The organism is Nocardioides pocheonensis, assembly GCF_003725535.1.
Lineage (GTDB): Bacteria > Actinomycetota > Actinomycetes > Propionibacteriales > Nocardioidaceae > Marmoricola > Marmoricola pocheonensis.
This window is the reverse complement of the sequence record NZ_RJSF01000007.1, coordinates 233-110,594: the sequence shown is the minus strand read 5'-3', so window position 1 is coordinate 110,594 and position 110,362 is coordinate 233. Positions and strand designations below refer to the sequence as shown.

The 110,362-nt window shown below is 71.6% G+C and carries 113 protein-coding genes, 4 tRNA genes, 1 pseudogene and 1 riboswitch (1 of these 119 only partly in view); of the genes and pseudogenes, 71 read left to right on the top strand and 47 right to left on the bottom strand.

From position 1 onward, the window contains the following. The 6 genes from atzF to EFL26_RS03685 all read right to left on the bottom strand — a co-directional run. Positions 1-663: the start of an allophanate hydrolase gene (gene atzF, locus EFL26_RS03710; RefSeq protein ID WP_123221541.1), read on the bottom strand. It extends 948 nt beyond the left edge of the window; only the first 663 of its 1,611 coding nucleotides appear in the window; it begins with the start codon at positions 661-663; the stop codon falls past the left edge of the window. Next, positions 660-2,627, bottom strand: a complete 1,968-nt coding sequence (locus tag EFL26_RS03705) for a 5-oxoprolinase/urea amidolyase family protein (protein WP_123221691.1) — start codon at positions 2,625-2,627, stop codon at positions 660-662. The genes atzF and EFL26_RS03705 overlap by 4 nt, the downstream gene beginning before the upstream one ends. After that, on the bottom strand, positions 2,627-3,247 hold the full coding sequence (locus tag EFL26_RS03700) for an urea amidolyase associated protein UAAP2 (protein WP_123221540.1): 621 nt from the start codon (positions 3,245-3,247) through the stop codon (positions 2,627-2,629). Before EFL26_RS03700 ends, EFL26_RS03705 begins: the two co-directional genes overlap by 1 nt. Beyond that, positions 3,244-3,942, bottom strand: coding sequence for a DUF1989 domain-containing protein (locus EFL26_RS03695; RefSeq protein WP_123221539.1), 699 nt, complete (start codon positions 3,940-3,942; stop codon positions 3,244-3,246). Before EFL26_RS03695 ends, EFL26_RS03700 begins: the two co-directional genes overlap by 4 nt. Further along, a complete protein-coding gene (locus EFL26_RS03690; protein WP_123221538.1) occupies positions 3,939-5,516 on the bottom strand; it encodes an amino acid permease in 1,578 nt (525 codons plus the stop codon). The genes EFL26_RS03695 and EFL26_RS03690 overlap by 4 nt, the downstream gene beginning before the upstream one ends. A gap of 53 nt (positions 5,517-5,569) precedes the next feature. Next, a riboswitch (guanidine-I (ykkC/yxkD leader) is annotated at positions 5,570-5,680 on the bottom strand. Positions 5,681-5,813: 133 nt separating this feature from the next. Next, complete coding sequence (locus tag EFL26_RS03685) at positions 5,814-6,608, bottom strand: alpha/beta fold hydrolase (RefSeq protein ID WP_123221537.1); 795 nt, start codon at positions 6,606-6,608, stop codon at positions 5,814-5,816. Positions 6,609-6,689: 81 nt separating this feature from the next. On the opposite strand from EFL26_RS03685, the gene EFL26_RS03680 reads away from it, so the two are divergent. Further along, a complete protein-coding gene (locus tag EFL26_RS03680; RefSeq protein ID WP_123221536.1) occupies positions 6,690-7,283 on the top strand; it encodes a PadR family transcriptional regulator in 594 nt (197 codons plus the stop codon). A gap of 82 nt (positions 7,284-7,365) precedes the next feature. Here the strand turns inward: EFL26_RS03680 and EFL26_RS03675 are convergent, their stop codons facing one another. Further along, positions 7,366-9,258: a S53 family peptidase gene (locus tag EFL26_RS03675; protein ID WP_123221535.1), complete on the bottom strand. Its 1,893-nt coding sequence runs from the start codon at positions 9,256-9,258 to the stop codon at positions 7,366-7,368. 127 nt (positions 9,259-9,385) lie between these two features. Continuing rightward, positions 9,386-9,850 carry an SRPBCC domain-containing protein gene (locus tag EFL26_RS03670; RefSeq protein ID WP_123221534.1) on the bottom strand — a complete coding sequence of 155 codons (465 nt, stop codon included), beginning with the start codon at positions 9,848-9,850 and terminating at the stop codon, positions 9,386-9,388. Between the two features lie 172 nt (positions 9,851-10,022). Between EFL26_RS03670 and EFL26_RS03665 the strand changes: the two genes are divergently transcribed. The 3 genes from EFL26_RS03665 (at position 10,023) to EFL26_RS03655 (ending at position 12,189) form a co-directional block, all read left to right on the top strand. Further along, positions 10,023-10,502 (top strand): hemerythrin domain-containing protein, encoded by a 480-nt coding sequence (locus EFL26_RS03665; protein WP_123221533.1) that lies wholly within the window; start codon positions 10,023-10,025, stop codon positions 10,500-10,502. Positions 10,503-10,702: 200 nt separating this feature from the next. Then, entirely contained in the window at positions 10,703-11,062 is a 360-nt protein-coding gene (locus EFL26_RS03660; RefSeq protein ID WP_123221532.1) for a hypothetical protein, read from the top strand. A gap of 110 nt (positions 11,063-11,172) precedes the next feature. Continuing rightward, positions 11,173-12,189 carry an LLM class flavin-dependent oxidoreductase gene (locus EFL26_RS03655; protein ID WP_123221531.1) on the top strand — a complete coding sequence of 339 codons (1,017 nt, stop codon included), beginning with the start codon at positions 11,173-11,175 and terminating at the stop codon, positions 12,187-12,189. Here EFL26_RS03655 and EFL26_RS24020 read toward each other — a convergent pair whose 3' ends face one another. Next, positions 12,190-12,630, bottom strand: a complete 441-nt coding sequence (locus tag EFL26_RS24020; RefSeq protein WP_183408013.1) for an SRPBCC family protein — start codon at positions 12,628-12,630, stop codon at positions 12,190-12,192. Beyond that, on the bottom strand, positions 12,627-12,911 hold the full coding sequence (locus tag EFL26_RS24015; RefSeq protein WP_183408012.1) for a hypothetical protein: 285 nt from the start codon (positions 12,909-12,911) through the stop codon (positions 12,627-12,629). Before EFL26_RS24015 ends, EFL26_RS24020 begins: the two co-directional genes overlap by 4 nt. A gap of 71 nt (positions 12,912-12,982) precedes the next feature. On the opposite strand from EFL26_RS24015, the gene EFL26_RS03645 reads away from it, so the two are divergent. After that, entirely contained in the window at positions 12,983-13,615 is a 633-nt protein-coding gene (locus EFL26_RS03645; protein ID WP_148046619.1) for a TetR/AcrR family transcriptional regulator, read from the top strand. Positions 13,616-13,624: 9 nt separating this feature from the next. Here EFL26_RS03645 and EFL26_RS03640 read toward each other — a convergent pair whose 3' ends face one another. Next, positions 13,625-14,116, bottom strand: a complete 492-nt coding sequence (locus EFL26_RS03640) for a YajQ family cyclic di-GMP-binding protein (RefSeq protein ID WP_123221528.1) — start codon at positions 14,114-14,116, stop codon at positions 13,625-13,627. Positions 14,117-14,204: 88 nt separating this feature from the next. On the opposite strand from EFL26_RS03640, the gene EFL26_RS03635 reads away from it, so the two are divergent. Then, positions 14,205-14,287, top strand: a tRNA-Tyr gene (locus EFL26_RS03635). Positions 14,288-14,501: 214 nt separating this feature from the next. Next, positions 14,502-16,298, top strand: coding sequence for a sensor histidine kinase (locus tag EFL26_RS03630; RefSeq protein WP_148046618.1), 1,797 nt, complete (start codon positions 14,502-14,504; stop codon positions 16,296-16,298). 198 nt (positions 16,299-16,496) lie between these two features. On the opposite strand, the gene EFL26_RS03625 is transcribed toward EFL26_RS03630, so the two are convergent. After that, positions 16,497-16,676, bottom strand: a complete 180-nt coding sequence (locus EFL26_RS03625) for a DUF5999 family protein (RefSeq protein ID WP_123221690.1) — start codon at positions 16,674-16,676, stop codon at positions 16,497-16,499. A gap of 357 nt (positions 16,677-17,033) precedes the next feature. Here EFL26_RS03625 and EFL26_RS03620 point away from each other — a divergent pair, with 357 nt between their 5' ends. Together EFL26_RS03620 and EFL26_RS03615 are read left to right on the top strand one after the other, a co-directional pair. Further along, positions 17,034-17,993 (top strand): DUF389 domain-containing protein, encoded by a 960-nt coding sequence (locus EFL26_RS03620; RefSeq protein ID WP_123221526.1) that lies wholly within the window; start codon positions 17,034-17,036, stop codon positions 17,991-17,993. A gap of 75 nt (positions 17,994-18,068) precedes the next feature. Then, positions 18,069-18,656 carry a hypothetical protein gene (locus EFL26_RS03615; RefSeq protein ID WP_123221525.1) on the top strand — a complete coding sequence of 196 codons (588 nt, stop codon included), beginning with the start codon at positions 18,069-18,071 and terminating at the stop codon, positions 18,654-18,656. Between the two features lie 19 nt (positions 18,657-18,675). Here the strand turns inward: EFL26_RS03615 and EFL26_RS24870 are convergent, their stop codons facing one another. Beyond that, entirely contained in the window at positions 18,676-18,801 is a 126-nt protein-coding gene (locus EFL26_RS24870; RefSeq protein WP_281273667.1) for a hypothetical protein, read from the bottom strand. 170 nt (positions 18,802-18,971) lie between these two features. Between EFL26_RS24870 and EFL26_RS03610 the strand changes: the two genes are divergently transcribed. Genes EFL26_RS03610 through EFL26_RS03600 form a run of 3 tightly spaced genes read left to right on the top strand, consistent with a single transcriptional unit; the run spans position 18,972 to position 21,777 of the window. After that, positions 18,972-19,706, top strand: coding sequence for a (Fe-S)-binding protein (locus EFL26_RS03610; protein ID WP_123221524.1), 735 nt, complete (start codon positions 18,972-18,974; stop codon positions 19,704-19,706). Continuing rightward, on the top strand, positions 19,703-21,190 hold the full coding sequence (locus tag EFL26_RS03605) for a lactate utilization protein B (RefSeq protein WP_123221523.1): 1,488 nt from the start codon (positions 19,703-19,705) through the stop codon (positions 21,188-21,190). The genes EFL26_RS03610 and EFL26_RS03605 overlap by 4 nt, the downstream gene beginning before the upstream one ends. Further along, positions 21,187-21,777 (top strand): LutC/YkgG family protein, encoded by a 591-nt coding sequence (locus EFL26_RS03600; RefSeq protein ID WP_123221689.1) that lies wholly within the window; start codon positions 21,187-21,189, stop codon positions 21,775-21,777. The genes EFL26_RS03605 and EFL26_RS03600 overlap by 4 nt, the downstream gene beginning before the upstream one ends. Positions 21,778-21,800: 23 nt before the next feature. Here the strand turns inward: EFL26_RS03600 and EFL26_RS03595 are convergent, their stop codons facing one another. Both EFL26_RS03595 and EFL26_RS03590 read right to left on the bottom strand, forming a co-directional pair. Further along, positions 21,801-22,106, bottom strand: coding sequence for a GNAT family N-acetyltransferase (locus EFL26_RS03595; RefSeq protein WP_123221688.1), 306 nt, complete (start codon positions 22,104-22,106; stop codon positions 21,801-21,803). A gap of 10 nt (positions 22,107-22,116) precedes the next feature. Beyond that, positions 22,117-23,118, bottom strand: a complete 1,002-nt coding sequence (locus tag EFL26_RS03590; RefSeq protein WP_123221522.1) for an acyltransferase family protein — start codon at positions 23,116-23,118, stop codon at positions 22,117-22,119. Between the two features lie 95 nt (positions 23,119-23,213). Between EFL26_RS03590 and EFL26_RS03585 the strand changes: the two genes are divergently transcribed. Continuing rightward, positions 23,214-24,185, top strand: coding sequence for a magnesium transporter CorA family protein (locus EFL26_RS03585; protein WP_123221521.1), 972 nt, complete (start codon positions 23,214-23,216; stop codon positions 24,183-24,185). Positions 24,186-24,204: 19 nt separating this feature from the next. On the opposite strand, the gene EFL26_RS03580 is transcribed toward EFL26_RS03585, so the two are convergent. Further along, the gene (locus EFL26_RS03580; protein WP_123221520.1) at positions 24,205-24,693 is read right to left on the bottom strand and encodes a hypothetical protein; all 489 of its coding nucleotides are present in this window, start codon (positions 24,691-24,693) and stop codon (positions 24,205-24,207) included. Positions 24,694-24,738: 45 nt separating this feature from the next. Beyond that, positions 24,739-25,305 carry a TetR/AcrR family transcriptional regulator gene (locus EFL26_RS03575; protein WP_183408011.1) on the bottom strand — a complete coding sequence of 189 codons (567 nt, stop codon included), beginning with the start codon at positions 25,303-25,305 and terminating at the stop codon, positions 24,739-24,741. A gap of 156 nt (positions 25,306-25,461) precedes the next feature. On the opposite strand from EFL26_RS03575, the gene EFL26_RS03570 reads away from it, so the two are divergent. Beyond that, complete coding sequence (locus tag EFL26_RS03570) at positions 25,462-26,928, top strand: MFS transporter (protein ID WP_123221518.1); 1,467 nt, start codon at positions 25,462-25,464, stop codon at positions 26,926-26,928. Positions 26,929-27,009: 81 nt separating this feature from the next. Continuing rightward, positions 27,010-27,420, top strand: a complete 411-nt coding sequence (arr, locus tag EFL26_RS03565) for an NAD(+)--rifampin ADP-ribosyltransferase (RefSeq protein ID WP_123221517.1) — start codon at positions 27,010-27,012, stop codon at positions 27,418-27,420. Positions 27,421-27,454: 34 nt separating this feature from the next. On the opposite strand, the gene EFL26_RS03560 is transcribed toward arr, so the two are convergent. Further along, positions 27,455-28,909 (bottom strand): cation:proton antiporter domain-containing protein, encoded by a 1,455-nt coding sequence (locus tag EFL26_RS03560; RefSeq protein WP_123221516.1) that lies wholly within the window; start codon positions 28,907-28,909, stop codon positions 27,455-27,457. Positions 28,910-29,042: 133 nt separating this feature from the next. Between EFL26_RS03560 and EFL26_RS03555 the strand changes: the two genes are divergently transcribed. Continuing rightward, on the top strand, positions 29,043-29,942 hold the full coding sequence (locus EFL26_RS03555; protein WP_183408010.1) for an SDR family NAD(P)-dependent oxidoreductase: 900 nt from the start codon (positions 29,043-29,045) through the stop codon (positions 29,940-29,942). A gap of 3 nt (positions 29,943-29,945) precedes the next feature. On the opposite strand, the gene EFL26_RS03550 is transcribed toward EFL26_RS03555, so the two are convergent. The 6 genes from EFL26_RS03550 to EFL26_RS03525 form a co-directional block, all read right to left on the bottom strand. Beyond that, complete coding sequence (locus EFL26_RS03550; RefSeq protein ID WP_183408009.1) at positions 29,946-31,043, bottom strand: glycosyltransferase family 4 protein; 1,098 nt, start codon at positions 31,041-31,043, stop codon at positions 29,946-29,948. A gap of 204 nt (positions 31,044-31,247) precedes the next feature. Beyond that, on the bottom strand, positions 31,248-31,820 hold the full coding sequence (ssuE, locus tag EFL26_RS03545; RefSeq protein WP_123221514.1) for an NADPH-dependent FMN reductase: 573 nt from the start codon (positions 31,818-31,820) through the stop codon (positions 31,248-31,250). A 124-nt stretch (positions 31,821-31,944) separates the two neighbouring features. Further along, positions 31,945-33,285: an LLM class flavin-dependent oxidoreductase gene (locus EFL26_RS03540; RefSeq protein ID WP_123221513.1), complete on the bottom strand. Its 1,341-nt coding sequence runs from the start codon at positions 33,283-33,285 to the stop codon at positions 31,945-31,947. A 37-nt stretch (positions 33,286-33,322) separates the two neighbouring features. Then, positions 33,323-34,162, bottom strand: a complete 840-nt coding sequence (locus EFL26_RS03535; protein ID WP_123221512.1) for an ABC transporter permease — start codon at positions 34,160-34,162, stop codon at positions 33,323-33,325. Continuing rightward, positions 34,155-34,991, bottom strand: coding sequence for an ABC transporter ATP-binding protein (locus EFL26_RS03530; RefSeq protein ID WP_123221511.1), 837 nt, complete (start codon positions 34,989-34,991; stop codon positions 34,155-34,157). The genes EFL26_RS03535 and EFL26_RS03530 overlap by 8 nt, the downstream gene beginning before the upstream one ends. Before the next feature lies 1 nt (position 34,992). Continuing rightward, a complete protein-coding gene (locus tag EFL26_RS03525) occupies positions 34,993-36,018 on the bottom strand; it encodes an ABC transporter substrate-binding protein (RefSeq protein WP_123221510.1) in 1,026 nt (341 codons plus the stop codon). A gap of 143 nt (positions 36,019-36,161) precedes the next feature. Here EFL26_RS03525 and EFL26_RS03520 point away from each other — a divergent pair, with 143 nt between their 5' ends. The 13 genes from EFL26_RS03520 (at position 36,162) to EFL26_RS03460 (ending at position 51,717) form a co-directional block, all read left to right on the top strand. Then, positions 36,162-37,493 carry an MFS transporter gene (locus tag EFL26_RS03520; RefSeq protein ID WP_183408008.1) on the top strand — a complete coding sequence of 444 codons (1,332 nt, stop codon included), beginning with the start codon at positions 36,162-36,164 and terminating at the stop codon, positions 37,491-37,493. Between the two features lie 9 nt (positions 37,494-37,502). Then, positions 37,503-38,474, top strand: a complete 972-nt coding sequence (locus tag EFL26_RS03515; RefSeq protein ID WP_123221508.1) for a lytic transglycosylase domain-containing protein — start codon at positions 37,503-37,505, stop codon at positions 38,472-38,474. A gap of 73 nt (positions 38,475-38,547) precedes the next feature. Then, positions 38,548-39,576 carry a LacI family DNA-binding transcriptional regulator gene (locus EFL26_RS03510; protein WP_221176831.1) on the top strand — a complete coding sequence of 343 codons (1,029 nt, stop codon included), beginning with the start codon at positions 38,548-38,550 and terminating at the stop codon, positions 39,574-39,576. Between the two features lie 26 nt (positions 39,577-39,602). Beyond that, complete coding sequence (locus EFL26_RS03505; protein WP_123221507.1) at positions 39,603-40,637, top strand: aldose epimerase family protein; 1,035 nt, start codon at positions 39,603-39,605, stop codon at positions 40,635-40,637. 157 nt (positions 40,638-40,794) lie between these two features. Beyond that, entirely contained in the window at positions 40,795-41,784 is a 990-nt protein-coding gene (locus EFL26_RS03500) for an ABC transporter substrate-binding protein (protein WP_245999988.1), read from the top strand. Positions 41,785-41,981: 197 nt separating this feature from the next. After that, positions 41,982-43,553 carry a sugar ABC transporter ATP-binding protein gene (locus tag EFL26_RS03495; protein ID WP_123221506.1) on the top strand — a complete coding sequence of 524 codons (1,572 nt, stop codon included), beginning with the start codon at positions 41,982-41,984 and terminating at the stop codon, positions 43,551-43,553. Next, positions 43,546-44,646 carry an ABC transporter permease gene (locus tag EFL26_RS03490; RefSeq protein WP_123221505.1) on the top strand — a complete coding sequence of 367 codons (1,101 nt, stop codon included), beginning with the start codon at positions 43,546-43,548 and terminating at the stop codon, positions 44,644-44,646. Before EFL26_RS03495 ends, EFL26_RS03490 begins: the two co-directional genes overlap by 8 nt. Beyond that, positions 44,643-45,659: a galactofuranose ABC transporter, permease protein YjfF gene (gene yjfF, locus EFL26_RS03485; protein WP_123221504.1), complete on the top strand. Its 1,017-nt coding sequence runs from the start codon at positions 44,643-44,645 to the stop codon at positions 45,657-45,659. The genes EFL26_RS03490 and yjfF overlap by 4 nt, the downstream gene beginning before the upstream one ends. Beyond that, entirely contained in the window at positions 45,656-46,720 is a 1,065-nt protein-coding gene (locus EFL26_RS03480) for a LacI family DNA-binding transcriptional regulator (protein WP_221176830.1), read from the top strand. Before yjfF ends, EFL26_RS03480 begins: the two co-directional genes overlap by 4 nt. After that, positions 46,721-48,430: a ribulokinase gene (gene araB / locus EFL26_RS03475; RefSeq protein WP_123221502.1), complete on the top strand. Its 1,710-nt coding sequence runs from the start codon at positions 46,721-46,723 to the stop codon at positions 48,428-48,430. Beyond that, positions 48,427-49,104, top strand: coding sequence for an L-ribulose-5-phosphate 4-epimerase (locus tag EFL26_RS03470; RefSeq protein WP_123221501.1), 678 nt, complete (start codon positions 48,427-48,429; stop codon positions 49,102-49,104). The genes araB and EFL26_RS03470 overlap by 4 nt, the downstream gene beginning before the upstream one ends. Positions 49,105-49,195: 91 nt before the next feature. Continuing rightward, positions 49,196-50,710, top strand: coding sequence for an L-arabinose isomerase (gene araA, locus EFL26_RS03465; protein WP_123221500.1), 1,515 nt, complete (start codon positions 49,196-49,198; stop codon positions 50,708-50,710). A gap of 14 nt (positions 50,711-50,724) precedes the next feature. After that, positions 50,725-51,717, top strand: a complete 993-nt coding sequence (locus EFL26_RS03460) for an aldo/keto reductase (RefSeq protein ID WP_123221499.1) — start codon at positions 50,725-50,727, stop codon at positions 51,715-51,717. A 21-nt stretch (positions 51,718-51,738) separates the two neighbouring features. Here the strand turns inward: EFL26_RS03460 and EFL26_RS03455 are convergent, their stop codons facing one another. Further along, positions 51,739-52,599 (bottom strand): aldo/keto reductase, encoded by an 861-nt coding sequence (locus EFL26_RS03455; RefSeq protein ID WP_123221498.1) that lies wholly within the window; start codon positions 52,597-52,599, stop codon positions 51,739-51,741. 136 nt (positions 52,600-52,735) lie between these two features. Between EFL26_RS03455 and EFL26_RS23830 the strand changes: the two genes are divergently transcribed. Together EFL26_RS23830 and EFL26_RS03445 are read left to right on the top strand one after the other, a co-directional pair. Further along, complete coding sequence (locus EFL26_RS23830; RefSeq protein ID WP_148046617.1) at positions 52,736-52,984, top strand: hypothetical protein; 249 nt, start codon at positions 52,736-52,738, stop codon at positions 52,982-52,984. A 99-nt stretch (positions 52,985-53,083) separates the two neighbouring features. Further along, on the top strand, positions 53,084-53,875 hold the full coding sequence (locus tag EFL26_RS03445; RefSeq protein ID WP_123221496.1) for an alpha/beta fold hydrolase: 792 nt from the start codon (positions 53,084-53,086) through the stop codon (positions 53,873-53,875). Between the two features lie 183 nt (positions 53,876-54,058). Here EFL26_RS03445 and EFL26_RS03440 read toward each other — a convergent pair whose 3' ends face one another. The 3 genes from EFL26_RS03440 to EFL26_RS03430 form a co-directional block, all read right to left on the bottom strand. Further along, positions 54,059-54,664: a dihydrofolate reductase family protein gene (locus EFL26_RS03440; protein WP_123221495.1), complete on the bottom strand. Its 606-nt coding sequence runs from the start codon at positions 54,662-54,664 to the stop codon at positions 54,059-54,061. Between the two features lie 85 nt (positions 54,665-54,749). Beyond that, on the bottom strand, positions 54,750-55,286 hold the full coding sequence (locus tag EFL26_RS03435) for a hypothetical protein (RefSeq protein WP_123221494.1): 537 nt from the start codon (positions 55,284-55,286) through the stop codon (positions 54,750-54,752). Position 55,287: 1 nt separating this feature from the next. Then, positions 55,288-55,647 carry a PadR family transcriptional regulator gene (locus EFL26_RS03430; protein ID WP_183408007.1) on the bottom strand — a complete coding sequence of 120 codons (360 nt, stop codon included), beginning with the start codon at positions 55,645-55,647 and terminating at the stop codon, positions 55,288-55,290. A 274-nt stretch (positions 55,648-55,921) separates the two neighbouring features. Here EFL26_RS03430 and EFL26_RS03425 point away from each other — a divergent pair, with 274 nt between their 5' ends. Then, positions 55,922-57,868, top strand: coding sequence for a serine hydrolase domain-containing protein (locus tag EFL26_RS03425; RefSeq protein WP_281273674.1), 1,947 nt, complete (start codon positions 55,922-55,924; stop codon positions 57,866-57,868). Positions 57,869-57,887: 19 nt separating this feature from the next. Here the strand turns inward: EFL26_RS03425 and EFL26_RS03420 are convergent, their stop codons facing one another. From EFL26_RS03420 to EFL26_RS03405, 4 genes are all read right to left on the bottom strand, one after another. Next, the gene (locus tag EFL26_RS03420; RefSeq protein ID WP_123221492.1) at positions 57,888-59,348 is read right to left on the bottom strand and encodes an aldehyde dehydrogenase family protein; all 1,461 of its coding nucleotides are present in this window, start codon (positions 59,346-59,348) and stop codon (positions 57,888-57,890) included. 3 nt (positions 59,349-59,351) lie between these two features. Then, positions 59,352-60,473, bottom strand: coding sequence for a 5-methyltetrahydropteroyltriglutamate--homocysteine S-methyltransferase (locus EFL26_RS03415; RefSeq protein ID WP_123221491.1), 1,122 nt, complete (start codon positions 60,471-60,473; stop codon positions 59,352-59,354). A gap of 75 nt (positions 60,474-60,548) precedes the next feature. Next, positions 60,549-61,301 (bottom strand): PaaX family transcriptional regulator C-terminal domain-containing protein, encoded by a 753-nt coding sequence (locus EFL26_RS03410; protein ID WP_221176829.1) that lies wholly within the window; start codon positions 61,299-61,301, stop codon positions 60,549-60,551. A gap of 34 nt (positions 61,302-61,335) precedes the next feature. Beyond that, positions 61,336-62,550: a cation:proton antiporter domain-containing protein gene (locus tag EFL26_RS03405; RefSeq protein ID WP_123221490.1), complete on the bottom strand. Its 1,215-nt coding sequence runs from the start codon at positions 62,548-62,550 to the stop codon at positions 61,336-61,338. Between the two features lie 74 nt (positions 62,551-62,624). Here EFL26_RS03405 and EFL26_RS03400 point away from each other — a divergent pair, with 74 nt between their 5' ends. The 3 genes from EFL26_RS03400 to EFL26_RS03390 all read left to right on the top strand — a co-directional run bounded on the left by EFL26_RS03400 (position 62,625) and on the right by EFL26_RS03390 (position 68,602). After that, positions 62,625-63,317: a hypothetical protein gene (locus tag EFL26_RS03400; protein WP_123221489.1), complete on the top strand. Its 693-nt coding sequence runs from the start codon at positions 62,625-62,627 to the stop codon at positions 63,315-63,317. Further along, positions 63,314-64,903, top strand: a complete 1,590-nt coding sequence (locus tag EFL26_RS03395) for a DNA polymerase Y family protein (protein WP_123221488.1) — start codon at positions 63,314-63,316, stop codon at positions 64,901-64,903. The genes EFL26_RS03400 and EFL26_RS03395 overlap by 4 nt, the downstream gene beginning before the upstream one ends. 192 nt (positions 64,904-65,095) lie before the next feature. Continuing rightward, a complete protein-coding gene (locus tag EFL26_RS03390; protein WP_123221487.1) occupies positions 65,096-68,602 on the top strand; it encodes an error-prone DNA polymerase in 3,507 nt (1,168 codons plus the stop codon). Positions 68,603-68,663: 61 nt separating this feature from the next. Here the strand turns inward: EFL26_RS03390 and EFL26_RS03385 are convergent. From EFL26_RS03385 to EFL26_RS03360, 6 genes and pseudogenes are all read right to left on the bottom strand, one after another. Next, positions 68,664-69,652 (bottom strand): annotated as a pseudogene (locus EFL26_RS03385) (flavin monoamine oxidase family protein). A 71-nt stretch (positions 69,653-69,723) separates the two neighbouring features. Then, positions 69,724-70,020, bottom strand: a complete 297-nt coding sequence (locus tag EFL26_RS03380) for a hypothetical protein (protein WP_123221486.1) — start codon at positions 70,018-70,020, stop codon at positions 69,724-69,726. A 79-nt stretch (positions 70,021-70,099) separates the two neighbouring features. After that, positions 70,100-71,332, bottom strand: coding sequence for a hypothetical protein (locus tag EFL26_RS03375; protein WP_123221485.1), 1,233 nt, complete (start codon positions 71,330-71,332; stop codon positions 70,100-70,102). Beyond that, positions 71,329-71,859 carry a SigE family RNA polymerase sigma factor gene (locus tag EFL26_RS03370; protein ID WP_123221484.1) on the bottom strand — a complete coding sequence of 177 codons (531 nt, stop codon included), beginning with the start codon at positions 71,857-71,859 and terminating at the stop codon, positions 71,329-71,331. Before EFL26_RS03370 ends, EFL26_RS03375 begins: the two co-directional genes overlap by 4 nt. A gap of 90 nt (positions 71,860-71,949) precedes the next feature. Then, on the bottom strand, positions 71,950-72,498 hold the full coding sequence (locus EFL26_RS03365) for a TetR/AcrR family transcriptional regulator (protein WP_123221483.1): 549 nt from the start codon (positions 72,496-72,498) through the stop codon (positions 71,950-71,952). Next, positions 72,495-73,820, bottom strand: coding sequence for a cytochrome P450 (locus EFL26_RS03360; RefSeq protein WP_221176828.1), 1,326 nt, complete (start codon positions 73,818-73,820; stop codon positions 72,495-72,497). The genes EFL26_RS03365 and EFL26_RS03360 overlap by 4 nt, the downstream gene beginning before the upstream one ends. 64 nt (positions 73,821-73,884) lie before the next feature. Between EFL26_RS03360 and EFL26_RS03355 the strand changes: the two genes are divergently transcribed. The 6 genes from EFL26_RS03355 (at position 73,885) to EFL26_RS03330 (ending at position 79,228) form a co-directional block, all read left to right on the top strand. Continuing rightward, the gene (locus tag EFL26_RS03355; RefSeq protein ID WP_123221482.1) at positions 73,885-74,763 is read left to right on the top strand and encodes an oxygenase MpaB family protein; all 879 of its coding nucleotides are present in this window, start codon (positions 73,885-73,887) and stop codon (positions 74,761-74,763) included. Beyond that, the gene (locus tag EFL26_RS03350; protein ID WP_221176827.1) at positions 74,760-76,388 is read left to right on the top strand and encodes a succinic semialdehyde dehydrogenase; all 1,629 of its coding nucleotides are present in this window, start codon (positions 74,760-74,762) and stop codon (positions 76,386-76,388) included. The genes EFL26_RS03355 and EFL26_RS03350 overlap by 4 nt, the downstream gene beginning before the upstream one ends. Continuing rightward, entirely contained in the window at positions 76,385-77,221 is an 837-nt protein-coding gene (locus EFL26_RS03345; RefSeq protein WP_123221481.1) for an SDR family oxidoreductase, read from the top strand. The genes EFL26_RS03350 and EFL26_RS03345 overlap by 4 nt, the downstream gene beginning before the upstream one ends. A 229-nt stretch (positions 77,222-77,450) precedes the next feature. Then, positions 77,451-77,993, top strand: coding sequence for a nitroreductase family deazaflavin-dependent oxidoreductase (locus EFL26_RS03340; protein WP_123221480.1), 543 nt, complete (start codon positions 77,451-77,453; stop codon positions 77,991-77,993). 76 nt (positions 77,994-78,069) lie between these two features. Then, complete coding sequence (locus EFL26_RS03335; RefSeq protein WP_148046616.1) at positions 78,070-78,918, top strand: hypothetical protein; 849 nt, start codon at positions 78,070-78,072, stop codon at positions 78,916-78,918. 19 nt (positions 78,919-78,937) lie between these two features. After that, complete coding sequence (locus EFL26_RS03330) at positions 78,938-79,228, top strand: 2TM domain-containing protein (protein WP_123221478.1); 291 nt, start codon at positions 78,938-78,940, stop codon at positions 79,226-79,228. A 100-nt stretch (positions 79,229-79,328) separates the two neighbouring features. Here the strand turns inward: EFL26_RS03330 and EFL26_RS03325 are convergent, their stop codons facing one another. Together EFL26_RS03325 and EFL26_RS03320 are read right to left on the bottom strand one after the other, a co-directional pair. After that, a complete protein-coding gene (locus tag EFL26_RS03325) occupies positions 79,329-79,745 on the bottom strand; it encodes a pyridoxamine 5'-phosphate oxidase family protein (protein ID WP_123221680.1) in 417 nt (138 codons plus the stop codon). Positions 79,746-79,777: 32 nt separating this feature from the next. Continuing rightward, on the bottom strand, positions 79,778-80,623 hold the full coding sequence (locus EFL26_RS03320; RefSeq protein WP_123221477.1) for an NYN domain-containing protein: 846 nt from the start codon (positions 80,621-80,623) through the stop codon (positions 79,778-79,780). A gap of 121 nt (positions 80,624-80,744) precedes the next feature. Here EFL26_RS03320 and EFL26_RS03315 point away from each other — a divergent pair, with 121 nt between their 5' ends. From EFL26_RS03315 to EFL26_RS03305, 3 genes are all read left to right on the top strand, one after another. Continuing rightward, positions 80,745-81,929, top strand: coding sequence for an SGNH/GDSL hydrolase family protein (locus EFL26_RS03315; protein ID WP_123221476.1), 1,185 nt, complete (start codon positions 80,745-80,747; stop codon positions 81,927-81,929). A gap of 112 nt (positions 81,930-82,041) precedes the next feature. Continuing rightward, positions 82,042-82,524: a CsbD family protein gene (locus EFL26_RS03310; protein ID WP_123221475.1), complete on the top strand. Its 483-nt coding sequence runs from the start codon at positions 82,042-82,044 to the stop codon at positions 82,522-82,524. Between the two features lie 8 nt (positions 82,525-82,532). Then, a complete protein-coding gene (locus EFL26_RS03305; protein ID WP_123221474.1) occupies positions 82,533-83,180 on the top strand; it encodes a hypothetical protein in 648 nt (215 codons plus the stop codon). A 75-nt stretch (positions 83,181-83,255) separates the two neighbouring features. Here EFL26_RS03305 and EFL26_RS03300 read toward each other — a convergent pair whose 3' ends face one another. The 3 genes from EFL26_RS03300 to EFL26_RS03290 form a co-directional block, all read right to left on the bottom strand. Continuing rightward, the gene (locus tag EFL26_RS03300; protein ID WP_123221679.1) at positions 83,256-83,624 is read right to left on the bottom strand and encodes a hypothetical protein; all 369 of its coding nucleotides are present in this window, start codon (positions 83,622-83,624) and stop codon (positions 83,256-83,258) included. A 313-nt stretch (positions 83,625-83,937) separates the two neighbouring features. Further along, positions 83,938-84,162, bottom strand: coding sequence for a hypothetical protein (locus EFL26_RS03295; RefSeq protein WP_123221473.1), 225 nt, complete (start codon positions 84,160-84,162; stop codon positions 83,938-83,940). 9 nt (positions 84,163-84,171) lie between these two features. Beyond that, complete coding sequence (locus EFL26_RS03290) at positions 84,172-84,984, bottom strand: putative protein N(5)-glutamine methyltransferase (RefSeq protein WP_123221472.1); 813 nt, start codon at positions 84,982-84,984, stop codon at positions 84,172-84,174. A gap of 214 nt (positions 84,985-85,198) precedes the next feature. On the opposite strand from EFL26_RS03290, the gene EFL26_RS03285 reads away from it, so the two are divergent. From EFL26_RS03285 to EFL26_RS03230, 12 genes are all read left to right on the top strand, one after another. Next, a complete protein-coding gene (locus tag EFL26_RS03285) occupies positions 85,199-86,617 on the top strand; it encodes a DEAD/DEAH box helicase (protein ID WP_123221471.1) in 1,419 nt (472 codons plus the stop codon). Between the two features lie 37 nt (positions 86,618-86,654). Further along, positions 86,655-87,557: a pirin family protein gene (locus tag EFL26_RS03280; RefSeq protein WP_123221470.1), complete on the top strand. Its 903-nt coding sequence runs from the start codon at positions 86,655-86,657 to the stop codon at positions 87,555-87,557. Between the two features lie 10 nt (positions 87,558-87,567). Then, the gene (locus tag EFL26_RS03275; RefSeq protein WP_123221469.1) at positions 87,568-88,158 is read left to right on the top strand and encodes a DNA-3-methyladenine glycosylase I; all 591 of its coding nucleotides are present in this window, start codon (positions 87,568-87,570) and stop codon (positions 88,156-88,158) included. Between the two features lie 27 nt (positions 88,159-88,185). Continuing rightward, complete coding sequence (locus EFL26_RS03270; RefSeq protein WP_245999985.1) at positions 88,186-88,557, top strand: CidA/LrgA family protein; 372 nt, start codon at positions 88,186-88,188, stop codon at positions 88,555-88,557. Next, positions 88,554-89,282, top strand: coding sequence for an LrgB family protein (locus EFL26_RS03265; protein WP_245999983.1), 729 nt, complete (start codon positions 88,554-88,556; stop codon positions 89,280-89,282). The genes EFL26_RS03270 and EFL26_RS03265 overlap by 4 nt, the downstream gene beginning before the upstream one ends. Before the next feature lie 117 nt (positions 89,283-89,399). Then, positions 89,400-90,830, top strand: coding sequence for an amidase (locus EFL26_RS03260; protein ID WP_123221468.1), 1,431 nt, complete (start codon positions 89,400-89,402; stop codon positions 90,828-90,830). Between the two features lie 60 nt (positions 90,831-90,890). Continuing rightward, positions 90,891-90,963 (top strand) — tRNA-Thr (locus EFL26_RS03255). Between the two features lie 34 nt (positions 90,964-90,997). Next, positions 90,998-91,071: transfer RNA gene (locus tag EFL26_RS03250), tRNA-Met, on the top strand. Between the two features lie 74 nt (positions 91,072-91,145). Beyond that, entirely contained in the window at positions 91,146-91,316 is a 171-nt protein-coding gene (rpmG, locus tag EFL26_RS03245) for a 50S ribosomal protein L33 (RefSeq protein ID WP_123221467.1), read from the top strand. Between the two features lie 176 nt (positions 91,317-91,492). Then, on the top strand, positions 91,493-91,900 hold the full coding sequence (locus EFL26_RS03240) for a MaoC family dehydratase (RefSeq protein ID WP_123221676.1): 408 nt from the start codon (positions 91,493-91,495) through the stop codon (positions 91,898-91,900). Further along, positions 91,897-92,274: a MaoC/PaaZ C-terminal domain-containing protein gene (locus EFL26_RS03235; RefSeq protein ID WP_123221466.1), complete on the top strand. Its 378-nt coding sequence runs from the start codon at positions 91,897-91,899 to the stop codon at positions 92,272-92,274. Before EFL26_RS03240 ends, EFL26_RS03235 begins: the two co-directional genes overlap by 4 nt. Further along, on the top strand, positions 92,267-93,283 hold the full coding sequence (locus EFL26_RS03230; protein ID WP_123221465.1) for a UDP-N-acetylmuramate dehydrogenase: 1,017 nt from the start codon (positions 92,267-92,269) through the stop codon (positions 93,281-93,283). The genes EFL26_RS03235 and EFL26_RS03230 overlap by 8 nt, the downstream gene beginning before the upstream one ends. A gap of 13 nt (positions 93,284-93,296) precedes the next feature. Here EFL26_RS03230 and EFL26_RS03225 read toward each other — a convergent pair whose 3' ends face one another. The 3 genes from EFL26_RS03225 to EFL26_RS03215 are packed head-to-tail and all read right to left on the bottom strand — an operon-like array spanning position 93,297 to position 96,192. Beyond that, on the bottom strand, positions 93,297-93,815 hold the full coding sequence (locus tag EFL26_RS03225) for a DUF4190 domain-containing protein (protein ID WP_123221464.1): 519 nt from the start codon (positions 93,813-93,815) through the stop codon (positions 93,297-93,299). Then, positions 93,812-94,894, bottom strand: coding sequence for an adenosine deaminase (locus EFL26_RS03220; RefSeq protein WP_123221463.1), 1,083 nt, complete (start codon positions 94,892-94,894; stop codon positions 93,812-93,814). Before EFL26_RS03220 ends, EFL26_RS03225 begins: the two co-directional genes overlap by 4 nt. After that, positions 94,891-96,192: an aspartate aminotransferase type Ic gene (locus EFL26_RS03215; RefSeq protein WP_123221462.1), complete on the bottom strand. Its 1,302-nt coding sequence runs from the start codon at positions 96,190-96,192 to the stop codon at positions 94,891-94,893. Before EFL26_RS03215 ends, EFL26_RS03220 begins: the two co-directional genes overlap by 4 nt. 220 nt (positions 96,193-96,412) lie before the next feature. Between EFL26_RS03215 and EFL26_RS03210 the strand changes: the two genes are divergently transcribed. From EFL26_RS03210 to rplA, 5 genes are all read left to right on the top strand, one after another. Continuing rightward, positions 96,413-96,485 (top strand) — tRNA-Trp (locus EFL26_RS03210). A gap of 39 nt (positions 96,486-96,524) precedes the next feature. Then, the gene (secE, locus tag EFL26_RS03205) at positions 96,525-96,767 is read left to right on the top strand and encodes a preprotein translocase subunit SecE (protein ID WP_123221461.1); all 243 of its coding nucleotides are present in this window, start codon (positions 96,525-96,527) and stop codon (positions 96,765-96,767) included. A gap of 247 nt (positions 96,768-97,014) precedes the next feature. Next, positions 97,015-97,875, top strand: coding sequence for a transcription termination/antitermination protein NusG (nusG, locus tag EFL26_RS03200; protein ID WP_183408023.1), 861 nt, complete (start codon positions 97,015-97,017; stop codon positions 97,873-97,875). Between the two features lie 181 nt (positions 97,876-98,056). Next, entirely contained in the window at positions 98,057-98,485 is a 429-nt protein-coding gene (rplK, locus tag EFL26_RS03195) for a 50S ribosomal protein L11 (RefSeq protein ID WP_123221460.1), read from the top strand. 87 nt (positions 98,486-98,572) lie between these two features. After that, positions 98,573-99,286, top strand: a complete 714-nt coding sequence (gene rplA / locus EFL26_RS03190; protein ID WP_123221459.1) for a 50S ribosomal protein L1 — start codon at positions 98,573-98,575, stop codon at positions 99,284-99,286. Positions 99,287-99,388: 102 nt separating this feature from the next. Here rplA and EFL26_RS03185 read toward each other — a convergent pair whose 3' ends face one another. Then, positions 99,389-100,075 carry an HAD family hydrolase gene (locus EFL26_RS03185; protein ID WP_123221458.1) on the bottom strand — a complete coding sequence of 229 codons (687 nt, stop codon included), beginning with the start codon at positions 100,073-100,075 and terminating at the stop codon, positions 99,389-99,391. 295 nt (positions 100,076-100,370) lie between these two features. Here EFL26_RS03185 and rplJ point away from each other — a divergent pair, with 295 nt between their 5' ends. The 10 genes from rplJ (at position 100,371) to EFL26_RS03135 (ending at position 110,309) form a co-directional block, all read left to right on the top strand. Continuing rightward, a complete protein-coding gene (rplJ, locus tag EFL26_RS03180; RefSeq protein ID WP_123221457.1) occupies positions 100,371-101,093 on the top strand; it encodes a 50S ribosomal protein L10 in 723 nt (240 codons plus the stop codon). Positions 101,094-101,171: 78 nt separating this feature from the next. Further along, positions 101,172-101,564: a 50S ribosomal protein L7/L12 gene (gene rplL, locus EFL26_RS03175; protein ID WP_123221456.1), complete on the top strand. Its 393-nt coding sequence runs from the start codon at positions 101,172-101,174 to the stop codon at positions 101,562-101,564. Positions 101,565-101,874: 310 nt separating this feature from the next. After that, positions 101,875-102,828 (top strand): ABC transporter ATP-binding protein, encoded by a 954-nt coding sequence (locus EFL26_RS03170; protein ID WP_123221455.1) that lies wholly within the window; start codon positions 101,875-101,877, stop codon positions 102,826-102,828. A 7-nt stretch (positions 102,829-102,835) separates the two neighbouring features. Further along, positions 102,836-103,621 carry an MlaE family ABC transporter permease gene (locus EFL26_RS03165; protein WP_123221454.1) on the top strand — a complete coding sequence of 262 codons (786 nt, stop codon included), beginning with the start codon at positions 102,836-102,838 and terminating at the stop codon, positions 103,619-103,621. A 3-nt stretch (positions 103,622-103,624) separates the two neighbouring features. Further along, on the top strand, positions 103,625-104,452 hold the full coding sequence (locus tag EFL26_RS03160; RefSeq protein ID WP_123221453.1) for an MlaE family ABC transporter permease: 828 nt from the start codon (positions 103,625-103,627) through the stop codon (positions 104,450-104,452). A 2-nt stretch (positions 104,453-104,454) separates the two neighbouring features. Next, positions 104,455-105,726, top strand: a complete 1,272-nt coding sequence (locus EFL26_RS03155; protein WP_123221452.1) for an MCE family protein — start codon at positions 104,455-104,457, stop codon at positions 105,724-105,726. Next, entirely contained in the window at positions 105,723-106,763 is a 1,041-nt protein-coding gene (locus tag EFL26_RS03150; RefSeq protein ID WP_123221451.1) for an MCE family protein, read from the top strand. Before EFL26_RS03155 ends, EFL26_RS03150 begins: the two co-directional genes overlap by 4 nt. Further along, positions 106,760-107,734: an MCE family protein gene (locus EFL26_RS03145; protein WP_123221450.1), complete on the top strand. Its 975-nt coding sequence runs from the start codon at positions 106,760-106,762 to the stop codon at positions 107,732-107,734. Before EFL26_RS03150 ends, EFL26_RS03145 begins: the two co-directional genes overlap by 4 nt. Beyond that, on the top strand, positions 107,734-108,903 hold the full coding sequence (locus tag EFL26_RS03140) for an MCE family protein (protein ID WP_123221449.1): 1,170 nt from the start codon (positions 107,734-107,736) through the stop codon (positions 108,901-108,903). The genes EFL26_RS03145 and EFL26_RS03140 overlap by 1 nt, the downstream gene beginning before the upstream one ends. Further along, a complete protein-coding gene (locus EFL26_RS03135; RefSeq protein WP_123221448.1) occupies positions 108,900-110,309 on the top strand; it encodes an MCE family protein in 1,410 nt (469 codons plus the stop codon). Before EFL26_RS03140 ends, EFL26_RS03135 begins: the two co-directional genes overlap by 4 nt. Positions 110,310-110,362 lie beyond the last annotated feature (53 nt).

The window sequence follows — 110,362 nt, the reverse complement described above, 5'->3', positions numbered from 1 at the left end:
GTCGTGGCCGGCGTCGAGGCCCAGGTCGCCCTGGGGCACGCCGATCACCGGTGGCCCGACCGGCAGCGCGACCTGCGTGAGCCGGCGGGCGAGGGGGTCGCGGTCGTCGTACGCGTGCATCACGTCGAAGACGCGTCGGGCCAGGGCCACGGACCGCGCCATCACGGTCACGCAGTCCAGCGTGCGGCAGGCCGGGACGACGCCGCGGGTGGAGACCAGACCCCGGCTCGGCTTCACGCCGACGAGCCCGTTGAAGGCCGCCGGCACGCGGCCGCTGCCGGCGGTGTCGGTCCCCAGGGCGAAGTCCGCCAGACCGCGGGCGACCGCCACGGCGCTGCCCGAGCTCGAGCCCCCGCTCACGTGCGTGTCGGAGTAGACCGACGTGCACGCGCCGTACGGCGTGCGGGTGCCGACCAGCCCCGTGGCGTACTGGTCGAGGTTGGTCTTGCCGACGGGGACGGCCCCCGCCTCGACCAGCCGCTCGACGACGAACGCCGACTCCGCAGCGGGCTCCGTGTTGCGCGGATCGGCCGCCGTGGTGGGCAGCCCGGCGAGGTCGATGTTGTCCTTGATCGCGAAGGTGAGGCCGGCCAGCGGACCGTCGCCGCCGTAGACCGCGCGCTGCTCCTCGGACAGCGTCGAGATGAACACCGGTCCGGTCATGCCAGCCACCGCTTCCTCTCCTCGTCGAACGCTGAGCGCCGCAGCGCGCGGACGCGTGCGATCTCGTCGCCCGCCTCGTGCTCGAGGCTCCGGACCTCGGCCAGCGAGAACGTCGCCGGTGCGACCTCGAGGTCGGCCCGGCCCTCCTTGATCGCCCGCCGCTGCTCGGCGAGCTGGTCGGCGGTCACGGGGCGGAACCGGATCCGGTCGAACTGCCGCAGCAGCCAGGGCTGCTCGTCTCGGTCCGAGAGCCGCCAGACCGGGACGGTCCGGCCGACCAGCTGGTAGCCGCCCGGTCCCTCCATCCCGTAGACACACAGGTAGATGCCCCCGATCCCCACGGCGTTCTCCGGCGTCCAGGTGCGCGCCGGGTTGTACTTCGTGGTGACCAGCCGGTGCCGCGGGTCGATCGGCACTGCGACGGGCGCGCCGAGGTAGACGTCGCCGAGGCCCACGACGAGGTACGTCGCGGCCGAAACCACGTCGAACACCTCGTCCCGGACCGGGAGCGCGTTGACCCGGCGGATGAACTCCACGTTGTCCGGGCACCAGGGCGCGTCCGGACGCACCGACGTCGCATAGCGCCGCATCGCCTCATGGGCAGCCGGGTGGTCGAACGCGATCGGCAGCGTCACCTCGCGCGCCGGGAGCACCGCGGTCTCCGGGTCCTCCAGGCCCGTGGCGAGCACGGCGACGTGCTTGCCGGCCGTCTCCAGGTCGAGGTCGGCCGTGTCGACGGCCACCAGCAGAGATCGCACCCCTTCGACGATCTCGACGACCCCCGTCGGCCGGTCGGCCCGAAGCGCCTCGGCGAGGAGGTGGATCCACACCCGCACGCGCAGGTCCAGCTCGGGCGGCCCGGCCTCGACCAGCAGGTGCCGGTCGCCCGACCGCCGGATCGTGTACGCCGGCGCGGTGCTCGTCGCCTCCGCCTCCTGCAGCGCCTCGGGCCGTGCGAGGGAGGTGACCGGCGACGGGTCGAGGTCCTCGCCCGGGTCGGACCGGCCGAGGCGGAGGCCGGCGAGCCTGGCCCGGCGTACCTCCATCGCGCGGGCCGCCTCCTCCGGAGTCACCGGGACCAGCCGGACGCGGTCGCCGGCGCGCAGCTGTCCGAGCATCCAGCGGTCGGCCTCGACCACGACCGCCGGGACCACGAAGCCGCCCAGCGACGGGCCGTCCTTGCCGACGATCACCGGGGTGTCGCCGGAGAGCATGATCCCGCCCACCGGGTAGGCGGAGTCGTGGACGTTGGACGGGTGCAGGCCGGCCTCGCCGCCGTCGGTGCGCGCCCAGCCGGGGGTGGGCCCCACCAGCCGGACCCCGGTGCGGTCGGCGCGGTGGTCGACCTGCCACACCTCGGTGAACAGCGCCGCCACACCCTCGTCGGTCAGGTGCTCGGGAGCGCCGTGCGGACCGGCCACGACCCGGACGGCCCACTCCTCGGTGAGCGTCGGCAGCACCGGCGCCACCGGGGCGAGCAGGTTCTCCCGCCGGCCCAGTGGGAGGGCGTCACCGTCCATCAGCGGGCGCCCGTCGAGTCCGCCGAACCCGCCCAGCATGAAGGTGGCGCGGCTGCCCAGCACCCGCGCCACGTCGAGGCCACCTTCGACCGCGACGTAGCCGCGCATCCCCGGTCCGGGCAGGGGTCCGACGTCGAGAACGGCCCCCGCCGCGAGACGGGTCACGTGGCCGGCGGCGAGCGGCCGGCCGCCCACCGTTGCCTGCGTCGCGGCACCGCCGACGCAGACCAGGCGGCTCTCGTCGAGCGTGAGCACGGGCCCGCGCAGCACGCACTCGAGGCCGGCCGCGTTCACGTCGTTGCCGACGCCGGCGTTGACCAGCGCCATGGTGAGCTCGTCGAAGGCCCCCGAGGGCGGCACGCCGACGTCCCACAGGCCGGTGCGTCCGAGCACGTCCTGGACGGTGGTCTGCGCACCACCGTCGAGCACGGTCAGGGTCGCCATCAGTCCCACCACCCGAGCAGCTGCACGGCCGTCGGGTTCCAGCCGTTGCACGGGTTGTTCAGCTGGGGGCAGTTGCTGATCAGCACCAGCACGTCGCGGGTGGCGGTCAGCTCGACGTGCTTCCCCGGTGCGGAGAGACCGTCCTCGAAGGTCAGGTCGCCGGCCGGGGTCACGGGCACGTTCATGAAGAAGTTGATGTTGTGCCCGAGCTCGCGCTGGCCGATGCCCGCGGGTGCGCCGTACCGGAGGAACGTCTCGCGGCAGGCGTGCTGATGCCGGGTGTGCTCGCCGTACCGGACGACGTTGCTCTCCTGCGCGCACGCGCCGCCGAGGGTGTCGTGCCGCCCGCAGGTGTCGTCGGTGATCACGGCGAGCTCGTCGAGGCGGTTCGAGAGCAGCCGCGACCCGGTGGTCAGGAAGACGGCGCCCTGCTCGCGCACGGTGTCGAAGGCGGAGTAGCGGTGGGCGATGTCGTGGGCGTCGTAGAGCAGCGTGTCGACGGCCTGGTTGCCGTGCAGGTCGACGATCCGCAGTCGTCCTCCGGCCGGCACCTCGACGAGTGCGCCGTCGCCGGGCTGGACGACCGTGTCGATCACGGTCGCCTCGAGGGTGCTGGTCATGCCACGACCCTCCGGCACATCTCCAGCGCGCGCGCAGACTCGTCCCGGAACAGCCAGCTGGCGTCGTCCTCGGCCGGCCACGGCGCGGACCCGACCTCGACCTGGACGCCGGCCGGCCCGTACGCCGCGCCCGACAGCGGGTGCGGCGCCGTGGAGAGCACCAGCAGCACGTCCTGCTCGGTGCGCAGCACCACCTGGTCGCCGGCGGTCGTGTGGCCCGCCTGCCAGGCCAGCGACGCGGACGCGTCGTCGGCGATCGCGACCTTGCTGAAGAAGTTCACCGGCCCGTGCAGGTCGGCCTCGCCGAGCCCGTGCTTGGTCAGCTCGCTGATCAGCCCCGACCGGGCGGACCGGCGCCAGTCGTTGCGGTCGGCGGCGTAGCTCGACGGGCCGAACCGCTCGAGGTGGGCGTCGTGGCCGAACCCGGTCAGGCAGTCGTGCCAGTCGCTGGTCGACGACACCACCGAGGCCAGCGCGAGCCCCCGGTCGGACATCAGCACCATCGGTGGCCGGATCCGGGCCGACATCTGCGCCTTCATCGTGTCGGGGACGTTGAGCCGGTCGAGCCGGTCCGCGCCGAAGAGCAGCACACTGACGTTCGCGTCGTCGCCGAGCGCGGTCAGGGTCACCAGACGGCCGGCGCGGACCGGCGTCGACCAGGCCGCACCACCCGGGACCTCGTGGGCCCAGCTCACGCCTCCTCCTCGACGATCGCGCCGCCCAGCTGGGGGTGCGGCAGCGAGAGCGGGGCCACCGGGTCACCGATCGCGCGGTGGTACGCCGTGCGCTGACCGAGGTAGGCGACCACGCCGCCGACCGCAGTCACCGCGAGCGCGATCAGCGGCAGGTAGTGGAGGTACCAGCCCTCGCCCGCGGGGTCGTAGACCTCCGCGCGCGGCCAGCCGAGGTTGATCGTCATGAGGGCGCCGTAGGCCACGGCGACGACGTTCACGACGGTCCCGGCACGGCCGAGGCTGAACAGCGGGCGGCCGTCCTCGTCGACGCCGTCCGGCAGCGTGCGGCCCTTCAGCCGGCCGACCAGGAGCGGCACGGTGACCATCAGGTAGGCGATGTAGAGCAGCATGATGCAGACGCTGGCGAGCCCGAGGAAGAGACCGGCGTTGCCCACGTTGACGAGCAGGCAGGCGGCCGCGCCGACACCGGGCACGACCGTGGCGAGGACCGGCGTACCGGTGCGCGGCGAGACCTTGCTCAGCTGGGACGAGAACGGCAGCACGTGGTCGCGGGCCATCGAGAAGATCATCCGTGCGGCTGCGGTCTGGATCGCCAGCGTGCACACCGAGACGGCGAAGGCCACGTCGAGCAGGAGCAGCTTGCCGGTGGTGGTGCCGAGCTGGCTGGTCAGCACGTAGGGCAGGCCCTGGAGCCCGAGCTTGCCGTCGGTCAGCGAGGGCGCCGACATCAGCGCGGCGACGATGAGGAACGCGCCGCCCAGGCCTGAGACGACGACCGCGCGGATGATCGTGCGCGGCGTCGTGGCGCGGGGCCGGTGGGTCTCCTCGGACAGCTCGCCGGCGCTGTCGAAGCCGACCAGCACGTAGGCGGCCATCAGTGCCGAGATCAGCAGCGGTACGACGTAGCCGGTGGTGTGGTCGAGGTTCGTGGTGTGCAGCACCACCGACGGGCCGCGCTCGGCGTGGCCGAAGAGCAGCACCACCAGCAGCACCACGCCGATCAGCTCGCAGGTGACGCCGACGGAGTTGACCAGTGCGGTCGTGCGCACGCTCAGGGCGTTGAGCGTGGTGGTGACCACCAGGAGCAGGCACCCGAGCAGCACGGCGTTCGCGGCGCCGTCACGGGATCCGAGCGACGGGTCGTTGCCGACGACCTGGAAGCCCGACCACACGGCCGGCAGGACCACCTGCAGGGCGATCGCCGCGGCGGCGACCGTGATGATCTGCGCGATCACCATCGTCCAGCCGGCCGCCCAGCCGACGACGGCTCCGCCGAGCCGGCGCGACCACTGGTAGATCGCGCCGGAGATCGGGTAGTGCGCGGCGAGCTCGGCGAAGCACAGCGCGACCATCAGCTGGCCGGCGAGCACGGCGGGCCAGGTCCAGAAGAACGCGGTCCCGCCGAAGCTGAAGCCCAGCCCGAACAGCTGGAACACGGTGGTCAGGATCGAGACGAACGAGAAGCCGGCCGCGAAGGACGCGTAGGTGCCGACACGGCGGGAGAGCTGCTGGTGGTAGCCGAAGCTCTCGAGGTCGTCGGCGCTGACGGCGTCGACCGAGGTGGAGACTGACATCCGGTCCTCCGAAAAGGTTGGCCCGGAGGTGCGCGCACGCCCGGGGCCGGCTGGCCTCCCGGGCTTTTGTCCCGCCGTGGAACGGTCCGCACCGCGCTGTGCCGACCGCTTCCCCTCTCGGACCAGTCCTCCACGGATGGAGCGGAACCCTAGGGGCGCCCCGCCCTCGTCGGCGGGTCGGAACCACTACAGGACGCCGCAGTTTCGCGGCGATGCAGCACGTGTGAAGTCTGTGTTACCTCCTGCTCACATGCCCGTCCCGGCAGCAGGACGCTGCCGGGACGGGGGTCGAGTGGGTCAGCCGAGCCGGGCGACGAACCGCTCGACGTGCCGGGCGACGGCACCGGGCACCTCCAGCATCGGGAAGTGGCTGCACGCGTCGAGGCGCTCGACCTCGAACCAGCTCAGCTCGGCGGCCTCCGCCTGCTGCGCGGCCAGGTAGTCGTCGCCGGCGGGCTGGGCGTAGAGGTGCAGGGTCGGGCACGGGTCGTCGAGCCGGGCCAGCGCCTCCAGCGGCGTACCGGACGTCGCGAAGGACGCGGCGATCTCGCGGCCGGCCCGGCGCCAGTGGTCGAACCCGTAGCCGGCCATGCCGTCGACGTAGCGGTGCACGGCGGGGGAGCCGACCCCGTCGGTCCACATGCCGAAGAGGGCGGCGCGCACGTCCTGCCAGGCATCCGCGTCCTGCAGCCCGGCGAGGGCGTCGGTGAAGCCCGGCGGTGTGCCGAGGACCATCCAGTCCAGCAGCACCAGCCCGGGCACGCGCTCCGGACCGAGCCGGCGACGCAGCTCGATGCCGTGCCAGCCCGCGTGGGAGAGCGCGACCGGGACGACGCGGTCGACCCCGGTCTCCTCGAGCAGCGCGACCAGGTCGTCGACCTGCTGCACCGAGTCGAAGTCATCGACCTGGTGGGCGTTGCCGCCGTGGCCGCGAAGGTCGCAGACGAGCACGCGGCGGCTCCTTGCCAGGTGGGCCGCCGTCGTGTCGAAGACGTCCCGGTCGCCGCACCAGCCGGGCAGCAGCAGCAGGGTCGGGGCACCGGTGCCCAGGTCGTCGTACCCGGTGCGGGTGGGGGCGGGTGCGGTGGTCATGCGGGCCTCCTCTCAGATACTGCCCTTTGCAGTATGTGTGTCAGAGTAGATACTGCACAGGGCACTATGTCAAGATGCGCCATGGCCCGACGCACGACGACCTCCTACGCACTGCTGGGGCTGCTCGCGCTCCGCTCGTGGACCACCTACGAGCTGGCGAAGCAGGCGCAGCGCAGCCTCAACTGGTTCTGGCCCCGGGCCGAGCGCAAGCTGTACGACGAGCCGAAGCACCTCGTCGAGGCCGGGCTCGCCACCGCCCACGCCGAGTCGACCGGGAAGCGTCCCCGCACCGTCTACGCGATCACGCGCGCCGGCCGCCGCGAGCTGGCGGCCTGGCTCGACGAGCCGGCTGCGCCGCGGGCCGGGGAGTTCGAGGCGATGGTCAAGGTGTTCTTCGCGGACGCGGGCGACCTCGACCAGCTCCGCGCGACCCTGGAGCGGATCGAGGCGGAGGCCGGCGACCGGGTGCGGGCCCTCGCCGACATGGCGGCGCGCCCGCCGCTGTTCGCCGAGCGGGTGCACCTCAGCGCGCTGACCCTGCGCCTCCAGCTGGACCAGGAGCGCACGGTCCTGGCCTGGGCCGGTTGGGCCCGGCAGCAGGTCGACCAGTGGCGCTCGACCACGGACCCCGGCGAGTGGGACGCGCAGGCGGTCCTCGACGCGATCGCCGAGTAGTCGGTCCGTGAATGCCGAGTGGCCAGTCCGTCGTACGCGAGGCACGACGGACTGGCCACTCGTGTGACCTAGCGCTGCGGGATCACAGCACGTTGAACCAGGCGGTGTTCGGTGACCCGAGGCCGGTGACGTCGTCCCACCCGCGGCTGACCGTCAGGCTGCTGTCCTGGTTGAAGGTGCGCACCGAGTACAGGATGCCTCCCGAGCCGTCCACGCCGTTGGCGTAGTCGGCCCGGACGTTGCCGGCGTCCTTGCCGGGGCCGGTGACGTCGGTGAACGCACCCTTCGAGCCGTAGATCGCCGGGTTGAGCAGTCCCGCGCCCTCCGGGTGGTCCTGGAGCGCGAGCGCGGTCATGCCGGCGAACAGCGGCGAGGCCAGGCTGGTGCCGCCGATCCGGTACTCGCCGTACTTCACGACGCGGTGCGGGAACAGCTGGGTCTGGCCCACGAGCATCCCCGTGGTCGGGTCGGCGTCCATGGCCATGTCGGGCACGGCCCGCTGGGTGCCGGGCAGCTGCGCCTGGTAGGCAGGCTTCGCGAACAGCGAGGAGAAGCCGCCACCCGCGCCGTAGAGGTAGCCGATCGAGGTCCACCCGGTGCCGTCCGCGGAGAGCGAGTACTTCTCGGTGCCCCAGCCGGTCTGCCAGCTCAGGGAGTTGCTCGACCCGATCGCGGTCGAGGTTCCGCCCACCGCGGTGACGTACGGGTCCGAGGCCGGGTAGTCGGTCTGGACGACGCCGCTGTTGGCGAGCTCGTCGCCGTTGTCACCGGAGGAGAAGAGGAACGAGATCCCCTGCAGCGCACCCTGCAGGAAGACCTGCTCGTACGCCGCGATGCTGTCAGCGGTCTCGTTCGCGTCCAGGTCGCCCCACGAGTTGGTCACGACCTGGGCCTTGTCCTCGTCGACGACCTGGCCGAGCGAGTCGAGCAGGTCGGCGTCCAGGCAGCTGGCCGCGCCGTAGTAGCGGATGTTCGCGCCCTGCGCCATCGCGTGCACGGCCTCGACGTCCAGGGTCTGCTCACCGGACCAGCCGGCGGGGTCGCAGAGGTGCGTGTTCGTGAACTTCGGGGCCACGACCTGGGTGTACTGGCCGGACGCGTACGGCGCGTCGCCGTTCGTCGCGGCGTACGTGCTCGCGTCGGCGGCCATCGTGGTCGAGGCGTAGGCGTCGGTGATCGCGACGGTGATGCCGGCCCCGGTCAGGGTGCTCCCGCCCTCGTAGGCGCCACGGAACTGTGCGCCCTTGTAGCCGCAGACGGCGTAGGGCAGGGTCGCGCCGTTGAACTTCGGCAGCGGCGTGGTGCCGTCCGCCTTCGTGGTCGCCGGGATCTGGCCGTAGTACGCCGAGCACGGACGCGCGTTGACGAAGGCGTCCGGCAGCGGCGAGGCGTTCGGCTTCGTGATGTGCGGGGTCGTGTCGATGCCGGTCACGGTCAGCACCTTCGAGGCCAGGGCAGCCGGCACGCTCAGCGCCGAGGTCGGTGCCTGGACGGTGTCGCCGTTGTGCACGAAGCGGCCGATCTGGGCTCCGAAGGCCTTCTCCGCTCCGCGGACGGTGCCGCTCACCGAGACGTAGCGGTTGCCCGATGCCACACCGTCGACGTGCAGGCCGGCCCCGGAGAGCCAGCTACGGACGGCGCTGACGTCCGCGGCCGTGGGAGCGTACGTCGCGCGGTACTGCGCCGGGGTCAGGAACGAGCGGTAGCTCGCACTTCCCGGGGTCGAGACGGCGAGAGCGGCCTGCTTCAGCGCGGCGAGGCCGCCCTGCGGGGCCAGGTAGACCCGGCCGTGCACGGCGGCCGACGAGTCGGCCGCCCCGAGGTGCCGCGCGTGCGCGGTCCACAGCGGCTTGGTGTGCGGGACGGCCTTGCGGCCGTCGGGCTGGGCCGCCTGGGCCGGGCCGCCGGCCGCGAGGGCGGCGGTGACCAGCGTGGCCCCGGCCACCAGGGTGGCACTGATGGTGCGACGGAACATGAAACATCCTCCGAGGATGGAGGGTCCCGGATGGGGACCTCTGAGTGGCGCCGTGTCTCGACGCCGGCTCAATCTCGCAAATCAAAGCCGCCGATGCCAGACCCTGGGCCGGAAATCTTCCGGCGGTTCAGCCTTCGCAGCGTGTCTTCAGCGCTTCGGCGTGCCGCCGGAAGCCGTCCGCGACCCGGCCCGGCCCCGCGAGGCGCACCAGCGGGCCGGAGAACTCCTCGACGGTGTCGTAGACCGTGGGGCCACCCACACGCTGCGTGAGCCGCTGGAAGCGGGTGCCACGCACGAGGCCGAGCTTCGCCGGCAGGCCCTCGTAGACATAGGCGAGGGTGGCCCGCCGCTCGTCCCCGTCCTGGTGGGGCGGCTCGACCACGCTGATCCGCTCGGGCGAGCGCGTCGTCCGACCGTTGGGCCAGCGCACGTGCAGGACGATCGGGTCGCCGGGTGCCGGCGGGCTCGGGCACTCGGCACGGAACAGGAAGGGGTTCCACTCGCCGTACGCCGCGGTGTCCATCATCACCGCCCAGACCGACTCGAGCGGAGCGTCGATGCTCACCGTCGCGCCGGGTCGCGCCTCGGGCATCAGCCGGCCCTGTGGGTGGTGGTCATGGGTCCTCCTGGGAGCTGTGGCCGCTGATTCTCGCGGACATCGGGGACCAACGGCCCTGACCCGATCGGGGTCACGCGCGTATCCAAGAAGAGACCGGTCCCGGGTGCGGCGGCGACCCGGCTCCGCACGACGGACGGAGGCAGCGATGACCTCGGAGACCCAGCCGGACCACGAGCTCCTGGTCGAGGTGCAGCGACGGCGGGCCGAGCTGCGGATCGCGATGGGCGAGGTCGAGCGTGCGCTCGCGTCGGCGTCCCGGGCCGGGGATCCCGCACGCGGGGCGGAGTCATGGTCCGGCCGGCTGCGTGCCGCGCTGGGTGGGCTGCGTGACGCGTTCGGCCGGCACGTCGCCATCACCGAGGGCCCCGACGGCCTGTACGCCGAGCTGGCCACCTACTCGCCGCGTCTCGCCCACAACATGGACCGGCTCGGGGCCGAGCACGCCGAGATCACCCGCCGGCTCCAGGAGCTGCTCGCCTGGACCGACACCGACGACGCGCGGCCCGACGCCGCCGAGGTCCGGCGTTCCGGGACCGACCTGCTCGTGCTCCTCATGCGCCACCGCCAGCGTGGTGCCGACCTGGTCTTCGAGGCCTACGAGCTCGACATCGGCGGGGAGACCTGATCCGGGGCACCTGCCGGCACCTTGTGCGCAGCACCCTCCGAAGTGATCGCCCGTTCCGGGACCATCGGCCCTGACGTGACCCAGGTCACAGGCGTAGGCCGAAGGTGACTCGGACCCCGGCGACGCAGCGAGGAGGTGGGGTCCGTCGTCGGTCGAACACACCCATTCCCTGATCCACTCATGTCAGCGAGGAGACAGACATGGACACTGGCTTGCTCATCCGATGGGGCTCGGTGGTCCCGGGCCGTGAGGTACAGGCGCTCGCACTCTTCGAGGAGACCGTCGGCTACTACGGCCGTCTGATCGAGGCCGGCAAGCTGACCAGCTTCGAGCCGTTCCTGTTCAGCACGTCCGACTTCGACACCGAGCAGGGCTTCTTCATCCTGAAGGGCCCCGTCACGGAGATCTTCTCGGTGATGGACAGCGACGAGTACAAGACCCTGGTGACCAAGGCCAACCTGCTGCTGCACCACGTCAACATCAGCCTGCTCACGTTGGGCGACGGGGTCGTCGAGCAGCTCGCCCGGTTCGACAAGGCTCGCGCGGACCTGCACGTGTAGCGCTCCGCCCCCACAGGGGCGTTCCACCTGGCCTCCGGTGTCGCCCGCACCGGGGGCCTCGGCCTGTCCCGAGCGGGAATGCCGGCGTGCGCGTCGTAGGTTGGGCCATCGTGAAGAAGATCGGGTTCCTGTCCTTCGGTCACTGGACGCCGTCGCCCTCCTCCGAGGTGCGCACCGCGTCGGACGCGCTGCTGCAGTCGATCGACCTCGCGGTCGCCGTCGAGGAGCTCGGGGGCGACGGCGCGTACTTCCGCGTGCACCACTTCGCCCGCCAGCTGGCCTCGCCCTTCCCGCTGCTCGCGGCGGTCGGTGCGCGGACCAGCAGGATCGAGATCGGCACGGCCGTGATCGACATGCGCTACGAGAACCCCCTCTACATGGCCGAGGACGCCGGAGCGGCCGACCTCATCGCCGGCGGCCGGCTGCAGCTGGGGATCAGCCGCGGCTCACCGGAGCAGGTGGTCGACGGCTTCCGCTACTTCGGCTACCAGCCGTCCGAGGGCGAGACCGACGCCGACATGGCCCGCACCCACGCCGACGTCTTCCTGCAGGTGCTGGGAGGCGAGGGGTTCGCGCAGCCGAACCCGCGGCCGATGTTCGCGAACCCACCGGGACTGCTGAGGCTGGAGCCGTACTCCGAGGGCCTGCGCGACCGGATCTGGTGGGGCGCCGGCACGCGATCGACCGCCGAGTGGACCGCCCGCCAGGGCATGCACCTGATGAGCTCGACCCTGCTCACCGAGGACACCGGCGTGCCCTTCCACCAGCTGCAGGCCGAGCAGATCCAGCTGTTCCGCGACACGTGGCAGGCGGAGGGGCACGAGCGCGAGGCGCGGGTGTCGGTGAGCCGCAGCATCTTCCCGATCGTCGACGACCGCGACCGGGCGTACTTCGGCGGCAGCGCCGACTCCGACCAGGTCGGCTACATCGACGGGACGATCGCGCGGTTCGGCCGCTCGTACGCCGCGGAGCCCGACCAGCTGGTCGCCGAGCTCGCCGAGGACGAAGCGATCGCGGCCGCCGGCACGCTGCTGCTCACGGTGCCCAACCAGCTCGGCGTCGACTACAACGCCCACGTGGTCGAGAGCGTCCTGAAGTACGTCGCCCCCGAGCTCGGCTGGCGCTGATCACGCCCGGTCGGCCGTGCGTCGACCGAGGATCTCGCGGATGTGGCCCATGTTCGCGGACTCGACCTTGCGCATCTTGCGGACGAACAGCGGGAAGAGCAGCCGGAACGCCCCGTGCGGAGTCGCGTCGAACTCGGTGTCCAGGCGCGTGCCCCCGTCAACGGGTGTCAGCCGGGCGGTGAGCGTCACCTCGAGCGGACCCCCGTTGTGGTGCGACCAGGACCGCGGCCGGTCGTACGCGATCGTCTCGACGACGAGCGAGGTCGGCGCGCTTCGCCACTTCGCCCGGTAGCGCGTGCCGATCCCGACCGGTCCGTCGGTGAGCTTCTCCACCGACGCCATGTCGGGGTTCCACTCCCGCTCGTGGCGTACGTCGACCAGGTAGTCGAACGCCTCCTCCGGGGTACACGGGACGACCACCGAGCTCCGGATCACGGTCACAGGACCACCTCGAACGCCTCGTGGGCCTCGGGCTGGGGACGATCGGCCAGATCCGGGAGGCCCGCCTTCACGAAGGCCGGGAGGATGCGATCGCGGCCGAACGCCGCCACGTCGTCCCGGGACCGCCACAGATCGACGATCCGCACCGTGCCGTCGGGCTGCTCCGCCGCGACGTGGGCCAGCAGCCCCGCAGGACGGTCGGTCGCGAGGTCTCCGAGCAACCGGGCGACCTCGTCGTACTGCGCCCGGGTGTCTGCACTGCTCACCATGAGGAAGGCCATCGCACTGCTCCTTAGAGTTGTTCACTAGTGATGATCACTAGTGACTGCATACGGGTACAGTGGTCCTCGCGATGGCAGAAGTCAAGGGGTCCAAGCCGACCCGCCGGGAGAAGGCGGCCGCCACCCGTGAGCGGATGATCGCCGCGGCGCAGGCGGTGTTCGCCGAGGAGGGGTACGTCGGCGCGCGGATGACCGACATCGCGGCGCGGGCCGGGGTCGCGGTCCAGACGCTGTACTTCGCCTTCCACACCAAGGGCGAGCTGCTCCAGGCCTGCTACGACCACGCCGTGCTCGGACCGGACCGCCTGCCGCCCGCTGAGCAGCCCTTCTACGCCGAGGTGTTCAAGGCGCGCTCGGGGCGGGCTGCGCTGACCGCGTTCGCGCGCGGCAACGGCATCATCGTCGCGAGGGTGGCGGCCCTCGACCAGGCGGCCCGCGCCGCGACCACCGAGCCCGACGCCGTCGAGGTGCGCGAGCGGTCGGAGCAGTTGCGTCGCGCGGGGTATCGGGCGATCGCGGAGCACGTGGCCGTGCGCTTCGGGCTGCGCTCGGGGCTGGACGTCGACGGCGCCACGGACATCATGCTCGTGCTCGGCAGCGGAGCGCCGTACCTGATGCTCAGGGAGTACGGCTGGGACGACGAGCGGTACGTCGCCTGGGTCGCGGACGCGCTCGCCACCCAGCTGCTCGCGCGTCCGCGCTGAGCCGCGTGGTCAGCGGTAGTTGGTGAACTGCACCGCGAAGTCGAGGTCCTGGCCCTTGACCAGGGCGATGACCGCCTGCAGGTCGTCGCGCTTCTTGCTCGACACCCGCAGCTCGTCGCCCTGGACCTGGACCTTGACGCCCTTGGGGCCCTCGTCGCGGATCAGCTTGCTCACCTTCTTGGCGTCCTCCGAGGAGATCCCCTCCTTGAGGGCGACGGAGATCTTCGACTCGCGGCCGGACTGTCGCGGCTCCGAGGCGTCGAGGATCTTCAGGGACTGGCTGCGCTTGACCAGCTTCTCCTTGAAGACGTCCAGCACGGCCGAGGCGCGGTCGTCGGCGTTGGCCGAGATCTCGATCGCGTGCTCGCCGGACCACTTGATCTCGGCTCCGGTGCCCTTGAAGTCGAACCGCTGGGCCAGCTCGCGGGCCGCCTGGGACAGGGCGTTGTCGACTTCCTGCCGGTCGATCTTGCTGACGATGTCGAACGACGAGTCGGCCATGCTGGCGAACCTCCTGTGCTGATTTATCCCTGCCCGGGGTGCTGCGCTATCCTCAGCAGCGCTGTTCACCCTAACGGGCGGCAGCAGCGGCAGGTTGCCCGAGCGGCCAATGGGAGCGGACTGTAAATCCGTCGGTGTACACCTACGCAGGTTCGAATCCTGCACCTGCCACTGAACAACGTCTCGTTCAGACATCTGACCCCCACTCCGCGTGGGGGTTTCGTGTTCCAGGGCGGGTCATTCGTGGCAATTGTCGTGTCCGGCGACGGCGCACAGGGTTCAATGGTGTAGGCGGCGCGCGGCTCCACGCGCCCGCGTGGGGTCGCGACGCGTGCGGCACCGAAGCCGCCCGTCCCTGCTGTGAGGCGCACGAGAGGTGGACGGCATGGCTGTCTTCACTCGTGCGGACATGAGTGCCGGGACCATATGGCAACGCTGGATCGACGATCGCGGGTCGAAGGCCGTGGTCGTCCTGGCCGGGTACGTGGTCTTGTACCTCGGCTGGCAGCTGTTCCGGTGGGGTGGACCAGGCCACATCCGGACCATCGGCGATGTCGCGTTCTGGCCGGTCAACCTCCTTGCAGCGGTCCTGGCGTTCCGGGTCGCGTCGACGAGGTCGTTCGCGGCTCAGGTGCGCCGTGGGTGGCTGCTGATCGGCCTGGGGCTGATCGCCTACCTGCTCGGAAACGTCCTGCAGCTCGTCTACGAGGCGCTCCTGCACGAGAAGCCGTACCCCACGTTCGCCGATGTCGCCTACCTGGCCTTCTACCCGCTGTTGTTCGCGGGGATCCTGCAGTTCCCGCGCGACCGCTTCCAGGGATTCGCCGTGGTTCGCCTGGTCCTGGACGCCGCCGCGACGGTCGCGGCCGGTGCGGCGATCGTGTGGTACGTGACGCTCGCGTCCGCCACGGAGTCCGGCGGCCGTCCCCTGCAGCTTGCGGTGTCGATCGCGTACCCGTGCGGTGACCTCCTGCTGATCATGGCCCTGACCGCGCTGGCCGTGCGTGCGCGCCGCGTCATCGGCTCGTGGTCCCTGCTCTTGATCAAGACGAGCGTGCTCCTCTACGTCGTCTCCGACGTCGTCTACGGGCAGATGACCCTGGCCGGCACCTATTCCGGCGGTGCGTGGATCGACACCGGCTGGATGCTGGCGATCGCGCTGCTTGCCGCGAGCGCCAACGAGCAGTACCGCGTCGCCAAGGTCGGGTTGTCGCCGGGTGAGCGCCGCAAGTCCGACAGCGGCTTCGTCTTCCTCCCCTACGCCGCCACCGCCGTGACCTTTGCGATTGCCGTGATCTCGAGGCGAAGCGGAGGCAGGCTCGAGATCGGGAGCATGGCCCTCCTCGGAGTGGAGCTGGTCATCGTCCTCGGGCGGCTGCACTGGTCGACGGTCGACAGCCGCCGCAACAACCGGGCAGCCGAGCAGGCGCGCTCGGAGTTCTTCGCGACGATCTCCCACGAGCTGCGTACGCCGTTGACGTCGATCCGCGGGTACTGCGAGCTGCTGGCAGACTCCGAGGACCTCACGGGCGAAGAGCGTGAGTTCGTGCACATCATCGAGCGGAACGCCGAGCGCGAGGAGCGCATCGTTGCCGATCTGCTGTTCCTGAGCTCCGAGGACCTCCTGGGACGCATCGAGACCGTCGAAGCAGACCTGGTCAGGATCGTGGACGATGCCGTCAGCTCGAGGATCCCCGCCGCCGCGCAGAGCCAGGTGCGCATCGAGTGGACCCCTCCGGAGGAGGAGATCACCGTCCACGTCGACCCTGGCCGGATGGGTCAGGTGATCGACAACCTCCTGACCAACGCCATCAAGTTCTCCGGTGAAGGGACGACCGTGCGCGTCACGGTCGACGCGAACCGGTCGACCACGACCCTTCGTGTGGAGGACAGCGGACCCGGGATACCCGAGGAAGAGGCGGCACACATCTTCGAACGGCTCTACCGGGGCCGCGCGGCACAGCAGAACGCCGTACCCGGGGCCGGACTCGGCCTCGCCATCGCTCACGCCATCGTCGAGGCGTTCAACGGCTCGATCACGGTCGAACCGCACGACGGTGCCGGGGCCGTGTTCCGGATCGACCTCCCGATGATGTCGGTGCGGGCCGTCGAACGGGCGGTCCGCCCGAACGCCGTCGCCTGGCGCGAGCAGTGGGTGTCGGCGCCCCGCACCAGCGACTGACGCGGCACGGCCGCGCCGCATCCACATTGCGGTACTACCTGCAAGTAAGTGGTCTCGTCGGACGTGTCCGGCCTAGCGTCGGTCCTGCCGGTGCGGGTTGACCCGCTCCCTCCGGCGATTCGTCGTCGTGCGGCTCCCACGGCCCGCACCGGTCTCTTGCTTCCCTGATCGGGCCCTGCGGCCCGGAGGTCGGGCCGGTCAGGCCGCGGTGGCGGGGTTGTGCGTGGTGCCGTCGGGCAGGATCGTGCCGCCGTCGTCGAAGAGGATGACGCCGTTGCAGAGCAGGCACCAGCCCTGTTCGGGGTGCGGCGCGACCACCTCGGCGGAGCGGGCGGCGGGGGTCTCGGCCGAAGGACAGTCGGTCGGGTGAGCGCACATGATGATCACCTCTTCACCCGTGCTCAGTAGGGGAGCAGACGCCCGGAGGGCGTGCGCGTGTCGGGTTCCGGCGACGGGCGGGCCGGCCTGGGCTTGACGATCCGGATCTGGCGCATCGCTGGTCAGTCCTGCCCGTCGGCGTCACGGCGGTGCGTGTCGTCGACCCAGGAGCCGTTCGATGCGAGGTGCACCGTGCCGCCCCAGGTCTCGGAGTCCCAGTCGATCATCGTCCTCACGTCCCTTCCCCGAGACGTCTGATGCCTTCAAGACTGCGCCGGGCGGCCTACCGATACATGCGGAGGACTACGTAACTGAGTACCGATCTACGCAGGTACGTGGCTGCGGCATGCTGGGGCCGTGATCCACCTGCGCATCTCCGTGCCGCCGGACCTGGCCGACGCCGTGGTGCACGTGCTCGAGGACGACCCGGCGGTGAGCAGCCTGAGCCGGCTGCCCGGGGCCAGCGTGAAGCCGCCGGGCGACGTCGTCGAGGCGGACGTCGCGCGCGAGGCCACCAACGACGTGGTCGACCGGCTGCGCGCCCTGCAGGTGCACGAGCGAGGCACCGTGAGCATCGAGCGCATGGGCGCGTGGATGTCGCGGAGCGGCTTCGACGCCGCCCGGCTCGCCCCCGGCAGCGGCGCGGACTCCGTGGTCTGGGCCGACGTCAGCCACCGGGCCTACGAGGAGTCCGAGCTGAACTGGACCTACGCCACGTTCATGACGCTCGCCACGCTCATCGCGGGCATCGCGATCGTGCTGGACTCCCAGATCCTGGTGATCGGCGCGATGGTGCTGGGGCCGGAGTTCGGGCCGATCGCTGCCCTGGGCGTCGCCCTCGTACGCCGTCGCGGCGGGCTGTTCCGCACGGCATTCCGGACGCTGGTGCTCGGCTTCCTCGTGGCGATCTCGGTCACCACCGCGGCGGCCCTGCTCGGGCGCGCGCTGGGTTGGGTGCACGTGGCCGCGGTGACCGCCGACCGGCCGGCCACGCGCTTCATCTACTCACCGGACAAGTGGTCGTTCATCGTCGCGATCATCGCCGCCGCCGCCGGGGTGCTCTCGCTGACCTCGGCGCGTGTCGGCGGCTTGTCCGGGGTGTTCATCTCGGTGACCACGGTGCCCGCGGCCGGCAACATCGCGCTCGGCCTGGCCTTCGGCGCCGGCGCAGAGATCCGGGGCAGCTCGTTGCAGCTGGTGCTGAACATCTCGGGGATGGTCCTCGCCGGGTGGCTGACCCTGGCGGTCCAGCAGGCAGTGTGGAGTCGCGTGTCGGCGTACCGGGCGAGGCTGGTGGCGCGGCGGGTCGGCGGCTGAGCGGGGAATCTCCCGCGCACCACCGGGTACGGCACCCGGCAGGGTCGCGCACGGGCGCGCCCGGAGGAGATCGACATGACGCACATCCATGAGCACGACGTCGACCGCCGCGACGAGACCGAGGTGGTCGCGAGGAACGAGGCCTACGACAAGTTCGGGGGCACCAACGCGGGCGCAGGGTTCTTCGGCTGGCTGGTCGCGGTGGCGGTGACGGCACTCCTGACCGGCATCGTCGGCGCGGTCGCGACCGCCGTCGGTGACGCGCAGAACGTCACCCAGAGCGACGCGGAGCGTGAGGCCGGCACCGTCGGGCTCGTCTCGGCGATCGTGCTGGTCGCGGTGCTCGTGATCGGCTACTACGCAGGCGGGTACGTCGCGGGCCGCATGTCGCGCTTCGACGGCGCCCGTCAGGGCGCCTGGGTCTGGGCGTTCGGCCTGGTCGCGACGATCGTGGCGGTGGCCGCGGGCTGGGCGTTCGGTGCGAAGTACAACGTGCTCGACCGGGTCGACCTGCCGCGGATCCCGATCCCGCACGACCAGATGACCACCGGCGGGATCCTCACCGCGATCGTGCTGCTGGCGGGCACCCTGCTGGCGGCGATCGCCGGGGGCAAGGTCGGCCAGCACTACCACACGCGCGTCGACCGGTACGCCGACCGCTGAGCCGCGCGCGGGCCTGCCGTCAGTCGTCCTCGCGTGACGACGGGCGGTGGGCCTGCGTGTGCACGGCCTGCTTGTCGCCGAGCCAGGAGCCGTCGGCCGCGTAGGTCACGCCGCCACCCCAGGTGTCGGAGTCCCAGTCGATCATCGTGTCCCCCTCGTGTCCGGTCTGACCGGTCGATGTCCCCCAGCGTGCGCCGCCGCACCGACAATTTCGGGGAAATGCGGTCCGTGTCCGCCGTTCGGGTTCCGGGGTGGCCCAGATGGGTCAGGGGCGGAGTGCTGCGTGGGGTCGCCGTCATCGAGCAGGATGGGCGGATGAGGGTCGCGCTGAGCGTCACCTGCGTGAACGACGCGATGTTCCCGGACACCGGGAAGGCCGTGGTGACGCTGCTGCGCCGCCTCGGCGTCGACGTCGCGTTCCCCGCCGGGCAGGCCTGCTGCGGTCAGCCGATGGTCAACACCGGATACCTCGACGAGGCCGTGCCGGTGGTGCGCAACTACCTCGAGACCTTCGCCGGCTACGACGCGGTCGTCACGCCGTCCGGGTCGTGCGCCGGGTCGGCACGGCACCAGCACGACATCGTGGCCCGGCGCTCGGGGGACCCGGCACTCGTGGAAGCAGCAGCCGGGGCGCCACCGACGTACGAGCTCAGCGAGTTCCTCGTCGACGTGCTCGGGGTCGTCGACGTCGGGGCGTCCTTCCCCCACTCGGTGACCTACCACCCGACCTGTCACTCGCTGCGGATGCTCGGGGTCGACGACCGGCCGCGCCGGCTGCTCGAGGCGGTGCGGGGCCTGCGCCTCGTCGACCTGCCGTCGGCCGAGGAGTGCTGCGGCTTCGGTGGCACGTTCGCGCTGAAGAACGCCGACACCTCGATCGCGATGGGAGCGGACAAGGCCCGGCACGTCCGGGAGACCGCAGCGGAGGTGCTCGTCGCCGGTGACAACTCCTGCCTGCTGCACATCGGCGGGATGCTCTCGCGGCAGCGAGCCGGCGTGCGGGTGATGCACCTGGCCGAGGTGCTCGCCGCGCAGGAGGGGGCCGCATGACCGCCACGTTCGTCGGGATGCCGCCGTTCCCGGAGGCGGCGCGTGCCGCGCTGGCCGACACGCAGCTGCGCAGCAACCTCGCGCACGCGACCGCGACGATCCGCGCCAAGCGGGCCGCGGTGGTCGCCGAGGTGGACGACTGGGAGGAGCTGCGCCTGGCCGGGGCGGCGATCAAGGACAACACGCTGCTGCACCTCGACGAGCACCTCGTCGCGCTCGAGGCGGCCCTGACCGCCCGCGGTGCGACGGTCCACTGGGCCACGGACGCGGCCGAGGCGTGCGCCGTCGTCGCTCGCGTCGCGCGGGACCACGGTGTCGACGAGGTGGTCAAGGTCAAGTCGATGGTGACCCAGGAGATCGGGCTCAACGAGGCGCTCGCCGCCGAGGGCGTTCTCGCGTGGGAGACGGACCTGGCCGAGCTGATCGTGCAGCTCGGCGACGACCTGCCCTCGCACATCCTGGTGCCGGCGATCCACCGCAACCGCGCCGAGATCAGGGAGATCTTCGAGCGCCGGATGAAGGACGTCGGGCGGCCCGCCCCGGACGACCTCGTCGACGACCCGGCGCGTCTGGCCGAGGCGGCCCGGCTGCACCTGCGCGAGAAGTTCCTGCGGGCGCGGATGGCGGTGTCAGGTGCGAACTTCGCGGTCGCCGAGACCGGCACGCTGGTCGTCGTCGAGTCGGAGGGCAACGGCCGGATGTGCCTGACCCTGCCCGACGTGCTGGTCTCCGTCGTCGGCATCGAGAAGGTCGTGCCCACATGGCAGGACCTCGACGTGTTCCTCCAGCTGCTGCCGAGGTCCAGCACCGGCGAGCGGATGAACCCGTACACCTCGACGTGGACCGGCGTCACGCCGGGCGACGGCCCGCAGGAGGTGCACGTCGTGCTGCTGGACAACGGCCGCACGCGCGCGCTCGCGGACGAGGTCGGGCGCCAGGCGTTGCGCTGCATCCGCTGCTCGGCCTGCCTCAACGTGTGCCCGGTGTACGAGCGCACCGGCGGTCACGCCTACGGGTCGGTCTACCCCGGTCCGATCGGCGCGATCCTCAACCCGCTGCTGCGCGGCGTCGGCACCGACGAGCAGGTCGACTCGCTGCCCTACGCCTCGTCGCTGTGCGGCGCCTGCTTCGAGGCGTGCCCGGTGCGGATCGACATCCCGTCGGTGCTGGTCGATCTCCGCGCGCAGGTCGTCGACGCGCACCGCGCGGGTGCCCCGAAGCCGGAAGCGCTGGCCATGCGGGCGGCCGCGTGGTCGCTCGGGTCGGGCGCCCGTCTGGGTCGCCTCGAGCGGCTGAGCGGCGTCGTCGGACGGGTGGCCGGGCGGCTGGGCCGGCGTACGCTGCCCGGCGGCCGGCGGGCGTTGGGCCGGCTGCCGGGGCTCGGCGGCTGGAGCGGCGCGCGCGACCTGCCCGCTCCACCGGTCGAGTCGTTCCGGGCGTGGTGGCGGCGTACCGACGGTGGCCGGACCGAGGAGCGGGCGTGAGCGCGCGCGACGATGTCCTCGGGTCCGTACGCCGGGCTCTGGCCGCTGCCGACCGATCGCCCGTCCCGGTGCCGGACGGCCACCGCAGCCGTCCCGGGCCGGCCGACGTGGTCGGGCTGTTCGCCGAGCGGGTCGCGGACTACCGGGCGGTCGTCGAGCGCTGCTCCGCAGACGAGGCGGCCGGCCGGGTCGCCGCCGTCGTCGAGGGGCTGCGGGTCGTCGTGCCGCCCGGGCTGCCGTGGCCCGTGCCCGGCGCCGTGGTGGACGACGGTCTCACCGCGGCCGAGCTGGACGGTCTCGATGCGGTCGTCACCGGCGCCACGCTGGGCATCGCCGAGACCGGCACGATCGTGCTCACCCACGGCCCCGGTCAGGGCAGGCGCGCGCTCACGCTGGTGCCCGACCTGCACGTGTGCGTGGTCCGCGCCGGGGACGTCGTCGGCGACGTGTCGAGCGCCGTGCGCCTCCTCGACCCCGTGCTGCCGCAGACCTGGATCAGCGGGCCGAGCGCCACGAGCGACATCGAGCTCAGCCGTGTCGAGGGCGTCCACGGGCCGCGCACGCTGCACGTCATCGTGGTCGGCTGAGGACCCCCGGAGCCGAAGGAGCGTCAGTCCTTCGCGGTGCTCGTGGGTGCGCCGTACACGAGGTCGACGTAGTCGGGGTGGCGGCCGATCCACTCCTTGATGAACGGGCACAGCGGCAGCACCTTGCGCGTGCCCTCGCGCCGGACGTCGTCGAGCGCGAACTTCGCGAGCGCCGACCCGATGCCCTGGCCCTCGAACGCCGGGTCGACCTCGGTGTGAGTGAAGACCACGAGCTGGTCGGTCAGCTGGTAGACGGCGACACCGGCGGGGACACCGTCCACGCGGGCCTGGTAGCGGGAGTGCTCGACGTCGTGGGTCACCTCGGTCATGCCCCGGAGACTACGGGGCGGCTGGTTGCCGGCGCGGGCCACCGACGTGGCCGGCACGAGCGGCCCGGAGCCGCCAGGCGCGGCGGACCGGCTCCTCGAGCAGCAGCGTGGAGGCGGACGCGACCAGGACCGCCGCGGCCAGCGGAAGGAGGGCGGCCGCGCCGGCGTACGTGGCGCCGGTGAGCCGGAGCAGCGGCACGTGCCAGAGGTAGAGGGCGTAGGAGATGCGGCCGACGTACCGGAGCGCCGGGAGCTCGAGCCAGCGGTTGCCGTGGAACGCGCCGGCCACGAGCAGCGCGGCGGCGGGCGTCGCGGTCATCGGCCCGTATACGTAGATCTGGTGGTACGCCGGCGACTCCGCGAGCGCGCCGACGTACGCGACCGCCCCGACCGGCAGCAGCCATCGGCCCCGCGGCAGCCCGAGCAGGGCGAGTGCGCACCCGGTGAGCAACGCGTAGGCGTGCATCGGCAGCCAGTCGCGGGGGAGGACGATCATCGCGGTCGCCGACGCCGCGACGGCCGGCCCGAGGACGAGCCCGGGCCGCGCCCGCGCCGCGACCCAGGGCAGCACGAGTGGCCAGAGCAGGTAGAACTGCTCCTCGACGCCCAGCGACCAGGTGTGGCCGAACACCGGGAGGCTCAGCGGCCGGACCATGTTCTGCAGGTAGGTGAGTGGCGGCGCGGCCCGCTCGGCGACGCCTGCGGGGGAGTACCCGCGTGCCAGCAGCACCACGGACACCACGGCGACCATGAGGAGCAGGGCCGGGAAGAGCCGGAAGAAGCGGTTCGCGATGAACCGGCCCATCGACCAGGCGCCGTCGTCCCGGGCCTCCACGATCACCCGCGTGATCAGGAACCCCGAGAGCACGAAGAAGAGCGCGACGCCGATCCCGCCGGTGGGCTCGGGCAGGAAACCGCCGTGGTCGGCGAGCACGCTGAGGATCGCGACCCCGCGGAGCCCGTCGAGCGCGGGTCGGTGGCCGAGTCTCCACCGCGCCCGCTCCGCGCACATGCCTCAAGGATGCCTCGCAGCAGCCGAGCCGTCGCTGGCCCGTCGCTGGGCCGTCGCTGGGCCGTCGCTGGGCCGGCGTCGGCGATACTGCCCGCATGGCCCGCACCCGCTGCTACCGCGACGGGGTCCTCGCCGACGAGGACTTCCCGATCGACCAGGTCTCCGAGCACCTGGCGGAGCCGTCGGCCCTCGTGTGGGTCGACCTGTGCGCGCCGAAGCTCGAGGAGCTCCAGCTGGTCGCCGACGAGCTCGGGCTGCACCGGCTCGCCGTCGAGGACGCCACGCAGGGTCGTCAGCGGCCGAAGCTCGACCGGTACGACGGGCACGACTTCTTCACGGCCTACACGGTCGAGCTGGACGTCGAGAGCGGGCGGCTGGTGACGGCGGAGGTCTCCGCGTTCATCACCCCGAACGCCCTCATCACGGTACGGCGCGACGAGTCCTTCCCGATCGATGCGCTGCTGCGTCGCTGGGACGACGAGGCGGACCTCACGAAGTACGGGGTCGGCGCGCTCCTGCACGGCCTGCTGGACTTCGTGATCGACGGACACTTCGACGCCGTGGAGTCGCTGGACGAGCAGATCGAGCAGCTCGAGGACCTCCTGTTCGACGACCGGCCGCACGACGCCACGGTCCAGCGCCGCAGCTTCGAGCTGCGCAAGAGCCTGGTGCAGCTGCGTCGCGTGGTCCTGCCGATGCGCGAGGTGGTCAACACGATGATGCGACGCGACATCGGGCTCGTGCCCGACGAGCTGATGCCCTACTACCAGGACGTCTACGACCACGTGCTCCGCGCGACGGAGTGGACCGAGAGCCTCCGCGACCTGGTGAACACCATCCTGGAGACGAACCTGACGATCCAGGGCAACCGGCTCAACATCATCACCAAGAAGGTGACCAGCTGGGCGGCGATCATCGCCGTGCCCACGGCGATCACCGGCTTCTACGGCCAGAACGTGCCGTACCCCGGCTTCGCCCACCACTCCGGCTTCGTCGCGTCGTCGCTGCTCATCCTGGGTCTCTCGGTCGCCCTGTACGTCGCCTTCCGGCGCAAGGACTGGCTCTAGTCCCTCGGCCCGGCAGCCGTCAGAGGCCCTCGTCCAGGGTGTTCAACGCCTCGGCCAGCGCGATGCCCTCCGGCCCGTACTCGAGCTCCTCCGCGGTGTTCACCAGGGAGTGGGTCTCGTGGTCGTGGCCCGGTCTCAGGGTGACCTGGTCCGCGGAGATCTCGGCCACCCTCCAGACCCGGTCGCCGATCAGCAGCTTCTCCCCGACCCTGCACCGGAGCACCTCGACCGACATCGTCGAGGTGTCGACCGGCGCTGGCTTCTCGGGGAGGTCGAGCCGGTCCCTCCGGCGGTTCGCCTCCTCGACCTCGTCGAGGTTCTCGCGGATCAGGTCGCCGGCGATCGGGTCGGGCTCGGCCTCGGGGTTGTGGAGCTCGAACTCCGCGGTGCCGTCGGCCGCATCCAGGTCGACGAGCGTGAGCGTCAGGTGGCGGGTCTGCGAGAGGGTGTGCGGAAGGCTCCTCACGTCTCCGCGCCGGAAGACCAGGTCCTCGTCGTGGTGCGTCATCGTGCCTCCCGTGGTGGTGCCGGATCGCCCCGCCGACGGTAGCCGTCAGCTCGGCTTCAGCCCGGCCAGGATCAGGTCGAGGTGGCGGCGCCACTCGTGCCGCTCGCTCATGAAGTGCATCGTCGCGGTCACGCCGCACATCATCATCCCGTAGTCCTCGACCGCCAGGTCGGCGCGCACCTGGTCCGCGGCCTGGGCGCGCTCGATGATCCGGGAGACGACCGCGTTGAGGGCGGCCTTGTCCTGCTCGATGCCTTCCCAGTGGAAGTCGTTGAGCTTCAGCATCGCCAGCTGGAACGCGACGTCGCCCTCGGTGGACTCTGCGTGCCGGCGCATCATCGTGGCGAGCGCGTCGTACGGGTCCTCGATCCGCTCGCACTCGGCCGCGATCAGCCCGAACTGCTGGAACCGCTCCCGGACGAGCGCGGTGACCAGGGCCTCCTTCGTGGGGAAGCGGCGGTAGAGGGTGCCGACCCCGACGCCGGCGTGCGCGGCGATGTCCTCCATCTGCGCTGCCGGCCCGCGCTCGGCGAAGAGCGCGCGCGCCGAAGCGAGGATCCGCTCGAGGTTGCGCTGGGCATCGGCCCGCAGCGGGCGAATGTCGGTGGTCACGGCAATCCTTGTCGGTGAGTGCTCGATCGGTGGGTGCTCGCGGTCGGCGACATCCGGAATCTTACCTCCGTATTTCCTTTGACAAGCGGAATCCAGCCTCCGTAACGTCGCGATCCTGAATCGGAATCTCGATTCCACTTGACCTCAGGAGCCCTCATGTCCCAGCCCGACCTCAGCACTCCACGAGCGCGCAACCTCGCGCTCGCCCTGCTGGCGATGACCCAGTTCGTCGTGGTCATCGACGCCTCGATCGTCAACGTCGCCCTGCCCTCCATCGGCCGGGCGCTCGACTTCTCGCAGAACGACCTGTCCTGGGTCGTCAACTCCTACACGCTCACCTTCGGCGGCTTCCTGCTGCTCGGTGGGCGCCTGGCCGACTACCTCGGCCGGCGCCGGGTGTTCATGATCGGCATGGCGCTCTTCGCGCTGGCCTCGCTGGCCGGCGGCCTCGCGCAGAACGAGACCTGGCTGATCACCGCGCGCGCCTTCCAGGGTCTGGGCGCCGCGATCGCCTCACCGGCGGCGCTGTCGATCATCACGACCACGTTCTCCGAGGGGCAGGAGCGCAACAAGGCGCTCGGCATCTGGGGCGCGGTCGCCGGCGCCGGGGGCGCGGCGGGCGTCCTGCTCGGCGGCGTGCTCACCGAGTGGGCGGGCTGGGAGTGGGTGCTGTTCGTCAACGTGCCGATCGGCGCGCTGATCGTCTGGCAGGCCCCGAAGCGGCTGACCGAGTCGACGGCCGAGGACGAGAGCGACCGCACCCTGGACCTGCCCGGCGCGATCACCGTGTCCGCGGGCACCGCGCTGCTCGTGTACGCGATGGTCGACGCGATCAACGTCGGCTGGGGCTCGGCCCAGACGGTCTGGCGCCTGGCCGGAGCCGGAGCTCTGCTCGTGGCCTTCGTCGTCGTCGAGCTGCGCACGCGCAAGCCGCTGATCCCGTTCTCGATCTTCCGCAAGCGCACGCTGCGCGGGGCCAACGTGGTCGGCGTCCTGATCGGGATGTCGCTGTTCTCGATGTTCTTCCTGATCACGCTCTACCTCCAGCAGGTGCTCGGCGACTCCGCCCTCGAGGCGGGGGTGTCCTACCTGCCGCTGGCGATCGCGATCATCCTGGCGGCCGGCGCGGCCAGCGCCCTGGTCACCCGGCTCGGGTTCAAGAACGTCCTGATCGTCGGCATGGTGCTCGTGGCGATCGCGCTGGCGTGGTTCAGCCAGATCGACCCGACCGGCTCGTACGCCGTCGACGTGCTCGGCCCGTCGATCATCGCCGGGGTCGGGCTGGGCTTCTCGTTCGTGCCGGTCACGATCGCCGCGGTCACCGGCAGCGAGGCGCACGAGGCCGGCCTAGCGTCGGGGCTGATCAACACCTCCCAGCAGGTCGGCGGCGCGCTCGGTCTCGCGATCCTCGCCTCGATCGCGAACGCCTCGACCAAGGACGCGTTCCAGGCCGGTGCGAGTGCCCCGACCGCCCTGACCCACGGGTTCTCGGACGCCTTCACGGTCGGCGCCTGCTTCGCCGTCGCGGGTGCGGTCCTCGCTGCCCTGCTGATCTCCAGCCGGGACAGCGCGGAGCACGCCGAGGCGGCCCGCAACGGCGAGCTGGAGCCGGTGGCCGCCTGAGGGATCTGCAGGGTGGGCGCGGTGCCGTCGGCACCGCGCCCACCCTGCGTCTTGTGAAGGGGCCCCGCATAGCCTGTGGGGGTGACTGACGTGCTGGACGAGGGGCCGTTCTTCCACGGCACGAAGGCAGATCTGAGGGTCGGTGATCTCCTCACCGCGGGATACCGGTCGAACTACCGGCCCGAAGTCACGATGAACCACATCTACTTCACGGCGCTGGTCGAGGGTGCCGGGCTCGCCGCCGAGCTCGCGGCGGGCGAGGGGTCCCCGCGCGTGTACGCCGTCGAGCCGACCGGCCCGTTCGAGGACGACCCGAACGTGACCGACAAGAAGTTCCCCGGCAACCCCACCCGGTCCTACCGCAGCAGCGAGCCGCTCGAGGTCGTCGGCGAGGTGACCGACTGGCCCCGCCTTGCTCCGGAGGCGCTGCAGGCATGGCGCGACCGGCTCGCGGTGATCCTCGAGGACGAACGCGGCGAGATCATCAACTGATCGGCGGACGAGTAGCGGTGCGGGGTCCCGGTCCTCACGGAGCCCGGAAGAGGGCACCCGCAGCGGCGTCGTCGGGGGCGAGGGTGAGGACCTCGTCGCCGGCCTGGAGGACCGTGTCGCCGCGCACGTGCACGAGCCGGCCGCCGCGGCTGACCATGCTGATCCAGACGTCCTCGCCGAGGGGGAGGTCCTCGATCGGGGTGCCGTCGGCGAGCGACCCACGGCGGACGGTGAACCGGTGCAGGCCCTCGGGCTCGTCGCGGAAGCGCATGCCGAGCGCCCAGGGCTCGGGCTCGACGACGCGCATCGGCACGCGCCAGAGGCGGGCGAAGGTCGGCACCAGGCCGCCCTGGACGACCACGGAGACCAGCACCACCACGAAGATCACGGCGTAGATCCGGTCGGCGCCGCCGCTGCCCTCGGTGAGGACGTAGGTGCCCAGCAAGATCGGCACGGCGCCCTTCAGCCCCGACCACAGCACGAACGCCCGCTCGCCGCGGCGCAGCCGGATCGGTGCGAGCACCAGCCCGAGCAGCACCGGCCGGATCACCAGCACGAGCAGCGCGGCGAGCCCGACGCCGGTCCAGGCGTGCCCGTGCCCGAACGCGTCCGAGAGCGGGATCGAGAGGCCGAGCACGGTGAACGCGACGATCTCGGCGAGGCTGCCGGCGGCGGAGCTGAACCGCTCGATCTCCCGCTTGTACGGCGCGCGCGTGTCGCCGACCAGGATCCCGGCGAGCAGCACCGCGAGGAAGCCGGACCCGTGGGCGACCGTGCAGGCGCCGTAGACCAGCAGCGCGAACGCGATCGTGCGCAGCGGGTACAACGCCGCGTTGGGCATCGGCAGGTGCTGCATCAGCCAGCGCAGCGCGAAGCCGCCCGCCACGCCGAAGACGATCCCGATCGCCATCTGCAGGACGAACTCGAGGGTCCCGTGGCCGACGGCGTGGAGGCCGCTCCCCGACGTGCCGAGCACGGCGAGCATGAGCGCGATGCCGACCGGGTCGTTGGCACCGGACTCGCCCTCGAGCAGGGTGCCGCTGCGGCCGGCGATCTCGCGGCGGCCGAGCACGGAGAACACGACCGCCGGATCGGTGGGTGCCAGCGCGGTGCCGAGCAGGAGGGCCTCGCGCCACGCGAAGCCGAAGAGGGTGTGCGCGGCGTACGCGAGGGCGCCCGCGGTGACGAACGTGCCGGCGACGCCGATCCAGACGACGGCGCCGGCGACCGGGCGGAACCGGCGCAGCCCGATATGCATGCCGCCGTCGAACAGGATCAGCACCAGGGCCACGGTCACGATCCGCTGGTCGGTACGCACCGTGAGCGACCCGAGGCGCGGGAAGAGGTCGACGACGAGCGAGGCGGCGACCAGGAACATCGCCGGCGTCGGGATCTGGGTGCGCTCGCTGAGGCGGGAGGAGCCGGTCGCGGCGAGGAGGGCCAGGGCCGCGCTCGCGACGATGACGGCGAACGGGATCACGTCGTGCACGGGGCGGCTCCAGGGTCGGGGAAGCGTCTGCCGACCAGACTTCCCGGCACTCCTGCGGTCACCCTATCGAGACCCGGGCCCGCATGGTCCACGTCACAGCGCGCCGGCGCGCCATCGGTGGCACGCTTGCCGGATGGACCTGAGTCGTCGCGCCCTCACCCGCGCCGTCGTGCGCGGCGTCAACACCGTCGGCGCCACGCCGATCAGCTCGCGCAACCTGCTCGCCCGGGCCGGCCGCCTGGTGGGACCTGACGGCAGCGCCGCGCTGAGGGAGGCGGTCGGCGGCAAGGTCGTGCTGGTCACCGGCGCCTCGTCGGGCATCGGCCGCGCCGCGGCGTCGCGGTTCGCGGCGGCGGGAGCGACCGTGCTCCTGGTGGCCCGCAGCGAGGAGCAGCTGGTCGAGCTGGCCGCGGAGATCGCGGCGCTCGGCGGTACGGCGTACCCATACCGCTGCGACCTCGCCGACCTCGACCAGGTCGACGCCCTGGTCACCAAGGTGCTCGACGCGCACGGTCATGTCGAGGTGCTGGTCAACAACGCCGGCATGTCGATCCGCCGCAAGGTGCGCTACTCGGTCGACCGGTTCCAGGACTTCGAGCGGCCGATGCAGCTGAACTACTTCGCCGCGATCCGGCTCACGCTGGGGCTGCTGCCGACCATGATGGAGCGCGAGTCGGGGCAGGTCGTGAACATCTCCAGCTGGGCCGCGCTGCTGCGCCCCGCGCGCTTCTCCGGGTACGCCGCGTCCAAGGCCGCGCTCGAGGCGTGGTCCGACTCGGTCCAGGGAGAGGTGCTCGACGAGGGCGTGGTGTTCACGAACGTGCACATGCCCCTGGTGCGGACGCCGATGATCGCGCCGACCAAGCTCTACCGCCGGATGCCGGCGCTCACCGTCGACCAGGCGGCCGGCGTGGTCTGCGACGCGGTCGTCAGCCGCTCGCGGCGCGTGACGCCGATGGTCGCCGCCATGGTCGGCTGGGCCGAGTCGGTGAGCCCTGGCCTGGGTGACGTGATCCGCAAGAACGCGATCTGACGCTCAGGCCACGACGGGCCGGATGGCGGCGGGGAGCTGGATCAGCTCCTCGAGCTGGCGCACGACCGTCGCGGGCGTGACTGCGGCCGGGAGGGCGAGGACGGCCAGCAGGCCGTCGACCGACTGGGCCACCGTGAACTGCGCACCGGCCCGGCGTCGTTCGAGGTCGGAGAGTGGTCCGCTGTCGATCGCCGCCCGGAGGCCCCAGGCGAGGGTCTCGGCGTTGTCCGGGGTGACCAGGCCGAGGCCACCGCAGTCGGTCTCGGGGAGCCCGCCGTCGTCGGAGGCGACGACTCGGCAGCCGGCGTGCTGCGCTTCGATCGAGACGATCCCGAAGGTCTCGTGCCAGTACTGACTGGTCGAGGGCATCACGACGACGTCGTGGACCGCCATGAGCGCGGCCATCGTCTCGGGGGTCCGGCAGGACTCCACCAGCGCGATGCCGTCGTGCGCCCGGAGCAGGTCGGCGATGGTCTTGCCCTGGCGCTTGTCGGCCCCGGCGGTCGTTGCGGTGAAGACCAGCTCGAGGTCCTCGTCGATGATGTCGACGTGCATCATCTCGAGCAGGGTGTAGACGCCCTTCTCCGGGCTGAGCCGGCCGGCGAAGAGGATCCGCGTGGTCCCGGCGTCGTGCGTGGGCCGGGGTTCTGCGGCGAAGGCCGGCTCGGCGAACGGGTAGACGACGTGGACGGTCGCGACGTCGACGTCGAGGTAGTCGGCCCAGAGCGCCGCGGCGTACCTGCTGGTCGCGATCAGCACGCGGTCGCGCGTGCCCTCGACGGCGAAGGCGCGGTGCTGCTCGCGCAGCGGCGGGGGGTTGTGCAGGATCAGGTACGCCGGGGAGCGGGTCGTCACGAGATGGGGCTCGTTGACGAAGACGACCGTGCCGTCGAGGTCACCGACCTCCGCGAGGGTGGCCAGCGACCGGAACGGAACGTCGGAGAACTCCTCGCGGCCGTCGGCGATGCCGAGCCCCACGGTCACCACCTGTGCAGGCACACCCCGCCGGTTGAGCTCGCGCACCTGGCCGACCGTGTAGTTCTCGGACCCACCCGTGCCGGCGGGCAGGCGGTTGCCAGGGGACCAGAGGAACGAGATCACTCGCGCTGCCTTCGTTTCGGCTCTTCGGTCACTGGGCAACGGCACGCCTCCGCGGTCCCGCGGCTGCGGAACCCAGGGGTGTCGAGGAACCATCATCGGCTCGTGACGAGAGCCGAGAACCCGCAAGAAATCGGGGTGATGGCGAAGCAGTGACAGCCCTGCCAACCTAGCACGGGCCACCCCGGCCAGGGTCTCGATCGCGGGTCAGGCCACCACCCGCGCCGCCCCCATGTCGAGGGACTCCAGGAAGCCCTCGACCACCTTGGTCAGCGCCGGGGCGGCGTCGGCGTGGATGTTCACCGGCGCCTCGAGGGGTGAGGGCTCGACGGGAGCCGGCGACTCGATGAACCGGTCGAGCACCAGGAAGCCGTTCACGACGTGCCGTGCCTCCATCGAGGTGAGCACCGGCCGCAGTGCGTAGTCGAGCGCCAGCGCGTGCGCCACGCTGCCGCCGGTCGCCAGCGGCAGCACCGACTTGCCGCGCAGGCCGAACTGCGGCGCCAGGTCGAGCCAGCTCTTCAGCAGCCCCGAGAACGCCGCCTTGTAGACCGGTGTGGCCACCACGACCGCGTCGGCGCGTTCCAGCCGGGCGAGGGAGTCGCGGATCGCCGGGTCGGCGAAGTCGGCGTGCAGCAGCGCCTCGGCCGGCAGGTCCCGCACCCGCAGGGTGTCGACGGTGTGGCCGCGGCTGGTGACGATGTCGGTCACGTGGCGCAGCAGGACGGCGCTGCGCGAGATCTCCATCGGGCTGCCGGAGACGGCGAGGACGTGGGCCATGGGTGGTGCTCTCCTTCGAGGGTCGTGGGTCAGATCGCGCCGTGGCGCGGGGGGAGCTGTCCGGTGAGGACGTGCCGTCCGAGGTGCTGGAACTTCCAGCGCACCGGGGCGTGCAGGGTGACGGTCATGCGCTCGCCTCTTCCCGCGCCACGCCGAGACCGGGCACCGGCAGGCCGTAGTGCTCGCGCAGGGTGCTGCCGGCGTACTCCCGGCGGAACAGCCCGCGCTCCTGCAGCAACGGCACGACGTGGTCGACGAACGCCTCGAGGCCCGAGGGCAGCACCGGCGCCATCACGTTGAAGCCATCGGCGGCACCCGAGCGGAACCATTGCTCGATCGTGCCCGCCAGCTGCTCGGGGGTGCCGGCGAAGGTGCGGTGGCCGCGGCCGCCGCCGAGCCGGTTCAGCAGCTGCCGGACGGTCAGCCGCTCCTTCCTCGCGAGCGCGACGGTGAGCTCGTAGCGGCTGCGGTTGCCCTCGATCTCCTCGGCCGGCCGGACCTGCGCGGGCAGGGGGGCGTCGAGGTCGAGGTCCTGCGCGGCCACGCCGATCTGCTCGGCGAGCTGGTGCAGCGCGTGCTCGTGGACCATCAGGTCGTCCAGGTCGCGCTCGAGACGCAGCGCCTCCTCCTCGGTGCCGCCGAGGATCGGCACGATGCCCGGCAGGATCTTGACGTGGTCGGGGTTGCGTCCGGCGCGGGCGGTCGCGGTCTTGAGCTCCCGGTAGAACGCCTGGCCGTCCTCGAGGCTGCGCTGGGCGGTGAACACCGCCTCGGCGAACCGGGCGGCGAGCGTGATGCCGGCCGGCGACGAGCCCGCCTGCACCAGGACCGGCCAGCCCTGCGCGCTGCGGCCGACGTTGAGCGGCCCGCGCACCGAGAAGTGCTCGCCGTGGTGGTCCAGCGTCCGCACGAGCGCCGGGTCGGCGTACACGCCGGCGAGCTTGTCGGCGACCACCGCGCCCGGCTGCCAGCCCGACCACAGGCCGGTGACGACCTCGAGGAACTCCTGGGCCCGCGCGTACCGCGTGGCATGGCCCGGGATCGTGTCGTAGCCGAAGTTCGCGCCGGCGTCCTCGGCGGCCGACGTCACGACGTTCCACCCGGCGCGGCCGTGGCTGATCGCGTCGAGGGAGGCGAACCGGCGGGCCACGTTGTAGGGCTCGTCGTACGTCGTGGAGGCGGTCGCGATCAGCCCGATCCGCTCGGTCACGGCGCTCATCGCGGCGAGCAGCAGGACCGGGTCGATCGCCTCGGCCGGGCGTCGGGCCGGATGGGTCATCAGCGACGGGCTGTCGGCGAAGAAGACCGAGTCGAGCAAGCCGCGCTCCGCGATGCGGGCCAGGTGCTGGTAGTGCGCGACCTCGGTGTTCGCGAAGGGGTCGCTCTCGGGCAGCCGCCAGGCCGCCTCGTGGTGGCCCACGCCCATCAGGAACGCGTTGAGGTGCAGGTGTCGGGGGTCGTTCATCGGGCTTTCTCCTTGGGGTGGTGGACGTGGCAGGGGCTCAGGCGCGCCAGCGGGACAGCCGGCGCTCGAGGGCGACCAGGCCGTAGTTGACGGCCAGCCCCAGCGCCGAGGTGGTGAGGATGGCGGCGTACATCGGTGCGATCAGGAAGTTGTTCTGGGCGTAGTTGATGAAGTAGCCCAGGCCCGCAGTGGCGCCGATCATCTCCGCGGCGATCAGCACGAGCACCGCGGCGGCCCCGGCGATCCGGATGCCGGTGAAGATCGTCGGCAGGGCCGCCGGGAACACCACCTTGCGGAACGTGGCGACCGGCGACAGGCCCAGCACGCGCGCCGACCGCAGCAGCTGCGGGTCGACGTTGCCGACGCCGCTGATCGTGTTCAGCAGCACCGGGAAGAAGCAGGCGTAGGTGACGATCGCGATCTTCGAGGTCTCCCCGATGCCGAGGATCAGCACGAAGACCGGCAGCAGCGCCAGCGCGGCGGTGTTGCGGAACAGCTCGAGCGGTGGGGTGAGCACCTCGCGCACCGGCCGGTACCACGCGACCGCGGCCCCGAGCGGGATGGCGAGCGCGAGGGCGAGGCCGAAGCCGGTGGCCGATCGGACCACGCTGGCCTCGAGGTGCCGGAGCAGCTCGCCCGAGCGGGCCAGGTCCCACCACGCCTGCGCCACCTGCGACAGCGGCGGCACGAAGTAGTCGTTGACCAGCCCGACCCGGGGAGCGATCTCCCAGATCGCGGCGAGCAGCACGATCCCGGTGAGCCCGCGGGCGAGGGAGGCCAGGCCGGTGCCCAGGCGCGGCGCCGCGGTGACCTCGGCGGCCTCCTCCTGGCGGGGGTTCGGCCGGGCCGCGGTGCGTTCGAGGAGGAGGTCAGGCAACGCGACCGACCTCCTCCGCCTCGGCCCGGGCCGGGTCGTCCACCGTCTCCAGGTCGGAGCGCAGCAGGCTCCAGACCTGGTGCCGGTGGCGGGCGAACTCCGGCGTCGACCGGACGTCCTGGTCGGGGTGGTCGCGGTCGAGGTCGATGTCGACCACGGCCTTGATCCGTCCCGGTCGGCTGCTCATCACACCCACGCGCTGGCCGAGGAAGACCGCCTCGTCGATGTCGTGGGTGATGAAGACGATCGTGGTGCCGGTCCGTCGCCAGATCGCGAGCAGCTCGCGCTGCAGCCGCTCGCGGGTCTGGGCGTCGAGCGCGCCGTACGGCTCGTCCATGAGCAGCACCTCGGGCTCGTAGGAGAGGCTGCGTGCGATCGCCACGCGCTGCTTCATGCCGCCGGAGAGCTCGTGCGGGTAGCGGTCGGCGAACTCGTCGAGCCCGACCAGGTCGAGGTACTGGCGGGCCCGCTCACGGCGTTCCCTCCGGCTGAGTCCGCCGGCCGCCTCGAGGGCGAACTCCACGTTCCCCTGCGCGGTGCGCCAGGGCAGCAGGGTGTACTGCTGGAACACGAAGCCGCGGTCGAGTCCGGGCTGGTCGACGACGCGGTCGCCGACCCTGATCGAACCCGCAGCAGGGCGGTTGAGCCCGCTGATCAGGTCGAGCACCGTGGACTTGCCGCAGCCGCTGGGGCCGACCAGCACGAACAGCTCACCGGCCCGGATCGAGAGGTCGAGCCCCTCCAGGGCGACGAACTGCTGGCGCCGGCCCTGCCGGTCGCGGACGTGGAACACCTGGCGGACGCCGTCCAGCTCGATGGCGCTGCTCATGTCAGCCCTCCTCGGCGTACGGGTTGAACTTGTTGGTGTAGATGTCGGAGGCCTTGATCGAGTCGGCCTTCACGTCACCGCGCGACTTCAGCCAGTCGAGCCAGAGGTCGAAGTCCTTGTCCCGGATCAGGCCCGCGTGCGTGGCGATGCCGGTGCCCTTCCACAGGGTCAGCGCCTTCGCGTCGTCGGGCCGGCCCTGCGCGGTGAGCCAGGCCTGGAGCTTGGCGCGCACCTCGTCGGCGCTGTGCGTCTCGGTGTAGACGAGCGCCTTGGCCATCCCGGCGACGAACTTCTTGGTCAGCGCCGGGTTCTGCTTGATGAACTGGTCACGCAGGACGATGCTGCCGCCGTTGTAGGGACCGACCAGGTCGACGTCGGTGGTGAGCACCTTCAGCCCGGGGCGGCTCAGCGCCGACTCCTGCAAGGCGCCGCCGAGGTACGCCGCATCGACCTTGCCCTCGCGCAGGGCCGCCTCCTCGTTGATGCCGGGGAGCGGCACCAGCGTGACCTTCTTGATCTGGTCCTGGGTCAGGCCGCCCTTGGCCAGGAAGGTGTCCAGCACCGCCTCGGCGTTGGCGCCGAGCGTGTTGACCGCGACCTTCTCGCCGATCAGGTCCTTCGCGGAGGTGACGCCTCCGTCCGCCTTCACCAGGATCCCGGCCTGCACCGTGTCGGAGGACCCGTAGTAGGAGATCACCGAGGTGATCGGCGCGCCGGTCGACGCGATCTGCGCGATCGCGCCGTTGAAGGCGGCGCCGTAGTCGACCTGGTTGCTGACCAGGGCCTGGATGGACTGCGGTCCGCCCTGCACCGTGCCGACGTACTTCAGCCGGACGCCGTCGAGGTCGCCGAGCGCCGCGGCGAGCTCGGGGAGGTTCACCGAGCCCTGGTAGCCCTGGTAGCGGATGGTGTTGCTCGAGCCGCCGGCCGCGGCCTCGCTCTCGGCGCAACCGGTGAGACCCACTCCCGCGAGCAGGAGGGCGGCAGAGGCGGCCGCGATCTTGGTGGCGACGGTGGGGACTCTCATCGAGGAACCTTTCAACTGTTTGTCTACTGGAATAGTAGAGATTACACGACGATGCCGTCTCCGCAACTCGGGGGATCCGTCCCCGAGCGGTCCGGATCCCCGATGCGACTGCGGAGTCCTCTCCGAGGTGGAAGCATGCGGAGGTGAGCCCACGTCGAGGTGGAATCCGTGAGATGTGGCTCGAGGCCGGTACGCCGGCGCGGGTCGCGTTGCCCGCCGTGGCCATCGACTGCATCGGCACCGGGCTGGTCCTGCCGTTCTACGTGGTCTACTTCCGCGACGTCCGGCACATCCCGGTCACCCACATCGGGTTCCTCGTGGCGTTGCCCTTCGTGCTCTCGGCGATCGCGTCCGGGCCGGTCGGCTCGGTGGTCGACCGGATCGGTGTACGGACCGTCCTGGTCCTGTCGATGCTCAGCCTGGCGGGAGCCCAGATCCTGATGTCCGCCGCCGAGACCGAGCTCGCGATCGCCGTCGCGCTCGCGGTGCTCGGCTTGGGGTTCGTCGGGCAGGCGGTCGCGTTGATGACCTTCCTGGGGAGCGTCCTGCCGTCGTCCCTGCGACAGCGGTACTTCGGGCTGCGGTTCGCGACCATGAACCTCGGCATGGCGTTCGGCGGTGTCGTGAGCGGCCTCTTCGTGTCGCTGGGCCGCCCGTCGAGCTTCAGCCAGGTCTTCCTGGGCGACAGTGCGTCGTACCTGATCGCGCTCGCGATCTTCCTGGCTGCGATCGGTCTGCACCGGCCGGTCATCGAGCCGGTCGCGGACGACGGCGACGACGGACCGCCAGTGCGTGGGTACGGCGTCGTCCTGCGCGACCCTGTGACCATCCCGCTCGTGGGCCTCGCGCTGCTCATCGGCGTGGTCGGCTACACCCAGCTGAACGTGGGATTCCCGGCGTTCGCCCGGTCGGTGGGCGCCACGCCGCGCACGCTCGGGGTCGCCTTCGCCGCGAACGGCGTGGTCATCGTTCTGGCGCAGCTCGCGGTGGTCTCCAGGCTCGGTGGGGTACGCCGAACCCGCGCCCTCGCGTTGGTCGCCGCTCTCTGGTTCGTGGTGTGGGGTCTGGTCGGCCTCACCCAGGTCGTGGGGTCCGGCACAGCGATCGCGGTGATGCTCGTCGGCTCCTCCGCCATCTTCGCGCTGGGCGAGACCCTGCTCCAGCCGACCCTGCCCGCCATCACGAACGACGTCGCGACCGACGAGGTGCGGGGCCGCTACAACGCGCTCGTCGCAGGGGCGGAGCAGGCCAGCTTCGTCCTGGGGTCGGTCATCGCGGGCCTGCTGATCGGACAGGGTGCCCGCACCGCCTACGTGGTTCTCCTCTGCGGAGGTTGCCTGGGTGTGGCTCTCCTGGCGACCCGGGTCCTCGAGCGACGCCTCGACCCGGTCGCGAACGGACTGCGTCCGGCCCTGGTCGTCCAGCCCGTCGACCCCTCGCCGGAGGCGGACGGCACCGCCTTGCCCAGGGTGTAGGACAGGGGCATGGCCGACGACAGCCGCGGCCGCGTCTCCGCGGCTCTGCTCCTCGCTCGAGGCGCGGTGGCCGTCGCGATCACCGCGGCCCTGCTGGCGTCGTGCAGCAGCGGGGAGCAAGCGCGGCGCGACCCCTCGGCGAGTGCGTCCCCGAGCGCAGCCCCTCGGGAGTCCAGCGGTCGGACCCCGCCCCCTTCGGCCGCACCGTCAGGACGTCCCGGCGACGCGCAGGCCCCGAGCGTCGGCGACGCGGACACGTTGGCCGGCCAGCTGGACCGAGCGGTGACGACGTTGCGCAAGCGGGACGCCACCGTGGACGAGGTGCGGAAGGCGGGCGAGTTCCAGCAGCTCGCCGTACGCGCACTCGCCCGCGCCTCACACCCGTTTCGGCGCCAGGTGCTCGCCTCGCTTCGACCCGCTACGGCCCGCGAGACCCGCGCGCAGCTCACGGCGGCGGACCTGCTCACCGCCCTGACCGAGCCCCGGGTGAAGTTCCCACCCTGGCGGATCCTGGAGCCGCCGCAGCCGGAGGTGCTGCTCGCCTACTACCGCGAGGCGGAGCGCCTCACCGGCGTCCCGTGGACCTACCTCGCCGCGATCCACCTGGTCGAGACCCGGATGGGCCGCATCCGCGGCCCGAGCACGGCAGGCGCCCTCGGTCCGATGCAGTTCATGCCGGCGACCTGGGCGAGGTACGGCGCCGGGGGCGACATCAACGACCCGCGCGACGCGGTGCTCGCCGCCGCCCGGTTGCTGAAGGACCACGGCGCGCCCGGCGACATGGCCGGAGCGTTGTGGCACTACAACCCCTCGTCGCGGTACGTCGGCGCGGTCACGGCGTACGCCCGGACGATGCAGGAGTCGGCCTCGGCCTACCGCGGCTACTGGCACTGGCAGGTGTTCTGCCAGCTCAGACGCGGTGCGTACCTGCTCCCGGTGGGCTACCCCGACGTGCGTCCGGTGCCGTTGCCCGGCGGGTAGGAGCCGGACCCTCGCGGGCGCCGGCTGTCCGACATCCCGGTGTGGAGGCCTCCCGATCCCTACGATGAACGCCATGACGGAGCCGCGGGACCGCCGGGAGGGTCGCTCGCCGAGCATGGCCGACGTGGCCAAGCACGCGGGCGTCTCGCACCAGACGGTCTCGCGCGTGCTCAACGACTCGCCCCTGGTCCGGCCCGACACCCGCGAGCGGGTGCTCGCCGCGATCGAGCACCTCGGCTATCGCCGCAACATGGCCGCGCGCATGCTGGCCACCAACCGCTCCGGGCGGATCGGCATGGTCTCGGCCCACCTGGTGCTCTACGGCCCGAGCATGATCAGCGCCGCCGTCCAGGAGGTCGGGCACGCGGCCGGGTACGACGTGTCGCTGGTCGGGCTCGCCGACACCTCCGCAGCATGCCTGCGCGAGGCCGTGGACCGACTGCTCGACCAGGCCGTCGAGGCGCTCGTGGTCGCGGTCGCGCACAACGAGGCGCTCGCGGCGACCAAGGCCCTCGACCTCTCCATCCCGGTCGTGCTCACCCAGGGCGTCTCGGCCGGGCAGCCGATGGCCGCGGGCATCGACCAGCACGCCGGCGCACTCGTCGCCACCGAGCGCCTCCTCGACCTCGGGCACCACCACGTCGCCCACGTCACCGGGCCGCTGGACTGGGTCGAGGCGGTGCAGCGCCGCGACGGCTGGCGGGCCGCACACACCGCCCGCGGCCTGCTGCCCGGCCCGGAGCTCACCGGCGACTGGTCGGCCCAGAGCGGCTACGAGGCCGGCCTGCTGATCGCCGACGACCCGGACACCACGGCCGTCTTCGCCGCCAACGACGCGATGGCGCTCGGGCTGCTCAAGGCGCTGCACGAGCGCGGTCGCAGGGTGCCCGAGGAGGTCAGTGTCGCCGGCTTCGACGACGTGCCCGAGGCGGCGTACTACTGGCCCGGCCTGACCACCGTCCGGCAGGACTTCACCGAGCTCGGCACGCGTGCCGTCGAGCTCGCCCTGCGGGCCCTCAAGGGTGAGCCGGACGCGTCGCTGGACCTGGTCGTGCCCCGGCTGGTGGAGCGCGACTCGACCGCGCCGGCACGCCCCTCCTGAGCGACCCGGCTGTTAACGTTCACATCATGGCGGTCAGCGACTTCGGCGTCCTTCCCGACGGACGCCCCGTGCGCCGGCTGCGGCTCGGTCGCGCACCCGGCCCGGTGCTGAGCGTGCTCGACCTCGGCGCCACCGTGCAGGGCCTCGCGGTGACCTGCGGCGACGGCGAGCGCCGGGAGGTCGTGCTGGGGCAGGGCTCGGTCGAGGACTACCTCGCCTCGACCGACTACCTCGGCAGCACGGTCGGCCGCTACGCCAACCGGATCGCCGCGGGCAGGTTCCCGCTCGACGGGCAGGAGGTGCAGGTCGGCGTCAACGACCGCGGCAACCACCTGCACGGCGGGCCCGACGGCTTCGACGGGCGGCTGTGGCAGGTCGAGGAGCACTCCGACTCCCACGCCCGGCTGACGCTCGAGAGCCCCGACGGCGACCAGGGCTTCCCCGGCACGCTCCTCGCGGGCGTCCGGTACGACGTGCTCGAGGACCGCGTCGTCATCGCCCTCGAGGCGCGCACGGATGCACCCACCGTGGTCAACCTGACCAACCACGCCTACGTGAACCTCGACGGCGTGGGCCGGGGCACCGTCGACGACCACGAGCTCACCGTGCACGCCGACGAGTACACCCCGGTCGACGCGGACGGCATCCCGCTCGGCGACCACGCCACCGTGACCGGCACGCCGTTCGACCTCCGCGAGGCGACCCGACTCGGGTCCGTCGTCCGGTCCGGGCACGAGCAGGTGGCGGCGGTCCGAGGCGTCGACCACAACTTCGTCCTGCGCGGCGAAGGCATGCGGCCGGCGGCCGTGCTGACCTCCCGGCGTACCGCGACCACGATGGAGCTGCACACCGACCAGCCGGGGCTGCAGGTCTACACCGGCAACTTCCTGGACGGCAGTCGGCCCTCCGCGACGGGCGGTCGCTACCGCCAGGGCGACGGCATCGCGCTCGAGCCGCAGCTGTTCCCCGACACCCCGAACCATCCGGCTTGGCCGAGCGCGGTCCTGCGCCCCGGCGAGGTCTACCGGGCCTCGATCGAGTGGCGGTTCGGGACGTCCTGATCCGGACGTTTCGGCCGGCTCGGAAGTGAACGTTCACATCACCGACGAGAAAGTCGCTCCAGGTTCTTGACGAGGAGGAATGTTAGCGCTCACACTCGTGCCCAGTGACGCCGGTCACAGAGGGCGGCAGCGCCCGATGATCGAGAGGTGAACAGTGGTGGCAAACAAGTTCCTGGTCGCGGCGAGCGCGATCGTCCTGGGCTCCGTGGCGCTCACGGGATGCGGCAACTCGGGCTCGTCGGGCAGCAAGAGCGGCGGCACGATCACGATGGGCTTCGCCCAGGTCGGGGCGGAGAGCGGGTGGCGCACCGCGAACACCAAGTCCATCCAGGAGACGGCCAAGAAGGACGGCATCAAGCTGAAGTTCTCCGACGCGCAGCAGAAGCAGGAGAACCAGATCAAGGCGATCCGCTCCTACATCCAGCAGAAGGTCGACGTGATCGCCTTCAGCCCGGTCGTCGAGACCGGCTGGGACGCCGTGCTCCAGGAGGCCAAGCGCGCGCACATCCCGGTGATCCTCACCGACCGTGCCGTCGACTCGAAGGACACGTCCCTCTACAAGACCTTCCTCGGCTCGGACTTCGTCAAGGAGGGCCAGAAGGCCGGGCAGTGGCTGCTCGACAACGCCTCCACCTCCGACGTGAACGGCGACGGCAAGATCAACGTCGTCGAGATCGAGGGCACCACCGGCGCTGCTCCCGCGATCGACCGGAAGAAGGGCTTCGAGGACACCATCGCCTCGGACAGCAAGATCAAGGTGATCGCGTCCCAGACCGGTGACTTCACGCGTGACGGCGGCAAGCAGGTCATGGAGGCGTTCCTGAAGTCCCAGAAGGGCATCGACGTCCTCTTCGCGCACAACGACGACGAGGGCCTCGGCGCCATCGAGGCGATCAAGGCGGCCGGTCTCACGCCCGGCAAGGACATCAAGATCATCACGATCGACGCCACCCACGACGGCATGACCGCGCTGTCGCAGGGCGAGATCAACTACATCGTCGAGTGCAACCCGCTGCTCGGGCCCCAGCTGATGGACCTGGCCAAGAAGGTCGTCGACGGGAAGTCGGTCCCGCAGCGCGTGGTCACCGAGGAGACCGCGTTCGACCAGGCGCAGGCGACGGCGGCCCTGCCCACCCGGCAGTACTGAGCAACCCCTTCCGGGCCCGGCCGGCGGTCGGCACGACCTGCCAGAGGACCGCCGCCGGGCCCTTCCAAGAAGGGGAGAAAGACGCGACGCCGCTGCTGCGGGTCGCTCCTGGGGCCGCCGGGTCGTCCCGATCGGGACGGCCCGGCGGCGGGCCCGGGACCGCTCGAACCCAGGAAGCAAGACGCGGGAGAGGGAAGATGACGCAGATGGACACCGAGTCACCAGCCGTGGCGAGAGGTACGTCGGACCCGGTGATCGAGATGCGCGGCATCTCGATCGCGTTCGGCGGCGTCCCGGCTCTCGACGACGTCGACCTGCGGCTGTTCCCCGGCGAGGTGCACGCGCTCATGGGGGAGAACGGCGCTGGCAAGTCCACGATGATCAAGGCGCTCACCGGCGTCTACTCCATCGACTCCGGCACGGTCGTCCTGGACGGCGAGGAGCAGCAGTTCTCCTCCCCGGCGGCCTCGCAGGCCGCGGGCATCAGCACCGTCTACCAGGAGATCAACCTGGTCCCGAACCTCACCGTCGCCGAGAACATGCTGCTCGGCCGCGAGCCCCGCCGCCGCGGAGGCATCGACTTCAAGGCGATGAACCGGCAGGCGGCCGCGTCCCTCGAGCGCCTCGGCATCTCCGTCGACCCGGCGTCCGAGCTCGGCTCGCACCCGATCGCCGTGCAGCAGCTGGTCGCGATCGCGCGCGGCGTCGACGTCGACGCGCGGGTGCTCATCCTCGACGAGCCGACCTCCAGCCTCGACGCCGACGAGGTCGAGATGCTGTTCTCGGTGATGCGGACGCTGCGCGACCACGGCGTCGCGATCGTGTTCGTCTCGCACTTCCTCGACCAGGTCTTCGAGATCAGCGACCGGATGACGGTGCTGCGCAACGGCCGGCTCGTCGGCGAGGTGCTCACCGAGGAGACCACCCAGCTCGAGGTCGTGCGGATGATGATCGGCCACGAGCTCGCCGCCCTCGAGCGTCTGGAGAGCGCCAGTGGCGCGGGCGTCGACCGCTCCGCGCGCCCCGTGCTCAAGGCCCTCGGGCTCGGGCGGAAGGGCTCGCTGGAGGCCACCGACCTCGACGTCTACGAGGGTGAGGTCGTCGGCATCGCCGGGCTCCTCGGCTCCGGCCGCACCGAGCTCGCCCGGCTGCTCTTCGGCGCCGACACGGCCGACCACGGATCACTGCAGGTCGAGGACGACCGCAGCCACCTGCGGAGCCCGCGGCACGCGATCCAGCGCAAGCTCGCCTTCTCGAGCGAGAACCGCCGCGCCGAGGGTGTGATCGAGGACCTCACCCTGGCCGACAACATGCTGCTCGCGCTCCAGGCCCGGCGCGGCTGGATGCGGCCGATCCCGGCGGCGATGCGCACCCGGCTGGTCCGGCAGTACATCGAGGCGCTCGACATCCGGCCGCCCGACCCGAACGCGCTGATGCGCAACCTCAGCGGCGGCAACCAGCAGAAGGTGCTGCTCGCGCGGTGGCTGATCACCGAGCCGCAGGTGCTGATCCTCGACGAGCCGACCCGGGGCATCGACATCGGGGCCAAGGCGCAGATCCAGCAGCTGGTCGCCGACCTCGCGCAGCAGGGAGTCGCGGTGGTGTTCATCTCCGCCGAGCTCGAGGAGGTGCTGCGACTCAGCGACCGAGTCGTGGTCATGCGCGACCGGGAGAAGGTCGCCGAACGGCTCAACGACGACCTCACGGTCGCCGACGTGCTCGAGATCATCGCCGGCTCGGCCCGGCAGGAGGAACCGTCAGATGCCTGAGACCCTCACGCCGGAGCGGCAGGAGGCGACCGCCTCGCACGCAGGGGCCGGCCCGGCCGCACGCCTGGCGGCCCGGCTCTCCGGGAGCACGCTGGTCTGGCCCGTGCTCGCCCTGGCCGCGCTCGTCGTCGTGAACCTCGTGGTGCACCCCGACTTCCTGTCGGTGCGCGTCCAGGACGGCGACCTCTACGGCAACGTCATCGACATCCTGCGCAACGCCGCCCCCGTGCTGCTGATCGGGCTCGGCATGACCCTGGTCATCGCCACGCGTGGCATCGACCTCTCGGTCGGCGCGGTCGCGGCGATCGCGGGAGCGGTCGCCTGCGTCTCGATCACCGGCTCGTCCCACGAGTCCGCCCTGAGCACCGCGGTCGTGGCCAGCTCGCTCGCGCTGGCGACCTGCATCGCGCTGGGCCTGTGGAACGGCTTCCTGGTCGCGGTCCTCGGGATCCAGCCGATCATCGCGACGCTGGTGCTGATGACCGCCGGTCGCGGCATCGCGATGCTGATCACCGGCGGCCAGATCACGCTGGTCCACAACACCCACTTCGACTTCCTCTCCAGCGGGTTCGTGCTCGCGCTGCCGTTCGCGATCCTGCTGGCCCTGGCGCTGTTCGCGATCACCGGGCTGCTCGCGCGCCGGACCGCGCTGGGCATGCTGATCGAGGCGGTCGGCATCAACCCCGAGGCCAGCCGGCTGGCCGGCGTACGCGCCCGCACGATCCTCTGGACGGTCTACGCGTTCTCCGGCCTGTGCGCCGGCCTGGCCGGGCTGATGATCTCGGCCAACACCAGCGCGGCCGACGCCAACAACAACGGGCTCTGGATCGAGCTGGACGCGATCCTCGCCGTCGTCATCGGCGGTACGTCGCTGGCCGGCGGCCGCTTCTCCCTGGTCGGCACGCTGGTCGGCGCCCTGTTCATCCAGACGCTGAAGACCACGATCAACGTGATCGGCATCCCGTCGGAGATGAACTACCTGTTCAAGGCGATCGCCGTGGTCGCGGTCTGCCTGCTGCAGTCGCCGAAGGCGCGCGCCCTGCTCACCGTCAGGCGACGAGCACGCGTCGGGACGAAGGCGGTTGCGGCATGACCACCGCCGACCCGCTCGCCCCGGCCGTCGCCGGCTCCGCCTGGGACCGGCTGCGCGGGTTCGCGCCGCCGAGCCGCTTCCTGCCGGTGATCACCACGTTCGCCCTGCTGGTGGGCATGTTCGGCGCGGGTGCGGTGCGCTACCCGGGGTTCTCGGATCCCCAGGTCGTGCTCAACCTGTTCATCGACAACTCGTTCCTGATCGTGCTCGCCGTGGGGATGACCTTCGTGATCCTCACCGGCGGCATCGACCTCAGCGTCGGTTCGGTCGTCGCGCTCTCCACGGTCGTGGCTGCGCGCACGATGGAGGCCGGATGGCCGCCGCTCGTGTCCTGCGTGCTGGTGATCCTGATCGGCTGCACCCTGGGGCTGCTGATGGGCCTGGCGATCCACTACTTCGACGTGCAGCCGTTCATCGCGACCCTCGCCGGGCTGTTCTTCGCGCGCGGACTCTGCTTCCTGCTCGCCGGTCGCCCGCTGCCGATCCACAACAAGTCCTTCTCGGGCTTCGCCGAGGCGAGCATCTCCCTGCCCGGCGGCTACTACACGACCTGGGCGGTCGTGATCGCCCTGCTGATCGTCGCCGTCGCGGCGTTTGTGCTGCACCGCACGCTGGTCGGCCGCACGGTCTACGCGATCGGCGGCAACGAGACCTCCGCGCTGCTGATGGGCCTGCCGGTCGCCCGGGTCAAGGTCGGGGTGTACGTCGTCAGCGGACTGTGCTCGGCCCTGGCCGGGCTCCTGTTCAGCCTCTACATGCTCTCCGGCTACAGCCTGCACGCAGTGGGCATGGAGCTCGACGCGATCGCCGCGGTCGTCATCGGTGGCACCCTGCTCACCGGCGGCCGCGGGTTCGTGGTCGGGTCGGTGCTGGGTGTGCTGGTGCTCGGCACCATCCAGACGTTCATCTCCTTCGACGGCACCCTCAGCTCGTGGTGGACCAAGATCGCCATCGGCGTCCTCCTCCTCGCCTTCGTCGTCGTCCAGCGCCTGGTCGTCCGGCGGCAACCATGAGCGACACCAGGAACGCGCGCTCGGGCCCCACGCGCGCGCCGGTCATGGCCGACGTGGCCCGGCTGGCCGGGGTGTCCCACCAGACCGTGTCGCGCGTGATCAACGGGCAGAGCAACCTGCGCCCGGCCACCCGGCTGCGGGTGGAGGAGGCGATCAAGCAGCTCGGCTACCGACCCAACTCCGCCGCGCGAGCGCTGGTCACCCGGCGCTCCGCGACGATCGGCGTGATCGGGTCCAAGAGCGGCTTCTGGGGGCCGAGCTCGATCCACCGCACGGTCCAGGCGGCCGGCCGGGAGGCCGGCTACTTCGTCAGCTCGGTCAACGTGCCCGACCTGACCCGCGCGGCCGTCGCCGACGCGGTCGACCACCTGCGTGACCAGGGCGTCGAGGGCATCGTGCTGATCGCCGCCAACGACGAGGCGCTCGACGTCGCCCGCGCCCAGGAGGCCGTCGGCATCCCGGTCGTGGTGGTCGAGGGCTCGCTTTACCAGGCCCGGTGGACCGTCGGTGTCGACCAGGCGGCGGGTGCCGAGCTGGCCACCCAGCACCTGCTCGGCCTCGGCCACACCGAGATCGTGCACGTCGCCGGACCCCTGGCCTGGACCGAGGCACGCGCCCGGCTCCAGGGCTGGCAGAACGCGATGCACGCCGCCGGGCTGCGGATCGCCCCGCACCTCGAGGGGGACTGGACCGCGGAGAGCGGCTACCGGCTCGGCGGCGACCTGGTGCGGCGTACCGACGTGACCGCGGTGTTCGCCGCCAACGACCAGATGGCCCTCGGCCTGCTCCGCGCCCTGTGGGAGGCCGGCCGCTCCGTGCCCGGTGACGTCAGCGTGGTCGGCTTCGACGACATCCCGGAGGCGGGCTTCCTCATCCCGCCGCTGACCACGGTTCGCCAGGACTTCGCCGAGGTCGGGCACCGCGCCATCGAGATGCTGCGGGCCGCGATCGCCGACGGCGGCCCCGACGGTGACGTGCCCGACCGGCTGGTCCAGCCGGAGCTCGTCGTCCGTGCCAGCACTGCAGCGCCGCGGCGCTCGAAGCGAAAGGCGAAGGCCTGAATGTCGCAGCACACCGGTCCCCACCAGTACGTCGTCGGAGTCGACTTCGGCACGTTGTCGGGGCGCGCGCTCGTCGTCCGGGTCGCTGACGGTGCCGAGCTCGGCACCGCCGTGCACGCGTACTCCCACGCGGTGCTCGACGACCGGCTCCCGGGTGGTACGCCGCTGCCTCCGGACTGGGCGCTGCAGGTGCCCGAGGACTACCGCGACGTGCTCCGCACCGCCGTGCCTGCCGCGATCGAGGCGGCCGGCATCGAACCGGCGGACGTGATCGGCATCGCCACCGACTTCACCGCCTGCACGATGGTGCCGACCCTGGCCGACGGGACGCCGCTCTGCGAGCTGCCCGGCCTCGCCGACCGGCCGCACGCCTACGTGAAGCTGTGGAAGCACCACGCCGCGCAGCCGCAGGCCGACCGGATCAACCGGCTCGCCGAGGAGCGGAGCGAGGCCTGGCTGCCCCGCTACGGCGGCCTGATCTCCTCGGAGTGGGAGTTCGCCAAGGGGCTCCAGCTCTTCGAGGAGGACCGCGAGCTCTACGACCGCATGGACCACTTCGTCGAGGCGGCCGACTGGATCGTCTGGCAGCTCTGCGGGGAGTACGTCCGCAACGCCTGCACCGCCGGCTACAAGGGCATCTACCAGGACGGGCACTACCCGTCGGCCGACTTCCTCGAGGCGCTTGCGCCGGGTTTCGCGGGCTTCGTGCCGGACAAGCTCGACCACCCGATCGGCCCGCTCGGTGCCCGCGCCGGCGGCCTCACCGCCGAGGCGGCGGCCTGGACTGGTCTGCCCGAGGGCATCGCGGTCGCGGTCGGCAACGTCGACGCGCACGTCACCGCGCCGGCGGCGCAGGCGGTCGGCCCGGGCCAGATGGTCGCGATCATGGGCACCTCGACCTGCCACGTGATGAGCTCCGACGTGCTCCACGAGGTCCCCGGCATGTGCGGGGTCGTCGACGGCGGCATCATCGCCGGCCGGTGGGGCTACGAGGCCGGGCAGAGCGGGGTCGGCGACATCTTCGGCTGGTTCACCGAGCAGGCCGTGCCCGCGGCGTACGCCGAGGCCGCTGCCGCCGCGGGCGAGTCGGTCCACGAGCACCTGACCCGGCTGGCCGCGCAGCAGGAGATCGGCGAGCACGGCCTGGTCGCCCTCGACTGGCACAGCGGCAACCGCTCGGTGCTGGTCGACCACGAGCTCTCCGGGCTGGTGATGGGGCTGACCCTGGCCACCCGGCCCGAGGACGTCTACCGCGCACTGCTGGAGGCCACCGCGTTCGGCACCCGCGTGATCGTCGAGGGCTTCCGCGACAGCGGCGTGGGGGTCGAGGAGTTCGTGGTGGCCGGCGGGCTCGCGAAGAACGAGCTGCTCATGCAGATCTACGCCGACGTCACCCGGCTGCCGCTCTCGGTGATCGGCTCCGAGCAGGGACCCGCACTCGGGTCCGCGATCCACGCCGCGGTCGCCGCCGGCGCGTACGCCGACGTGCCGCTCGCCGCGAAGAGCATGGGCCGGGTGCGTCGCGACGTGTTCGTGCCCGACGAGGAGCGGGCCGGCCGCTACGACGCGCTCTTCGCCGAGTACCTCGCGCTGCACGACGAGTTCGGGCGGCGTACGCCCGCGATGCGCAGGCTCAAGGCGATCCGGCGCGCGGCCGTCGAGCGGCGGCTGGCCGCCCAGGGAGCAACCGAGGCAGGGGAGGGACGATGACCGCGGTCACCGACGTGCAGGAGACCCTCGCCGCGCTGCGGCGCGAGGTGTGCGCGCTGCACGCCGAGCTCACCCGCTACCAGCTCGTCGTCTGGACGGCCGGCAACGTGTCCGCACGCGTGCCCGGCCGCGACCTGCTCGTGATCAAGCCGAGCGGGGTGTCCTACGACGCGCTGACCCCGGAGAACATGGTCGTCTGCGACCTCGACGGCCGCGTCGTCGAGGGTGACCACGCGCCGTCGTCGGACACCGAGGCGCAGGCCTACGTCTATCGACACCTGCCCGAGGTCGGCGGTGTGGTGCACACCCACTCGACGTACGCGACCGCGTGGGCGGCGCGTGCCGAGCCGATCCCGTGCGTGCTGACGATGGTCGCCGACGAGTTCGGCGGGGAGGTCCCGGTGGGCCCGTTCGCGATCATCGGCGACGACTCCATCGGACGCGGCATCGTCGAGACGCTCCGCGACAGCCGCTCCCCGGCGGTGCTGATGCAGAACCACGGTGTCTTCGCCGTCGGGCCGAACGCCCGCTCCGCGGTCAAGGCCGCGGTGATGTGCGAGGACGTCGCCCGCACGGTGCACATCTCCCGGCAGCTCGGCGCGCCCGTGCCGATCGCGCCGGCCGACGTCGACCGGTTGTTCGACCGCTACCAGAACGTCTACGGCCAGCGATGAGCCGCAGCCAGCACCACCCACCGGCGCCGACCCGCGCCGCGAACCCACCACGACGGACCACCCGCATCCGCCCTGAGCCACGGAGGACCCGATGACCACCACCGCACCGACACCCGAGGTCTGGTTCCTCACCGGCAGCCAGGGGCTCTACGGCCCCGAGACACTCGACCAGGTCGCCGACCAGTCCCGGGCGATCGCGGAGCGGCTCGAGGGCTCGGGCGAGCTGCCGGTCTCGGTCGTCTGGAAGCCGGTGCTCACCGACGCGGCCGCGATCCACCGTCAGATGCTCGAGGCGAACAGCGCGCCCGCGTGTGTCGGCGTGATTGCGTGGATGCACACCTTCTCCCCGGCCAAGATGTGGATCACCGGGCTCGACGCGCTGCAGAAGCCGTTGCTGCACCTGCACACGCAGGCCGGGATGGCGCTGCCGTGGTCCACGATCGACATGGACTTCATGAACCTCAACCAGGCCGCCCACGGCGACCGGGAGTTCGGCTACATCCAGTCGCGGCTGGGCGTCGCGCGCAAGACCGTGGCGGGCCACGTCGAGTCGCCCGTCGTACGCCGCCGGATCGCTGCCTGGGCGCGCGCCGCCCTCGGCCGCGACGAGCTGCGCGGGCTCAAGCTGGTGCGGTTCGGCGACAACATGCGCGACGTCGCGGTCACCGAGGGCGACAAGGTCGACGCGCAGCTGCGCTTCGGGGTCTCGGTGAACACCTACGGCGTGAACGACCTGGTCGCGGTCGTCGACGCGGTCGACGACGACGCGATCGACAAGCTCGTCGTCGAGTACGCCGACCTCTACCGGGTCGCACCCGAGCTCCTGCCCGGCGGCGACCGGCACGAGTCGCTGCGCTACGGCGCGCGCATCGAGCTCGGGCTGCGGACCTTCCTCACCGACGGCGGGTTCGGCGCGTTCACCACCAACTTCGAGGACCTCGGCGGCCTGCGCCAGCTGCCCGGCCTGGCCGTGCAGCGGCTGATGGCCGACGGCTACGGGTTCGGTGGCGAGGGCGACTGGAAGACGTCGGTGCTGCTGCGCGCGATGAAGGTGATGGGTGCCGGCCTGCCCGGCGGCACCTCGTTCATGGAGGACTACACGTACCACCTGGTGCCCGGGCAGGAGAAGATCCTCGGCGCGCACATGCTCGAGGTCTGCCCGTCGATCACGTCCCAGCGCCCGTCGCTGGAGATCCACCCGCTCGCGATCGGCGGCCGCGAGGACCCGGTGCGGCTGCGGTTCACAGCCGACTCGGGGCAGGGCCTGGTGGCCGGGCTCTCCGACCTCGGAGACCGCTTCCGGCTCACCGTCAACGACATCGACGTGGTGCAGCCGGACGAGGAGCTGCCCAACCTCCCCGTCGCGTGTGCGGTCTGGGAGCCGCGTCCGTCGCTGGCGACGTCGGCCGAGGCCTGGCTGATGGCCGGCGCCCCGCACCACACGGTGCTCTCGACCGCGGTCAAGCTCGAGGTGGTCGAGGACTTCGCCGAGATGGTGGCCACGGAAATGGTCGTGATCGACGACGACACCACCCCGCGGAGCTTCCAGCGCGAGCTGCGCTGGAACGCCGCCTACCACCGGCTCGCCGAGGGGCTGGGTCGCTGATGCAGACTGGCGGCATGGAACAGCGACCCCTGGGACGGACCGGACGCACCGCCTCGACGATCGGGCTGGGCACGTGGCAGCTCGGCGCCGACTGGGGCGAGGTGACCGAGGACGCCGCGCGCGACGTGCTCGAGACCTCGCTCGCGGAGGGCGTGACGTTCTACGACACCGCCGACGTGTACGGCGACGGCCGCAGCGAGCAGATCCTCGGCCGCTTCCTCGCCGACCACGCCGACGAGGGCCTCTTCGTGGCCACGAAGATGGGCCGGCGCGCAGAGCAGGTGCCGGAGAACTACGTGGCCGACAACTTCCGCGCCTGGACGGATCGGTCGCGCGCGAACCTCGGCGTCGACCGGCTCGCCCTGGTGCAGCTGCACTGCCCGCCGTCGGCGGTGATCTCCTCCGACGCCACCTTCGACGCGCTCGACGACCTCGTCGACGACGGTGCCATCGCGGCGTACGGCGTGAGCGTGGAGACGGTCGACCAGGCGATGGACGCACTGACCCGTCCCTACCTGGCCTCGATCCAGATCATCCTCAACGCCTTCCGGCTCAAGCCGCTGGACCGCGTGCTCCCGGCCGCCGCCGCGGCGGGCGTCGCGATCATCGCGCGGGTGCCACTCGCCTCCGGCCTGCTGTCGGGGCGGTACGACACCACGACGACGTTCGCCCCCGACGACCACCGCAGCTACAACCGCGACGGCAGTGCCTTCGACGTCGGCGAGACCTTCTCCGGCGTGGACTACGAGACCGGGGTGGCCGCGGCCAAGGAGTTCAGCGCGCTGGTAGCCGAGCACGTGCCCGGCGCGACGCCGGCGCAAGCGGCCCTGGCGTGGGTCGTGCAGCAGCCGGGCGTCACCACGGTGATCCCCGGCGCCCGCAACGCCGACCAGGCGCGGGCGAACGCGCAGGCGGCGTCGATCGACCCGCTGGCCCCGGCCTTCCTCGACGGGGTCCGGCGGATCTACGACGAGCACTTCCGCGCGAGCGTGCACCCGCGCTGGTGAGCGCTCGCCCGACCTCCGGGTTCAGGCTGCGGCGGTCAGCGCCGCGAGCTCGTCGGCGTTGAGGTCGATCGCGGCCGCGGCCGTGTTGGACTCGAGGTGCTCGACGCTGGAGGTGCCCGGGATCGGCAGCATCACCGGCGAGCGCTGCAGCAGCCAGGCGAGCGCGAGCTGCGACGGCGTCGCGTCGTGCTCCTCGGCCGCAGCCGCCAGCGGCCCGTCCTCGCGGGAGAGCTCCCCGGTGGCCAGCGGGAACCACGGGATGAACCCGATGCCGTGCTCGGTGCAGTGGTCGAGCAGGGCCTCGGCGCTGCGGTCGGCGAGGTTGTAGAGGTTCTGCACCGAGACGATCCCCGCCGTCTGCTGGGCAGCCTGCAGCTGCTCGACGGACACCTCGGAGAGCCCGATGTGGCGGATCTTGCCCTCGTCCTGGAGCGCCTTCAGCTCACCGACCTGGTCGGCCAGCGGGTACGCCGGATCGATCCGGTGGAGCTGGAAGAGGTCGATCCGCTCGAGCCCGAGGCGACGCAGGCTCATCTCCACCTCCTGGCGCAGGTACGCCGGCTGGCCCAGCGGCGTCCATCGGCCGGGACCCTGTCGGGTCAGGCCCGCCTTGGTCGCGATCACCACCTCGTCGGCGTACGGGTGCAGCGCCTCGCGGAGCAGGTCCTCGGCGACGTACGGGCCGTAGGAGTCGGCGGTGTCGAAGAACGTGATGCCGAGGTCGACCGCCCGACGCAGCACGCGGATCGCCTCGTCGTGGTCGCGCGGCGGGCCCCAGACCCCGTCGCCGGTCAGCTGCATCGTGCCGTAGCCCAGGCGTACGACGGGCAGGTCACCGCCCAGCGTGAAGGTCCCGGATGCGGCGGCGATCTTGTCGGTCACGTGCTCTCCCTGCGTCGGCGTACGGTCTCTCCTGGTCCCAAGTCGGGCGACGTCCGGGATGTTCCCGGCTGCTCCGTCACCGCGCCTGCGGGAACCTGTCGGTGCGCACACCTAGAGTTCGCCGGGTGAATGCGCAATGAGCAAGGAAGCGGCGATGCGGGCGATGCGCGAGGCCCGGTACAACGAGAGGGCGGCTGCGTCGACCACCGGCACGACCGCGGCGAGGTCCGCGACGAGGCCTGCGGTGCGGGCGGAGAAGACCGAGGCGGCTCGTCCCGACGCTCCACCGGCGTCCTCCGACGGGCTGTGCGGCCACCGTTCGATGAACGGCCGCACGTGCACGCGCGAGCAGGGGCACGCTGCCAAGAGTCACCGCTACTCCTAGGCCCGAGGCGTCACCGGTTCGTCACCGCTCGGCCGTTCCGTCCTGGCCTTCCCCGTCCTAGCGTGAGGCAGAGGGGAGACGGCGCGTACGGAGGCAGCCATGAGAGCAGCGTGGGAAGTTCTGACCTCGGGACCAGAGGAAGCAAGTCGATCGGTCCTGCTCCTTCCGGGAGGAGCCAATGCGGCCCGGTCCTACGACCTGGTGATGGCTGAGGGTGCGCTGTCCGGAGCTCGCCTGGTCGCCACCACGATGCCCGGCATGGCAGGCGCGCCGTTGACCGGGGACGTGTCGGTTCCCGGACTGGCCAGAGCCGCCGGGGCGCTGGCGAGGGAGCAGCACTGCGACGTGGTCGTGGGCTTCTCCCATGGCGCCAGCGTTGCTCTGGAGATGCTGCTGAGTGGCGAGTTCCGCGGCCCCGTCGTGCTGCTCGGGATCAGCCTGTCGACCGAGGGAGAAGCCGGGTTCTTCCGTGCGATCGTGCGGATGTCGCAGCGAGTCGGCCGCTGGCCGATGGCGATCCTGCTCACGCTCATGCCGGTGATGGTCAGGTCTGCCCGCATCCCGCAGCCGCACAAACGGGAGCTGATCGAGGACCTGAAGCAGAACCGGACCGCCGACGCCGTCCGGCTGTGTGCGGAGTACCTCGACTACATCGCCGCCGAGCGGAGCTACGCCGAGGAGCTCGCCGCCTCGGGCAGCCCCGTGTGGGTGGTCCACGCCGAGAAGGGCGACGGTGGGCTCACCGACGCCGAACGCGCCACGCTCGAGGCCGCCGCCAACGTCACGCTGGTGACGATCCCGGGCTCCGTGTTCCTGCTGCCGGACGAGGCCCCGGAACCGACGGCGGCGGTGATCGCGGCAGCCCTGGCGAAGGTCAGCCACGGACACTGACGCCGCGGACGCGGAGTCCGGGCGTTCGGGCCGGTCAGCCCAGGTCGGGCTCGGGACTCGGGTCGTCCGCGGGATCGTCTCCGGGCGGGATCGGGTCCTGGTCGGGCTCGATGAGCGGGCCCTCGTTCGGCTCGTCGGGATGAAGGCTCATGGTGAGCAGGTACCCCGTCGACGCCTGTGCAGTCAGCCGACGCGGCGGTAGCGGATGTGCGTGGCGAGCGGCGAGTGCAGGACCTCGACCGGCTCGAAGCCGAAGGACTCGACCCCGTCGAAGATGCGCTCGCCCGAGCCGAGCAGGACCGGCGCGACGTCGAGCGTCAGCTCGTCGATCACCCCGGCGACCAGCGCCTGGCGCACCGTCGACGCGCCGCCCGCGATGTCCACCCCCGCGTCACCGGCAGCCTCACGCGCCGCCGAGTACGCCGCGTCGAACCCGTCGGTGACGAAGTGGAACGTCGTCCCGCCGTCCATCGGGATCGGGTCGTGCGGGTGATGGGTCAGCACGAACACCGGCGCGTGGTACGGCGGCTCCGGTCCCCACCAGCCGGTCCACTCCTCGTCCCAGTCGCCGCGGATCGGGCCGAACATGTTGCGACCCATGACGTACGCGCCCCGCGGGCGCATGAGCCAGTCGCTCGCGCGCTCGTCGGCCGCGGTCGCCCGTGGATCCCCCAGGTGCCAGGCGTGCAGCTGCATGCCGCGCTTCCCGAGCGGGTCCTCACGGGTCTGGTCCGGCCCGGCGACGAAGCCGTCGAGCGACATGGACATGTGGCACGTGGTCTCGGGCACGGCGTACCTCCTGAGTGACGGCGTCGCGCGAGCGTGCTGTCGACGATAGAGCGTCGGCTCGCGTCGCTCCCGCCGGAACGGGCGCTCAGCGTTGCCGGAACGCCGGGATCGCCCGCCAGAGCCGACCGACGAAGATCGTGCCGACGAGCAGCAGCACCCAGGTGGCGATGCCGAAGCTTCCTCCGACGTGGGTCTCGCTGCCGTCGGTGAACGTGTAGGTCACCTGAGTCTGGAAGTACCGGAGCCCGTCGTAGCTGAACGTGCCGGTCGCGTGCGGATCGGCATCCGAGACACCACGTGCGTAGGCGAGGACGATCTCGGTGAGGAAGGACGTGGTGAGCAGCATCGCGGTCATCAGGAACACGCCGGCCGCGAGCCACGAATGACGGGGGCCGTCGCCGAAGCGCGCGGTGAGGTAACCCTCGGCGAGCTCGCGACTGCTCCCCACGTTGCGGATCGCCTGGCTGACCCCGACCTCTCGAGCCGCGTCGGTCAGGTTCGTCCGCACCTCCCTGCGGGTCGAGATGCGACTGGCGCGGGGGAGGTCGTAGAGCTGCTGGTCGAGGCTCCACACCAACCGTTCGATGCGCAGCCGGTCGAGCGGGGACAGGTTCGCGTTCATCTCAACTGCCTTTCGCGGAAGGGGGATCGAGGGGCTGGGCGAGGCGCCGGCCGACGACGTCGACGAGGGCTTTCCATTGCGCGATGCCCTCGGCCAGGGCGGCGTAGCCGGCTGCCGTCGGGCGGTAGTACTTGCGCGCCGGCCCCGAGGTCGATGCCACCAGTCGTGCGGAGATCCTGCCCTCGCGCTCGAGTCGAGCGAGGGCGGGATAGACGGTTCCGTCGAGCACGTCGGTGAGTCCCACGTCGTGCAGCCGCCTGACGACGTCGTACCCGTAGGACTCCTCCTCGGCCAGGAGGTGCAGCAGCAGGACGGACAGCACTCCCTTCAGCAGCTGCGGGTCGTGGGTGTGCTCGGCCATGAATACAGGCTATGCCCACTACCTTGTTAAATCAAGTACCGGATGTCGTCCATGACCGAGCGGTCACGCCGCCCCTGTTCCTCCCGCATCCGGCACGTGCCTCAGGACCAAGTCCTCTGGGGGAAACCTCCGGCGCTGTGGACAGTGGAGGGAGAGGGGGTGGGCCCTCTGCCCTGGGCCGTGCCCCTCGCCCGTCGTTCCTCCGGAGGTGGTGGTGTCCAGGCGGTGGTCGGTGGGTGCCGCGCTCGCCGGCGCTGTGAGCGCCCTCCTGACGATGACGTCGGCAGCGGCGCCTGTGCGCACCGCGCCGCCACGAGAGGACAGCGGCGTCGATGCCGTCATCGCGAGGTACCGGAGCACGATCCCCCACCTCATGGACGAGGCGAACGTGCCCGGGCTGTCGCTGGCGGTGGTCGACGGCGACGGTGTGGTCTGGCAACAGGGCTTCGGCACCACGGAGCGCCACGGCGGTACGCCGGTCACGGCCGACACGATCTTCAGCGTGCAGTCGATGTCGAAGGTGTTCACCGCCACCGCGGTGATGCAGGCCGTCGAGGCCGGTCGTCTCGACCTCGACGTGCCGATCACGACGTACCTCCCGGACTTCACCGTGCACAGCGCCTTCGAGGCGCACCCCGAGCGGCGGATCACGCTGCGGATGCTGCTCGGCTGCACGGCGGGCTTCACCCACGAGGCGCCGGTGGGCAACAACTACGAGCCGGAGGCGCACGCCTTCCGCGCGCACGTGCGCAGCATCTCCGTCACCTGGCTGCGGTTCCCGGTGGGCACCGGCTACGCGTACTCCAACCTCGGGTTCGACCTCGCGGCCAGCATCCTCGAGCAGGTCTCGGACAAGCCGTTCCCCGACGTCGTGCACGACTCCCTGCTGGCGCCGCTCGGCATGGGCCGCAGCACCTTCGACCGAGCCCGCGTGCACGCCGCCGACAACCGGGCGATCGGTCACTCGGGCTCCGTGAGGCCGCCCGTGGACAGCCCGATGATGGGCGCCGGTGGCCTGTGGGCGAGCGCGGCCGACCTCGCCCGGTTCCTGCGCTTCCAGCTGGGCGCCGGCACGGTGGACGGACGCGCGCTGCTCGACCGGACGCTGATGGAGCAGATGCGCACGGTGCCGGCACCGCGTGCCGGTGCGCCGGCCGGATACGCCCTGGGTGTCGCGCGGTCGGTGTGGCGTCAGGGCGGGTACCTCGACCTCTTCTCCCACGGCGGAGGCGGCAACGGGTTCCTGTCGGACATGTACTGGGTCCCCGATCTCCAGCTCGGCGTGGTCGTGCTGACCAACGCCGACGACCACGACCTGCAGAGCACGATCGCCCTGGGGCTGCTCCACGACCTGGTGACGGAGCCGCGCAGCGTCTACCACGATCGCCTCCTCGCGTTGCCGGCGCGCGAGGACGTCCCGGAGCCCGACGGCCGGTTCGTGGCGCCGCCCCTCCTGCCTGCGCTGGTCGACGACCTCGCCGTGCCCTACTCGCGGCAGCAGGCCGAGCGCTGGGCGGCGTACCCGGAGTACTACCGCGCCGGGCGACGCGGCGCGATGGACCCCACCGACCCGCCGTCGCGGTTCTACGTCCAGTACGGCGTGCCGCACTTCGACGCCGGTGAGGACGGGACGATCGTGCGGCACCGGCTGACGGAGGTCCGCCCGGGCCTGTTCATCGCCGACGACGGCGAGACCCTCGACCTGCGCGCGGGATCGCGGCAGTGGCGGGGCCTGCACCTCCACCCGGTCACGAACGGCCCGCTCACCTGGCAATGGGCGTTGCTGGCGGTCGCCGCGACCGCAGCCGCGGGCTGGCTCCTGGTGGCGCCCTTCGTGTGGCGGCGACGGGTCCGCGCCGGCCGGACCACGACAGCCGACCCGCCGATCGAGGGTCGCCTCGGACGCCGTCACGTCGCCACCGTGGCGACCACGGCAGCCGTGGTCGCGCTCGCCGTCGTCGTGGCGATCCGGTTGCTGCCCGCCCTCGTCGAGGTCGGGTTCCTCGGTCAGTTCGGATTCCCGCTCGGCTTCCGCCTGGCCCTCCACCTTCCGCTGCTGGAGCTGGCCCTGGCCGTTGCGCTCGCCGGCCTCCTGACCGTCGGCGCCGTCCGGCACTGGTGGACGCAGCGCGTCCGCGCCCACGACGCAGCTCTTGCCGTCACGCTGGTCGCCCTGGCTGCACAGCTCGCTGCCTGGCACCTCGTCGGCTGGGGCTTCTGACCGGGTCGTACGACGTGGCTCAGAACGGGTAGCTCGCCGGCTCCCCTCGCATCGTGATCCAGCGGGTCTCGGTGAACGCCTCGATGTTCGCGGCCGCGCCGCCGAGCCGGCCCAGCCCGGAGGCGCCGACGCCGCCGAAGGGGACGTTCGCCTCGTCGTTCACGGTCTGGTCGTTGATGTGCACGATGCCGGTCGGGATCTGCTCGGCCAGCGCCAGGCCGCGCATCACGTCGCGGGTGACGATGCCGAGCGAGAGCCCGTAGTCGCTCTCCGACGCGAGCCGCACGGCCTCGTCGACGCCCGACACGCGGGTGACCGGGGCGACCGGGCCGAAGATCTCGGTGGTGAACGCCGGCGAGGTCAGTGGTACGTCGGCGAGCACGGTCGGCCGGTAGAAGAGCCGGTCGTACTCCCCGCCGGCGGCCAGCCGGGCGCCCTGGTCCACGGTCGCAGTGACCAGGCCGTGGATCTTGTCCCGCGACTGCTCGTCGATCACCGGGCCCAGCGCGACCTGCTCCGTGGCCGGGTCGCCGACGGGCAGGTGGCCGGCCTTGGCGGCCAGCTGGTCGACGAAGTCGTCGTAGATGCCGTCCGCGACGAAGTAGCGGCCCGTCGTCATGCAGATCTGGCCCTGGTTGAGGAACGACGCCCAGCCGGTGAGCCCGACTGCCTTCTCGACGTCCGCGTCGTCGAGGATCAGCAGCGCGGAGTTGCCGCCCAGCTCGAGGTGCGCCCGCTTCAGGTGCCGCCCGGCGAGCTCGCCGATCGAGCGGCCCACCGCGGTCGACCCGGTGAACGAGATGACCCTGACGTGCGGGTCGGTCACCATCGCCTCGCCGACGTCCTTGCCACCCGGCAGCATCTGGAGCACGCCGGCGGGCAGCCCGGCCTCCTCGAAGATCCGCGCCATGATCGTGCCGCCGGTCACCGCCGTGCGCGGGTCGGGCTTGAGGATCACCGCGTTGCCGAGTGCGAGCGCGGGAGCCACCGACCGGATGCCCAGGATGATCGGGACGTTGAACGGCGAGATGACCGCGACCACGCCGGCCGGCACCTGGCGCGCCATCGACAGCCGGGGCTGCTCGCTCGGGAGCACCTGCCCGATCGGCTGCCCGGGCAGCGACGCGGCCTGGTAGCACTCCTCGGCCGCCACGTGCATGGCGAAGTCCGCCATCGGCGGGATCGCGCCGACCTCGCGGACGTTCCAGTCGCGGATCTCGTCGGCGTGCTCGGCCCACAGGTCACCGGCCTTGCGGAGCACCGCGGCGCGCACCGTGTGCGGCTGCGCGGCCCACTCCTTCTGTGCCTCGGCGGCCGAGGCAGCGGCCTCCGCGACGTCCTCGGCGTCGGCGTTGCCCATCTTCCCGAGCTCGCTGCCCGTCGCCGGCTCCACCACGGCGTACGTGCCGCCGCGGCCGTCCGTCCACGCGCCGCCCTTGAAGACCTTGCCCTCCCACGCGACGCCCTCCAGTAGTGCCATGACCTACCCCCAGACTTCCTCGGCGGTCTCGACGACCAGCCGTAGCTTGGCTCGCTCCTGCTCTTCGGTCAGCTCGTTGCCCTCGACGGTGGAGGAGAACCCGCACTGCGGCGAGAGGCAGAGCTGCTCGAGCGGGACGTACTTGGACGCCTCGTCGATGCGCCGCTTCAGCGTGTCCTTGTCCTCGAGCTCGCCGGTCTTGGTCGTCACCAGGCCGAGCACGACCTGCTTGCCCTCGGGGACGAACCGCAGCGGCTCGAAACCGCCGGACCGCTCGTCGTCGTACTCGAGGAAGAAGCCGTCCACGTCGAGCTGCGAGAAGAGCACCTCGGCCACGAAGTCGTAGCCACCCTCGGCCGCCCACGACGACCGGAAGTTGCCGCGGCACATGTGCGTGGTGACCCGCATGCCCTCCGGGCGGCCCGCGATGGCGGCGTTGACGTTCGCGACGTACTGCTCGTGCAGGTGCTCGGGGTCCCCGCCCTGGGCCGCGACCATCGCGCGCTGCTCCGGGTCGTTGAGGTAGGCCAGGCTGGTGTCGTCGAGCTGGAGGTAGGTGCAGCCGAGCTCCCCGAGACGGCGGACCTCCTCTGCGTACGCCGCGGTGAGGTCCGCCCAGAACGGCTCGAGGTCGGCGTAGACCGACGCGTCGATCGCCGCCCGGCCGCCGCGGTAGTGGACCATGTTCGGCGAGGGGATGGTCAGCTTCGGCACCTGGTCGCCGGCCGTCACTCCCGACAGGAACTCGAAGGCATCACCGAAGATCGTGTGCCCGAGTCCCACCCGGTCGTGGACGCTCAGTGCCGCGGTCTCGAAGTCGAGGTCACCGGCCTTGTTGTGGAAGTGCACCGCCAGCTTCTGGTCGGTCGGGTCGACGCCCTCGAGCTGGTAGATGAAGTCCATGTGCCACGACGTGCGACGGAACTCGCCGTCGGTCGCGGTGCGGACGCCTGCGTCGCGCTGGAGCGCCACCACGTCGCGGATCGCCGCGTCCTCGGCCTCCCGCAACCCGGCGTCGTCGAGATCTCCGGCCCGGTGACGGGCCCGCGCGTCGAGCAGCGCCGGCGGTCGGAGCAGGCTGCCGACGTGGTCGGCACGGAAGGGCGGGAGCGTACGCGCTGCCATGCGTCGGAGCGTACTCGCGCGGATGTCGTCCCGTGCGGCCCTGTTTCCGCTCAGCAGAAGTCGGACCCGACGCCCCTAGAACCCGCTGCGCCGCCGTTCCTCCAGCTCCTGGCGGAAGGCGTCGTAGGTGCGGCGCAGGGCGCCGCCGGGCCAGTCGGCGGGGAGCAGCTCCTGGGGGAGCAGCGGGTCGTGGGTCAGGTGGCGGACGATGGTCGCCACCGCCGTGAGGCGGTCGTGGGGGGTGGTCGCGCGCTCGGCGTGCACCAGGAGGTCGCGGCCGGTGGCGGCCCATCGGTGCGGGGCGAAGAGCTCGTGGGCGAGGACGTCCGCGCGGTGGTCGGGGCGGGCGCGCATCAGCTCGAGGTCGTCGGCGATCTCCGGGGCCGGCTCCCAGTCCAGGTTGTCGGGCCGCATCCAGAGTCCCTCGCGCAGCTCGGCGAAGTGGGCGCCGACCATCGTCCGGCGCAGGTGCAGGCGGCTGGCCGGGTCCTTGCCGGAGGAGGTGACTGCGGCGACCCGCCACACGCCGTTCCAGTCGCGGGTGGACACCTTCATCGCCTCGTCCTGGCGGCGCTGGCGCTCGACGAGGCGGTCCGACAACGTGTAGACGCCCTGCTCGCGGTACAGGTCGCCGGCCGCGACCATGCGGGTCAGCGCGGCGCGTACGGCGGAGTCGTTGAGGTCGACGTGACGGCCGAACGCGACCAGCTCGCCGACCGTGGCGGACGGCGGGTGCGCGCCGAGCAGCATGCTGAGGATCGCGGAGCGGGCGGTGAGGGGGCGCAGCCGGACGGTGCCCACCGGCCCGCCGTCGGTCGCGGAGCTCACGCCGTCATCATGCCGCATGCCGGTGGCCACGAGCTCAGCCCTCGACGCTCTCGACGTCGAGGGCAGGGGACTCCGGGTCGAGCCGCTGCTGCTCGGCGCTGAGCCGCTGGGCGACGAAGAGGTCGGTGCTGCTGTGCGCCGCCGCCGAGACCAGGACGGTGATGGCCGCCAGGGCGAGCACCTCCTCGGCCGCGTCCATGTCGCTGAACGCGACCATCGCGGCGTACACGACGCTGGCGAAGCCCTTCGGCCCGAACCACGCGACGGACAGCCGCTGACGCGCGGACATCGAGGTGCGCACGAGCACGGCCATCACCGGCACCGGCCTCGTCACGACGATCACGAGGATCGCGAACAGGAGTCCGGCCCACCCCGCGGCGACGAACAGCCCCGGCTTCAGGAGGGTGGCGAAGGCGAGCAGGGCGGCGCCCTTGACCATCTCGCTGGCGAGCTCACCGGTGTGCCGGAACGCCTCCGACGCCTCGTGCTGGACGGTCGAGATCACGGAGCCGGCCACGAAGGCGGCGAGGAACGGGTTGGCGTGGGTCAGCTGGCAGAGCCCGAAGAGGACGACGGCGACGGCGAAGGGGCCGAGCGGTCGCAGTCGGGACGTGGCGCCGACATGACGCAGCCGCAGGAGGAGGGAGATCGTGAGCGGCAGCGCGATGCCCAGCGCCACACCGCCGAGGAGCTCCAGGAGCAGGGGCAGTGGTTCGGTGGACTGCCCGGACGTGCCGCCGGCCAGGCCGATCAGCAGGAGCACGGCGGGCAGGGCGAGCCCGTCGTTGACGCCGCTCTCGATGTTGAGCAGGTGGCGGACCGGGCGGGGTACGTCGTTGCGCCCGACCAGCGAGGACGCGAAGACCGGGTCGGTCGGGGCGAGCACGGCGCCGAGGGCCAGCGCGGCCAGCCAGGGCAGGCCGGCGACCCAGTGCGCCGCGGCCGCGATCAGCACCATGGTCAGGGGCATCCCGACGAACAGCGCCCGGCTGGTGAGCCGCCAGTGCCGGCGGAGGACCGAGAGCGGCGCGTCCTGCCCGTCGACGAAGAGGATCGCGAAGAGCGCCACCTCGGAGATCTCGGCGACGGTGCCGCGGGAGGCGTGGATGATGTCGAGGCCGAGGGGCCCGGCGACCAGGCCGGCGGCGAGGAAGACCGTGGTCGTGGACAGCGGGCTGCGCGAGGCCAGTCCCGAGGTCAGGACGGCCAGGAGCAGGGCCAGCCCGAAGGCCAGGACGTAACCGGTCATATGCGGGCAGGTACCCCGAGGAGTGTCGGGCCGAACCAATTGACGCGATCGAACATGTGTTCGATCATGGACAGATGGGTTCCGGACTCGCGCTGGCAGGTGAGCAGCCGCTCGGTGAGAGCGCCTCGGCCACCGTCGCGCGGCTGCGTGACCGGATCCACGGGATGCAGGACGGCGTGGCTCGCCTCCCGATCGCGACCCACCCTGCGCTGGCCGACCTCGTCCAGCTGCGCACCGGGGGCTGCTACCAGGTCGACAGCGCGAGCCTGGCGCTGGCGCTCCTCGCCGGGCCGTCACAGTCCGGGGCCTGGGCGGCCGTGGTCGGGGCCGACGACTTCGGTGCCGAGGCGGCCGCCGAGATGGGCGTCGACCTCGCCCGCACCGTGCTCGTGCCCGACCCCGGTGAGCTCTGGCTCGAGGTGACCTCGGCGCTCGTCGACGTGGTGACGCTGGTCGTGCTGCGTCCGCCCGAGGTGGTGAGCGCCCGGTCGGCGAGCCGGGTCGCGGCCCGGCTGCGCAAGCGCTCGGCGGCGCTGGTCAGCTGGGGGCCGTGGCCCGGGGCGGAGGCCACGCTGTCGTTGCGGGGGTCGAGCTGGACGGGCGCCGACCACGGCCACGGCCGGCTGCGCAGCCGTCGGGTCCTGGTCGACGTACGTCGTGGGGCGGCGCCGCCCCGTCACGCCGAGCTCTGGCTGCCCGGCCAGGGAGAGCCGATCGTCCGGGCCGAGGAGACCGCACCGCCCGTCCTCGGCGAGGCGCTGGCATGAGTCGCGTGCTCGTTGTCTGGTGTCCCGACTGGCCCGTGGTCGCCGCGCTGGCGGAGGCCGATCCGGGCCGGCTGCCCGCCCTCGCCGCCCTCCCTGCCGTGCAGGTGCCGGCGGCCGTGCTGACCCGTAGTGCCGTGGTCGCCTGCAACCACGCCGCCCGTGCCGAGGGTGTACGCCGCGGCATGCGCCGCCGCGACGCACAGGCGCGCTGCCCCGAGCTGGTGCTGCTGCCCGACAACCCCGACCGCGACGCACGTGCCTTCGAGCCGGTGCTCGCCGCCGTCGAGGCGCTGCGGCCCGGGGTCGCGCCGCTGCGCCCCGGGCTGCTCGCGATCAGGGCGCCCGGCCGCTTCTACGGCGGCGAGGAGCACGCCGCCGCGATCATCGCCGAGCGCCTCGTCGAGACCGGAGTCTGGGACTGCCGCATCGGCATCGCCGACGACCTCTTCTCCGCCGAGCAGGCGGCCCGGCTCGCCGACGTCCAGGGCTGGCGGGTCGTCGACGAGGGCGGCTCCGCGGCGTTCCTCCGTGAGCTGCCGATCGAGGTGCTCGACGACGCCGACCTGGTCGGACTGCTCCAGCGGCTCGGCCTGCGCCACCTCGGCGACCTGGCTGCCCTTCCGGCGCGCGACGTGCTCACCCGCTTCGGTGCGTACGGCGCCAAGGTGCACCGTCTCGTCCGCGGCGTCGACCCGGTCGAGCCCGCCACCCGCACGCCCCCGCCCGACCTGGTCCGCGAGGTCCCCTTCGAGCCAGCGCTCGCCTCGGTCGAGGCGGTCTGCTTCAGCGTGCGGCGGACGGCGGAGGACTTCGTCGCGGCCCTCGGCGACCGGGGGCTGGTCTGCACGGCGGTGCGGGTCGAGGCCGAGGGCGACGACGCCCGCCGGTCGCTGCTCTCCTCGCGCACGTGGGTGCACTCGCGGTGGTTCTCGGTTGCCGACCTCGTCGACCGGGTGCACTGGCAGCTCCAGGCCACGCCCGAGGGTGTCACCGTGGGCGCTCCGGTCGGGCTGGTGCGGTTCGTCCCGGAGACCGTCGAGCCGGCCGCCGCCCACGCCGACGGGCTCTGGGGCGGCGACAACGACGACCGGGTCGACCGCGGGGTCGCCCGGGTGCAGGCGATGCTCGGCTACGACGCCGTGGTGGTGCCGGTGCGCCAGGGCGGCCGCACTCCGGCCGACCGGCAGGCGCTGGTGCCGTGGGGCGAGCGTCCCGCCGGGCTGCGACCACCCGGTCTGCCCTGGCCCGGTCAGGTGCCGGCCCCGGCACCGACGCGGGTCTTCGCCGAGCCCCGTCCGGCCGCCGTCGTCGGCTCCGCCGGGCAGCCGGTCGCCGTCACCGAGCGCGGCGCGGTGACCTGCGAGCCCGCGCGGTTCACCGTGTCCGGGGGCCGGCCGGGCTGGCAGCCGGTCGATGCCTGGGCCGGGCCGTGGCCGGTCGACGAACAGTGGTGGGAGGTTTCGGCAGGCTCGACCACCGAGGGTCGTGGGCTGGTCGCCCGCTTCCAGGTGGTCGGGGCCGACGGGCGGGCGTGGCTGATGCGGTGCGAGGGGGACCGGTGGGTGACGGAGGCGGCGTATGACTAGGCGAGAGGCGTGCGGTCGGGTTGTGGGCAGCACGCAGGACCCCCCGCCGCCGCCGTGGATGGGTCTGGCCTCCGTGCGGCGCGTCCTCCCGGAGGAGCCTGCGACGACGGCAGGACGCGCCAAACGGGTGGTTGGCGGCGGCGGGGGGTCAGGCGGGATGCCCGCAGCCCGACCGCTCCCGGGAGACCGCTGATGGGCTGGAGCAACCCGCCGATCCCCTGGGGCGAGCTGGAGCGACGGCTCTCGGCGCGGCCGAAGGTTGCCGTGCCGCCCGACGAGGGGCCGGTCACGCGCAAGCGGCGGCGCTACGTCCCGAAGGAGGAGGTGCGACCTCCCGACGGGCCGGTCGTGCCGTACGCCGAGCTGCACTCCCACAGCAACTTCAGCTTCCTCGACGGTGCCAGCGGGCCCGACCGGCTGGTGGAGGAGGCGGTCCGGCTGGGGCTGCACGGCCTGGCGCTGACCGATCACGACGGCTTCGCCGGGGCGCCGCTGTTCGCGGAGATCGCGCAGAAGTACAACCTCACCGGGTCGACGCTCAAGACGGTCTACGGCGCCGAGCTCTCCCTGGGGCTGAGCGGTCCGCAGAACGGCGTACCCGACCCGGAGGGGCACCACCTGCTCGTGCTCGCCGACGGGGTCGAGGGCTACCACCGGCTGGCGGCCGCGATCACCGACGCCCAGCTGCGCGGCGACGAGAAGGGTCGGCCGGTCTACGACGTCGAGGAGCTCGCGTGTCAGGGACGGGGGCACTGGATGGTGCTCACCGGGTGCCGCAAGGGCTGGGTCCGGTCGGCCCTCGAGGGCGAGGGTCGCGAGGCGGCGGCCGCCGAGCTCGACCGGCTCACGGCGCTCTTCGGCCACGACCGGGTCGTCGTCGAGCTGGTCGACCACGGCCACGCGCTCGACCACGAGGTCAACGACGCGCTCGCCGGGCTGGCGCGGGTGCACGGACTGCCCGTCGTGGCGACCAACAACGTGCACTACGCGACCCCGCGCGACCACCGGCTCGCGGCCGCCATGGCCGCCGTACGCGCCCGTCGCAGCCTCGCCGAGATGGACGGCTGGCTGCCTGCCTGGGGAGCGGCCAGCCTGCGGTCGGGGGCCGAGATGGCCGAGCGGTTCACTCGCTACCCCGGGGCGGTCGCGCGCACGGTCGAGCTGGCCGACCAGCTCGCCTTCGACCTGCAGAAGGCGACCCCGCGGCTGCCCAAGCTCGGCATCCCCGAGGGGCACACGCCGATGAGCTGGCTGCGGGTGCTCGTCGACGAGGGCTTCGAGACCTACTACCGGGGCCGCCCGCACGAGCGCGAGGCGCGGGAGCGGGTCGACCACGAGCTGCGGATCATCGAGGAGAAGGACTTCGCCGGCTACTTCGCGATCGTCCACGACATCGTCGCGTTCGCCCGCAGCCAGGGGATCCTCTGCCAGGGCAGGGGATCCGCGGCCAGCTCGGCGGTCTGCTACGCGCTCGGGATCACCGCGATCGACGCGGTCGCCTACCACCTGCCCTTCGAGCGGTTCATCTCCGCGCACCGCGACGAGGAGCCCGACATCGACGTGGACTTCGACTCCGACCGGCGCGAGGAGGTGATCCAGTGGGTCTACGAGCGCTACGGACGGCACAACGCCGCCCAGGTCGCCAACGTGATCAGCTACCGGCCGAAGATGGCGGTCCGCGACGCGGCCAAGGCGCTCGGCCACTCGGCCGGCCAGCAGGACGCGTGGTCCAAGCAGATCGACAGCTGGAGCGCGGTGGTGGTGGAGGCCGCCGAGGGCACGCACGCGATCCCGCAGCCGGTGGTCGAGCTGGCCAACCAGCTGATGCGCGCTCCCCGGCACCTCGGCATCCACTCCGGCGGCATGATCCTCACCGAGAGGCCGATCGGCGAGGTCTGCCCGATCGAGCGGGCGCGCATGGACAAGCGCACGATCCTGCAGTGGGACAAGGACGCCTGCGAGTGGATGGGCCTGGTGAAGTTCGACCTGCTCGGCCTGGGCATGCTCGGCGCGCTCAACCACATGATGGAGCTGGCGGCCGAGCACCTGGGGGAGCGCTGGACCCTCCAGTCGCTGCCCAAGGAGGAGCCCGGGGTCTACGACATGCTCTGCCGGGCCGACTCGATCGGGGTCTTCCAGGTGGAGAGCCGCGCGCAGATCGGCACGCTGCCGCGGCTGCGGCCGCGCCGGTTCTACGACCTGGCGATCGAGATCGCACTGATCCGTCCCGGTCCGATCCAGGGCGGCGCCGTCCACCCCTACATCCGGCGCGCGACCGGGCGCGACCCGGTCAGCTACGTCCACCCCGACCTCGAGCCGGTGCTCGGCCGCACCCTCGGCGTACCCCTCTTCCAGGAGCAGCTGATGGAGATGGCGGTCGCGATCGGCGACTGCTCCCGCGACGACGCCGACCTGCTGCGCCGGGCGATGGGGTCCAAGCGCGGGGTCGAGCGGATCGAGTCGATCAAGCAGACCCTGTACGCCGGCATGGAGCGCCGCGGCCTGGTCGGGTCGGAGGCCGACCAGATCTACCAGCAGATCCTGTCCTTCGCGAACTTCGGTTTCGCCGAGAGCCACGCGCTGTCCTTCGCCCTGCTCGTCTACGCCAGCTCGTGGTTCAAGCTGCACTACCCCGCGGCGTTCCTCGCCGGGCTGCTGCGCTCGCAGCCGATGGGCTTCTACTCCCCGCAGTCCCTGGTGCAGGACGCCCGCCGCCACGGCGTCGAGGTGCTGCGGCTGGACATCACGCGGTCGGGTGCGCAGGCGGGGTTGGAACCCTTCTCGATGGTTGAGGTGCGAGGAGCGCCAGCGACGAGCCTCGAAACCATCAGCACCCCAGAGTCGGAGGTTTCGAGGCTCGCTGACGCTCGCACCTCAACCACCCTGGGCATGGACGAGTGCCTCACCCCGCACCACGAGCCGACGCCGTACGACGAGACGGCACCCGACCCGACACCGACCCACCGCCGCGACGGCCGGCTCGCCGTACGCCTCGGCCTGGACAGCGTCCGCGGCATCGGCCTCGACCTCGCGAAGCGGATCGTCGCGGCCCGGGAGGAGCGGCCCTTCGCCGACATGCGCGACCTCTCTCGCCGGGCCGGCCTGGACTCCGGCCACCTCGAGGCGCTCGCCACGGCCGGGGCCTTCGAGCCGTGGGGGCTCGGCCGCCGCGAGGCGCTGTGGAACGCCGGCTTCACCGAGCGCGCCGACCAGCTCGAGGGCGCCGGAGCGGTCGTCGAGGCGCCGCCGCTGCCCGGGCTCGACCCGGTGGGGCACACGCTGGCCGACCTGTGGGCGACCCGGATCTCCCCGGACGGCCACCCGTTCGCGCACCTGCGGCCGATGCTGACCGGCGCCGGCATCCGCTCGGTCGGCGACCTCTTCACCGGCGAGCCCGATCGTCGGGTCCACGTCGCCGGGCTGGTCACCCACCGCCAGCGTCCCGGCACGGCCGGCGGCGTCACGTTCCTCAACCTCGAGGACGAGACCGGCATGCTCAACGTGATCTGCACCCAGGGGGTCTGGCGGCGCTACCGCCAGGCCGCCCGCAACTCCGACGCGATCGTGATCCGCGGCATCGTCGAGCGCCAGGACGGCGTCACCAACCTCCTCGCCGACCGGATCAGCTCCCTGGCCAGCGTCAACCCCGACGCCGAGCGCGCCCTCCAGGGTCGCCACCAGGCCCGCAACTTCCACTAGGGGGACAGTCCGGCACGTTCGGACGCACTTTCTGCCCGCGCGTGCGTCCGAACGTGCCGGACTATCCGCCCGCGGCGGCCAGCACCGCGCGCGCGGTGTCCTCTCCGGACCGCACCGCGCCCTCCATGTAGCCGTTCCACACCGGCGAGCACTCCGCTCCGGCCCAGTGGATCCGGCCGACCGGCTCGCGCAGCGCCGGCCCGTACGCCGTCCACACCCCCGGCGTGAAGTGCGCGCCGTAGCAGCCGCGCGTGAGCTCCTCGGCCATCCAGTCGCGCTCCCCGTACTCGCGCGGCTGCAGTGCCTTCGGCCCGAAGTACCTGGCGAAGCAGCCCAGGACGGCGTCCCGGCGCTCCTCGAGCGGACGCCGCGCCCACGCGCGGGCCTCGTCGCCCTCGAGGAAGCCCATCAGGACGCCGGGCGTCCCGCTGGGCGGGGAGTTGTCGAAGGTGATCTTGACCGGCCTCGGTCCGAGGCCGCCTGCCCGTTGAGGCCGTCGGCGCGCCAGAACGGCTCGTCGTAGGCGGCGTACGCCTTGATCACCGACCCGGCCGGCAACCTCTGCGTGAGCTGGTCGCGCCAGGACGGCAGCGCCGGCTCGTAGTCCAGCCGGCCGGCCAGCGTCGGCGGGAGCGTGACGATCACGTGGCTGCCCGTCACCGCCGAGCCGTCGCGCAGCACCACGGAGACCCCCGTGTCGTCCTGTCCGATCCGATTGACCACGGCGGACAACCGCACCCGGTCGCCGAGGTCGGCCGCCATGTTCTCGGCGATCCGGATCGAGCCGCCGACGATCCGGTCCTGCTGCGCGCCCCGGTCGGTGCTGATCAGCGTCTCGAGGTCGGTGCCGGAGTGGCTGTAGAACAGCGCGTGCAGCAGCGAGAGGTCGCTGGTCTCGGCGGCGAACACCGCCACGCAGACGACGCGGAAGTATGCGCGTCCGGTGGGGGTGCGCAGGTTGCGGTGGACCTGCGCCTCGTTCGCGTCCCGGTCGCTGTTCTTGGCGAAGAGGGGGCCGTCGTCGGTCAGGCTGACCAGGGTGTCGCACATGTGTCGACGCTAGTTCCGCACCGGCCGCGCGCGCCCGAGTTGAAGGTCCCGGGTTCGAGGCCGGATGGCGCTCAGTCGTCGCCGCCACCCTCGCCGGTGTGCGCCGGTGCGGGGGCCGGCTGCTCCGCCTCGGCCGGTTCCTCCTGGCCGCCGGTGAACGCCTGCGAGGTCTGGGTGCTGAAGCCGGTCTCGTGCTCGCCCGATCCGAGGTTCGCGCCCACGGTGATCCCACCGGCGGTGCCGCCGGCGACGAGGGCGAGCGCCGCGACGGCGAGGCCGATCCGCCGCCGTCGGGGCGGCTGGTACGCGGCCCAGCCGGCGGGCACGGTGCCAGGAGGTGGAGAAATCGGGTGGATGTCGTCGTCCATCGGGGCCCTCCTCGGATCAGGTGCCTCGATCGTGACGCGCGAGTCTTGAAGGTTGCTTGACGTGAGACGCCTGCCGGTCTCAGCCCGGCAGATCGAGGTTGGGGACGACTCGCACGGTCCTCTCGGCGGGGCCGCGGACGGCCAGCCGACAGCGGCCGTCGGACAGCCGGCAGGTGAGAATGTCGCCGGCTGATCGGCCACCGTCCCAGCCACCACCGCCGGCGAGGAGGGCCACGGTGTCGTCATCGAGCCACTCGAACAGCGAGAAGGTGTCCGCGCGGCCCGGGAAGTCGTAGCCGGGGGGCAGGCGCAGCTGGACCTGTCGTCCCGTCGCGATGCTCCAGGCCGGGCCCCGGATCTCGTCGCCGTTCGGCATCCCGAGGTCCGGCACCAGCCTCGCCGTCGCTCCCACGACGGAGAAGCGCAGTCCGATCCCGTCGGTGGGCTGGCCGGTCTGCGGGCTCTCCCCGACGACCAGGCCGCGGGCCAGGCTCCTGACGTCGGCGATGTACGCCTGGGTGTCCGTCGCCTCTGCGTAGCGCTGATCCGTCGTGGACACCTGGGTCAACGAGGAGGTGGTCAGGTCGAGCACGAGCCCACGCGTGCGAATGGGCCCGTCAGGATGACGCGTGTACGCGTCGACGAGGTAGACGTCGTCGCCGATCAGGGCCTCGAGCGAGCACCCACCCGGCTGCGGCTCGCACGGCTCCAGCGGTTGGCGAACGACCTCGCGCATCGACGAGGTGTTGAAGACCACGAGGCTCTGCGGAGCGCCCTTCGGGCACTCGAGCCACACCGCCCTGGAGCCGGACGTCCCGGTCACGACACCGTTGGCGAAGCCGTGTGCCGCGCCGCAGTCGGAGTCGCTGAGCTTGACCGGCGACCCGCCGTCGCTGAACCACAAGGACTTGTTCCCTTGACCGTGCACGTCGCCGGTCGAGAACAGGAACCCGTCGTCGGTGACGTCGATCTGGGTGAAGGCGATGCCGGTGCGGACCTCGTGCGTCCCGAAGTGGATCGACCGACCGCGGAGACCGTCGGCGTACGCGATCTGGCGCACCTTGGGGAGTGTCGGCGCGGGGGTCCTGTCATGACGGTGGGTCGGCTCGATCGGTCCCCTGGAGTCCGGGTCCCCGCCACCGACGAGCACGCCTCCGGCGATCATCACCACCACGACGGCTGCCGCCGTGACGACGGCAGCCACGCGACGTCGGTGGAGCTCTCGCTCGCCACGGGCAACGAGGGTGGCGACGTCGGGTGTCGGTGGGGCCAGGCTCTCCACCTGACGCGCGAGGTCCAAGAAGCTGGTCACGAGGTCACCGTCGTCTGGTCGGGGGGCACGAAGTCGGCGCCCAGGTGGTCACGCAGCTTGCCGAGGGCCAGGAAGGTCTGCTTCTTGACGCTGCCGACCGAGCAGTCCATGAGCGTGGCCGTCTGTGCCTCGGAGAGGTCCTCGCAGAAACGCAGCACCACCGTGGCGCGCTGCCGCGGCGGAAGCAGGCGAAGGGCGCTCCAGAGCTCGTCGCGCGCACCGACTCGGGTCGTCTCGTCGGGGGCACGGCCCTCGGGCAGCTCGGCCGCCGCGAGCTCGTGGAAGGAGCGTCGGCGTCGCCACGAAACCGCGGTCCTCACGATGGTGCGGCGGGTGTACGCCTCGGCATTCGCCGGGTCGCGCAGTCGGGGCCACGCGACGTACGTGCGGACCAGCGAGTCCTGGAGGAGGTCCTGTGCGAGCTGGTGGTCACCGATGACGAGGTACGCCGTGCGGAACAGGCTCGCTGACCGCGCGGCCACGAACTCGGAGAAGGCCGAGACGTCCGACTGGTGCCGAACCGGCATCGCGGCCCTCCTCACCTCGTCGCGCCGAGAGGCTCAGGAACGATCCTCCACCCGAAAAGACGCGTCGGCTCCCTGCGGAGGTTGAACGGCTCAGTGCACCAGCGGCGCGAGGTAGCGCGCGGCGTACTCGCGCACGGCCTGCTCGTCGGTCATGTCGAGGTTGCCGTGCGGGTTGAGCAGGTAGGTGTAGGCCAGCCGCAGCATCAGCTCGGCGACGACGTGGAGCTCGTCGTCGGGCATGGTCGCGCCGCTACGACGGAGCGTGCGGGCGACCTGGTCGGCGGTGCCGAGCACGAGGCTGCTGTGCGACGAGGCGCCCGCCCCGGTGATGATCTCGGGCTCGGTCTCGACCAGCCGGGCGAGCAACGGGATCTCGCGGGTGAGGGCCATGCCGCGGGCGAAGCACTCGACGACCGCGTCGCGCGGCGGCAGGCCCGAGGCGACCCGGTCGAGCTCGCCGAGGAAGTCGCCGAGCTGGCGCATCAGGACCGCGTCGAGCAGCGCCTCCTTGTTGGGGTAGGCGCGGTAGAGCGTGCTGCGGCTGATGCCGGCGGCCCGGGCGACGTCCTCGACGTTGGCCCGCCGGGCGCCGTACTGCTCGAAGACCTGCTGGGCGGCGTCGAGGATCGCGGTCGTCATGAGTCGATCCTCTCCAACCGCACCGGGAGCCGGTCGCGCGGGAACGGCAGCGCGGCCAGGTCGAGCGGCCACTCGTAGCCGGCCGGCACCGACCAGCGGTAGCTGCGCAGCAGCTCGTGGAAGATCGCCCGCACCTGCACCCCGGCGAAGTGCATGCCGATGCACTTGTGCACGCCGCCGCCGAACGGCTCGAAGGCCATCCGGTGGCTGTGGTCCTCCCGGCGCTCGGGGGAGAAGCGGTCGGGGTCGAACCGGGTCGGGTCCGGCCAGTACGCCGGGTCGTGGTGGTTGTAGTACGGCGAGACCGCCACGAACGCGCCCGCCGGGATCCGGTGCCCGTTGAGCGACGTCTCGCGCACGGCGACCCGGGGCAGCGACGGCACCGGGCTGCACAGCCGCATCGACTCCTTCATCACCCGGTCGAGCAGGTCGAGGCCGAGCACGCCGTCGTAGTCGACGGTCCCCGCAGCGATCGACTCCTCGCGCGCCGCCTCCTGCCACTCCGGATGGCGCGCCAGGAAGTAGGCCATCGCGCTCATCGTGATCGTGCTGGTGTCGTGGGCCGCCATCAGCAGGAAGATCATGTGGTTGACGATGTCCTCGTCGCTGAACTCGTCGCCCTCCTCGCTCCGGGCGATGCACAGCTGGGCGAACAGGTCGTCGCCACCGCGCCTGCGCTTCTCCGGCAGGTGGGTGAAGAAGAACTCCTCGAGCACCTTCCGGGCCGCCAGCCCGCGTGCCCACGGAGTGCCCGGGACCGGCTTGCGCACGATCGAGGTGCCGGCGCGGACGGCGTCGATGAAGGCCTGGTTGATCCGGTCCTGCTCGGCGCGGGTGAGGTCGACACCGACGAAGGTCTCCAGTGCCAGGTCGAGGGTGAGCTCCTTGAACAGCTGGTGCATCCGCGGCTGCGGGACCGACTCCCAGGCCGCGAGCCCGCTGCGGATGTGGGGCACCATCACTGCGTGGTACCGGCGGAGCGCGTCGTTGGTGAACGCGTGCTGGAGGATCCGCCGGTGGTGCAGGTGCTCGTCGAAGTCCAGCAGCATCAGGCCGCGCCGGAAGAACGGCCCGATGAAGTGCGACCACGCGGGCCCGTTGGCGAAGATCCGCTCCCGGTTGATCAGCACCTGCTCCGCCGCGTCGAGCCCGTAGGCGGCGTACAGGGTGGTGCCGAAGACGTGGAGCCGGACCACGTCGCCGTACGTCGCCCGCAGGAAGTCGTTGTGCTCGATCGGGCGCTTGCGCAGCCGGAGCAGGTGCACCACGCCCAGTCGGGGGCCGCGGGCGGTGCGGAGGGACGTCTCGGCGGTCGCGGTCACGGGCAGCTCCGGGAGAGAGGCGATGGGATGGTGACACAAATCCGTTTCAATGTATCATCGGCGCATGTCGTTGGCCCAGATCCGAAATCTCCGCGCGACCGCCCGCAGGACCGAGGCAGCAGCACCGCTCGGGCCCGACTCCCTGACCTGGCGGTACTTCGGCGACCACCGGATGGCGCTGCTCGGCCCGCGGGCCGCGGTGCTGCAGAACATGCTGCCGTCGCTCGGTCAGGGCGTGGAGGAGCACTCGGTCTGGTTCGCCGAGACTCTCGCCCGGCTGCAGCGCAGCATCCCGCCGATCTTCGACACCGTGTACGGCGCCGACGGTGACGCGGCCGGTCACCGGGTGCGCGACTTCCACAAGCCGATCAAGGGCAAGCTGCCCGACGGCTCGCCCTACAGCGCGCTGAACCCCGACACCTACTACTGGGCGCACGCCTGCTTCGTCGAGCACCTGCTCACCGCCACCGACACGTTCGTCCGCCGGCTCAGCGCGGAGGAGAAGGAGCAGCTGGTCTCCGAGTCGGTCACCTGGTTCGAGCGGTACGGCGTCAGCGCGCGCGACATACCGCGCACGTACGCCGAGTTCGCCGACTACTTCGACCGGATGCTCGACGAGCGGCTGGTGGCCCACCGCACCGCGGCGTACGGCGTGGGCTACGCGACGAAGGGCTGGCCCCGGCCCGGGCGCGTGCACCCCGCTCTGTGGTGGCTCGTCCGCCGGCCGATCGATGCGGTCAGCTCCTTCCTCACCATCGGCGGCCTTCCGCCGCGGGCGCGGGAGATCCTCGGGCTGCCGTGGGACGAGCGCCGGGAGCGGCGCTACCGGCGCTTCGCCCGGGCCTGCCGGGCGCTGGACCCGCTCTACGTGCGGCTGCCCGCCCGGCTGCGCCTGCACCCGATCCCGCTGCGTGCGTTCGAGCGCGAAGGCCGGGCCGCGTGAGCGCCCGTCCCTCGGTGGTTGAGCCTGCCGAAACCCCCGGCCCCCGGGTCGTCGAGCCTGCCGAAACGCCCTCGCGTGTCGACGCGGCGTACGTCGAGGCCCTGCTCCGCTGGGTGACCAGCTCCTCCGGCGAGACCGCGAGCGCGCTGGCGCCGTTCACCGGCGACCCGCTGCCCGCGGTGCCCCAGTCGTCGGCGGCCGACGTGCGCGCGGCCGCGGCCCGGGCCCGGTCGGCGCAAGCGGCCTGGGCGGCGCTCCCGCTGGCCGAGCGGCTGCGTCCGCTGATCCGGTTCGCCGAGCTGGTGCTGAAGGAGAAGGATCGGCTCCTCGACGTGGTGCAGTGGGAGACCGGCAAGTCCCGGGTGCACGGGTCGATCGAGCTGCTCGGGCTGCCCGCGGTGACCGCGCACTACGCCCACAACGCCGCCGACTACCTGGCCGAGCGGCCGGTGCTGTCCGGCACGCCCGGCCTCGTCCGCACCCGGGTCGCGCACCGGCCCAAGGGGCTGGTCGGCGTGATCGCGCCGTGGAACTACCCCTTGTTCCTCGCGGTGGGCGACGTGATCCCCGCACTGGTCGCGGGCAACGCGGTGCTGAGCAAGGCCGACTCCCAGGCGCCGCTCTCGCTGCTCGCCGCCCGCGAGCTGGCCGCCCGTGCCGGGCTCCCGGACGACGTCTGGCAGGTCGTGGCCGGTCGTGGCTCGGTGATCGGGCCGGCCCTGATCGACGAGGTCGACCACCTCGCCTTCACCGGGTCGACCGCCACCGGCCGGGAGCTGGCGGCCGCGTGCGGACGCCGGCTGATCGGCACCTCGATGGAGCTCGGCGGCAAGAACCCGATGATCGTGCGCGCCGACGCCGACCTCGACGCGGCCGTCACCGGAGCGGTGCAGGCGTGCTTCTCCAACGCCGGCCAGATCTGCATCGGCATCGAGCGGATCTACGTGCACGAGTCGCGGTACGCCGCCTTCGTCGACGCGTTTGCCCTTGCCACGAAGGGGATCCGGCTCGGGGCGGCGTACGACTTCTCCGTGGAGATGGGCTCACTGACCTCTGCCGAGCAGCTCGAGGTGACCCGCCGGCACGTCGACGATGCAGTGGCGAAGGGAGCGAAGGTCGTCGCCGGCGGGCGGGCCCGACCGGACCTCGGACCGCTGTTCTTCGAGCCGACCGTGCTGGTCGACGTGACCCCGGCGATGACGGCGTACGCCGACGAGACCTTCGGCCCGGTGGTCGCCGTCTACCCCGTCGTCGACGACGAGGACGCGATCGCGCGGGCCAACGACACCGACTACGGGCTGTCCGCCAGCATCTGGTCGCGCGACGTCGAGACCGCGCGCCTCATGGCCGCGCGCATTCGCGCCGGCTCGGTCAACGTCAACGACGGCTACGTCGCCGCGATCGGCTCGGTGTCCGCGCCCATGGGCGGCATGGGCGCCAGCGGGGTCGGTCGCAGACACGGTCCCGACGGCCTGCTCCGCTACACCGAGACCCAGACGGTCGCCACCCAGAAGCGTGCCCTGCCCTACCCCGTGAAGCCCAAGGGGTTCCTCGCCGCCGGTGCCGCCGCACTGCGCGCCCAGCTCGCCGCCGCCCGACTGCGCAACCGAAGGAGCACACGATGAGGTCAGCACAGCGCTCGCTCCAGGGCCGTGTCGTCGCGGTCACCGGAGGCGCCCGCGGCATCGGCGACGCCACCGCACGCGCACTGGCGGCGGCCGGTGCCCGGGTGGCGATCGGCGACCTCGATGTCGAGCTCGCCACCCAGGCCGCGCAGGCGTACGCCGGCCTGGCGCTGCCGCTCGACGTGACCTCCGAGGCGTCGTTCGCCGGCTTCCTGGACAAGGTCGAGGCGGAGTTCGGCCGCGTCGACGGACTGGTCAACAACGCCGGCATCATGGTGATCGGGCGGCACCTGGACACCCCGCTGGACGCACAGCTGCGTCAGCTCGACATCAACCTGCGCGGCGTGATCATCGGTTGCCACGAGGTCGCACCCCGGATGGTCCGCGCCGGTGGCGGGCAGATCGTCAACATCGCCTCCCTCGCGGGACGGATCCCCTCGGCCGGCTCGGCCGTCTACAGCGGCACCAAGGCGGCCGTCATCGCGTTGTCGGAGGCGCTCGACGCCGAGCTCGCGAGCAGCGGGGTGCGCGTCTCGGCGGTGCTGCCGTCGTTCACCAGCACCGGCCTCATCGACGGCACCACAGCGCCGAAGCTGAGTCCGCCGATCTCGCCCGAGCAGGTGGCCGCGGCGGTCGTCGGGCTCCTCGGCAAGCACCGGCCGGTGGCCGCCGTGCCGCGCCGGCTCGCCTTCGGCAGCACCCAGTGGGCCGCGCTGCCCACGCCGGTGAAGCGCTGGCTCGGCCGCTGGAGCGGCCTGGACACGATGTTCACCGAGTACGACCACACCGCGCGGGCGGCGTACGAGGAGCGGACGAGCGGGAAGACGACCTGAGAACCGGTGGTCGAGGTGCGAGCGCCAGCGAGCCTCGAAACCACCTGAGCGCCCTTGCGCTGAGCCCGTCACCGGGTTTCGAGGCGGTTGCTGTGCAACCGCACCTCAACCACCGACTGATCCGGTCGTCGGGGTCTGGCTCGGGCCGATCGACCCTGTTCCCGACGCGTACGACGGCGTTGACTTGATCGTGGGGTCCTTCGCGCACGTTCGGGAAGGGAGCGGATCGATGTTGCGCACCACTTCGACTGCCGGGTCACGACGACTTCTCGGCCTACGCGTCACACCTGGTCGCCTGGCACTGCTGGTCTTCCGCCTGCCGCTCCAGCTGTACGACCGCGGCTGGGGCTGGATGCTCGGGCACGTGTTCCTCCGACTGGTGCACGTGGGGCGGCGCACCGGCCGTCCGCACTCAGCGGTGGCGATGGTGCTGGCCTACGACGCCGACGCTCGACGTGCCGTGATCTGTGCGGGGTGGGGCCCGAACACCGACTGGGTGCGCAACCTCAGGGCACGACCCGCGGTCCGGGTCGACGTCGGCCGTGACAGCTTCGTGCCGCGGCACCGGTTCCTGACCGAGGACGAGGCACTCGCCGTCGTCGCGGAGTTCCGGGTACGCCATCCCCACCGGGTCCGGTTCATCAGTCGCGTGCTCGGCTGGGGCGACCTCTGGTCCGACGAGGCGGTGCGTGCCTTCGTCTCCGCACGGCCCTTCGTCGCCCTCGAACCGGCCGTCGAGAACGGCGCTCCGCGCCAGCCGTCGGCCGGCTGACCACGTCGATGACCTTGGCCACTACCGACGCAGCGGCGGTCGCGGCAACGTGGGGGTGAAGGGAGATGAGTGCCCCATGAGCACGCGACATCTTGAGCGCGTCCACGTGTGGGAGGCCCCCACCAGCGCGCTGTCTCACAAGACCCCGGTGATGGTCTGGTACGCCGCGGCAGCGGTCCTGTTCTTCGCGGTGCCGTTCGTCGGTACCGATCTGGCAGGACTCCAGTCCGACCTGTTCTACCTCGGTTACTTCACCGTGGCCGTGCTGTTCTTCGCGACCTTCGTCGTCGCTCACGCTTCCGATCTCCGGGAGCTGTGGACCCTCCACCTGTGGCAGAGCCTGGCCCTGGGTGCCGCTGTCGGCCTCGTGCTGGCGATCGGCATCTTCCAGCAGACCGCCACGGCACACGCCCAGGGGTGGCGGTTCGCCTTCGAGATCGTCTGGCGCGGCCTGGTCTACGGGACGGTCGACGCGCTGACCCTGGTGGTGCTGCCCGCCGCCGTCGCCTACCTGCTGATGCACGGGGACCGGACCACCTTCCGGCGCAAGGCGGGCTTCGCAGGGCTGACCCTGGTGCTGTCGATGTTCGTCACGGCGACGTACCACCTCGGTTACACCGAGTTCCGCGACCAGACGCTCCGCTACCCGGAGATCGGCGCGGTGATGGCCAACGTGCCGGTCGCGCTCACCGGCAACCCGGTCGGTGCGGTGGTCACCCACGCCACCATGCACGTGTCGGCGGTGGTGCACCAGCGCGACGGAGGCAAGCAGCACATGCTGCCGCCGCGGGTGGACGGCGCCTACCCGAACCACGGCAGCAGTGACCTCGCCGCCGGCCTGGCGGCAGGCTGGCTCGTGGCAGCCGCCGTGGCTCTGGGCGCGGTCGCCCGGCGGCGCCGCAGCGCACGAACAGGGATCACGTGAAGAAGGAGGAGGTTCACGGATGAGCACAGCAGGCATCACGCTGGAGCGCTACGAGCAGGCCGAACGCGACCTCGCCCGTGACGAGGCCCGCACGGGTCTGACGGTGCACGGCATCGTCACGATCCTGGTCTCGGTGGGGCTGGTGATCGTCAACGTCGTCGTCGCCGCGGAGTTCCCGTGGTCGGCGTTCGCGGTCGGTGGCATGGTTATCGGCTTCGCCGCGCACTGGTGGTTCGGGTTCCAGAAGCTCGACGACCAGTTGACGGCACAGCAGCACAAGGTCGAGGAGCACGCAGCCGGACTGAGGTAGCGCAACCGGCGCTCCCGGGTGACGTCCTCGGACGTCGCCCGGGAGCTCTCATGTCGACGGGCGCCCCGGTCTCACGGCGGGAGCCAAGGGTCTACCCCCGTCAGCGCACGTGCCGCTCCAGTCCGCGACCCGGGTGCCAGGACTCGATCACCAGCCCGCCGTCCAGATGGGTGAGCACGACCTCGTCGATGTCGACCCGGAAGCCGTCGTCGGCGGGCACGGCTCGGCCGGCGATCTTGGCCTCGCCGGCCCAGCCGCCGGCGTCGCCCTCGGGCGGGTCGACCGACGGGCTGTGGAACGCGACGCGGGGATCCCGCAGCACGTCCGCGAGCTTGCGTGAGTGCGACATCGACCCGAACGTGAGCTCGTCACCGATCTCGGTCTCGATGCCGCTGATCCGCGGCGACCCGTCGGCCCTCAGCGTCGCCATCGTCTTGTGCTTGCGGGCCTGGAAGAGCGCCTTGACCCGTGCGGCGAGCTCCGGAGCCTCTGCCTCGACCTCGTGCCATGCGACCATGACGCCCACGCTGGCAGCCGGCGCCGACACTTCTACTCCGGCTCGCCCTGCACCTTCGCCGCGACCTTGCGTGCCGCCTTCGCGGCCGACTTCTTCGCGGTCGACCGGGTGGTCGCCTTCTTCGCCGGCTTGCTCGCGGGAGCCTCCTCGGCGGCGCGGCGACCCTTGAGCCGCACCGACAGGTGGCCGCGCCCGCCGCTGCCCACCTCGGTCTTGGTCTCGATGAACGGTTGCGCCTTGACCAGGTCGCTGAGCTTGCCGAAGCCGTAGTTGCGCGGGTCGAACGACGGGTCGGTGCGGTTGAGGTGGTTGCCGAGCGCGCTGAGCGTGGCCCAGTCGTCGTCGTCGGTGTCGACCTTGTTCAGCGCCTTCGACAGCACGCTCTGGATCGGACGAGGCTGCTGGTCCTCCTTCGCCTCCTCGGTGGTGCCCTTGCCCTCGGCGGCGAGCACCTCGAGGAAGAGGAACCGCTCGCACGCCTCGACGAACGCCTTCGGCGTCTTGCGCTGACCGACCCCGATCACGCGCTTGCCCGACTCGCGCAGCCGCGTGGCCAGAGGAGTGAAGTCGCTGTCGCTGGAGACGATCGCGAACCCGTCGACGTTGCCGGAGTAGAGCAGGTCCATCGCGTCGATGATCAGCGCCGAGTCCGTGGCGTTCTTGCCGTAGGTGTAGGCGAACTGCTGCTGCGGCGAGATCGCGTTGCCGAGCAGGACGTCGCGCCACCCGTTGAGGTGCGGGTTGGTCCAGTCGCCGTACGCCCGCTTCACGGTGATCGTGCCGTAGCTGGCCAGCTCCTCGAACATCTCCTTGATCAGCTTGGCCGACGTGTTGTCGGCGTCGATCAGGACGGCCAGGCGGGTGCTGTCATCAGCCATTGCGCAGGTGTCTCCTCGATGGGGGTCCTGCCAGTGTCCCGCAGGTGGCCTCGCGGCATCGCACCCACGCCGTCCCAGGGTCGGTGACTCCGGTCCGGCCACCACCCGGGATGCTGGCCGCATGGATCGTCCCGCCGACCTGATCGCGACGCCGCTGACCGCCGATGTCGTGCGTGGGGCCCTCGAGCTGGAGCCGACGGAGCGCGGCGTCCTGCCGCACCGGCTGCCGGCCCGGGCGCGCCGGTACGCCGACCCGCAGCTCACCATGGTCGAGGCCCAGCCCTCCGGTGTGCGCCTCGCGCTGCGGACGCGGGCGACGTACCTCCGGCTGGAGACGATCCCCACCAAGCAGGTGTACGTCGGCGCCCCACCGCGACCCGACGGGGTCTACGAGCTCGTCGTCGACGGCGCTCGTGTCGCGCAGGCGACCGCGGACGGCGGGGACACCCTGACCCTCGACCTGGCCACCGGAGCGGTCGAGGCCACGAGGGGCAGCGCACCGGCGGTCGTCGAGTTCGGCGGCCTGCCCGACCGGGACAAGACGGTCGAGGTCTGGCTGCCCTGGAACGAGCGCACCGAGCTGGTCGCGCTCTGGACCGACGCGCCTGCGGGCCCGGTGCCCGGCACGGGTCTCCGACGCTGGGTCCACCACGGCAGCTCGATCAGCCACGGCTCCAACGCCGCCGGCCCGACGTCCACCTGGCCGGCCCTGGCCGCGGCGCAGGGAGGTGTGGACCTGGTCAACCTCGGCTTCGGGGGCAGCGCGCTTCTCGACCCGTTCGTCGCACGCGTCATCCGCGACACCGACGCCGACCTGATCAGCCTCAAGATCGGGATCAACCTCGTCAACACCGACCTGATGCGCGTGCGTGCGTTCACCCCGGCCGTGCACGGGTTCCTCGACACGATCCGCGACGGTCATCCGGAGACGCCGCTGCTGGTGGTCTCGCCGATCGGCTGCCCGATCCACGAGAGCACGCCCGGCCCCAGCGAGTTCGACCCGGCCGCGATGGCTGCCGGTGAGATCCGACTCCGCGCGGCCGGGGACGCCGCAGAGGTCCCGGCCGGCAAGCTGACCCTCCAGGTCGTCCGCGCTGAGCTGGCGCGCATCGTGCAGGAGCGAAGCCCGGACGACCCGCACCTGGGGCACCTCGACGGCCTCGACCTGTACGGCGGGGCGGACACCGAGGAACACCCCCTGCCCGACAACCTGCACCCCGACGCGGCGACCCAGCGCCTGATCGGCGAGCGGTTCGCCGCGCGCGCCTTCGGTGAGGGAGGACTGCTCCACGACCGCATGCGCTGAGCGGGTGCGTCGAGGGTCACACCCCACGGGCGAATCCTTCCGCCCGCGACGGGCACCACTGCAGATGACCAACGACAGAGCATCAGAGGCCCGAGAAGGATTCCTCGACACCATGGCCGGAAAGGCCAAGGAGGTCGCCGGTGCCGTCAGCGGCAAGGACGACCTGGTGGAGGAAGGACAGCTCCAGCAGGCTGAGGCGCAGAAGCGCAGGACCGCGCTCGCCGACGACGCCGTGGCAGACGCCGAGCGCCGCGAGGCCACCGAGCAGATCCGCGACGCCGACCGCGAGGCAGCGCAGCGCGAGTCCGCCGCGCACGCCGAGACCGTGCGCGAGGAGGCGGCCGCCGACCGTCAGCGTGCGGGCGAGCAGGCCGGCGCCGACCGCGCGGCCGAGGCGCAGGCCGAGGCCGGTCGCCAGGCCGCCGAGGAGCGCGCAGACCAGGTTGCTGCGACGAGCCTGCGGGAGGCGGACGCCCTCGCGGCCGACGCCGACCGCACCGAGGCCCAGGCTGCGGTGGACCAGGCACGTCTCGAGCACGAGGCCGATGCCGCCGAGCGTGAGGCCGCCCAGCTGCGCGCCCAGACCGAGAAGTGAGGAACCCCATGATCAGCACACTCATCGCACTGCCCTACGAGCTCGCCCGACTTCCCCTGGTGCTCGTCGACGGACGCCTGTCCGAGCGGCTCCCGGAGACCTCGGTCCCGCGCACCACGCTGGACCGTGCCCTCGGCTCCGCGGACAAGGTGGCCGGCACGCTTCTCCGCAACCGCGACATCGCCGCGCGCGGCGCCGACCGGCTCGAGCGCTCCCACACGCTGCGGACCGCCGCGCGTCTGGAGGCGAAGGCCGAGGCCACCCGCGAGCAGGCCCAGGACACGGCGGCCGCGGGTCGCCACCAGGCGGCCCTGAAGCGCAGGGACGCCGAGGAGCGGGTGACGTCGGGTCTCGAGGAGGCCGACACCACCGAGGCCCGCGGCAAGCGCGACGCCCGGGTCACGGCCGCGAAGACGGCCGCGTCCAAGAAGGCGGCGGCGGACAAGCGCGCGGCGAGCCGCAAGGCCGCTGCCGAGAAGCGTGAGCAGAGCGTGGAGTCGGCGGCTGAGGCGAAGAAGAAGGCCGCCCAGCGCGCGGCCCGGTCCGAGCTGGACGACGCACGTGAGGCCAAGCAGAAGGCCGCCCAGGCCCGTGCCGATGCCGAGCGGCTCAGCGACCTCACCGAGGCCAAGAAGGCACAGCGCAAGCAGAAGTGAGCTTCCGCCGGCACCCACCGGCACCGGCACGACGACCGCCCGCGCCTCGCGCGGGCGGTCGTTCGCCGTCCGGGCTCAGTCGCGCTGCCAGGGCGCCTCGTCGCCCATCTTCGCGTAGTACTTCGCCAGGTGGCTCTTCACGCGGTCGGCGTCCGAGTCCGGCAGGTCGACGCCGCCGCGGCCGCCCTGCATGACGTTCCCGGCGGCCATCACTCCGCGCGGGACGGCATGCAGCTTCCCGTCGACGACGTCGGCGATCAGCAGCTTGTACGCCGTGAAGTTGTCCTTGTTGTCGGCGTCGTACCAGACGTGGGCGTCGCGGTACTTCTCGTTGGGCCCGTCCTCCGCGTCCGCCCACGCTCGGACCCGCTTCTCGGCGGCGTCGCCGTCCCACTCACGGTCCCGGTCGGCCAGGGGGAGATCCTGGAAGCTCGTCACGGCCATGAAGTCCTCCTCAGGGGTCGTCGTCGAGCTCTCGGCGTACCCGATCGCGGTCACCTCACCGCGGCGACGCCCGCGGAGACGTTTCGATCCGGCGGGAAAGGGCACCGCTCAGGGAGTCCGACGAGCGCCGACCTCGGGTCGCGCGTCCGCCGGTTTCGCGCCGGCACCGCCCGGACAACCCTGAGGAGTCTTGCCATGTTGTGGACGATCCTGATCATCCTGGTGATCATCGCGCTCGCGTTCTTCATCTTCGGCCGCATGCGCGGCGGCCGCGAGCTGTAGGCGACACAGCGGGCGGTCGGACCTGACCGCGCTACAGGACCGCGCCGCGAGGCGCGACCTCGACGGCGGCGACACCGCGCGCGTAGAGCACCAGCAGCCGGTCGCCGTGCGTGCAGCGAAGCACGCCGGACTCCTCTGCGAGCGTCGCGACGACGTGGCCGACCAGCTCGCTCTCGCTCTCGGTGTCCGCTTGCTCGTAGGTGACGTCCATCGTGTCGCCGCTGATGAGGCGGACGCGGAGGACGATGGCTGCCATGTCCCGACCCTAGACCCGTCCGCGGCCTGCGGACGGACCTCCCGCGACACCCTGCTGGCCGGACCGCCCGATCACCACGGTGGCCTCGAGCTCCGCACTGTGCGCGGAGGACGCCTCGAGGCCGTCCCCCTCGAACACGGCCATCGCCACCGGCAGCTGACGCTCGCTCACCTCGATCAGCACGTGTCCGCCGGGCGCGAGCCATTCGCGCGCGCCCGCGCTGATCCGGCGGAGCAGGTCGAGGCCGTCCGGACCGCCGTCGAGGGTGTGCGCCGGCTCGTGGTCGCGCGCCTCGGCCGGCATGAGCGTGACCTCGTCGGAGGGCACGTACGGCGTGTTCGCGGCCAGTACGTCGATCCGGCCGCGCAACGAGCCCGGCAGGGCGTCGTACAGATCGCCCTGGTGCACGTTGCCGTTCGGCACGTTCTCCCGGGCGCAGGCGACCGCGACCGCGTCGAGGTCGGCGGCGTGCACCTCGACGAAGGGCACCTCCTCGAGCACCGCCGCGGCGACCGGGGCCGCCCCGCAGCAGAGCTCGACCGCGACCGACGCGGGGCGCAGGCGAGCGATCGTCTCGGCGGCGAGCAGCTCGGTCCGCCGGCGCGGGACGAACACGCCCGGGCGCACGACGATGCGCTGGTCGGCGAACTCCGCCCACCCGAGCACCCACTCCAGGGGCTCGCCGGCCACACGACGGGCGATCCGGGCCGCGGGATCGCCGGGCTCCTCGAGGATGAGCTCGGCCTCCTCCTCGGCGTACACGCAGCCGGCCGCGCGGAGCGTCGCGACGACGTCGTCGAAGGAAGGGCCCGAGGTGGTCACGCCAGCGAGAGTCGCAGGTCACACGCCGCCGCGCCACGACGATTCTCCGGAACCGAGACCCATGCCGTAGTCTCGAAGCACAAGGACCGCCCAGTCTTACCTCGGTCCTGATGGTGTGTTGCAGCCCCGCAACGGGTGCTCCACACCGGCCTCCCAGTGACGAGAACGCTCGTCACGGCTGTGGTGAGACACCCACACAGTGAGTGATTCCTCCTTGTCTACGACCTCTTTCATCGATCTCGGTGTGCCCGCGACCCTTGCCGACGTGCTCGGCGCCCGCGGCATCACCTCCCCGACTCCCATCCAGGCAGCCACGCTGCCCGACTCCCTGGCCGGGCGCGACGTGCTCGGCCGCGGCCGCACCGGCTCCGGCAAGACCTACGGGTTCCTGCTGCCGGTGGTCGCGCGCCTGGTCGCCTCCGGCGCCCGCCGTACGCCGAAGCGCCCGCGTGCCCTCATCCTCGCCCCGACCCGCGAGCTGGTCTCGCAGATCGACGAGGCCCTCGCCCCCCTCGCCGCCGCCCACGGCCTGCGCAGCCGCACCGTCTTCGGCGGCGTCGGCCAGAACCCCCAGGTCCAGGCACTCCGGGCCGGCGTCGACGTCCTCATCGCCTGCCCCGGCCGCCTCGAGGACCTCATCAAGCAGGGCGCCTGCGACCTCGGCGGCGTCGAGGTCACGGTGCTCGACGAGGCCGACCACATGGCCGACCTGGGCTTCCTGCCCGCCGTGCGTCGCCTGCTCGAGCAGACCCCGCGCAACAGCCAGCGACTGCTCTTCTCGGCCACGCTCGACAACGCCGTGAACGTCCTGGTCAAGCGGTTCCTGACCGACCCCGTCACGCACGAGGCCGACTCGGCGTCCTCGCCGGTCGCCGCGATGGAGCACCACGTGCTGCACGTGCAGCACGAGCAGCGCGTGCCGGTGCTGGTCGACCTGGCCAGCGCTCCCGGCCGCACGGTGGTCTTCACCCGCACCAAGCACGGCGCGAAGGCACTGGCCCGCCAGCTCAACGCCCGCGGCGTACCGACCGTCGAGCTGCACGGCAACCTCGCCCAGAACGCCCGCACCCGCAACATGGACGCGTTCCACTCGGGCAAGGCCACGACGCTGGTCGCCACCGACATCGCCGCCCGCGGCATCCACGTCGACGACGTGGCGCTGGTCGTGCACGCCGACCCGCCGGCCGAGCACAAGGCCTACCTGCACCGTTCCGGGCGCACCGCCCGCGCCGGTGCGGCCGGCAAGGTGATCACGCTGATGACCGACCAGCAGGTCCGCGACGTGCGCGCGCTCACCCGCGCCGCCGGGATCAACCCCACGACGACCAAGGTCTCCGGACCCGGCCACGCGATCCTGCGCACGCTGGCTCCGGGCGAGCGGGTGCTCGTCGCCGGCGGCCTGGCCGTCGAGGCGGGCAGCGGCTCCGGGTCCAGTGGCCCGGGTCGCTCCGGCGGCGGCAACCGCCGCCGCTCGGGCAGCCGCGGCCAGGCCCAGCAGACCGCCCAGAAGCCGGGCCGCGGCGCAGGTCGCGCCGGTGGCGGGCAGAAGAGCGGTGCCGGCCGCGCGCGCCGGGGCAACGGGTCCGGGGGCGGCAACCACAGCCCCGCGAGCTTCAGCCGCGGAGCTCGCTGACCGTCGGGCTGTCGCTGCTGCGTGGCAGGCTGGATCCATGGAGATCCTGACCCCGCGCGACGTCCCCCTGGGCGGCGTGCGAGCGATGACCGTGCGACGCACGCTGCCCCAGCGGCACCGCACCTTCGTGGGCGCCTGGTGCTTCCTCGACCACTACGGTCCCGACGACGTGGGCGAGCAGGGCGGCATGGTCGTGCCGCCCCACCCGCACACCGGCCTGCAGACCGCGAGCTGGCTGTTCAGCGGCGAGATCGAGCACCGTGACTCGGCGGGTCACCACGCCTTCGTGCGCCCCGGCGAGCTCAACCTGATGACGGCCGGCCGGGGGATCAGCCACTCCGAGTACTCCACCCCCGGCACCACCGTCCTCCACGGCGCCCAGCTCTGGCTGGCCCTGCCCGACGCCGACCGGCAGGTCGACCCGGCCTTCGAGCACCACGTGCCCGAGCCGGTCTCCGGCGAGGGGTGGGAGGCGCGGGTGTTCCTCGGCTCGCTGCTCGGCTCCACCTCCCCGGTGCGCACCTACAGTCCGCTCCTCGGTGCCGAGCTGCGGCTCGCGGCCGGCACGACCCTGCGGGTGCCGGTCGACCCGGCGTACGAGCACGGCATCCTGCTCGACTCCGGGAGCCTCACCATCGGCGACGAGGCGCTCAAGGCCCACGAGCTCGGCTACCTCGAGCCCGGGCGGGACGCGATCGAGGTGGTCGCGGCCGAGGACGCCCTCCTGCTCCTGCTCGGTGGCCCGCCGTTCGGTGAGCGCATCGTGATGTGGTGGAACTTCATCGGTCGCGAGCACGACGAGGTCGTCGGCTACCGCGCCCAGTGGCAGCGGCTGCTCGACGAGGGCAGTGACGACCGGTTCTCCCTGCCCGAGGCCGACCCGCTCCCGCCGCTGCCCGCTCCGGTGCTGCCGAACGCCCGCATGGTCGAGCGCGGATGAGCCCGCAGGAATGAGCACGGTGGTCCTGAGCGGTGACGGTCTCGCCCGCTGCCCGTGGGGCGAGACCGAGCCGCTGCGCAGCTACCACGACACCGAGTGGGGCGTTCCGGTCCGGGGTGAGTCGGCACTCTTCGAACGGCTCTGCCTCGAGGGCTTCCAGGCCGGGCTGTCCTGGCTGACGATCCTCAACAAGAGGGAGCGCTACCGCGAGGTCTTCCACGGCTTCGACGTCGACCGGGTCGCGGCGCTCTCCGATGCGGACGTCGAGCGGCTGATGGCCGACCCGGGCATCGTCCGCAACCGCGCCAAGATCGAGGCCGCGCGGCGCAACGCCCGGGCCACGATCGCGCTGCGTGACGACGGCGGGCTGGAGGACTTCATCGTCGGCCACGCGCCCGACGTGACGCCCACCCCGGCCGACACCAGCGAGCTGCCGGGCTCGTCGCCCGAGTCGAAGGCGCTCTCCACGGCGCTGAAGAAGCGCGGCTTCGCCTTCGTCGGCCCGACCACGATGTACGCGCTCATGGAGGCGACCGGTCTGGTCGACACGCACCTCGTCGGCTGCTTCCGTCGCGGTGTCTCCGGACGCTGGCCCGCCTGACCTGACCGGGCTGGGACAATCCTGGCCGTGTCCGACCTCCCCGTGCTCAAGGGCGTGCTCGTCCTGCTCTCCTGCCAGCTGGTCGGAGAGGTCGTGGTCCGCCTCCTCGGCCTGGAGGTCCCCGGGCCGGTGCTCGGGATGCTGGTGTTCCTGCTGGTGCTGCGGATCCGTCGTCCCCGACCCTCGTCGGCCCTCGTCCGCGGTCCCGCGCTCCTGCTGAGACACCTGCAGCTGCTGTTCGTGCCGGCCGGCGTCGGGATCGTCGCCTACCTGGACACCCTGCGCCATGACGCGCTCCCGCTCGCGGCCGGTCTCTGGCTGTCCTGGCTGCTCGGCCTCGCGGCGACCGGCGTCGTGGTCGGTGGGCTGACCCGGCTGCTCGGACGGAGTGCGCGGTGATCCCGCTCGTCGGCTGGCACCCCCACGAGACCTGGACCTGGCTGACCACGTCACCGCTCCTGGGTCTCACCCTCACCGTCGGTGCGTACGCCGCCGGCCGGTGGGTGCACCGGCGTACCGGCAACGCGCTGCTGCAACCGGTCCTGGTCGCGGTCGTGCTGGTCGGCGGCGCGCTGCTGCTCGCCGACGTTCCGTACGGCGACTACCTGAACGGCGGCCGGTTCGTCGCCTTCTGGCTCGGGCCGGCCACCGTCGCGCTGGCCCTCCCGCTCCACGAGGAGTGGCACCTCGTCCGCCGGGCCGCCGTACCGATCCTGACCGGTGTCGTCGTCGGTGCCGTGGTCTCGATCTGCTCCGCCGTGCTGGTCACCCGCCTCGCCGGCGCCGGCCGGACGCTCCAGCTGACCATGGCACCCAAGGCGGCCACCACGCCGGTCTCGCTGGCGGTGTCCGCGCAGATCGGCGGGATCCCCGCGCTGACGGCAGCGCTCACGATCATCGCGGGCATCACCGGCGCGGTCGTCGGCCCGTGGGTGCTGGACCGGCTCGGCGTGCGCGACCTCCGCGCCCGCGGCATCGCCCTCGGCGCCGCGTCCCACGGGATCGGCACCTCCCGGGCCCTCCAGGAGAGCCGCACCGAAGGGGCCTTCAGCGCGCTCTCGATGGCCCTCACCGCCCTCGCCACCAGCCTCCTCGTCCCCCTCCTCCTGCTCCTGCTCCGTTGAGTTGGGGGTTCGTGCCCCTCGAGTTGGGGATTCGCGCCCGTCGAGTAGGGAGAAACGGCCCCAAACCTCCGACCGTGGGAGGATCCGCCGGCCCTCGGGGCCGGATACCTTCTGCCCATGACCCAGACCCCCATCCGCACGCGGGTGCACGCGTTCGGCGACGACGCGCTCGGCGAGCACGACGCGGTCGGCCTGGCCGAGGAGATCCGTGCCGGGCGGATCTCGCCGCTCGAGGCCGTCGACGCCGCGATCGCCCGGATCGAGCGGCTGCAGCCGGTGCTCAACGGGCTCGCCTGCGCCGACTTCGAGCGGGCGCGGGAGCAGGCCCGCGCGGCGAAGCCGGGGGAGCGGTTCTTCACCGGCGTGCCGACGCTGGTCAAGGACAACTCCGACGTCGAGGGCCTGCCCACCCAGCAGGGCTGCACGGCGTACGTCGCCCGGCCGGCCGTCTCCGACGGTGACTTCGCCGCGATGCTCCGCGGCCAGGGCCTGGTCAACCTCGGCAAGTCGCAGCTCTCGGAGTTCGGGTTCAGCGCCAGCGCGGAGTTCGCCGTGGGTGACCCGGTCCGCAACCCGTGGCACACCGGGCACTCCTCGGGTGCATCGTCGGCGGGAGCGGCGGTCTTCGTCGCCTCCGGCGCCCTGCCGCTCGCGCATGCCAACGACGGTGGCGGCTCGATCCGGATCCCGGCGGGCTGCAACGGCCTGGTCGGGCTCAAGCCGAGCCGCGGCCGCGTGCCCCAGGACAAGGCACTGCGCGAGATGCCTGTACGGATCGTCGCCGACGGGGTGGTCACCCGCAGCGTCCGCGACACCGCGGCGTTCCTCCGCGAGTCCGAGAAGCACTACCGCAACCTCTCCCTGCCGCCGATCGGCGACGTGACGGGCCCGGGCCGCAAGCGCCTGCGGATCGCAATGGTGATCGACTCGGTCGGCGACCTGCACACCGACCCGCAGGTGGCCGACACCGTCCGAGACACCGCGGCCCTGCTGGAGTCGCTCGGCCACCACGTCGAGCAGGTCGACGCACCGGTGCCCGAGTCGTTCGTCGAGGACTTCCTGTCCTACTGGAGCCTGCTGGCGACGTACCTGCTCACCACGGGCAAGCGCACGCTCGACCCGTCCTTCGACCGGCGGCTGACCGACAACCTCAGCCGCGGCCTCGCGCGGCACGGCCTGCGCAAGACCTACCGCCTGCCCAAGACGCTGGGCCGGCTCGCGCTGTCGAAGTACGTCTCCGCCCGCTTCTTCCGCCAGTACGACGCCGCCCTCACCCCCGTCCTCGCGCTGCCCACGCCGGAGCTCGGCTGGCTCGACCCGTCGCAGCCCTACGAGGTGGTGATCGACCGGCTGATCCACCTCGCGAACTTCACCCCGCTCCAGAACGCGACGGGCGACCCGGGGATCTCGCTGCCGATGGGCGCGGACTCCGACGGACTGCCGATCGGGGTGCAGATCACCTCGTCGCAGGGCCACGAGGCGCGGCTGCTCGAGGTGGCCTACGAGCTCGAGGCAGCACGCCCGTTCCGGCGGATCCAGGACCTCTGACTCGATTTCATCTATCACCCCGGGGCTGTGTATCCTTCACGTCGGCCCGAAGAGGGCCAGGCCCCTTTAGCTCAGTCGGCAGAGCGTCTCCATGGTAAGGAGAAGGTCTACGGTTCGATTCCGTAAAGGGGCTCGGGGAATGATCACGGGAGCGTGATCGTTGCCGAGGCGGGGTAGCTCAGCTGGTTAGAGCGCACGACTCATAATCGTGAGGTCGCGGGATCGAGCCCCGCCCCCGCTACTCCCTGGCCGAGAGACCCAGCAAGTCAGGCCGAACAGCACCGCAAGACCCGCAGGCAAGGAAGAAGGCACACCGTGGCCAGCAAGAGCTCCGACGTCCGACCCAAGATCACCTTGGCGTGCGTGGAATGCAAGGAACGCAACTACATCACCAAGAAGAACCGTCGCAACGACCCGGACCGCATGGAGCTGAAGAAGTTCTGCCCGCGTTGTCGCACGCACACGGCTCACCGCGAGACCCGCTGAGGTCTCCGCGCCCGACGTTCCACGAGAGCGGCTCCCCGTCCGGGGGGCCGCTCTCGCGTTTCACCCCATGGGGGTCGAGCTCTTTGCGCACGGTGGTCGAGCCCTTGCGCACGGTGGTCGAGCCCTTGCGCACGGTGGTTGAGCCTGCCGAAACCCCGCCCGGTAGCGTGACCACCATGCCCGTCGACCCGTCGTTGTCCGGCCGGACGTTCCCCCCGACCCAGGACTTCGAGGTCACCGAGGAACGGGTCGCCGCGTTCGCGGCCGCCACCGGCACGCCGTACGCCCCGGGCGACCCGGCGCCCGCCACCTTCCCCATCGTGGTGGCCTTCGAGGCGATGCAGGGCCTGATGTCCGACCCGGACGTCGGCATCGAGCTGCACCACGTCGTGCACGGGCAGCAGAAGTTCGTCCACGAGCGCCCCACCCGCCCCGGCGACCGGCTGCGGGCGGAGCTCACCGTCACCGGTCTGCGCCAGATCGGCGGCGCCGACATCATCACCACCTCGAGCGCGATCACCGACGCCGACGGCGCCCTGGTGTGCACCGCCGAGGCCACGCTCGTGCACAAGGCGGGGGAGTGACCGTGGCTGCAGGCTGGCAGGAGCGGACCTACCGGATCACGCGCGCCGACCTGGTCGCGTACGCCGAGGCGAGCGGCGACCCCAACCCGATCCACCAGGACGAGGCGGTCGCCCGCAGCGTCGGCCTGCCCGACGTCATCGCGCACGGCATGTACACCCTCGCCCTCGCCGCCCGGTACGTCGACGAGGAGGTCGGCGAGCCCGGACGGATCAAGCAGATCGGCGCGAAGTTCACCCGTCCGGTCGTCGTCCCCGCCGAGGGCACCGAGGTGGTCGTCGTCGGTGAGCAGCGCGACGACGGCACCGTCCTGCTCACGGTCACGTGCGGTGGGGAGAAGGTGCTCGGCGCGGCCACGGCGGTGCTCCGTGGCTGAGCTGCTCGCCAACCACACCACGCTGCGGGTCGGCGGACCGGTCGCCGACTTCGTGACCGCCACCACCGAGGCCGAGCTGGTCGACGCCGTGCGTGGGGCGGACGAGGCCGGCAAGCCCGTGCTCGTGCTCGGCGGGGGCAGCAACCTGCTGGTCACCGACTCCGGCTTCGACGGCCGCGTGGTGGCGGTGCGCACGCACGGGGTGCAGTCCGACGCGGACGCCTGCGGAGGCGCCGTGGTCAGGGTCGCTGCCGGCGAGCCCTGGGACGGCCTGGTCGATCGTGCCGTCGCCGAGGGCTGGGTCGGCGTCGAGGCGCTCTCCGGCATTCCCGGCCTGGTCGGCGCCACCCCGATCCAGAACGTCGGCGCCTACGGCCAGGAGGTGTCCCAGACGATCGCCTCCGTGCGCTGCTGGGACCGTCAGGCCCGCGAGGTGCGCACGCTGTTCAACCGCGACTGCCGGTTCGGCTACCGGACCAGCCGGCTCAAGCAGGAGCCCGACCGCTGGGTGGTGCTCGAGGTCGTGTTCCAGCTCCGGCTCGGTGACCTCGGCGCCCCGGTCGCGTACGCCGAGCTGGCCCGCCGGCTCGGCGTGGAGACCGGCGAGCGGGCGACCCTGTCCGACGTACGCGAGGCCGTCCTGGCCCTGCGCCGCGGCAAGGGGATGGTCCTGGACGACACCGACCACGACACCTGGAGCGCCGGCTCGTTCTTCACCAACCCGGTGCTGGCGGCCAGCGCCGTGCCCGAGGGCGCGCCCGCGTGGCCCCAGCCCGACGGGACCGTGAAGACCAGCGCGGCGTGGCTGATCGAGCACGCGGGATTCGCGCGCGGCCACGGCAACGACCGCGCGGCGCTCTCGGGCAAGCACACGCTGGCCGTCACCAACCGTGGCGGTGCGACCGCCGCCGACATCGTGGCGCTCGCGCGCGAGGTCCGCGACGGGGTCCGGTCCAGGTTCGGCATCGAGCTGGTCAACGAGCCCGTGCTCGTCGGCTGCTCGCTCTGAGCCGCCAGCCTGCTCAGACGCCGGTGCCGTCGACCTGCGACGAGCCGACCACCGCGACGATCACGAACAGTGCGATCAGGACGAGACCGAGCACGAGGAGCGCCGTGCCGATGATGCCGAGCACCATGCCCGCGGTCGCCCGCCCCTCGCCGCCCCACTGCTGGGGAGCCGCACGGATCTCCTTGCGCGCCTGGGCGCCCAGGATCCACGCCACCGGTGACACCAGCACCGGCAGGATGCACATGAACCCGCCGGCGACCGCGATGATCCCGAGGATCAGCGCCGTGGTCGCCTTGGGCAGGTCGGGGAGCACGTAGGGCGTGAACGGCGCGTGTGCCGGCTGCGGCGTCCAGCCCGGCGGCGGCGGTGTGTAGCCGGCGGCGTACGGGTTCGCACCCGGCGTCGGGTACGCCGGGGGAACTCCCGGGGCCGCTCCCGGGGGCTGGGCCGGCGGGTACGCCGGCTGCTGGGTCGCCCCCGCGTCGTCCTGAGGTGACTGGGGCTGGCCGTCGTCGCTCGCGCCGGGGCTCATGCGGGGATTGTGTCGCACCAGCGGTCGACCTCGGCGAGCAGCCCCGCCCTGGTCGTGTCGTCGGCACGCGAGGCCTCGATCGAGGAGCGCGCCAGCGCCGCGAGCTGGTCGTCGGTCAGGTCGTGCGCCGCGCGCATCGTGGAGTACTGCGCGGCCAGGCGCGACCCGAACAGCAGCGGGTCGTCGGCGCCCAGGGCGATCCGCGCTCCGGCCGACATCAGCTCGGGCAGCGGCACCGACGTCGGGTCGGAGTACACCCCGAGTGCGACGTTGGACACCGGGCACAGCTCGAGCGCCACCCCCCGGGCGACCACCTGCTCCAGCAGGGCCGGGTCCTCGGCCACCCGTACGCCGTGCCCGAGCCGGTCCGCGTGCAGCTCCTCGAGGCACACGCGCACCGACTCCGGTCCGAGCAGCTCGCCGCCGTGGGGGACCAGCATCAGCCCGGCGCGCTCGGCGATGCGGAAGGCAGGCCCGAAGTCGGCGGTGCGTCCGCGTCGCTCGTCGTTGGACAGCCCGAAGCCGACGACTCCCCGGCCGGCGTACTGGGCCGCGAGGCGCGCCAGCGTGCGTGCGTCGAGCGGGTGGCGGGTGCGGTTCGCGGCGATCACCACCGCCATGCCGATCCCGACCGTCCGCGAGGCGTCCGCGACCGCGTCGAGGACGAGGTCGGTGAACGCGGTGATCCCGCCGAAGCGGGCGGCGTACCCGCTCGGGTCGACCTGGATCTCCAGCCAGCGCCCGCCGTCGGCCCGGTCGTCCTCCGCCGCCTCACGGACCAGCCGGCGCACGTCGTCCTCGGTGCGCAGCACCGACCGGGCGACGTCGTAGAGGCGCTGGAACCGGAACCAGCCCTTCTCGTCGGCCGCCGACAGCTGAGGCGGCCAGTCCTCGACGAGCGCGTCGGGCAGGTGGATGCCGTCGCGCGCGGCGAGCTCGAGCAGGGTCGCGTGCCGCATCGAGCCGGTGAAGTGCAGGTGCAGGTGGGCCTTCGGCAGCGCGCTGAGGTCGCGACGCGCCGTCGTCGGTGGTGCAGGAGGACGCGCGGAAGCCGGACCCGAGACCTCCGCCGCCGTCACGCCTGGTCGGCCAGCTTCTCCGCTGCGGCGAGGAGCACGCAGGTCGCGACCGCCTCCATCGCCGCGGCGACGTCGGCCGGCTCGGGGAAGGTCGGTGCCAGCCGGATGTTGCGGTCGTGCGGGTCCCGGCCCTGCGGGAACGACGCACCGGCCGGCGTGAGCGCGACGCCCGCGTCCTTCGCCAGGGCGACGACGCGGCTCGCCGTGCCGTCGAGCACGTCGAGGCTGACGAAGTAGCCACCCTTGGGCTTGGTCCAGGTCGCGACACCCAGGCCGCCGAGTCGCTCCTCGAGGATCCGGTCCACCTCGGCGAACTTCGGCGCGATCAGCTCTCGGTGCCGGAGCATGTGGTCACGCACGCCCTGCGCGGAGCCGAAGAACTGCGCGTGCCGCAGCTGGTTGATCTTGTCCGGGCCGATGGCGCCCTTGCCGAGGTGCGTGATGTACCACCGCACGGTCTCGACCGACCCGGCCAGGAACCCGACGCCGGCCCCGGCGTAGGTGATCTTCGAGGTCGAGGCGAACATGATCGGCCGGTGCGGGTGCCCGGCCGCCGACGCCAGGCTCAGGATGTCCGCGCTCTTCGCCTCGTCCTCGGTGAGGTGGTGGAAGGCGTAGGCGTTGTCCCAGAAGATCTTGAAGTCCGGCGCCGCGGTCGGCATCGAGGCCAGCCGCTCGGCGACCTCCAGGGAGCAGACCGAGCCGGTCGGGTTCGCGTACGTCGGCACGATCCACATGCCCTTGATGCTCGGGTCGGACGCCACCAGCTGCGCGACCGCCTCGGTGTCCGGGCCGTCGTCGTTCATCGGCACCGTGACGGTCTCGATGCCGAACCAGTCGAGCAGCGTGAAGTGCCGGTCGTAGCCGGGCACCGGGCAGACGAAGGTGACCTTCTCCTCCTGCGACCACGGCCGCTCGCTGTCCACGCCGCCCTTGAGCCAGAGGTCGGTGAGCACCTCCCGCATCATCACCAGGCTGGAGTTGCCACCCGCGACGATCTGGTCGGGCTCGATCCAGAGCAGCTCGGCGAACATCTCGCGCAGCTCCCGGATGCCCTCCAGCCCGCCGTAGTTGCGGGTGTCGACACCGTCGCGGTCGACGGAGCCGCGCGGCAGGTGCAGCAGCTCGTCGGAGAGGTCCAGCTGCGCCGGCGCCGGCTTGCCGCGGGTCAGGTCGAGCTTCAGGCCGCGGCCCGAGAGGTCGGCGTACGCCGCCTGCTGCGCGGCCAGGAAGCCGGCCAGCTCGTCGGCGGACAGGTCCGCCAGGGGGCGTGCGGGGTGGGTGGTCGGCTCGCTCACGGGCCCATCGTTCCAGAGGGCCCCCACCCGCGGCGAGGCGGTTCCCGGCGTCCCGAGATCCGAGTCCGCGCGGGGCCGGACGGCCGATCCGGCTCGGTTCGACTTTGGCTGGCGGGGCCCCGTACACTCCTCTCTTGGTGTTTCTCACCATTGCTTGCCATGCCCGAAACCCGTTTTTCGCAAGTCTCGGTGCGGTGGTGCGCGTGTGGAGTCACACCGGAGGGCACTAGCTCAACTGGCAGAGCATCGGTCTCCAAAACCGAAGGTTGGGGGTTCAAGTCCCTCGTGCCCTGCGAGACGAAGACAACGACGATGAGTGGAAGAAGGAAGCCGTGACGGACACCCCCTCGGCGCGTCGGTCCAGGACCGAACGCACGAGCCCGGTCACGTTCTACCGACAGGTGGTCGCCGAGCTGCGCAAGGTCGTCTGGCCGAGCCAGCAGCAGCTGGTCACCTACTTCATCGTCGTGATGGCGTTCGTGCTCGTGATGATCGCGCTGGTCTCGGTGCTCGACCTGGCCTTCGGCAAGGCGGTGTTCGCCGTGTTCGGCGGCGACACCTCGAAGGCCAGCTAGCCCCTCGCTGCCGCGGACGACAGCGAACAACACATTGCAAGGTGACGGAGTAGACGTGTCGGAGCAGTACGACGAGGCGCAGGGCGCCACGGTCGGAGCAGAGCCCGTGACGAGCCCGGAGGAGTCCCAGGACGAGACCGTCGAGGCGACCCTCGGCGAGGATGTCGACCAGGCCTCCGACGAGGCCGCCGCGGAGACGTCCGAGGCCGCGGCCGACGACGCCGACGAGTCCGCGAGCGCTGACGACGTGCCGGCCGACGACCTGGCCGACGAGCAGGCCGAGGAGCCGACGGAGGACGTGGCTGCCGAGGACCTGACCGACGACCTGGCCGAGGAGCCGACGGACGAGCCGGAGGTCGAGGACGCTCTCGAGGAGCCGGCCGCCGAGGCCGACCACGACGCCGACGACGCTGACGACGACGCCGACGAGGATCTGGACCAGGACCTCGACGAGGAGCCGGTCGACGAGCCCGCCGAGGCGCGCGACCCGCTCGAGGAGTTCCGGGCGGCCCTGCGCGAGAAGCCGGGCGACTGGTTCGTGGTGCACACCTACTCCGGCATGGAGAACCGGGTGAAGGCCAACCTCGAGAACCGGATCACCTCGCTGAACATGGAGGACTACATCCACGAGATCGTGGTCCCCACCGAGGACGTCGCCGAGATCAAGAACGGCCAGCGCAAGCTGCGCACCAAGCCGGCGCTGCCCGGCTACGTGCTGGTCCGGATGGACCTCACCGACGAGTCGTGGGCCGCGGTCCGGCACACCCCGTCGGTCACCGGGTTCGTCGGACACAGCCACCAGCCGGTGCCGCTGAGCCTCGACGAGGTCGAGAACATGCTGGCCCCGGCGGTCCAGGCCCAGGCCGAGGCCGCTGCCGTCGCCGAGTCGGGTGGCACCGCCCCGGCCAAGACCGCCACCCGGGCGCCCGTCACGGTCGCGGACTTCGACGTGTCCGACTCGGTGATGGTCGTCGAGGGCCCGTTCGCCACGCTGCACGCGACGATCACCGAGATCAACGCCGAGGCCCAGAGGGTCAAGGCCCTCGTCGAGATCTTCGGCCGGGAGACCCCGGTCGAGCTGTCCTTCAGCCAGATCCAGAAGGTTTGAGGCCTGCTCTGAGCTTGCGAAGAGCAGAAGGCCGAAAAGATTGAGGAGGGCGGCTTCAGACCCGAACTTGTGAGGGACTGAAGCCGACCGTCTCGAAATCTCGGTGAGATTCGCACCGAGGTGAGCACAGTGGCAGGGGCACCAGCCCCGTCATGACCACGAGAAGAAAGTAGAGAGAGCAATGCCTCCGAAGAAGAAGATCGCCGCACTGGTCAAGGTGCAGCTCCAGGCCGGTGCGGCCACCCCGGCGCCCCCGGTCGGTACGGCGCTCGGCCCGCACGGCGTGAACATCATGGACTTCTGCAAGGCGTACAACGCTCAGACCGAGGCCATGCGCGGCAACGTGATCCCGGTCGAGATCACGATCTACGAGGACCGGTCGTTCACCTTCATCACGAAGACGCCGCCGGCCGCCGAGCTGATCAAGAAGGCCGCCGGCATCGCGAAGGGCTCGGGCGTCCCGCAGTCGGACAAGGTCGGCAAGCTGACCAAGGACCAGATCCGCGAGATCGCCGAGACCAAGCTTCCCGACCTCAACGCCAACGACATCGAGGCCGCGATGAAGATCGTCGAGGGCACCGCCCGCTCGATGGGCGTCACCACCGACTGAAACCGTGGGAGAGCCGCGCTGGCTCGCTAACCACATCGCTCCCGGCCGTCGCGCTCGACGCGGCGCCGGCTAGAGAAAGAGATCACCATGCAGCGCAGCAAGACCTACCGTGCGGCGGCCGAGCAGTTCGACAAGGACGAGCTCTACGCCCCGCTGTCCGCGATCAAGATCGCCAAGGACACCTCCAAGAAGAAGTTCGACGAGACCGTCGACGTCGTCATGCGCCTGGGCGTCGACCCGCGCAAGGCCGACCAGATGGTCCGCGGCACCGTCAACCTGCCGCACGGCACCGGCAAGACCGCCAAGGTGCTGGTCTTCGCCAACGGCGACAAGGCCGAGGCCGCCCGTGAGGCCGGCGCCGACATCGTCGGCGGCGACGAGCTGATCGAGAAGGTCGCCGGCGGCTGGACCGACTTCGACGCGGTCGTCGCCACCCCCGACATGATGGGCAAGGTCGGCCGGCTCGGCCGCGTGCTCGGCCCCCGCGGCCTCATGCCGAACCCGAAGACCGGCACGGTGACCCCCGACGTCGCCAAGGCGGTCTCGGACATCAAGGGCGGCAAGATCGAGTTCCGCGTCGACCGCCACGCCAACCTGCACTTCATCATCGGCAAGGCGTCCTTCAGCGAGGTGCAGCTGGCGGAGAACTACGCCGCCGCGCTCGAGGAGGTGCTGCGGCTCAAGCCGTCGAGCTCCAAGGGCCGCTACATCCGGAAGGTCACGGTCTCCACGACCATGGGCCCCGGCATCCAGGTCGACCCCAACCGCACCCGCAACGTCGCGGTCGAGGACGAGGGCTGAGACGCGAAGCGGTTGAGGGACGGCGGCTCGAAACCCTGAGCCTCAACCCCCGCTGAGCACCACGCGAGCCCACTCTCCGGCAGGAGGGTGGGCTCGCGTCGTTCAGCCGCGCGCCCGGTCGAGGGCCACGTCCAGTCGACCGAGCAGGTCGCGCGGGTCGTCGTACGCCGCGGCCGCGCCTGCCTCGAGGAGCTCGTCGCGGCCGAAGCCGCCGCAGAGCAGGGTCACGGTCGGGATCCCGCTGCGCGCCGCAGCCTCGACGTCCCAGACCGCGTCGCCGAGCATGACGGCGCCTGCCGCGTCCTGCCCGACCTTGGCCAGCGCCTCCTGCACCAGGTCGGGGTCCGGCTTGGACTCCTCGGCGTCCTCGCTGGTGGTCCAGGCGTCGACCCGGTGCTCGGCGTCGAGGAGCTGCAGCGCGTGCTCGGCGTGGCGCGGGATGCTCGAGCTGGCCAGCACCACGGTGAGCCCCGACTCCCGGAGTCCGTCGAGCAGCTCGCAGGCGCCGTCGAACAGCCGGGTCCCTCCGAGCAGCTCGTCGTACTCCTTCTCCCACCGGTCGCGGACTGCGTCACCGTCGCGCTCCTCGACCTCGTCCCCGGCGACGGCCGCGACGAGACGGTCGCCACCCATGCCCATGTGCCGGTGGATCCGCCAGAGCGGAACGGTGTGGCCGTGGTGCGCGAAGGCGCGGGCCCAGGCGATGCTGAGCTGGTAGTTGGAGTCCAGGAGCGTGCCGTCGATGTCGACGACCGCCGTGCGCAGGTCCCTGCTCGGGTCATGGGTCATGGCGGGCCGGTACCCCGGGACCACGATTTGGCCGCATCCACCCTCGCCGGTAGAGTGAGCGGCCGTAACCGAAGACCGCCGGTTCATCACCTCGGGCGCAAGCCCGGAGCGATGCGAAGGTTCGCGAGAGCGGACGGCCTGCGCAGGTGACAGAGAGCTTGCCAGCTTCCCGCTGCCCACGCCCTGTGCCCCTGCGCACGGGGCGTTCGTGCTTCTCCGGTCGGAGGTCCGGGTCCCGTGCAATCCCGCACGGCACCCGAGCACGCTTGAGTGCACCGAAGTTGGAAGGAGTCCCATGGCGCGGCCAGACAAGGCAGCAGCCGTCGCGGAGATCGTCGACTCGTTCAACGAGTCCGCTGGCGCTGTGCTGACCGAGTACCGCGGGCTCACCGTGAAGCAGCTGCAGGATCTGCGGCGGGCGCTCGGCGAGAACGCCAACTATGCCGTGGTCAAGAACACGCTGACCAAGCTCGCAGCCAAGGAGGCCGGCGTCGAGGGATTCGACGACCTGCTGAACGGGCCGACCGCTATCGCCTTCATCAACGGCGACGTCGTCGAGGCGGCCAAGGGTCTGCGTGACTTCGCCAAGGCCCACCCGGCCCTCGTGATCAAGGCCGGGTACGTCGACGGCGCCACGCTGGACGCCAAGGAGATCGCCCGCCTGGCCGATCTCGAGTCCCGCGAGGTTCTTCTGGGCAAGCTGGCGGGCGCGATGCTCGCCTCGCTCTCCCAGGCCGTCTACCTGCTCAACGCCCCGCTCGCCCAGGCTGCCCGGCTCGCCGGCGCGCTGCAGGCGAAGGCCGAGCAGGACCCCTCGATCCTCCAGGGTGGTGCCGGCGAGCCGGCCGCCGCTGAGGCACCGGCCGCCGAGGCCGAGGCTGCGGAGGAGGCTCCGGCCGCGGAGTCGGAGGCCCAGGACGCTCCTGAGGCCCCCGCCGCCGAGGCCGAGGCTGCCGACGCCACCGAGACCGAGGCCCCCGCGGCCGAGGCCGAGGTGACCGACGCACCCGCCGAGTGACGAGTCGGCACACCACCCACCGGTAAACCCTGGCGCGCGTCCGCACGGATGCCGCCGACGAATGGAAGGAACGCCACCATGGCGAAGCTCAGCACCGACGAGCTGCTCGACGCTTTCAAGGAGATGACCCTCCTCGAGCTCAGCGAGTTCGTGAAGCAGTTCGAAGACACCTTCGGCGTGACCGCGGCCGCTCCGGTTGCCGTGGCTGCCGCTCCGGCCGCGGGCGGCGGCGCTGCTGCCGCTGACGAGGCCGCCGAGCAGGACGAGTTCGACGTCGTCCTCGAGGCCGCCGGTGACAAGAAGATCAACGTCATCAAGGAGGTCCGCGCGCTGACCAGCCTCGGGCTGAAGGAGGCCAAGGAGCTGGTCGAGGCCGCTCCCAAGGCCGTCCTGGAGAAGGTCAACAAGGAGGCCGCGGACAAGGCCAAGGAGGCCCTCGAGGGCGCCGGCGCCACCGTCACCCTCAAGTGACCCCTGCCGCCGGCTGATCCCTGCGGGGAATCGGCCGGCGCGCACACCGCAGCACCGAGCGAGCGGTCGTCCCTCCGGACGGCCGCTCGTTCGCGTGTCCGGTGCGTCCCGAAACGTTCCGACGAGGAGATTCGAGACCAGGTCGGCCCCAAGAGTCTTGAATGCGGATGAGACGATCGCGACAGATGGTGACGTCCGTCGCTAATGCCGCGTAACTTAGCCCAGGGTTACTCGTTGGTTCACCTAGGTAGGGAAGTGCCGTGGGAGGCGCCCCTGCCGCTGTCTGTCGGAACGAGAGGGAGTTGTCTCCATGGGTGTCGAGATCGAGATCAGCCACCTCACGAAGTCGTTCGGCAAGCAGCTGATCTGGGGTGACGTCACGCTGACCGTCCCGGCGGGCGAGATCTGCGTGATGCTCGGCCCGTCCGGCACCGGCAAGTCGGTGCTGCTCAAGACGATCATCGGGCTGCTCAAGCCCGACCACGGCAGCGTGGTGATCGAGGGCGTGGACATCGCCTCGTGCTCGGAGAAGGACCTCTACGAGATCCGCAAGCTGTTCGGCGTGCTGTTCCAGGACGGCGCGATGTTCGGCTCGATGAACCTCTACGACAACGTGGCCTTCCCGTTGCGCGAGCACACCAAGAAGTCCGAGTCCGAGATCCGCAACATCGTGATGGAGAAGATGGACCTCGTCGGTCTCCTCGGTGCCGAGGACAAGCTCCCCGGTGAGATCTCCGGCGGCATGCGCAAGCGCGCCGGCCTGGCCCGGGCGCTGGTGCTCGACCCCGAGATCGTGCTGTTCGACGAGCCCGACTCCGGTCTCGACCCGGTCCGTACGTCGTTCCTGAACCAGCTGATCATCGACCTCAACGCCCAGATCGACGCGACCTTCCTGATCGTGACCCACGACATCAACACCGCCCGCACGGTGCCCGACAACATCGGCCTGCTCTATCACAAGCACCTGGCCATGTTCGGTCCCCGCGAGATGCTGCTCAGCTCGGAGGAGCCGGTGGTCCGGCAGTTCCTCAACGCCCAGCGGGTCGGCCCGATCGGCATGAGCGAGGAGAAGGACGCCGACGAGCTCGAGGCCGAGAAGGACCAGGAGCTGCCCCCGCTGCCGCCGATCCCGCTGCAGCAGGAGCCCTCCAACGGCATCCCGCGGCGCTCCCAGCGGCCGCCGGGCGAGTGGTGCCGCGAGAACGGCGTCACGCCGCCTCCCGGCTCGTTCGAGCCGAACATGTCTCTGGCGCCGGGAGCCTGAGGGACGGATGTCCTCGCTCACCGCAGACCGGGTCCTGGCCCCCATCGGGACAGCCGGCAAGCTCTTCGCCTTCGGGATCGACGTGGCGATCGCGCTCTTCAAGCGCCCGTTCCAGACCCGCGAGTTCCTCCAGCAGGCCTGGTTCATCGCGTCGGTGACCATCGTGCCCACGGCGTTGGTCGCCATCCCCTTCGGCGCGGTCATCGCGCTGCAGGTCGGCGGCCTGATCAAGCAGTTCGGCGCGCAGTCGTTCACCGGCTCGGCGTCCGTCCTCGCGGTGGTGCGTGAGGCCGGCCCGATCGCGACCTCGCTGCTGATCGCCGGCGCCGGCGGCTCGGCGATCGCCGCCGACCTGGGCGCCCGCAAGATCCGCGAGGAGCTCGACGCGATGATGGTGCTGGGCATCGACCCGATCCAGCGCCTCGTCGTGCCCCGGGTACTGGCCTGCATGCTGGTCGCGTTCTTCCTCAACGGCCTGGTGAGCGTCGTCGGCGTCTGCGGCGGCTACTTCTTCAACGTCGTGCTCCAGGACGGCACGCCCGGCGCCTACCTCGCCAGCTTCACCGCGCTCGCGCAGCTGCCCGACCTCTGGCAGGGCATGGCGAAGGCCCTCGTCTTCGGCCTGATCGCCGCCATCGTCGCGGCGTACAAGGGCATGAACGCTGCGGGCGGTCCGAAGGGCGTCGGCGACGCGGTCAACGAGTCGGTCGTCATCACCTTCATGCTCCTGTTCGTCGTCAACTTCGTGATGAGCGCGATCTACTTCCAGCTCGTCCCCCCGAAGACGGGTTAGCGCATGGCAGACGTGAAGCAGGTCTACGTGCGCCCCATGCAGGCCCTCGACCGCCTCGGCGAGGAGCTCGCGTTCTACGTGCGCGCGCTCATCGCGACGCCGCGGTCGGTCAAGCGCTACCCCAAGGAGATCCTCAGGCTGCTCGCCGAGGTCGCCCTGGGCAGTGGTGCGCTGGCCGTCATCGGCGGCACGGTCGGCGTGATCACCGCGATGGCGTTCTTCACCGGCACCGAGGTCGGGCTCCAGGGTTACGCCTCGCTGAACCAGATCGGCACGGCGGCGTTCGCGGGTTTCGTCTCGGCGTACTTCAACACCCGTGAGATCTCGCCGCTCATCGCCGGCATCGCGCTGGCGGCGACCGTCGGCTGCGGCTTCACCGCTCAGCTCGGCGCCATGCGGATCTCCGAGGAGGTGGACGCGCTCGAGGTGATGGCGATCCCCTCCATGCCGTTCCTGGTGACCACCCGCATCGTCGCCGGCCTGGTCGCGATCATGCCGCTGTACGTCGTCGGGCTGCTGTCCTCCTACTTCGCCACCCGGCTCGTGGTGACCCAGTTCTACGGCCAGAGCCAGGGCACCTACGACCACTACTTCAACCAGTTCCTGCCGCCCGGCGACGTGCTCTGGTCCTTCGGCAAGGTGATGGTGTTCGCGGTCGTCGTGATCCTCATCCACTGCTACCACGGCTACACCGCCAGTGGCGGTCCTGCCGGGGTGGGCGTCGCCGTGGGTCGGGCGGTCCGCACCTCGATCGTCGCGATCAACGTCATCGACCTGTTCCTGAGCATGGCGATCTGGGGATCCACGACCACGGTCAGGCTGGCGGGTTGACCATGGCCAAGATCTTCAGCAACCGCCTGCTCGGCGTCGTGTTCATCGGCATCCTCCTGCTCGGGGTGTGGGTGATCAACGCGGTCTTCACGCAGAAGTTCGTGTCGTTCGACCGGGTCACCCTGAACACCGACACGATCGGGCTGCAGCTCCCTTCGCGCGCCGACGTGAAGGTCCGCGGGGTGATCGTCGGAGAGGTCCTGGACGCGAAGTCCGAGGTCAACGGCGCCGTGCTCACGCTCGGGCTCGACCCGAACAAGATCGGCGAGATCCCGCAGAACGTCACCGCCTCGATCCTGCCCAAGACGCTGTTCGGCGAGAAGTACGTCGAGCTGGTGGTCCCGTCCGACGCCAGCAAGCAGGCGCTCCGGACCGGTGACCGGATCACCCAGACGCAGCTGCCGATCGAGGTCGAGAAGGTCCTCAACGACATCTACCCGCTGCTGCGCGCCGTGCAGCCGGCCGAGCTGAACTACACCCTGAACGCGCTCGCGACGGCCCTCGAGGGCCGCGGCGAGGCGATCGGCCAGAACATCGAGATCTTCGACTCCTACCTCAAGCGGCTCAACCCGCAGGTGCCCGCGCTCGTCGAGGACCTCCGGCTGCTCGCCAAGGTCAGCGGCACGTACGCCGACGTGGCGCCCCAGATCGCCGAGACGCTGCGCAACACGGTCAAGACCGGCAACACGCTGGTGTCGCGCGAGGCCAAGCTGCACGCGTTCCTCAAGGACGTGACCTCGTTCTCCGGGACCGCCAAGACCTTCCTGGACAACAACGGCAGCAACATCGTCCGGCTCGGCCAGCTGAGCAAGCCGCAGCTCGAGCTGCTCAACCGGTACTCCCCGGAGTTCCCCTGCCTGCTGCGCGGCCTGGTCGACCAGGCGCCGAACCTCGCCAGCACGTTCCGTGGCTTCGTCTTCCACATCGACCTGATCACCCTCCCGCGGCAGCCGCGCGGCTACACCGCGAAGGACGTGCCGGTGCTCGGTGCCGACAACGGCCCGGCGTGCCTCGGGCTCCCGAACCCGCCCGTGCCGTTCCGTCACGTGCCGAACCTCACCGACGGCGTGAACAACCTGCAGCGCGGCGACGCCCAGCGCACGGCTCCGGCGATCGACGCTGCGTCGACGAGCTCGGCTGCGGGCGCGGCCGAGAAGGCGCTGTTCGGCGCCCTCACCGCACCGGTGCTCGGCGTGCCGGCCGACCAGGTCCCCGACGTCACCACGCTCCTCTTCGCCCCGCTGGTCGCGGGCACCGAGGTGAGCATGCGATGAAGATGCTCGACAAGAAGACCCGCGGCGACTTCACCAAGCTGATGATCTTCATCGTGGTGACCACGCTCGCGACCGGCGTGCTGGTCGTGCTGATCGGCAACCTGAACTTCGAGAAGTCCCGCACCTACCGGGCGATCTTCAGCGACGCCACCGGCGTCGTGAAGGGCGACGACATCCGGGTCGCCGGGGTCAAGGTCGGCAGCGTGAAGAAGGTCGAGATCGTCGACCGCACCCGCGCCCGCGTGACCTTCACGGTGCGCAACGCGACGGCCGTGACCCGCAGCTCGACGGCGACGATCCGCTACCGCAACCTGGTCGGCCAGCGCTACATCGCCGTGAGCCAGGGCGTCGGCGACACCAGCCGGCTGCCCGCGGACGCCACGATCCCGCTGAGCCGCACCCAGCCCGCGCTCGACCTCACGGTTCTCTTCAACGGCTTCAAGCCGCTGTTCGCGGCGCTCTCTCCGGCCGACATCAACAAGCTCAGCTACGAGATGATCCAGGTCTTCCAGGGCGAGGGCGGCAACCTCCAGGCGTTGCTGCAGAGCACCGGCTCGGTCACGCAGACCCTCGCCGACCGTGACCAGCTCATCGGCGACGTGATCACCAACCTCAACACGGTGCTGGAGACCGTCGGCAACCGCGACCAGCAGCTGTCCGACCTGATCGTCCAGCTCCGCTCCTTCATGGCCGGCCTCGTCCAGGACAAGGACGCGATCCTGAACTCCCTGGACTCCGTCTCCGCCCTGGCCCGCGAGACCGCCGACATCACCACGGGCATCCGTCCGGGCCTGGTCTCCAGCATCCACGAGCTGCGCCAGGTGGCGACGAACCTCAACCAAGGGCGTGACGAGATCGACCGCGCTCTCCAGATCCTCCCGATCAAGCTCGAGAAGATCGGCCGCACGGCGATCTACGGGTCCTTCTTCAACTTCTACCTCTGCGAGTTCCAGGCGAAGGTGATCTTGCCGACCGGTCCGCTCACGATCCCGTACGAGACGTACCCCGGCGGCAACGGGAGGTGCAACCTCGGATGAGCATCCCCTTCCGCGAACGCAACCCCGTCAAGGTCGGGGCAGTCAGCCTGATCGTCCTCTTCGCCTTCATCCTGATCGCCTTCAAGGCCGAGTCGCTGCCCCTGATCGGCGGTGGTGACACCTACTACGCGGCGTTCACCGACTCCAGCGGCATCAAGCCGAACGACGAGGTGCGCATCGCCGGCGTCCGCGTCGGCAAGGTGACCGGAGTCGACCTCGACGGCGGCCACGTCAAGGTGACCTTCCGGATCAGCAGCGGCGCCAAGTTCGGCAGCCAGACGCACGCCGAGATCAAGGTCAAGACGCTGCTCGGTGCGATGTTCCTCGCCCTGAAGCCGGAGGGGTCGGGCCAGCTGGCCAAGGGCAGCACGATCCCGACGTCCAGGACGACGTCGGCGTACGACGTCGTCAAGGCGTTCAGCGGCCTCGCCGAGCGGGCGCAGTCGATCGACCTGCCCCAGCTCACGACCTCGCTGAACACCCTGGCCGACGCGACCGCGAACACGCCCGCCGCGCTGCAGAGCACGCTGAAGGGTCTCTCGGCCCTGTCGGCGAACGTCGCCGCCCGCGACGCGCAGCTGAACACCCTGCTCGGCAACCTCAAGAAGGTGTCCGGCGTGCTCGCCGACCGTGACCAGGACATCGTCGCGCTGATGAAGGACAGCGACGTGCTGCTCCGCGCGGTCGTGGCCCGGCGCCAGGCCGTGCACGAGCTGCTCGTGTCGACGAGCAAGCTGTCGACCGAGCTGACCGCGCTGGTCCAGCAGAGCCGCGCCGACCTCAACCCGGCGCTGACCAACCTCAAGTCGGTGGTCGACGTGCTCCGCAAGAACCAGAACAACCTCGACAACTCGCTGCGCCTGATGGCGCCGTTCTACCGGGTGTTCACGAACGTCCTCGGCACCGGTCCCTGGTTCGACACCTGGATCTCCAACCTGCCTCCGGGCCCGGCCTCGGGAGTGGGTCAGTGATGCGGGCGATTCGTGGGATCAACCCGGCGATCGTCGCGGGCCTCGTGCTCGTGCTCCTCGTCGGTGCCGTCCTGTTCCTCCTGCCCGGCAGCAGCGCGAAGCACGTCACCGCGGAGTTCCCGCGGGCGATCTCGTTGTACAAGGGCTCCGACGTGAAGATCCTGGGCGTCGCCGTCGGCAAGGTCGACTCCGTCGACCCGCAGGGCACCAAGGTCGTGGTGAAGTTCCACTACGACGCGAAGTACAAGGTGCCGGCCGACGCGAAGGCCGCCGTGATCTCGCCGTCGATCGTCGGCGACCGGTTCATCCAGCTGACGCCGGTCTACACGAAGGGCGCGGTGCTGCAAGACAACGCCCGCCTCGGGCTCGACCGCACCGCGACGCCGCTGGAGCTCGACGAGATCTTCGGGTCGATCACCGACCTGACCACGGCGCTCGGTCCGGAGGGCGCGAACAAGCCCGACGCCTCGGGCACCGGCGCCCTCACCCGGCTGCTCGACTCCACGGCCAAGAACTTCGGTGGGCAGGGCGTGCAGTTCAACCAGACCCTGCACAACCTCGCGAAGTTCACCCAGACCCTGGCCGACAACAAGGACCAGCTGTTCGGCACGGTCTCCGAGGTCGAGAAGTTCACGAACACGCTGGCGCAGAACGACGACACGGTGAGGAAGTTCAACGACTCCCTCGCCAGCGGCGCCCAGCTGCTCGCGGACGAGCGTCAGGACCTCGCCGACGTGCTCAAGAACCTCTCGGTCGCGATGACCCAGGTGCGGTCGTTCGTCGCCGACAACAAGAGCATCCTGTCGAGCAACATCAAGGAGCTCAACCAGCTCGCGACCGTGCTGGTCAAGAACCGTGACGCGCTCGACGAGACCCTCACCGACGCGCCGGTCGCGCTGAACAACCTGTTCCTGGCCTACGACGAGAACGCCGGCACGCTCGACACGCGCGCGAACGTCGGCGAGACGGTCAACAAGCTCAGCAGCACGCCGTCCGTGGTGCTGTGCGCGATGGTCCCGGACGCCTGCGGACCGCTGTCCTCCGTGGTCAAGCTGCTCGGCCTGCAGCGCGCCGGCGCCCTGACCGACAGCGGCACGTCGCGGACGACCGAGGTCGAGCCGGTCGACCGCACGCTCGCCGGACTGCTGCCCGCCGAGGGGGACCGATGAGCATCCGCAGCCTGTCGCCGCGTCGCCGGCTCGCAGCCGTGGCCGCCGCCGTCGTCGGCGCGATCGGACTGAGCAGCTGCTCGATCTACGACGTCCCGCTCCCCGGCGGGCCGAACGTCGGCAGCAACCCGATGACCGTGCACATCATGTTCCGCGACGTGCTCGACCTCGTCCCGCAGTCGACCGTGAAGGTCGACGACGTGACCGTCGGCAAGGTCAGCTCGATCTCGCTCAAGGGCTACACCGCAGACGTGACGGTGAAGCTGCCGCGCTCGATCGACCTGCCCGACAACGCCCTCGCCGAGATTCGGCAGACCAGCCTCCTCGGCGAGAAGTTCGTGTCGCTGAGCAAGCCCTCCGACCCGACCGGCAGGCTCGGCAACGGCGACGTGATCGGGTTGGAGAACTCCGGCCGCAACCCGGAGGTCGAAGAGGTCTTCCAGGCGCTCGCGCTGCTGCTCAACGGCGGCGGTGTCGGTCAGCTGAAGACGATCGCCGACGAGCTGAACACCGCGTTCGGCGGCCGCGAGGCCTCGGTGCGCTCGATCATCGAGCAGCTCGGGTCCTTCATGGGTCAGCTCGACGCGAACAAGGAGTCGATCGTCACCGCCCTCGAGAACGTCAACCGGCTCTCCCTCGAGCTGCGGCGCCAGGACAGCACGATCAAGTCCGCGCTCGACGACCTCCCGACGGCGATCAAGTCCGTGAACGGGCAGCGGCAGGACCTCGTCCGGATGCTCCAGGCCCTCTCGAACCTCAGCTCCGTGGGCGTCCGGGTCATCCAGGCGTCCAAGGAGTCGACCATCGACTCCCTGCGCAACCTGGCACCCGTGCTCGAGGCGTTCGCGAAGTCCGGGCAGGACATGCCGAAGGCGCTGCAGGTGTTCCTCACCTACCCGTTCATCGACGAGGCCGTGGGTCGCGATCCCCAGGTGGCGCGCAACCTCCACATGGGCGACTTCACGAACCTCTCGGTCAGCCTCTCGCTGGACCTCCTCAACCTGCCGAGCATCCCGGGGTTGGCGCCCGGCTTCAGCCTCGCCGACGTCATCGCCACCTGCAACAAGACCCCGCTCGCGCCGGTCTGCAAGACCGTCCAGAGCCTGTTGAGTCCCACCGCCCTCAAGCCGCTGTGCGGGCTCGCGCCCTCTCTGTGCACGGGCTCCGCGGCGAACGGCGGCGGCGGCCAACCGAACTCCAACGGGGGCGGCCTCCTCGGCGGCAACACCACCGGCGGCACGAACTCGGGCGGCCTGCTCGGCGGCCTCCTCGGCCCTCTGCTCCCACGCACGGCGCCCAACGCCGACTACGACCCGAAGGCGACGTACGACCCGTTCCTGCTCGAGGGCACCGGCTACGACCCGGGCCTGAGCACCCTCCTGATCGAGCCGGTGGCGGTCCGATGATCACCTCACGCACGAAGAAGCAGCTGTTGGTGTTCGTGTTCATCACGCTGGTG

Coding starts and splice junctions, on each gene's coding strand:
- EFL26_RS03705 (WP_123221691.1), bottom strand. CDS start 2,627: ATGGCGACCCTGACCGTGCTCGACGGTGGTGCGCAGACCACCGTCCAG.
- EFL26_RS03700 (WP_123221540.1), bottom strand. CDS start 3,247: ATGACCAGCACCCTCGAGGCGACCGTGATCGACACGGTCGTCCAGCCC.
- EFL26_RS03690 (WP_123221538.1), bottom strand. CDS start 5,516: ATGTCAGTCTCCACCTCGGTCGACGCCGTCAGCGCCGACGACCTCGAG.
- EFL26_RS03685 (WP_123221537.1), bottom strand. CDS start 6,608: ATGACCACCGCACCCGCCCCCACCCGCACCGGGTACGACGACCTGGGC.
- EFL26_RS03680 (WP_123221536.1), top strand. CDS start 6,690: ATGGCCCGACGCACGACGACCTCCTACGCACTGCTGGGGCTGCTCGCG.
- EFL26_RS03675 (WP_123221535.1), bottom strand. CDS start 9,258: ATGTTCCGTCGCACCATCAGTGCCACCCTGGTGGCCGGGGCCACGCTG.
- EFL26_RS03670 (WP_123221534.1), bottom strand. CDS start 9,850: ATGCCCGAGGCGCGACCCGGCGCGACGGTGAGCATCGACGCTCCGCTC.
- EFL26_RS03665 (WP_123221533.1), top strand. CDS start 10,023: ATGACCTCGGAGACCCAGCCGGACCACGAGCTCCTGGTCGAGGTGCAG.
- EFL26_RS03660 (WP_123221532.1), top strand. CDS start 10,703: ATGGACACTGGCTTGCTCATCCGATGGGGCTCGGTGGTCCCGGGCCGT.
- EFL26_RS24015 (WP_183408012.1), bottom strand. CDS start 12,911: ATGGCCTTCCTCATGGTGAGCAGTGCAGACACCCGGGCGCAGTACGAC.
- EFL26_RS03645 (WP_148046619.1), top strand. CDS start 12,983: ATGGCAGAAGTCAAGGGGTCCAAGCCGACCCGCCGGGAGAAGGCGGCC.
- EFL26_RS03640 (WP_123221528.1), bottom strand. CDS start 14,116: ATGGCCGACTCGTCGTTCGACATCGTCAGCAAGATCGACCGGCAGGAA.
- EFL26_RS03630 (WP_148046618.1), top strand. CDS start 14,502: ATGGCTGTCTTCACTCGTGCGGACATGAGTGCCGGGACCATATGGCAA.
- EFL26_RS03625 (WP_123221690.1), bottom strand. CDS start 16,676: ATGTGCGCTCACCCGACCGACTGTCCTTCGGCCGAGACCCCCGCCGCC.
- EFL26_RS03615 (WP_123221525.1), top strand. CDS start 18,069: ATGACGCACATCCATGAGCACGACGTCGACCGCCGCGACGAGACCGAG.
- EFL26_RS24870 (WP_281273667.1), bottom strand. CDS start 18,801: ATGATCGACTGGGACTCCGACACCTGGGGTGGCGGCGTGACCTACGCG.
- EFL26_RS03610 (WP_123221524.1), top strand. CDS start 18,972: ATGAGGGTCGCGCTGAGCGTCACCTGCGTGAACGACGCGATGTTCCCG.
- EFL26_RS03605 (WP_123221523.1), top strand. CDS start 19,703: ATGACCGCCACGTTCGTCGGGATGCCGCCGTTCCCGGAGGCGGCGCGT.
- EFL26_RS03595 (WP_123221688.1), bottom strand. CDS start 22,106: ATGACCGAGGTGACCCACGACGTCGAGCACTCCCGCTACCAGGCCCGC.
- EFL26_RS03590 (WP_123221522.1), bottom strand. CDS start 23,118: ATGTGCGCGGAGCGGGCGCGGTGGAGACTCGGCCACCGACCCGCGCTC.
- EFL26_RS03585 (WP_123221521.1), top strand. CDS start 23,214: ATGGCCCGCACCCGCTGCTACCGCGACGGGGTCCTCGCCGACGAGGAC.
- EFL26_RS03580 (WP_123221520.1), bottom strand. CDS start 24,693: ATGACGCACCACGACGAGGACCTGGTCTTCCGGCGCGGAGACGTGAGG.
- EFL26_RS03570 (WP_123221518.1), top strand. CDS start 25,462: ATGTCCCAGCCCGACCTCAGCACTCCACGAGCGCGCAACCTCGCGCTC.
- EFL26_RS03555 (WP_183408010.1), top strand. CDS start 29,043: ATGGACCTGAGTCGTCGCGCCCTCACCCGCGCCGTCGTGCGCGGCGTC.
- ssuE (WP_123221514.1), bottom strand. CDS start 31,820: ATGGCCCACGTCCTCGCCGTCTCCGGCAGCCCGATGGAGATCTCGCGC.
- EFL26_RS03540 (WP_123221513.1), bottom strand. CDS start 33,285: ATGAACGACCCCCGACACCTGCACCTCAACGCGTTCCTGATGGGCGTG.
- EFL26_RS03530 (WP_123221511.1), bottom strand. CDS start 34,991: ATGAGCAGCGCCATCGAGCTGGACGGCGTCCGCCAGGTGTTCCACGTC.
- EFL26_RS03525 (WP_123221510.1), bottom strand. CDS start 36,018: ATGAGAGTCCCCACCGTCGCCACCAAGATCGCGGCCGCCTCTGCCGCC.
- EFL26_RS03515 (WP_123221508.1), top strand. CDS start 37,503: ATGGCCGACGACAGCCGCGGCCGCGTCTCCGCGGCTCTGCTCCTCGCT.
- EFL26_RS03510 (WP_221176831.1), top strand. CDS start 38,548: ATGACGGAGCCGCGGGACCGCCGGGAGGGTCGCTCGCCGAGCATGGCC.
- EFL26_RS03505 (WP_123221507.1), top strand. CDS start 39,603: ATGGCGGTCAGCGACTTCGGCGTCCTTCCCGACGGACGCCCCGTGCGC.
- EFL26_RS03495 (WP_123221506.1), top strand. CDS start 41,982: ATGACGCAGATGGACACCGAGTCACCAGCCGTGGCGAGAGGTACGTCG.
- EFL26_RS03490 (WP_123221505.1), top strand. CDS start 43,546: ATGCCTGAGACCCTCACGCCGGAGCGGCAGGAGGCGACCGCCTCGCAC.
- yjfF (WP_123221504.1), top strand. CDS start 44,643: ATGACCACCGCCGACCCGCTCGCCCCGGCCGTCGCCGGCTCCGCCTGG.
- EFL26_RS03480 (WP_221176830.1), top strand. CDS start 45,656: ATGAGCGACACCAGGAACGCGCGCTCGGGCCCCACGCGCGCGCCGGTC.
- araB (WP_123221502.1), top strand. CDS start 46,721: ATGTCGCAGCACACCGGTCCCCACCAGTACGTCGTCGGAGTCGACTTC.
- EFL26_RS03470 (WP_123221501.1), top strand. CDS start 48,427: ATGACCGCGGTCACCGACGTGCAGGAGACCCTCGCCGCGCTGCGGCGC.
- araA (WP_123221500.1), top strand. CDS start 49,196: ATGACCACCACCGCACCGACACCCGAGGTCTGGTTCCTCACCGGCAGC.
- EFL26_RS03460 (WP_123221499.1), top strand. CDS start 50,725: ATGGAACAGCGACCCCTGGGACGGACCGGACGCACCGCCTCGACGATC.
- EFL26_RS23830 (WP_148046617.1), top strand. CDS start 52,736: ATGAGCAAGGAAGCGGCGATGCGGGCGATGCGCGAGGCCCGGTACAAC.
- EFL26_RS03445 (WP_123221496.1), top strand. CDS start 53,084: ATGAGAGCAGCGTGGGAAGTTCTGACCTCGGGACCAGAGGAAGCAAGT.
- EFL26_RS03435 (WP_123221494.1), bottom strand. CDS start 55,286: ATGAACGCGAACCTGTCCCCGCTCGACCGGCTGCGCATCGAACGGTTG.
- EFL26_RS03430 (WP_183408007.1), bottom strand. CDS start 55,647: ATGGCCGAGCACACCCACGACCCGCAGCTGCTGAAGGGAGTGCTGTCC.
- EFL26_RS03425 (WP_281273674.1), top strand. CDS start 55,922: ATGACGTCGGCAGCGGCGCCTGTGCGCACCGCGCCGCCACGAGAGGAC.
- EFL26_RS03420 (WP_123221492.1), bottom strand. CDS start 59,348: ATGGCACTACTGGAGGGCGTCGCGTGGGAGGGCAAGGTCTTCAAGGGC.
- EFL26_RS03415 (WP_123221491.1), bottom strand. CDS start 60,473: ATGGCAGCGCGTACGCTCCCGCCCTTCCGTGCCGACCACGTCGGCAGC.
- EFL26_RS03405 (WP_123221490.1), bottom strand. CDS start 62,550: ATGACCGGTTACGTCCTGGCCTTCGGGCTGGCCCTGCTCCTGGCCGTC.
- EFL26_RS03400 (WP_123221489.1), top strand. CDS start 62,625: ATGGGTTCCGGACTCGCGCTGGCAGGTGAGCAGCCGCTCGGTGAGAGC.
- EFL26_RS03395 (WP_123221488.1), top strand. CDS start 63,314: ATGAGTCGCGTGCTCGTTGTCTGGTGTCCCGACTGGCCCGTGGTCGCC.
- EFL26_RS03390 (WP_123221487.1), top strand. CDS start 65,096: ATGGGCTGGAGCAACCCGCCGATCCCCTGGGGCGAGCTGGAGCGACGG.
- EFL26_RS03380 (WP_123221486.1), bottom strand. CDS start 70,020: ATGGACGACGACATCCACCCGATTTCTCCACCTCCTGGCACCGTGCCC.
- EFL26_RS03370 (WP_123221484.1), bottom strand. CDS start 71,859: ATGCCGGTTCGGCACCAGTCGGACGTCTCGGCCTTCTCCGAGTTCGTG.
- EFL26_RS03365 (WP_123221483.1), bottom strand. CDS start 72,498: ATGACGACCGCGATCCTCGACGCCGCCCAGCAGGTCTTCGAGCAGTAC.
- EFL26_RS03355 (WP_123221482.1), top strand. CDS start 73,885: ATGTCGTTGGCCCAGATCCGAAATCTCCGCGCGACCGCCCGCAGGACC.
- EFL26_RS03345 (WP_123221481.1), top strand. CDS start 76,385: ATGAGGTCAGCACAGCGCTCGCTCCAGGGCCGTGTCGTCGCGGTCACC.
- EFL26_RS03340 (WP_123221480.1), top strand. CDS start 77,451: ATGTTGCGCACCACTTCGACTGCCGGGTCACGACGACTTCTCGGCCTA.
- EFL26_RS03335 (WP_148046616.1), top strand. CDS start 78,070: ATGAGCACGCGACATCTTGAGCGCGTCCACGTGTGGGAGGCCCCCACC.
- EFL26_RS03330 (WP_123221478.1), top strand. CDS start 78,938: ATGAGCACAGCAGGCATCACGCTGGAGCGCTACGAGCAGGCCGAACGC.
- EFL26_RS03325 (WP_123221680.1), bottom strand. CDS start 79,745: ATGGTCGCATGGCACGAGGTCGAGGCAGAGGCTCCGGAGCTCGCCGCA.
- EFL26_RS03320 (WP_123221477.1), bottom strand. CDS start 80,623: ATGGCTGATGACAGCACCCGCCTGGCCGTCCTGATCGACGCCGACAAC.
- EFL26_RS03315 (WP_123221476.1), top strand. CDS start 80,745: ATGGATCGTCCCGCCGACCTGATCGCGACGCCGCTGACCGCCGATGTC.
- EFL26_RS03310 (WP_123221475.1), top strand. CDS start 82,042: ATGGCCGGAAAGGCCAAGGAGGTCGCCGGTGCCGTCAGCGGCAAGGAC.
- EFL26_RS03305 (WP_123221474.1), top strand. CDS start 82,533: ATGATCAGCACACTCATCGCACTGCCCTACGAGCTCGCCCGACTTCCC.
- EFL26_RS03300 (WP_123221679.1), bottom strand. CDS start 83,624: ATGGCCGTGACGAGCTTCCAGGATCTCCCCCTGGCCGACCGGGACCGT.
- EFL26_RS03295 (WP_123221473.1), bottom strand. CDS start 84,162: ATGGCAGCCATCGTCCTCCGCGTCCGCCTCATCAGCGGCGACACGATG.
- EFL26_RS03280 (WP_123221470.1), top strand. CDS start 86,655: ATGGAGATCCTGACCCCGCGCGACGTCCCCCTGGGCGGCGTGCGAGCG.
- EFL26_RS03275 (WP_123221469.1), top strand. CDS start 87,568: ATGAGCACGGTGGTCCTGAGCGGTGACGGTCTCGCCCGCTGCCCGTGG.
- EFL26_RS03260 (WP_123221468.1), top strand. CDS start 89,400: ATGACCCAGACCCCCATCCGCACGCGGGTGCACGCGTTCGGCGACGAC.
- EFL26_RS03240 (WP_123221676.1), top strand. CDS start 91,493: ATGCCCGTCGACCCGTCGTTGTCCGGCCGGACGTTCCCCCCGACCCAG.
- EFL26_RS03225 (WP_123221464.1), bottom strand. CDS start 93,815: ATGAGCCCCGGCGCGAGCGACGACGGCCAGCCCCAGTCACCTCAGGAC.
- rplK (WP_123221460.1), top strand. CDS start 98,057: ATGCCTCCGAAGAAGAAGATCGCCGCACTGGTCAAGGTGCAGCTCCAG.
- rplA (WP_123221459.1), top strand. CDS start 98,573: ATGCAGCGCAGCAAGACCTACCGTGCGGCGGCCGAGCAGTTCGACAAG.
- EFL26_RS03185 (WP_123221458.1), bottom strand. CDS start 100,075: ATGACCCATGACCCGAGCAGGGACCTGCGCACGGCGGTCGTCGACATC.
- rplJ (WP_123221457.1), top strand. CDS start 100,371: ATGGCGCGGCCAGACAAGGCAGCAGCCGTCGCGGAGATCGTCGACTCG.
- rplL (WP_123221456.1), top strand. CDS start 101,172: ATGGCGAAGCTCAGCACCGACGAGCTGCTCGACGCTTTCAAGGAGATG.
- EFL26_RS03170 (WP_123221455.1), top strand. CDS start 101,875: ATGGGTGTCGAGATCGAGATCAGCCACCTCACGAAGTCGTTCGGCAAG.
- EFL26_RS03165 (WP_123221454.1), top strand. CDS start 102,836: ATGTCCTCGCTCACCGCAGACCGGGTCCTGGCCCCCATCGGGACAGCC.
- EFL26_RS03160 (WP_123221453.1), top strand. CDS start 103,625: ATGGCAGACGTGAAGCAGGTCTACGTGCGCCCCATGCAGGCCCTCGAC.
- EFL26_RS03155 (WP_123221452.1), top strand. CDS start 104,455: ATGGCCAAGATCTTCAGCAACCGCCTGCTCGGCGTCGTGTTCATCGGC.
- EFL26_RS03150 (WP_123221451.1), top strand. CDS start 105,723: ATGAAGATGCTCGACAAGAAGACCCGCGGCGACTTCACCAAGCTGATG.
- EFL26_RS03145 (WP_123221450.1), top strand. CDS start 106,760: ATGAGCATCCCCTTCCGCGAACGCAACCCCGTCAAGGTCGGGGCAGTC.
- EFL26_RS03140 (WP_123221449.1), top strand. CDS start 107,734: ATGCGGGCGATTCGTGGGATCAACCCGGCGATCGTCGCGGGCCTCGTG.
- EFL26_RS03135 (WP_123221448.1), top strand. CDS start 108,900: ATGAGCATCCGCAGCCTGTCGCCGCGTCGCCGGCTCGCAGCCGTGGCC.